Origin of the sequence: Nocardia pseudobrasiliensis NBRC 108224 (assembly GCF_001613105.1) — a bacterium.
Taxonomy (GTDB): domain Bacteria; phylum Actinomycetota; class Actinomycetes; order Mycobacteriales; family Mycobacteriaceae; genus Nocardia; species Nocardia pseudobrasiliensis.
Genome location: NZ_BDBS01000010.1, coordinates 56,857 through 170,787, shown reverse-complemented (window position 1 = coordinate 170,787; position 113,931 = coordinate 56,857). Strand labels below are relative to the sequence as shown.

Genomic DNA, 113,931 nt, shown 5'->3' with positions numbered 1-113,931 from the left:
TGGTGCGCGCGACCAATTCCGGCGCATCCGACATCGGCACGTGGCCGCAGCCGGGCAGCGTGACCCACCGGGTGTGGGCCGGGAGCTGATCGCGATGCCGACTCACCCCCGACAGCAGCATCAGATCGTGCGAGCCGAAGGCGACGGTGACCGGAACCTCGATCCCGTGCCCGCCCTCGAAGCGCAGCGCGCGGGCATGGTGCACGGCCAAGCGCAGCGCCCGATGCGAGCGGTCCAGATCGCGGATCATGGCGATGCCCGCGCGCTTGGGAATCCGCTCGGGGTGACGGGTCACCAGCGCCAGCCCGGCCATCCGCACGGGCGCGAGATGCAGTGCGAGACCGCCGATTCCGCGCGTGCACAACCCGAAGGTCAGCGCCGATTGGAATTGCGCGTACAGCAGCGCGGGCATCCCCGCACCGCGCCACAACCCCGCGGGGGCGAGCGCCACGACCGACCGGGCCATACCGCGTTTGGCGGCCTCGAGCGCGAACCAGCCGCCCATCGAATTGCCCGCCATGTCCACCGGCCCGGCCAGGCCGAGCCGAGCCAACTCCGTAGCCAGCTCCCGCATCACCCAGTCCATGGTGAATTCGAGATCCGCGGGAAACGGCGTGCGCCCGAAACCCGGGAAGTCCAGGGCGAGTACGCGCCGCCGCTCGGCCAGCGGCTCGAGCACCGGCAGCCAGTTGCGCGCGGAACCGCCCGCGCCGTGCAACAGCACCAGCGGTTCCCCGCTACCGCGCTCGATGCGATTCCATCCGATCATCGGCCAACTCCCTTGTCACCCGGTTCCGATCTTCAGAATGACCGGGCGAACGCATCCGCGCCATGGGCAATCGGTCAATCGGCGACCTTGATCACGAGCTTGCCGCGATTCTTGCCGACCAGCAGTCCGCGAAACGCCTCGACGGTGTGGTCGAGTCCGTCGACGACATCCTCGAGATAGTGCAGGCGGCCCTCGCGGATCCAGCCGCTCACATCGGATTGGAAGTCGTCGAACTGGTCGACGAATTCGGTCTGGATGAAACCGCGCACGGTCAGGCTCTTACGCAATACCGCACCCATGAACTGCCCCAGCCGATCCGGGCCCGGCGGCAACTCGGTGGCGTTGTACCCGGCGATCAGGCCGCAGACCGGAATGCGGGCGAACGGGTTGAGGCGCGGGAGTACGGCGTCGAAGACCGCGCCGCCCACATTCTCGAAGTAGACGTCGATGCCGTCGGGGGTCGCGGCGGCGAGTCGGTCGGCGAAATCGGGGGCGCGATGATCGAGCCCCACATCGAAGCCGAACTGTTCGGTCAGCAGCGCGACCTTTTCCGGTCCACCGGCGATACCGACCGTGCGCGCGCCCTTGATCTTCGCGATCTGCCCGACGGTCGAGCCGACCGGACCGGTGGCCGCGGCGACCACGACCGTCTCACCCTGCCGCGGGCGGCCGATGGTGAGCAGGCCGGAATAGGCGGTGAATCCGGGCATGCCGAGCACGCCGAGCGCGGTGGTCACCGGGGCGGCCTCTGGATCGAGTTTGCGCAACTGCTTCACCGGCTCCACCGAATGGGTCCGCCAGCCGCCGTAGCCCAGGACGATATCGCCCGGTGCGAAGGCCGGATCGCCGGATTCCAGAACGCGCGAGACGGTCGCCCCGACCATGACCTGGCCGATCTGCACCGGCGGGGCGTAGGAGGGCGCATCGCTCATCCGGCCACGCATATAGGGGTCCAGCGACAGATACAGGGTTTGCAGAAGTACCTGTCCCGCATCGGGTTTCGACAATTCGACCGTTTCGGTCCGGAAGTTCTCCTCGGTCGGCATGCCGCTCGGCCGGGAGGCGAGCACGATCTGTGCGGACTTCACCATCGGGTTTCCTGCCCTTCGTCTCGACGCCCCCCACCGCTTCGAAATGGAATCAACGCCCGATCATCGCGGAATATGCCGCGTCTCGATCACGTTCTTCGATCATGCCCCGAACTTTCACCGAATCCGAGCGTCAGAAGTTCCTGGCCGACAAGCATGTGGCCGTCCTCTCCGTCGCCGCCGACGACGGACGACCCCCGGCCAGCGTACCGATCTGGTACGACTACACCCCCGGCGGCGACATCCTCGTCAATACCGGCGCGGCCCGTCGCAAGGCCCGGCTCATCCAGCAGGCGGGGGTGGTCACGCTGGTGGTCCAGCGTGAGGAACCGCCCTATCAGTACGTGATCGTCGAGGGCACCGTGGTCGACGCCGCCACCCCGGCGCCCTACGACACCCGCGTTGCCATCGCCAGCCGCTATCTCGGTCCGGAGGCAGGACGCGCCTTCGCCGACGGGATGGACGGCACCGCCAGCGTGTTGTTCACCATCCGGCCGGACCGCTGGCTGTCGGCCGACTACGCCGACGAAGTCTGAGAACCACTCCGCGCGGCGGGCCGGGACACGCCGTTCCGGTCCGCTGGCCGGACCTCTCCGTTAACGGGTGCGATGCCGCACCCCTATTCCTCTTCGCGACCCGCGCCGCCTCGGCCCGGGATCTTCGAGGAGGAACAGTGCGAAAGACCTTGGGGCAGCGAGGAATTCGTCGGGCCGTCATCTCGGTGGGCGCGTCGGCGCTGATCGGGACGGCCACGGTAATCCTGACGGGCTGCAATGACGACGTCGTCGGCAAGCCGGTGGCGACTCCCACCGCCGCCGCGCCGAGCGGCGTGCTGGGCGGGGTGACCGGAGCCGCGCAGCCCGCGGGAGCACCGGTGACCCGGACCATCGGCAAGACCGGCTGGTTCGAGGGCTTCGAGATCACCGTGGACAAAGCGACCGTGACCCCGGGTCAGTACGGCGGCGCGACCCTGGTGGTCGACATCACCTACAGGAACACCGCCGCCGAGAACAAGGCGCTGAGCGCCAACGCCTATCTGCAACTGGGCGGCCAGGTCGATACCGGCGCCAGTTTCGACAATCCGACCGTGCCCGGAAAGGGTTCGGCCACCGGCAAGATCACCACCGCGTTGCGCGCGGATCAGAACCCCGAGCAGGTCCTGGACTCGGCCATCGTCGTCTACGGTCAGGCCACCGACAATCAGGCCAAGATCCCGCTGGCCGCGGCGGGCAAGGTCGACAGTGTGCGGCCGCGCGCACTGACTGTCGCCGGGAAACTGGTCTCGGATCAGACGACGATCGAAATAACCGGCGGCACACTGACTCCCAGCTACGCCAAGAACGAGCGCGGCAAATACGAACTCGCCCTGCATGTGAGGATCGTCGGCGGCGCGGGCATCGCCGACGGCGGGACGAACATCTTCGACGACTACTTCTCGGTGAAGTCTCCCGACGGTCAGAGCCTGGTCGCCGACAGCCGCAGTCCGATCAACGAACTGCTCGAGAAGAATCAGACGATCGATAGTCCGAAGAACAACGCGGTCTTCCTGGTCGCCGCGCCCGGGACGGGCAACTACGTCCTGACCTACGACACCCAGAAGGGCGATGGGACCCCCGCGCCCACATTCGCCTTCACCGTCAGCTGACCGAATCGCGTTTGCCCAGCAGCCCAGGCGAATTCGCCCGGATGTGCTCGAGCGCGGAGTCGTCGAACAGCTCGCGAGGATACGCGGTCGTGGTCGTCCCGGTGACCACGACCGCGTTCCGGTAGGTCCGCACCCAGATCGCGAGCGCGACGCCGACAATCGCGCCGGCGCTCCCGTCGAACAGCAGCCACCCCGCGCGGTCGGCTCGGCCGAGGAACGCGCCGGAGGCGTCAATAAGGGTGGACGCGCCGGTCGGGGCGGCGTTGCCTGTTCGTTCACCCACCGTTCCCGGTCGAGCGGGACGCTGTGGTCATCCGGCCACGAGGAGTGAGCGTCATGATCAGAATTCCGAGGTTTGCCGCGGCGTTGTCGGTCGCGGTCGGGGCACTGCTCCCTTGCGCGCCCGGGGTGGCGGCATCGGCCGCGCCCGCCGGGGTGCCGAGATTCGATCACATTGTCGAGGTGATGTTCGAGAACAGGGGCTACAGCGCCGTCATCGGCAGCCGCAGCGCTCCTTACTTCAACGAACTCGCCTCCGGCGGTGCGCTTTTCACCGATTCGCATGCTGTCACCCACCCCAGCCAGCCGAACTACATCGCCTTGTTCTCCGGCGACACACAGGGCGTCACCGACGACAACTGCCCGCGAAACTTCACTGGCGTGGACAATCTGGGCCACCAACTCGCCTCCGCCGCAATGACATTCACCGGATACTCGGAGAGCATGCCCAGTGCGGGCTTCACCGGTTGCAGCGGTAGCGGCGGACAGTACCGACGCAAGCACAACGGCTGGGTCGACTTCGACACCGTGCCCGCCGCGTCGAATCAGCCCTTCTCGGCGTTCCCCTCGGATTTCACCCGCCTGCCGACGATCTCGTTCGTATCGCCGAATATGTGCAACGACATGCACGACTGCTCGGTCTCCACCGGTGACACCTGGTTGCGCAATCACCTGTCCGCCTATGCCCAATGGGCGAAGACCCACAACAGCCTGCTGGTCGTCACCTTCGACGAGGACGAGGGCACTGCGGGCAACCGCATACCGACGATCCTGTCCGGAGCCGGAGTGAAGCCCGGTCAGTACAGCGAGCGAATCGACCACTACTCGGTATTGCGTACGTTCGAGGATGCCTACGGTCTCCCGCCGCTGGCGCACGCCGCCGGGGCCACCCCGATCACCGATGTGTGGAATCGCTGAGCGCTTCGTCCCCAGCGATCTCCCAGAGACGGCAGGCCTCGGCCGTGGAAGGCCGGTTGCGACCCGTCATCGAGTACTGACGATCTCCGGGTCGGTCGGTTGTCGATCGATCGGTGTGTCGGTGCGGTTGCGCAGGAATTTGTCGAACATGGCCGCGACGTACTCGCGAACCAGAGTCGTGGCACGATCCGCGGCGATGGGACCGACGTACCGCCCGGCCGCCGGTCGGGCGATGGTGGGTACCAGCGAGGGGAAATCGGTGAAGTCGTAGTGCGCCGAATCGCGCATGGTCAGTTGGCGTTTCCAGCCGGTGCCGTGCTGCCGGAACGCGTTCAACGACGGGTTGGCGTCACCGACCTCCTCGATCTGCTGGCTGGTCATCACCAGGACCGGCAGAACACCGACACCATCAACTCGCGCTGCGGTCGCTGTAGAACGGGTCCAAAGCAACCAGAGCCCCGATCTACATGCCGGGCAAACGTTATCAAACGGAAACCGTGGCCGCAGCGGGCAGTTCGGCGTGGACCGCCGACGCCACGCCGACGAAAATCTGTAGTGGCAACTGTAGACATTCGGCGCATGATGGGGTAGTTTCTCTCTTGTTGAGAGAGAAAGAAGTGTCCAGAGGGCACGGAAGGTTATGAACTACCCGTGGTTGGCAGGACGACGGCCCGCGCGATGAACCGTTCGCTGGGTCCCCGGGCCGTCGAGTACGCACGATGAAGTTGCACGGAAAGATGAAGTAACCCATGAGAAAGGAGGAGTTGCCTGTCGGATCACCCGAGTACATGCGGGGTGATCGCCGACGTTTTGGTTACATGTCGGACGATGGTAGTAATTCCCCTTTGACGCCCCGGTGCCGTACGGCACCGGGGCGCTCGGCGTTCGGAGGTTGAACATTCCCGACCCTGCCAACACGAACGAGAAGTTCGATGACGACGATTACCCCGCATACACCATGGGACGGGCCGCGGACATGCTGGGCACCACCCAGGCGTTCCTGCGCAGCCTCGACGAGGCGAAGCTGATCACCCCGCAACGCTCGACCGGCGGGCACCGCCGCTACTCCCGTCGCCAGCTCCGTCTGGCCGCCCGCGCCCGCGAACTGGTCGACCAGGGCACACCTCTGGAAGCGGCTTGCCGCATCATCACCCTCGAGGACAGACTGTCCGAAGCCCTCGAGACCAATGCCGAACTCCGGCAACGAGACTGACACGAAACCCCACCGATCCGGGTAGCACGCGACCGCGCGGCCCGGTGTGTGCTGCGGCACCTCTTCGGTGCAGCGGCCCGAAACGTGGCATGCTGTCAGGTGAGCACGGGTTGTTGCAGTGATCGCCCGGCTCGCTACAGGAAGTAACAAACAAAAATATGTCGCAAGGTACCGTGAAGTGGTTCAACGGCGAAAAGGGCTTCGGATTCATCGCGCAAGACGGTGGCGGCCCTGACGTGTTCGTCCACTACTCCGAGATTTCCAGCTCCGGCTACAAGTCCCTCGATGAGGGCCAGCGCGTCGAATTCGAGATCGGCCAGGGCCAGAAGGGCCCGCAGGCCCAGAGCGTCCGCGCGATCTGAGAGCTGAAAACACCGAAACCCGCGCCCATGGCGCGGGTTTCGTGCTTTCCACTCACAAGTCTCGTCACCGCGGGTGCGGTGGCCATATGTCGGCAATCCGAAAGGCCACGGGTCCGCCTCTGATCAGGACAGTTTCAGCGAACGCCCGATGATCTCCGTCATGATCTCGGACGTGGTTTCGGACACCTGAGAGGAGGCGGTTTTCGCCGATCTACCTGCGCGAACAGCGCCTCGACATGTCCTGTCAATTCCCGCCCGAGCCTAACGAGTCCACATGCGCGACGGGAAAGAGACGGGATGCGGCGTATACCGCTACGGGGTATATCAGCTGATGGCGCCATGAAATCTCTCCTCCGCGAAACCACCCGCTCCATCCTGTGAACATGCCCGCGCACCGTGGCGTCGATCCCGCTGATCGAGATCCCGATCAGGACCAGGCTCGCCGAGCTGTGGCAACGTATCGACGCCAGGAAGTCACAGACCCGGATTGGGGCTGGTCCAAGGTCGAGTTTCGATCATTGCCCGCCCGCCCCACCAGATCTAGCCCTGCCACCACCGACGGCATCGGCGACCGCATGACTGGTTCCTCGGATCGACCGTCAACGAATGCGACCACTCCTCTGGACCGACTGATGCGCAACAGGATCGACATCGCCCACGCGTTCGCACCGTACTACGGCCCGGAGGTCGCCGCGAAACTCGCCGATCTGCTGACTCCCCACATCCTGCTGGGCGCCCCGTTTCTGATCGACACCAGGATCGGAGACAAATCGGCAGCCGACAAGGTGATCGCGGACTGGAAGGCCAACGCCTGCGATATCGCCGACCTCTGGGCTGCGATCAACCCCCACTGATCACAGCAGGACATGCGTAAGGGGATGATGCTTCACATCGATCAGACCGCCGATTTCGGAAACGCCCTTCTTGCCGGAGACAACAGCCGCGCGGCCGCAGCGTTCGATGAGAACATGGCCCATATGATGCATGTCGCTGACACCCTCAGCCAGGGCATCATCACCCAGTTCCCGGACGCGTTCTGAATTCACCGCCTCAGGGCCGCCGCCGACGGGCACCCCGAAGCACGCAACTAGGCAATATGGTGCGTTCGGCTGGCCGAGATGATCTCGGCCCGTTGATCTTCCGGAAGTGCCGCATGGTCGCGTCGAACCGCGCTCCATGCGGCATGAGAATGCGCTCGTGTCGATTGAAGTCAGTGGAGTTGGGGGTAGTACAACCGTTAGATGTAGAACGATTCTCGCCGATTTCAGGACAGTGAGCCGGACGGTTGGGAATGGCTTGGGTGACCCGGCAGAGTGCCACCCACCAGGATGGTCACCGTGGCTCGGACGCAAACTTCCTTCGTGTCAGCCTTTGCCTGGAATATCCTACTGGCTACAGTGTTGTCGGTCGATTTCGGCGAATGATTCGCGCACGGGGCGCACAAGTGGTGTCAGCGGGGATTTCTTTGTCAGGAGCGGTCGTGCAGAAGACACATACGGTTTCGTGGCGTGGCGTCGCGGGTTTCGGCGCCTGGCTGCTCGTGGCATCGGTACATGTGTTCCCGGGCTGCGGGCCAGCGGCCGCGCAGCCGGTGAGCGATGTCCCGATCGAGCCCCTGCCCGTGGCCGTGCTGCCACCGGAACTCGATCCGTTCTACAAGGCACCCGCCAGCGATATCGCCACTACACCACCCGGTGGCATTCTGAAGGCGCGGCAGATCACCTCCTCCTATTTCAATCTCATCCCCGAGAGGGTCGACGCCTGGCAGCTGCTGTATCGGACCAACGACAGCCGAGGTCGCGCGATAGCGACCGTCACCACGGTGATCACAGGACACGGCGCAACCCCACCAGAAGGGCGGAAGTTGCTGTCCTATCAGATACAGGAGGACTCGAACTCGGCTTACTGTGCGCCGTCCTACGGACTGCAGCAGGGCAGCATCCCGTATTTCTCGGATTTCCTGAACCAGATCGAAAGCAATATCGGTGTTGCCGAGGCATTGTCGAACGGGTATGTGGTCTCGATCCCGGACTACGAGGGACCGAACTCGGCGTTCGGCGCAGCGATCCTCGAGGGCCAGGCCACTCTCGACGGCATCCGCGCCGCGGAGAACTTCCGGCCGCTGCAACTGCCGGGTAAGGACACCCGGGTCGGACTGCTCGGCTATTCCGGAGGCAGCGTGCCGACCGGCTGGATCGCCGAGCATGCCCCCGCCTATGCTCCCGAACTCGATATCGCGGGTATAGGCATCGGTGGCGTGGTCATGGCCGACCTCCCCGCCCTCGCGCGTGCCGACAATTTCAACGTCTTCGCCGGGCTGGTCGGTCCGGCTGTCTTCGGATTGGGCACCGAATATCCGGACCTCGCGACCGTCCTGGCCACCAAGACAGACTGGTTCACGCGATTCGTGACGACAACCAAAGTCGCACTGTGTCACACCCCGTACGGGGCCATCGACTTCCCGTTCTGGAACTTTCTGGGTGGCTACACCGGAACGCAACCCGGCGGATTCCTGAACGAACCCGCCGTGACCGCCGCGTTCGAAGACGTCAGACTCGGCAAGAATCGGCCGACCGTGCCGCTCTACGTGTATCACGCACAAAACGACGAGATCATCCCGATCGCCGGCACCGACCGGCTGGTGAACTGGTACTGCCAGGACCCCGACCAGTCCATCACCTACACCCGCGAACTGCTCGCAGAACATCTCGTGGGCTTCACCTCATGGATGGCGAAAAGCTACGACTTCGTCGTCGACCGGCTAGAAGACAAACCACTGCAGAAAGGCTGCCGGATCGACAGCCCCGCTACCACCACCTCCGACGGAGAACTCGCCGGCATGCTCAACGAAACATTCCCCACCACAGGACAACTCATGACCGGACAAGAGGTCCAGCCACACCCCCACGCGCCACGATGATCTCCCCGGCCACAATCACGATCGGTAGACCGACACTCCCCGATACTGCCGATCGGCTCATCTACGGCCACGGCAAACTCGTCCCACGCTTTGCGCCCTCGACGACATCGTCGCCGAGATGAGCCCACGAGACCGGCCTGTATTCGGGTACTCAATACTGGCGGTAGGACTTGATCCCGGCCAGGATCGGGTCCAGGTGCCCCGTGAGAAGCTCCCAAATCGGCTGCCCACCCGCATTATTGGTGCGGCTCTCTCATGGCTTGCCTCCCGCCGGGTGCCGTGACCGTCATCATCGGCATGGATCCACCCAAACGCACGGCCACCATCGAAGCCATCGATCAGTCCGCAACGACCCTGACTGGCGCCGATTTACCGCGGACAAGCCCGGATACGACGAAACGCTCACCACCGCACGTCGATTCACCGACGAGGTATGGGCGGTCGAAGGATGCAACGGCGTCGGCCGCCACCTGGCGCAGCGCCTGGTCCACGACGGAGAAACCGTCATCGACGTGCCAGCGAAACTGTCCGCGCAGGTCCGGGTCTTCGCCACCGGCAACGGCCGCAAGACCGACCCCGGCGATGCCCACTCTCGGTCGCGCTGGCGGCATTACGGGTATCGAATCTGCGTCGCGTCGCCGCTGATCCGGAACTGATCGCATTGGGTGGCGGGCCCGGGTGAGAGGACTTGGTTGGGCGTTGCCGGCATTCATGTCAGATCCGTGATAATCGACGGCGCTCACCTTTGTTCTTCGCAGCACCGCATTGCGGGGAACGCTGATCCGCCCGTACCGCCACAATATTTTCGACCGCGGTGTAGGGAGCGGGGTCGAATGTGCCGTTGCGGTAACGGAATTCGTATGCGAAGTCGGGCCAGATCAGGGTCAGTCGGCCGCTGCGCGGATCGCGGTACCAGCTTTTGCAGCCGTTCCCGAGCCAGACTGTGCCTTTGCTGCGCTCCTGAAGTTCGTCCACGTAGCGTTTCTGTGCTTCGGCGGACACGTTCAGGACGCGGTCGCCGTTGGCTCGGCTCCAGTCGAGAGCGCCCAGAATGTAGTCGACCTGCGCCTCGATGATGTAGACGATCGAGTTGTGTCCGAGTCCGGTGTTGGGTCCGTTGATAATGAACAGATTGGGGAAGCCGGTGACCGTGGTCGACGCGAATGCCTCCATGCCGCGGGCCCAGCGGTCCGACAGGGACACACCGTCACCGTCGTGAACGATTTTCGCGTAAAGCGGTGTGGCGGCTTCGAAGCCGGTGCAGAAGATCAGCACATCGAGGGAGTAGGCGGCGCCGTCCGCGGAGATCGCCGTGTCGCCGTCGATGTGGTCGAGGGCCGAGGCCTCCAGGACGACGTTGTCGCGCGTCAGCGCCGGGTAGTAGGTGTTGGAGAGCAGGACGCGCTTACAGCCCATCTCGTAGTCGGGGGTCAGCTTGGCGCGCAGCTGCGGGTCCTCGATCTGCCTCTCGAGATGCTCACGCGCCGCGGCCTTGGCGTGATCGAGAAAATCCGGAATGGCGCGCCGCGCGGCGTAAGTGGACTCGAGGGACCAGAAGATTTCCGAGCGGCGCGCGGGGATGGCATCGGGGTCGCGGCGGAACAGGTTTTTCTCGATTTCCGTGTAATCCCGGTCTGCGCGTGGGGTGATGTAGGGCGCGCTGCGCTGGAAGACCACCAGCTCGGAGGCGATCTCGGCCAGCTGGGGTACTACCTGTATCGCGGTGGCCCCGGATCCGACGACGCCGATCCGCTTGCCTTCCAATGCGACCTCGTGATTCCAGCGGGCCGAGTGGAACGCCTCGCCGGTGAAACCCTCCAGCCCCGGGATCTGCGGCAGGCTCTCGTCGGCGAGATGTCCTGTGCCGGTGATCAAGTAGCGCCCGGTGAAGACCCCCTTGGCGGTGGTGATCATCCACCGCTGAGCGGTGTTGTCCCAGCGCGCGTCCTCGACGTTGGCGCCCAGCCGGATATGCGGCAGGAGTCCCTCGTCGCGGGCGGTGTCGCGCAGGTATTCCAGGATCTCCGGGCCGGGCAGGGATCGCCGAAGCGGGCCAAACCGTGCCCTTGGGAATGACCTTCGCGGGCATCGCGCTACTGTCCTGGCACGAACCGGATGCGGTCGAAGCCCAGCTGCTGGCGAACGAGCAACCGTGCAGCACCGCCGACACGGCGGCAGGTAGAGACTTCCACGACACCCTCGCCGCGGTGCGCCGAGAGATCGCCCAGGTGCAGGACCGCGGCTACTGTTTCGACAAGGACACCGTGATGCAGGGGGTCTCGGGAATGGCCGCACCCATCCCCTCGAAAACCGCGACACCCTATATGGCCATCACCCTCTCGGCGATCAATGACCGGCTTCCCGCCCAGCGCGTCGAGGAACTGGCCCCTCTGTTGCTGGAGGCGGCACGGGAAGCCGGGGCCTTCATCCGGTAGCCGGGCCACCACATGCGGCTGGCTGACCAAGATCTTCGGATAATTCGGATCTCGGTGGCCCGCCGCGAGATTCGCGGATGCCATCGGTGGGCCGATCATTCGTCCTGAGCACGGTGTGTCCACGACCGGGGACCGAGCGCCTGGCCGACCAGCACCTGTGCCACCGGCACCGCGGGATTCACCATCATGCAGGCAAATGTCCTACAGCCCGGCGACAATTCCGCACCGGTGCCCGTGTGCCGACACATCGGCCCGCGGCTGGCCCCGGACACGCAGGGCGGCCTGCCGCAACTGGCACCCCCGCCGGTGACCGGCCCGGTCGCGGCGGGGAATGGGAAGGAAACACGTCACCCTCCCGCACAAGGCGCCCCTCGGATCACACCGGTGTGCCCGGGCTGTCGGCAGGAACACCCCCCGCGCCCTCCGGCGGCGATTCCCTCCGCCGGCGAGGATAGCCGGTGACAATCGGTTTTCACTCCGACGCTTCCAGCACCCCGATGACCTGCGAACACGAGCCGCTATTACTGGTTCACGGCAGGGTCGAGGTAGGCGGCGGCTTGGGTGCGGAAGAGGTCGGCGTAGGCGCCTTCGTGGGCCAGGAGTTCGGAATGTGTTCCGTGCTCGGTGATCCGACCGTGGTCGAGGACGTGGATCTGATCGGCGTGGCGGACTGTGGCGAAGCGGTGGGTGATCAGGAGCACGGTGCGTCCGGCGTAGAGGCCGCGGATATGGGTGAAAAGGTCGGCTTCGGCTTTGGGGTCGAGCGCGGCGGTGGGCTCGTCGAGCACGACGAGCGGGGCGTCGCGAAGGTAGGCGCGGGCGAGTGCGACGCGTTGCCATTGGCCGGTGGACAGGTCGACGCCGTCGCTGAATTCGGTGGACAGGATGGTTTGGTAGGACTTGGGCAGTGCTGCCAGGAACTCGTGTGCGCCGGCGGTGGTGGCGGCTTCTCGGATGGCTTGTTGGTTGTCCAGGCGGTCCGGGCGTCCGAGGCCTATGTTCTCGGCTCCGGTGAGCTTGTAGCGGACGAAATCCTGGAACAGCACGGTCGACACGGCACGCAGCCGGGCCGTGTCGTCGATCGGCTCGCCGTCCCATAGCAGAGTTCCGGCGCTGGGTTGGTACAGCCCGGTGAGGATTTTGGCGAGGGTGGTTTTGCCCGATCCGTTCTCTCCCACCAGGGCGATTACTTGTCCGGCGGGGAGCTCGATGCAGACGTCGTGGAGTACAGGCGTATCGGCGGCCGGGTAGGTGAAGGTGATGTGGTCGGCTGTGAGGGTGGTGAACGAGCTCTCGGTGGGGACGGAGCGGCCGGGTGCGGATGGGATTCGGATGAAGCTTCGCAGGGCGCCGACGAACAGAACGGGGCTGCCCACGGCGCCGGACGCGCCGGTGAGCGCGTTCAGTTGCCCGTAGAGCAGATAAGCGCCGCCGAGCGTCGTGATGGCGGTCGCTGAGTTGAGGTGGCCGGTGTCGGCGAGCGCGAGGACGGCCGCGACGAGGCCGACCAGGACGAGGGCGCCGAAGAGGCGGGCGCGGATCTCGCGCCAGAGGAAGGTGCGCGTGAAGCGTCGCTCGGTGTCGATGGCGATGGCATAGCGCGCGGCCATCCGTTGCCGCAGCGGGTCGGCCAGGTCGAAGGCGCGGACCTCCTTGGCGGTGTCCCGGTCGGTGAGCAGGCGCAGTAGATATTCCAGCATCCGCCGGTTCTCCATGAGTTCGAGCCGCATGGAGAAGTCTCCTCGTTGGCGTTGCACCGCCACCTGGATTGCCGGAGCCGCGGCGATCAGCAGCATCGGCAGCAGCCACCACGCCATGAGTGCGACCGCGGCGATCACGCCCAGCAGCCGCAGCACCGTGGTCGCGACCATGATCGTCAGGGTTGTCAGGTGGGCTGCGTAGTCCCGGGCCGCCCATACCGCCTGATCTACCCTGTCGTGGAAGGCGCTGTCGTCGAACATCCGCAGGTCGGCTGCTGTCACGGCCTGGGCTACCCGGTCGCTGGCCAGCGCGCTGGTTTTCAGATCGAGTACTTGGCGCAAGGTCGAGGACATCAGTCCGATGGTGGTGGAACCCAGGCTGATCAACGCGATGGTGATCAATCCGCTGGCTACCGTCGACAGGTGCAGCGCTCCGTTCGTGGACACCACGCCGCCGAGAACGCTGCGCAGTGCCAGTAGTCCGGCGCCGAGGCCGAGTGACTGGACGAGCTGCAGCACGATGACCAGCACGAATCGCGCCCGGTCTGCCTGGAGTGCCAATCCCCAAGCAAATCCAACGACCCCAACGGTTTCGACGAGCGGCAACCGGTGTTCCGGCCCGGAGTACAGCGCCTTGACCAGCCGCACCTGATCATCAACCATGGCGCGTCAGCTCCCGATTCATCGTGAGACGGGCTGCAGGGTGCGGGCCTGCAAATATGTCTCCACCAATCGGGTGATATGGAGAATCCCCCACCGGGGTCGGCCCACGGGCCGACCTGCGGGATCGACGGCCACCGCACACGGGAACGCGTCTCGAGCCAGCTCCCGGTGAGCGGCCACGTAGTCGGCCCAGGAGTGCCGACCCGACACGATGTGCTCCGGCAGGTCGGCGTCGGCATCGTGATCGATGAATTGGATCAACCGATCGTCGATCATCCCGTCGAGTAGCACGTGCAGCGCAGCGCAGCGGGGGCATTCCGCTTGGGTCAGCACGACTATCCCGGTTGCGGAGACCAGTCGCGCGGGATCGACCGCCGCAGCCTCCGCGGCCCGCGCTCGCGCTGTCCGCCGTGAATTTCGGATGACCGGGCCGATCACCGCGGCTGCGGCGATCACCACCAGGGTGGCGGCCCGCACACCCACCGGCAGACCCCAGCCGGGAGCAGCCACGGCGATCACGCATGCGGCGAGGCATGCGGCGGCGGTTCCGGCGATATGACCCGGTCCCACCACCGACGAACTCACCCCGAAACACGCGCAGGTACGCCCGCGCAGCCGGATCGCCGCGAACGACAGCACCGCGTACGCCACGGCCAGCACAGCGGCAGCCGATCTCGGCGCGGGCACGGCAACCACGCTGCCCGCAGCGACCGCTTCCACGACGATGACCACGCCCGACGGGATCGGCACTCCGGCCAGTGTGGGGTCGGGCCAGGTCAAACGCCCCCGCCACGCGGCGAACGTCTTCGCCGCGGCAGCGCCCAGCAGGACCGCGGCCAACGCCACCAGCAGTAACGAAACGGCGAGGTTCACAGTTGCTGTCCTTCCACGCTCGATGACGGGGTCGATCCCGAGGGGAAATCCGCGCCCCCATGGGTGTCTGTGGCAGGGCGAATCCAGCCTGCGGCCCAGCAATGGGCTACGAACTCCAGGTCTTCCTCGCCCGCGGTCACGGGAAGCCGACCGGAGGTGAGCAGGGTGACTGCCTCGTCGCTGAGCTCGTGGCAGGTGAGGTCGGACAGGTCTACCAGCACATGCCCACCGAAAGGCAGAGTCGCCAGGTGACTGTGCTCGGCCATCAGCCACAGCTGCGTCTCGCTCATTGCAGCCCCTCCAGCCAGAAGTCGAGAGCGCACAACCGCCGCAGCGCGAGCGCGTGCTGGGTGCGAGTGAACGGGTCCTCGGTGACGCGGCGGATCTGCTCGCCGTCGAGCATCCGGGTATCGACCAAGGTGCCCTTGGCAAGTCGATCGAGAGACCGGGCTCCGGTGTCGCCGGACGCCCACGCGGCCGCCGCCGCGCGGGTTCGACGTCGGCCGTCTGTGGCGGGGTGAGGTGGGTCGTCGGGAGGGTTCAGCAGTGGGCCGTTGCTGATCAGCCCGTGCTGTACACGAGCGCGTGCCGACATCGGCACGGCTTGCAGAGCTGCGAGAATCTCCGGCAACCAGGCCGGGATGACCAGCCGCACATCCACCCTCCGCGCGGTCTCGCGCAACCACGCAAGGCCCGGATCCGCCCACGCTGTGAGCAGTTCGCCGATCCACGGGGCCGCGTCGCCGGTCCACCTCAGCCAGGTGGCTTGGCCGGCCGTGTCCACCGCGTGCACCCGCTCGGCGCCCTCGCTGGTCAGCCAGGTCCACATACCTGGATGCTGCTGTTCGCTCGGAGCAGTGCGGGCCTTGTGACGAGCACGCCGGTAAGGCGGGCGCCGGGTTTCGAACGCCAGGGGCAGCTCACCGGTCCACCGCCCGGGCTTCAAGGCGGCCAGTTCGTCCGGGTGCGCGGAGAGCAGTCGGCGCAGGTCGTGGCCGGTCACTACGGTGGCCACGCCCGCGCGGGCGGCCGCCACCACTGCCAGGGCTGCGGGGAGATGCCGGTCCCACAGCATCGGCCACACCGGCGGCAGGTCCGCCATGAGCGTCTCGACAGACCAAGCCCTTTGTCCGTCCACGGTGACTTCGCCGGTGTGGTCGTCGACGGTGATCCGCCCGATCTGCGGCCGCTGCGCGAGGATGAATCGCGAACCCGGGCCGCCATCGGCCAGCATCGCCGGGTGCGGGCCATCCCATTCGGGCAGATCTCGGATCAGCTCCCGCAACCGGTCCACGGCCGAGGATGCCTCGACCGGCCGTATCAGAGCGTTGAGGCTTGCGATGTCAGCGCGCAGGATCACCCCGTCGGCAGAGAACCAGCCCGTCCCCGGGGCGGGCACCCGCCCGACACCTCGCAGATGGGTGCGCCCCAGCGGACGTTGCGCACCCAACGCGGCAGCGAGCAGCCACGCCACGTCAACCTCGTCCAGCCGCGGAGCGAAACAGAACTGCTCCAGCGTCTCGGTAAATTCCAGCGTCGTCTCTGCGCCGCGCCGCCAGTACACGACACCGCCCGCCGGTGACAGGCTGGTGTGCTCACCTCGGCGTACAAACCACTCCGCGGGCCCGACCTGGACCGATATCGGACCGTCGGCTCGGACAACGTCGATGACAGATCGCCCCTGCTTCATTCCGCTCCGCTCTACCGCCCCAAATATCCGACGGGCCCATACGACGACTCGAAACCATTATCTCGAATCCGCCGGAAAGGGCTGAAATAGAAATAGGATGAAATATATTCAATGAACGTGCAGAAAGGCCCTTTTCGTGAAACGCGCATCGCGATATCGCGAATGATGGTTCGGGCGACCTTCGTCACCCGAGTTCCCGAATGCGGGCAGCCCCGGCGGGCCAAGCGTGACTCGACCCGCCGGGGCAGTGTCTCAAATCGGGCCCGGGCAGCAAACGCAGGTCAAACCGTTGCAGTTCGTCGCCGGGTTGCACAGCGGGTTACCGAGCAACGGTTGACATGTGCCTTCTTGCGTGTGGAGCCCGATACATTTCCCACTACATTCCTCTCGGGGTGGCGGTTGATATCCGATCACCGAGGCGGTGGCCGCGCGGGCATGGGCGCCGGTCAGGGCAACCGAGCGCCGCAGAAGTGATGACATGTTGCAATCCTCTTATCGCCTTTGACAAATAGTTCGCCAGATCGCGGAGAAACTATTCCGTCCGGTTTTCTTCAGCTGGCCCAGAAGGTAATTCTCTCAGTTCTCGGAATGCCGGTCAACGGCGCCGGAGCTTTCTTCCGATTGCGTTTTTTGCAATTGGGTGTGGTGTTAGATCATTTTCTGGCCGAGAGATTTGTTCGCCATCGCGTCATATCGTGCGGGAGGACTCGGGGCCGTGTCGCGGCGGCAGGGTCGCCAGCGGGACGCACAACTCGGCGACAGGCAGGCCAGTGGAGACGACCTCGCCATCGACGCTGACCCACAGCAGGTGGTGGGCCTCGCGTCCAGGCGGGGCGGACTCTCGGCCGATGGTCAGCACGGTGTCGCGGCCATGCGCGAGCAGCGCGGCGGTGAGGTAGATCGGCTCTTGGTCGGCTTTGCGGTTGAGCGTAGTTATCCGCCACAGGGCCCGCAGCGGCCGCACGTCGTCGTGGGCGGGACGGGTGCACACCTGGCCGCCCACGGGTGCGCTGCCCGCCACACGAGCGATCTCGCTGTGGTAGCCGGATTTGCGGGCTGCGCGCACTGCACGGCGGCCGCGCCGGGCGGCGGCGATGAGATCCAGTATGTGTGGCATTGGCCAGGCTCCTCGATTAGCAAGTGGTAGGGCTGGTCCAGCGAGTCATCCAAGTCAGTTCCTCGCGGGCCGCAGTGAGTACGCCTTCGCGGGTGGTGAAGGAGTGACCCTCGTTGTAGAGCAGGACGAGGCGGGCGTGTCCGCCCGCGGCCAGCAGCGTGTCGTAGAACGTCCAGGCCTGCAGGGCGTCGGTGACGCCGTTGGCGTCGGCGCTGCCCTGCAGGATGAGTACCGGGCAGTCGATGTTCCTGGCGTGATAGGCCAGGGTGAAGCCGTCGTAGACGTCGCGGGCATGCCACAGGTCTCGGAGTTCGTCGTGGAAACCGCGCGGTGTCAGAGTGCGGTTGTAGGCGCCCGCGCGCAGGATCGCGCATCGGAAGACCCCGGAGGAGTGCGCCAGGACTACGCCCGCGCACGCCGCGCCAAAACTGTGACCGACCAGCGCCATGCGCCCGACATCCACCCGCCCGCTCGTGGCCAGTGCCGCGCGCAGGTCGCTCACCGCAGTTGTGAGCCGAGTACGAATATCGGCAAAGCTCACCGACCCGCCGCCCGGCAACCGGACATACAGGCCGGCCACCGCGTTCCCGGAGCCCAGCTGCGCTCGAGTCAACGGTGGCGTCGAGTCCACCGGCCTCGTCGGTTCTGGCAGCGGGCTCTGCGGCGGGACCATGCACAGCTCCACCAGCACGGCGGGTCGGCTGCGACTATGGGCTTCCGCCGGGGGCGGGTCATACACCTGGTAAGCAGTCCACGGGTTCAACCGCCCACCCGTCTCACCTGCTCGCCGTCGCGCGTGAGACGGCTTCGGGGCCGCGAGGCGGTGCACGGCAGTCGTGGCCATGCCGTGCTCGCCGCGGGCCCGGCGTTCGAGAGACCAAGCCCCTGCCTCGCGTCGTTCGATGAGCGTGAACCGGTCGGTGAGGAAGGCCACTCGTCCGGGGGCCGCATCCGCGTCGGGTACGCAACGCGGCGGCTCCGATCGCCCGTCCTCGGCCAGCGCGATCAGCCGCTCGCCCGGAGTGCCGAGCCCGTCGACCCCGACCACCGAATCCCCGTCGGTCGGCACGATCCGTATTCGGCACGGTCCCCGCGCGGCCCGGACCTGGGCATCGTCGAGGAACCGAACCACCCGGGCGCTCCCGGCACGATCAGCGATGAGCAGTTGCCGACCGCCATCACGGTCCGCCCCGGCCGCACTCATCAGGGGTTCGGTGACCGCGAGAACACCTCCCGACCGAGTCGGAAGCCACGCAGCGACCGGAGCCGCAATGCGAATCCGTCCTCTCGCGGCATCATCTGCGAGCGAGCGGAACACCATCCCCTCATCGCCCCGCTCCGCCACCATCACGTCGCCACGTGGACCCGGTTGCCAGCGCACCGCGCCAACAGGCCATCTGCCCAGCGGCCGGATCGGCTCCGATCCTCCCGGACAGTGGATCTCATACCGGGTAGTGCCCTCGGACAGCAGATCCGCCACATCACCCGGCGGATCGCCCACAGCCACCAGCACACGATCCCCGCCGGGCTCGAGTTGGCAGTCGGCCACCACACATCCCTCGCGCAGAACTGAGACCACTCCCGCTGTCCCCGGATCGACGACTACCAGGTCGACCCGGGCGGCTGCGCCAATCGCTACCAGATCATGATGGTAGGCGGGCTCCTCTCCGCCCTCCGGCCGCGGAGAAGGCGGATCGTCCCATTCGGGCTCGGCGACGATATCGTCGCGCGGATCAATGGCGCTGCGGTCGACCGATTCCCGCGCGACCAGGAGGTGCCCATCACAGGTCCACCACAGCGGCGATCCTCCCATCTCCGCGTGATTGCCTGCAGCGCCCAGTAGCGACCAGCTGACCAGTAGCTCTGGCACAACCCAGTGCGCACCGGACGCCACGTCCAGTACCCACACGCCGTGCCCATTGCCTTCGTCGGAGGGCGTGAGCCCTGCCAGGAACCGACCGTCCTGGCTCCACACCGGCGCTCCCACAACCCATCCCGGCCAGCTGGCCAGCAGTCCGCCGCCAGCTGTGTCGTACACCGCCACCCGACCGGCACGCGGAGCCAGCCGGGCGATCACGCACCGCGTGGCGTCATAGACGAACGGACCGTAGCCCAAGAGCAGCACGGGGAACTTCGGCCGCGGGGGGTACGCCACCCACTCCACCACCGCGACCCGGCGCCCATCCGGACCGACCGCGTATCCTGCGCAGATGGGAGCGGCCACCTCCGCCGCGAGTTCCCCCAGCACAGCTTCGAAACTCACGTCGGCACCCCTCATCCGAGTGCATGCCCATGCATTCGGCTACCAGGACAAGCCGAGACCCGCCGCAACGGCTCGGCTGGGTCGAAAACGTGCCCAGCGAACGCGACCGGCCGATGAACGCAACAGTTCATAGACGGTCGGCGCAAGGTCACCCGAACAATTACTGCAGCAATGCGATTTGAGTGTTAGCGATAAGCTCACGATACGCCGCCGCGGCCGCTTCGTCAGGGCCTTCACCCATCAACAGCCAGGCCCGGTGCCCTCACCAACCCGGAACAACCTCCCTGGACATCACAGCTAGACCTGCCAAGAACCTCGGACGCTTGGGCGCCACACCAATTGGCGAGATCCGGCCCTCGGATGTCCGGAACTGGCTCGACCAGCTCCACCGCGGGCGTCCGTGGAAAGACGGTTGCCCACTAGGCGAGAACTCGGTGGCACTGCACTTCCAGTTCCTGCGCACCGTCCTCCACGTGGCCGTCGACGACGGCATCCTCACCACGAACCCTTGCAAGAAAGTCAAAGTTCGCGAACGGCCCGACAGCGCCAAATCCGTGGCACAACTACTCACCTGGGCCAGGTGTGGGCGCTGATCGCCAACACGAACCAACAAACGGGATGCATGATGCTGGCCTGCGCGTCTGCGACATCGATTTCCTGTGCCGGGAGATCCATGTCGTCCAGCAGGCCAACCACTTTCGCGGAAAACCGCCCACGACCCGATTGAAGACTCGCACCAATAAGCGGACGGTTCCGCTGCCCGCGGATGCGCACAACGCGCCCAGCGCCTTCCTCACCACGGTGCAGCGCAACCGAAACGACCTCGTGTTCCGCACCAAGGCCGGAAATCCCTGGTGCGCCGACGGAATGGGCGAACGGTTCCGCGCGGTCGCCGAGAAAGCGCAAGTGCCGCAGGGCTTCACCCCGCACGATCTGCGGCACTTCTACGCCTCGGCGCTCATTCGGAACGGCTCCTCGGTCAAGACAGTTCAAGTCCGACTGGGCCACGCCGACGCGGAGACGACGCTGAGGGTTTACACCCATCTGTGGCCCGATCAGGATGCCCACACTCGCACCGCGATCGAGACCGCCTTCGGCCGCATCCACAGTGATACCCCCGATGGGTGCACCCCTGGAAACGATCGAGTTTCCGACCTGAGACGGGACAGCGGCCGTCTTCTGAGCACCGAAACCGCCTCTGATCAGGACAGTTTCAGCGAACGCCCGATGATCTCCTTCATGATCTCGGGCGGGGTTTCGGACAGCTGGACAGGGGCGGTTTGTCCATCTACCTGCACAAACAGCATCCCGACACATCCCGTCGATTCCCGTCGAATCGCAATGATTCCACATCTGCGGCGAGACCCAGACGGGATCCGGCCTATACCCGTACGGGGTAACTTGCGCGAGTGGGCGCCAACCTACGACGCTCTGGATCGTAAGGTTGGATTTCCATACCCAGGACGCCCCGGCAATCGCCAGACAGCATCTGCCGTGGTAGCAGAATGTCAGGGACCGTCGTTGTGCGCGGCATCCGACTCCACAAGGATCCACAAGGGAAGGCGCACTCCGGCGAGGCATCCTAACGTTGGCGTGTCACATAGCGACACGCCAACGATTTTCGGCATGCGCAATCGCTTGGCTACCAGAAGTCGCAACCGATATCTCGACGGGTCTCACCTGCGTTTCCCGTCGCGCTGACAGGATTCGAACCTGCGGCCCCTTGACCCCCAGTACGGCCAGTGAAGAGAAATTGCGATGGCAACGGTCGACTTGCCCGAACCGGAATTGCCGCAGAGAACGACCAGCCGGTCGGCGCAGCTTCGAACCGAAAGCGCTGCGGGGAGTTCCACGCCGACGTCGGCGGCCGAGGCGAATCGCCTAGCGGCCTCGAGGTCGGGACTCGACTGGAGGAGGAGATCGAGATGACAGATGCAACTTCGACAAGGACAAGCCCAACTCGGGCACGAGTGCGTGCACCGGACCGTGCGAGGTCTTCTGGCCGCCCTATAAGGCGAGCACGAACGACGTGCCGAGTGGTCCCTACACGATCATCAAACGCGACGACGGCTCTCCGCAGTGGGCCTACAAGGGCAAGCCGTTGTACTTCTTCTCAAAAGACGCCCGGCAGGGCGACAGGAACGGCGATAACTGCCAAGGGGTGTGGCACGTGGTCGCGCCGTAGGCGTTCAATCGGCCGATGCGTGGGACTTGGACTCTCGAGTCTTTCGAGGGTGGCGACGCCATAACCACCGCAGGGTCCCGGCTCGGCGCGCCCGCCTATTGCGGCGGGCCGCCAACCGTGCCACGGAACCACGCGCCTGGGCGGGCGTGCCGACAACATCCTCAAGGTATGAGCGAACGTTCTGTCACGCAGTCGATCTCGCTCACCGATCCGCCCGCCCAGCGGCATTGTCAGTGCGTTTGTCCGTGTCAGCCTGACTGCCTTCGTCCGGACTGTCGTGGGAGCGATCCCGCTGAAATCGAAGGTTAGGCCATGGTCCGTCAGCCACTGATGGTTATCCGTCTTGCGACTGGATGGTGACTACACGACTGGATGGGTCGACCACGCGGGACCAACCCGCTGTCGGCGGCGTCCCCCACCATTCGCGACCGTCACCCTCGACCCAGTCGCAGTGGTCAGGCCCGCCGCCCCCAAGCTGTACATCGAGGAAGTTCGATGCCTGCCATCGCGCAGTAACCTCAGTCCGATCCGCGCCGGTCGGATCGAGCGGCATGCCAGTTAGCGGTGAGATGTAGGCGTGGCCGAACCGTACTCCGAACTTGCCGTTGACATTGCGATATCGCGCGCAGAGCGCCAATTCCTTGTCGACCCAGCAATCTTCGACCGTGTGTAGCGAATGTGCCTGCGCCGCAAGCCAGACGAAGTTCTCGGCAACAGCGATGGCCCATCGGGAAAGCGGCTCGATCACGAGGTCGGCATACGCCGGATCCTCCGGTCCTCGACGCACCAGCTCTCTCGGCCGTCGAGCCGAAACCGGTGTGGTCGAGCCACTCCTCATTGGCACTTTACGTTCGGCGCTCATCACTGGCCGCCATGAGGCAAGTCCTGAGGGACGCCCTGAGGGAGATTATTGATCCAGTCCGGACAACGCGTCGAGCCTTCACAGTGTGCGGTCACTACACCAACTTCTCCTGCTTCTGGATCATCCTTCAATTTTGCATAATCTACCACAACTCTGACCCACACCGATTCGACAGTCACCCATTGTCCAGTACGGCGGTCCTTGATTTGGCGTGCCCATTCTTTTCGGAAGGCCCAGCGGGTGGGGGTCTGTTGTTCGGATGTGCCCGGGTAAGCCAGTGTTACACCCACCACCGAATCGTCCAGGAGATTGTGCTTTCCGACAACCTTCGTGTGACCAAATCCAGCCCCCTCCAAATTATTCGCGGTCGGATCCCAAAATCCGACACGATACGGTACAGAGTCACCCCATTGATCGACTAACCTAGTGTGGATCTTGGACTCTGGCCTCTCGGGCCTGTCAGGTTGCTTGCCAGTGAAGTCGGTGTTGTTGATTGGGTCGGCGTTGGCGTAGTCGTAGTCGTTGGCTGATCCGCCTGCAACGGGGTCGACTTGCAAGAATCGGCCAAGAACCGGCAGGTAGGTGCGGGCTCCCATTTCGATAGCTTGCGCTCCGGCCAGATGCTCGATGGGGAGTTGGTGCTGGCCGAGCCAGCCGAAATCCATACCGCCTTCCGCGGTCGAGGGGATCGGTATGTCACCGATAGCGCCAGTGGCCGGATCGATGTTCTGCCCGTACGGGTCGTACAGATAAATCGCGGCGGAGCGGGCAGCCGTGCCGTCGGCAGTGAACAAGACGTCGCCATGGATGTTCGGGTACGACCAATTGGTTTGCCCAGGCGTCGGCGCTTGCATGTGTCGTGCTGGAGCGGAGCTCGACGCCGACGGGGTTTTCACGGACGGCGATGGAGCGCCACTGGTCCCGGTCGGTTCGGTCTTCGTCGGCGCAGGACTTGTCGGCGATGCGGTTGTCGTGGGCGTGGATATCGACGTGGCCGGTAGTTGGTCTCTTGCTATAACGGGTTTCGCCGCGGGCGTGACCGACGTGGAACTCGTGTGTGCGGTCGTCGTGGCCGAGCTGGTTGGGGAGGGTGCCACTAATGTCGTTCTGGACGGTGGGGCCGGAGCCTGTGGGTGTGTCGTCGCCGAGGCGGATGCGTGCGGGCCCGGCGTTTTGGTCGGAACAGCGCTGGACGGTGCCGCAGTCTGCGGCGGGTGGGGTGTGGACGTCGACGGCGCTGCGGTCGGGGTGGCTGGTATTGCGCTGGGCGCCGAGGTCGATGGCGTGGCCGCAGCGCGGGCAGCCGGGAAGCCTTGAGCCGGTTGGGTATAGGTCTTGGTCAACAGCACCCCGCCGGGAAGCCCGAGGATTCGTTGCAGCATTGCCCCGGAGCTGTCGAGTACGACGTCCGGGCTGGCGGCACCGCTGCTGTATCCGTAATGTGCGGTGCCGTTTTGTTCAGGTTTCGTCGCCCCGGTGACGGTGCGGGTGATAAGTCGGCCGGCTGGGTCGTAGCTGTAGGAGATCAGGGTTCCTGCAGCGTTTTTGGTGGAGATGTGGCGTTTGGTGGCGTCGTAGCCGAGTTCATCGCCGCCGACTTTGATGGCGTCGCCGTGGGTGTCGTAGGCGACCGCGAGGGTGGTGGCTCCGTTGGTGGACAGCAGTCTGTCGGCGTTGTCGTAGCAGTAGGTGGTGACCGCGGGCGCGCCGCCGTCGAGAACGTCGGTGAACGAGGTGCGGTTGGTGTTGTGGCCCGCTGATTGCGCTGGGCCACAACCGTTTCCGCCGTCGAACGCGTAGCTCAGCTGGTGGTGCGGCACCGTCGCGGCGACCAATCGACCGACACTGTCGTAGGTGTAGGCGTAGAACGCGACCGGTTTCCCGTCGGCGGTGACGACGTCATCAGTGATCCGATTGCTACGGGAGCGGGTGACCGCGTCGACCACTGTGGACTGCGACGCCTGCCAAGTCAACGCAGTCGGACTGCCCGAGGCGTTGCGGTCGAGGGCGTCGAGGCGAGACCCGTTGCCGTAGGCGACATTCGCGAGTTCTCCCGCATTGGTGTAACCGGGGGTGGCGATCGTGTTGCCATCGAGCGTCTGCGCGGTCAGGCGCGAGGCGTCGTCCCAGGCGTAGGTGCTGGTGCTGGTGGTTCCTTTGACGGTGACAACGTTTTTGGTAACGCGTCCGGCCTGGTCATAGGTAGCGTCGGAGACGACTCCGGAGGCATCGGTGGAATGGACGATGCGACCGTTGAGGTCGGTGACGGTGGTGAGGGTTCCGGAATCGTCGATGACCTTCGTGGTCAGTGGGTCCCCGCCGACGGCATAGTCGTAGGTAAGCGTGCGGGCAGGTTTGCCGCCGAACGCGGGGAAGATTTGCTTGGCTACCCGCCCGCGGGCGTCGTAGCTGATACAAACCCAGCCGCCGTCACCGATCCGGGAGGCGACGACACGACCCGTGTTGTCGTATACCGATTCCCCGACCAACGCGGGCCCATCGACCGGTTTGGCTCCGGTGACGGTTTTGGCCAGCCCGGCTTGATTCGCCGCCGGCGCTTTCGCGTCGCACGGGTTCGCACGTGTCTCGCGGTCGCCGTAATAGGTTGTGGTGCTTCGCTTGTCGACGGAACCGATATCTCCGGCCGGTAGCGCTCCGGCGAGACTACGCAGGTATCCGTCGCCGGGTTTTTCGTAACTGTGGCGTGCAGTGAGGTTCAGCCCACCGGGGTCTGCTGTAGTCGACACCGCCAGCCCGAACACTGGGTCGACTCCCGCACCTGGATCCGAGAAGCTCGTCGCTGTGTGGCCGGACGGGGCGCGTTCCACGCTACCGCCGGAGGTGTCCTCGGCGAGCGAACCGGTCGCCAACCCATAACTCGGCGCCAGATTCTGCCCCGGTACCGTGACCGGTGTCGACACACCCGGCGGCGTCCAGGTGAAGTTCAGGGCACCGGAGGTGCCGGAGCGGTTGTAGTAGTCGACCCGAAGCCGATGCCAGCTCCCCGCAACCGCATTCGTGTATTTGCCGGGAACGGCGAGGGAAGCCTTGTCGGTCCACGAGTCCACCAGCAGCACATCGTCGAGCCACAACCGGACCCCGTCGACCACGGTGAACCCAACCCCGTAGTCACCTGGGGCGGGGAATTGGATCTCACCGGTGAAACGGCCCGACCAGCCATCGGAATTCGGGACGGGCGGGGCGCTTCCCCATGCCCCTGAGAGGGCCCCATCGGCCGGACCGACACCGGTCGCCCACACCTTCGGCACCCCAGAGAGGAACCGGTTGTCGTAGAACTGTGCCTGTAATCCGGTCAGGCCCTGGTCGTAGTTGGTGTGGCTGTGCGGCATCGCCCCCGCGCACGCAGCGGTCGGAGTCTGCCCGGTGAAACACGACGCAGGCGCTGGCCCGTATTTGTCGGTCGGACGATCAGCGTGATCGTAGCCGATGGTGGACCGCCGCCCTGCCGCATCAACGACGGCCAGCGGCAGATCCTTTTTCGGGTTCCATTCCGCGCTCGTACTGATACCCGTGCCGTCGGTGGATACCAATGCACGTCCGGCGTCGTCCCAGGTGACCTTGCGGGCGAACCCGATCTTCGGGTTCAATCCCGCCACTTGCATCGCTGCTTGTTTGTGGGGGAAGTCGTAGCCGTAGGTGCGTTGTTCCCGGGTAGGTATCTGCCCGAAGCCGCCGATGGCCGGCAGTTGCACCTTCGCTACCCGATACCTCTGTTCCCGCTCGGAATTCTCATCGCCAGGGATATCGGGCATCAGGGCATAGCCGATATCGGTCACCGCCTCCGAGTGCAGGGAGAATGGGGGTTGAGCCGCGATCCAGTCGTTGCCGAGCGGGCTGCGGATCTTCGTTATCGGGCCGTGCGGGCCGTCTCGGTCTTCGATCGGGTCCACGGTGTTGCAGATATCTGGTTTGCCCTTCTGCGGATTCGGGCGGCATTCCTTCTTCTCCAGGATCCGCAGATACGCGAAGTCCGACTGCACCCCGCCGGGATTCTCGATCCGCTGCAAAGTCAACCGGTCATACCAGAGACGGGTCTCGGTGCCGTCCCAGTAGATGATCCGACACAACTTGCCCTGCGGCGCGCTCGTCGCGCCCTGGGGTTTGGTCGCGCCGCCGTAGCAGGAGTCGCTGTTGTCGATGTTGTACGACAGCGTGTGTGACCGGCCCGATACCGGGTCTTTGATCTGCGTCAGCCGTGGCGGAGTGCCAGCGTAAACGTATTGCAGCGCAGCAGGTTTCTTGCTGTCCAGCACCGTCGACACCGCGGCCAGGGTGCCGTCGGGGTTGAACAGCGACACCACACCGTTCTCGGTGACCGAGATCCGGCCGTTCGCGTCGAACGCGAGCACTCCATCCTCGTCCGGTGGTGGTGCGTATCCACCGGCGGTGCGTGCCCAGGAGTGCGCGCCGCCCGCGGTGTCGGTCAGCACCACCGCGCCGTCGAGCAGTTCGGCGTGGGTGTAGCCGCTGGCGGGTGCGGCGAGCTGCCAGCCCGGCGGCAGCGGCGAAACATCCTGCGGGAACAGCGATTCGGTCTCGGCGATCTTCGACCGCACCGGGTCGGGCCGCACCCACAACTGCATCACGCCCGGATCCAGACTGCGGTGATACAACTCCACTTTCACCGGGACACGCTGGTTCTGCTTCAGAGCGATCGCATCGGTCCAGCCGTCCAATCCGGTTTTGATCTGGTCGATGTTGAACCGGTCGGGGTGGTCATAGATCAGTTTGTCGTTCACCCAGATCTTCGCGCCATCAATGTGCGCACCGGTGAACTGATAGTTCCCGGGATCCTCGGCTTGGAAGTAGCCCTCCCATCGGATCACGTACCAGTCCGGCGCCAATGCCGGTGGCCGCGTGCGGGATTCCCATGCTCCTGGCACCAGCGACCCGTTCGGGTTCGTCAACGGGGTCGACCAATTCAGATTCACCTGCGACTCGCCACGCACCAGGACCGGTGCGTCGTCGGGGGTGCCGTTGTGTCGGGAATCGTTGAAATACGACGCCCGCATCCCATGCGCTTCACCGGCTTGGGAGTTGTAGGTGAACTTCACCCCCGCATTCCCGCCGACGGCTGTGAATCCTGGGCCGCTGACCTCGGTGTGAGCGTTGCCGTTGAACAGGTTCACCTGCACCGGCCCGATCGTGTCGGTGGGTACCGGCCCGGGTGCCCCGATGCGCTGATCGACCCGGAAATGCCCCACCCAATGCGCCGGGGTCGTCGTCACCCCACCCTTGATCGCGGTATCGACGGTCCACGTGTAGCGACCACCGTCGTGCAACACATACCGCGGCACCGTCCACGACGGCGCATCCAAGCAACCGGAATCCACGACACTGCCCGAGCGGCCGTCCACCCCGGTGGAGATCTTGAAGCAATATTGCGTCGCGTCCCCGGACGGATTGCTCACCGCGCTGGATTGCAGCGTCGGAGTAAGGGTCGACAACACTGCGTCGTCCACGGGCCCGACCATCGCCGATTCCGGTGCAGCGGTGCCGTAGTCGACGATCAACCGCACCCGCAACTGCTTGTAGGAGACCTCGTCGGTTTCGCTCCCGGCCAGCATGAACCAGGCGTTGGTGTCGTTGGCCGCGACCCGGCCGGCGACGAACTCGGTCAACGCCTTGGACTGCATCGTCCCGCCGTCCCCGATCGGCCCGGACGCCAACGCCTCCCCCACCGCGCCGAACCCGAGCGGACTGCCCGCCTTCGACACCGTCGAGGTGAACGACTTCGACGTCCCATCGGTACCCGTACGTTGGAAATCCAGCCGCGCCCCGACCACCATTTTTCCGGCGACCGGGGTGAAGTCGAACCGGAACCCCGAGCGCCACAACAGGTTCTGATTATTGGGGCGGGAGTTTCCGATCGCGATGCCGCAGGTGCTCTCACATCCCGCACTGCCGTCGGAGCGGAACGCGATCGTCGAGGGCTGCTTGTCGAAGCCGTAGGTGTAGGTCGGATCGATCGTGATCGGGAACCGCCGGGCCTTGTCAGTCAGCCACTTCTTGTCCACCGATACCGTCAGCGACCACGAGTCACCCTGGCGCGCAAGCGCGTACGCTCCACCGGCACGAGCCGGCGACTTGCCGGCTGCGGGCGAATCCCACACCGAGACCGGCGGCAAACCCGCCACGACTGCCCCGGATGCGTCGGTGAGCACGACAGTGTCGCCCTGCACCTTTGGGGTCAATGCGCCGGCGCTCATCCGGAACACCCACTGCCCCTCACCGACCCCGGTCGGCGACTTCACGATCAGCGACTCCTTGACCTCCCCCTGCGACAGTGTGTACGTCAAGTCCGTCCCCGCCAGCACGTCCGCATAGGTCACGGTCGAATCGGCCGCCGTCCGGTGAGATTTGGTGGCCCCCTGCAGCGCCATCGTGACCGCGGTGCCGTTGCGGTCGATCCGCACGAGCGACGAATCATCGCCCGACTCCGCGAATCCCACACTGCCACCCGCGATTACCGATGTCGCGGCCTTCGAATTCTTGCCCTCTGTCACCCGGGTATCAGGCGAAGCCCAACCGCCCCGCGAGTCGGGCACACTCACCGGAGATGGGGACAATGCCACCGAGCGGGTGCCGCTGGAGTTGGTGTACTCGACCGACCGTTCCGATCGGCCCGACTCCTTCGATGTCTTCGGATCGAAACTCGCCCTCGTCCCACCCGCCCCGGCCAGCGGCGCGAAGTCTGCCGCGGGCGCAGGCGAAGTATCGAGCGTGGGCCCAGACACAGGCGAAAGCAGCGGAACCACAGGCGATTTCGGGCTTGAAAGATGCGACACGATCACCTGCGTCATCGTCGCTACCAGCGCGACAGCCACCACGACCACACTTATCCGCAGCCACATCGACCATCGGGATCTACCCTTGAAAGTCCACGCAATCTTCCACATCGAGAACCCCCTCCATATTCACCCGACGCGCCACCGTGCGGCCCCCGGAAGTGACTTTGAGACTGACGAAACCCGTTGCGCTACTGCACGACACGGCTCGACTGTCGTTGCTATTGGAGCACATACCAACCGGCCGCGAAGTGGACTCGATGACGTGCCTACGATCCAGCCCTAGGGGTGCCGCGCACATTGCGACTCACCGCGCCGCCTGGTCGTGCCAGCCCACATAACGGTCCCGTTGCTATGAACTTCGCCCTCGATATAGGGACACGCAGCACGACCGACGGTCCATCACGCTGGGCTTTCAACACCTCGCCCACGAAGTAGCCCTCTAGATCGACGCCTCACCTTGAACGATTCGAACTGACTGGGCCACAACTGATCTCGGACAGAATTCTTCAAAAAACTCCCTCCCAGCACGCTAGGGGTTGTGTCAATCCCCTCGATGCATGGAGGGTGGCCCCTTTATGCGGGCCGGTCTCGCGACCAGGCCACTCCGACCGCTGAACGAACGGCCGTCATGTGAGTCTCGTCGTCGATCAGTGACAGCCGCCAGGCCGAGAGCGCCGCCGGGCCGGGTTGTAGAACCTTGCGATCCAGGTGACGATCTTCAAGCGTGCCTCAGCGCGGGTGCTGAACCGATGCCGGTGCACGAAACCCACTTTCAGCGGAGTTGAACACATCGGCAGGACTGTTATCGAGAGCCGATCTTCCGAGGCAGACGCTAGCGCATGCCACCGACGAACCCTCTGCAGTTCGGACCACTGTTGGAGCCCAGCTCGGTCTCGAACTCGAGCCTGGCGAAAAAGTGCTCATCCCCGCGCGTGCGGGGAGCACTTGGAAACGAACGAGTTTCAGACCTGAGACGGGACACAGACGGGACAGCGGCCGCCTCCTAGGCGCCGAAACCGCCTCTGATCAGGACAGTTTCAGCGAACGCCCGATGATCTCCTTCATGATCTCGGTCGTCCCGCCGTAGATGGTTTGTACGCGAGCGTCCATGTACGCCTTGGCGATCGGGTATTCGCGCATGTAGCCGTAGCCGCCGTGCAGTTGCAGGCATTTGGTGATCAGGTCGAGTTGTTCCTCGGTGCTCCACCACTTGGCCATGGCGGCTTCCTCGGCGGTGAGCTTTTCCTGGTTGAGTAATTCGATGCAGCGGTCGACGAAGACTCGGACCGCGGTGGTCTTGGTGGCCAGTTCGGCGAGTACGAAGCGCGTGTTCTGCTGGGCGCCAATGGGTTTGCCGAATGCCTTGCGGTCGCGGACGTATTGGATCGTGGTCTCCAGGCAGCCCTCCATGGCGGCGACGGCCATCACCGCGATCGACAGTCGCTCCTGCGGGAGGTTCTGCATCAGGTGGATGAAGCCCTGGCCCTCGGTACCGAGCAGATTCTTACCGGGCACCCGGACGTCGGTGAAGCTCAGCTCGGCGGTGTCCTGGGCCTTGAGCCCGATCTTGTCGAGATTGCGGCCGCGTTCGAAACCGGGCATGCCGCGTTCGACCACCAGCAGCGAGAAGCCCAGCGCGCCCTTCTCGGGGTCGGTCTGCGCGACCACGATCACGATATCGGAGTTGATGCCGTTGGTGATGAAGGTCTTGGCGCCGTTGAGGATCCAGTCGTCGCCGTCCTTGACCGCGCGGGTCTTGATGCCTTGCAGATCCGAACCGGTGCCGGGTTCGGTCATCGCGATGGCGGTGATCAGCTCGCCGGAACAGAACGGAGGCAGCCAGCGTCGCTTCTGCTCCTCATTGGCCAGCTCGAGCAGATAGGGCGCGATGACATCGTTGTGCAGTCCGAAACCCAGTCCGGAGTACTGCGCCTTGGTCACCTCCTCGGTGACGATCGCGTTGTAGCGGAAGTCCTTCACGCCCCCGCCGCCGAATTCCTCCGGCACCGCCATACCGAGGAAACCCTGCTTACCGGCCTCCAGCCAGACCTCGCGATCGACGATGCCCTGTTCTTCCCACTGCGCGTGCCGGGATGCGACGTGCTGATCGAGAAACTTGCGAAACGATTCCCGAAACAGCTCATGCTCGGGCTCGAAAAGAGTGCGCTCCACGCCAACCTCCCAGTGACAACATCGGCTTGGCCACTACGGTACCCGGAAGTCGAATCGTCGTTCACTTCGGACGGCATAAAAATGCCCTCACCTTTGAAGGTGAGGGTCAGATCGACATCGTTGGCGACCTGAACGGCGGTAAACCTCAAACGCCGACCGCGCCGCGCACCCGCCCCCACAGCGTGCGCCCGGAGTCGCGCTCGCGCTCGTCGAGCAGGAACTTCAACTCCTCCTCGAGCGCCTTGCGCACGACCGCCTGCAGTTCGGCCGCGGCCGCGTCCACATCGTCGGCCTCCGACCACGGCGTGGTCTCGATCGGCGAGCCGACCGAGTAGTAGAACCGTTCCGGACGCGGAATCCAGGTCGGCCCGAGCCCGCGCATCAGCGGCGGGGTGAGTTCACGGCGGATGCCCAGCGCCTCCACGGTCCGGCGCAGCGGCCACATGACCGGATGGTCGCCGTCGAAGACCACATCGAACACATCGTCCGCGCCGATCATGGCCACCGGCAGGATCGGCGCGCCCGATTCGATCGCCATGCGCGCGAAGCCGGTGCGTCCCTCCCACTTGAGGACGTACTTCTCCCCCTTGCGGCGCATGGCTTCCCGGCCGCCGCCCGGAAAGACGATCACCGCCTCACCGTTGGCCAGCAGCGTGCGGCAGTTGCCGCGATTGCCGCGCACGCTGCCCATCCGATGCACCAGATCGCGCACCGGAGGCAGCCGCATCAACACGTTCTCCGCCAGGCCGCGCACCAGACGTCCACGGCGGAGCAGGATTTCGTGCACCAGCAGCGGCGCGTCCACCCCGCCGAGCAGGGTGTGATTGCCGACCAGCAGCACCGGGCCGTCGTCGGGGATGTTGTCCAGTCCATAGAAGCGCGGACTGGTCCAAGCCCGCACGGGTGCGGTCAGCGCGTCGGCGATCAGCCGATCGACCTCACTCCACGACATGTGCAACGGCGCACCGTCGCTGAGTCGTGTTGCCGGGGAATCGTTTCCGGACAAAAGCACCCTCCCTGCATTCGTTTTCAATAACGCCATGGTAACGAAAACGGCAGGCAGGCACAGAATACGAAACCGTCAGCCCGGTTGGCTCGCAGCGCCGTTGGTACTCGCGAACGCGTACGGAGTCAACGCCCCGACCAATGCGTGCGGCACCTTCGCGCGCACCAGGGTGCCACCCTCCTCGTGGCTGGACTCGAGGATCCGGCCGTCGGAATGCACCCGGGCGAGCAGATCGCCGCGCGAATAGGGCAGCAGCACACTGACCTCGACATCCAGTTTGCCGAGGATATCGCCGAGTCGATCGCGCAGCTCCCCGAGACCGCGGCCCGTGCGCGCCGAGACGAAGACCGCATTGGGCAACTGGGCCCGCAGATGCGCCAGATCGGTCGCGTCCAGCGCGTCGATCTTGTTGACCACCAGCAGTTCCGGCGGCGCGGTCGCCTCGGATTCGCGCAGCACGTCGGCGATCACCTCGCGCACGGCCTTGATCTGCAGATCGGGCATCGGATCCGAGCCGTCCACCACATGCAGCAGCAGATCCGCGCCGGTGACCTCCTCGAGGGTGGACCGGAACGCCTCGACCAGCTGGGTGGGCAGATGTCGCACGAAGCCGACGGTATCGGTGAACACGACCTCGCGGCCGTCCTCGAGGGCGGCTCGGCGGGTGGTCGGATCCAGGGTCGCGAACAGCGCGTCCTGTACCAGAATGCCCGCGCCGGTGAGCGCGTTCATCAGGCTGGATTTCCCGGCGTTGGTGTAGCCGACGATCGCCACGGCCGGAATGCCACTGGCGTCGCGGCGGCCGCGCTTGGTGTCGCGCGCGGTCTTCATCTCACGGATCTCGCGGCGCAGCTTGGCCATCCGCTCGCGAATGCGGCGGCGATCGGTTTCGATCTTGGTCTCACCCGGACCGCGCAGACCCACGCCGCCGCCGCTGCCGCCGGCGCGACCACCGGCCTGCCGCGACATCGACTCACCCCAGCCGCGCAGGCGCGGCAGCATGTACTCCATCTGGGCCAGCGAGACCTGCGCCTTGCCCTCGCGGGAGGTGGCGTGCTGGGCGAAGATGTCCAGGATCAGCGCGGTGCGGTCGATGACCTTGACCTTGACGACCTTCTCCAGCGCGGTCAGCTGCGCGGGGGTCAGTTCACCATCGCAGATCACGGTATCGGCGCCGGTGTCGAGCACGACGGCACGCAACTCGTCGGCCTTACCGGAACCGATGTAGGTGGCCGGATCCGGCTTGTCGCGGCGCTGGATCAACGCGTCCAGCACCTGCGAGCCCGCGGTCTCGGCCAGTGCGGCGAGTTCGGCCATATCGGCCTCGGCGCGCGCCGCATTGCCCTCGGTCCATACCCCGACCAGTACGACGCGCTCGAGGCGCAGCTGGCGGTATTCGACCTCGGTGATATCGGTGAGTTCGGTCGACAGCCCGGCGACGCGGCGCAGTGCGCTGCGCTCGTCGAGCTGCAGCTCGCCGACGGTCGGTTCCGGCGCCCAGCCGTTACCGTCCTGCTCGTTGTCGAGCTCCTCGATGGGCGTGAACTCGTACGTCTCTGATTTCCTCATACGCCTCCATGGTCCCACGACTCAACGACAGGGCGCATCCGACTTATTTCCCCGGCGAAGAACGTGCCGGGAAACGGAGGGCTGACATGCCGGGAAACAGAGGGCGGGGCACGCCGGGAAACAGAGACCGGGGCACGCCGGGAAACAGAGACCGGGGCACGCCGGGAAACAGAGACCGGGGCACGCCGGGAAACAGAGACCGGGGCACGCCGGGAAACAGAGACCGGGGCACGCCGGGAAACAGAGACCGGGGCACGCCGGAAAGCAGAGACCGGGGCACGCCGGAAAGCAGAGACCGGGGCACGCCGGAAAGCAGAGACCGGGGCACGCCGGAAAGCAGAGGAACTGGGGAACTACAGACTCGCCCACCAGGCGCCCGCGAGACGACCTGTCGCCACGAGCACCGACGGCCCGCGCAGGGTCGCCCGGCCATGGTCGATCCCCACGGTCACCTCCCCGCCCGGCACCCGCACCCGGACCTCGCCGGAATCACCCGCGAGATCGAAGCCGTCGCGGGTGAGGGCGGCGGCGGCCGCGGCCACGGTTCCCGTTCCGCACGAACGGGTTTCGCCCACGCCGCGCTCGTAGACGCGCATATCCACCGAGCGGGCGTCGTCGAGGGCGGTGAGGATCTCGATATTGACGCCCTGCGGGAACAGCTTCGGATCGAAGCCGGGCGGAACGGTCAGATCGAGGGCGGCCAGCGCCGCGGCGGTCAACTCGGGATCCACGCAGGCCAGATGCGGATTGCCGACATCGATACCCAGACCCGGCAGGGCCCGTCCGCCGACGGTCGCGGTGGAATCGCCGAGCGTCCGCACCGGACCCATCGCGACGGTCACATCCCCGACGACCTCGTCGTGGCCGTGCACGGTGACCGGACGGGCCCCCGCCCGGCTGCCCACCACGAATTCGTCCCGCTTGTCCAGCCCGGTGGCCACCACATAGTGGGCGAACACCCGCGTCCCGTTACCGCACATCTCGGCGATGGAACCGTCGGCATTGCGGTAGTCCATGAACCAGTCATCCTCGGCCACGCCCTCCGGCAGCGACTCGAGCACCCCGGCCGCGCGCAGCGCACCGGCCCGCGCCACCCGCAGCACCCCGTCGGCCCCGATCCCGCGCTGCCGATCACACAGCGCCGCGACCCGATCCGCGCTCAACTCGAGCGCGACGTCGAGATCCGGCAGCACGACGAAATCGTTCTGCGTCCCGTGGCCCTTGGTGAATTCGATGTCTGAGTTCATATCTCCTACCGCTGTGCTGTCTTGCGCCGCCTCCGGCGTCGCGGGTTCCCGGCCCCTGCGGCTACCCTGTCCGGCGCTGCCGGAAGATTTCGTACAGGGCGATCGAGGCCGCACAGGGCGCGGCGATCGCGCCCTCGACCGGGATCGAGACCAGTTCGTCGCAGCTCTCCCGCCACGCCGGGCCCAGATCCTCGGCCTCGTCGCCGATCACCACGATCGTCGCATCCCGGAAGTCCTGTTCGTACACCGCCCGGATCCCGGGGTCCGCGCGGCCGGGGACGACGCCCACGATCCAGGTCGCGATATCGCGACCCGCCTGCCTGTCGCAGAAGTCGTGCACGGGACTCGCGCCGGATACCCGGAACACCGGAATGCCGAACAGCGCACCCTCCGAGGCCCGCACGCAGCGCGGGTCGAAGTGGTCGGCCCCGGTGCCGCTGATCACGACGGCCGCGGCCCCGAATCCGTGGGCGGAGCGGATCACGCTGCCCAGCCGCAGCGGGGAGGTGGGCTGTTCGATCACCACGACGACCGGTGGATGCCGGTCGCCCGGCGCGCCGGGGGTGAATTCGTCCAGGCTCGGCGTGCGCAGTTTGGCCACCGCCACCAGATCCGGTGTGCCCGTTACCGAATCGGCCAGTTCGGTCATAAGCTCCGGCACCAGGCCGGTATTCGGCGCGTCGCTGCGGTCGAGCAGTTCGCGCGCCCACGCGGGCAGTTCCGGTGTGCCCACCCGATACAGCAGGGTTTCCAGCGGCCACTGTCCCCGCACGGCCGCGGTCAGCGCCGCGCGGCCGTGTACGAGGAAGCGGCCGTCGCGATGGCGCTTGGCGCGATTGGTGAGGTAGGCCTGCCACTCACCGACCGCGGCGTTACGGGTCGTCACTGTGGGACTCGCTCCTGATCGTCACCGGTCGCATGGGCGCGCACCAGCTCGAGCGCCGAATCCACCAGTCGCGGATCGGCTCCGTCGAGCCATCGCACCCGCGGGTCGCGCCGAAACCACGATCGCTGGCGTCGCACATAGCGGCGGGTGCCGATGAGGGTGCGCTCCTGCGCATGTCTCAGGTCGTATTCGTTGTCCAGGTAGGCCAGGACTTGTGCGTAACCGATCGCGCGGCGCGCGGTCTGGCCCGCGCGCAGGCCGTGTGCGAGCAGGCCGCGCACCTCCTCGACCAGCCCCTGTTCGAACATCTTCGCGGTGCGCGCCTCGATCCGGGCGTCCAGTTCGGCGGTTTCGCGATCCACCCCCAGAACCAGTGCGCCCCAGCGCGGTTCGCCGATACTCGGCTGTGAGGCGGCGAACGGGCGACCGGTCAGTTCGACGACCTCGAGCGCGCGGACCATGCGACGGCCGTCGGTGGGCAGGATGGTGTCGGCGGCCACCGGATCGGCCGCCCGCAGCGCGGCGTGTACGGCCTCGACCCCACCCTGCTCGAGCAGCGCCTCCCATTTCGCGCGCACCAGCGGATCGGTCGCAGGAAAGTCCCAATCATCCAGCAGCGCTTGGACATACATCATCGAGCCGCCGACGATGACCGGCACCCGCCCGCGCGCCAAGATCCCCTCGACATCGGCGCGAGCCGAACTCTGATAGCTCGCGACCGTCGCGGTCTCGGTGACCTCGAGGACGTCGAGCTGATGATGCGGTATGCCGCGACGCTCGGCGAGCGGCAGCTTCGCGGTACCGATATCCATCCCGCGATACAGCTGCATGGCATCGATATTGACGATTTCGCCGTCCAGCCGCTGCGCCAATTCCAGGGCCAGATCGGACTTTCCGGTGGCGGTCGGCCCGATGACCGCGACGGGTGTCCTCATACCGCATCACCCGCCCGCCACACGCTCACCTGATAGCCGACGCCGAAAGGCGCGGCCGCATACCGCGTCTCGACCCGCGGGATATCGTCGAAAAGGCCCGCGAGCACCTGGAACGCCGCCCGGCCCGACACCTCGAGCTCGCCGCACAGCCCGATATCCAAATCCGTCAGCGCCCGCCGATCACCGGCCGCGAGGGCCCGATCGATGCCCTGCTGCACCGCTTCCGCGCGCGAATCCAGATATCCCGGGGCCTTGACCGACAGCGTGGCCGCGCCGTCGGCGACGACCAGGACCCCGCAGTCCTCCTCGCGCGCGTCCAATTCCGCGCGCAGCTTCGCCCCCAGTTCGATACAGCGCTGAGCGGGCGCGTCGACTTCCACGATGCGCGCCTCGGCCACGGCCGTCGGGGCGACCTGTCCGCGCAGCCAGCCGCCGATCAGGGCGGGCAGGGCCAGCATGGGGTCTTCCGCCGGACCACCCAGCCCGGCCCGCGACAATCCCACGCGCACATCGGCCCCGAAGCCGCGGAACGTGCCCACCGCCTCCGGTCCGAGCGCCTCCGCCCGCGCGCCCGTGCCCACGATGATCCAGCGCCCGGCGGCCTCGGCCAGGGTCCGACCGGCCGACAGCACGGCCTCGCGCAATGCGGGAACCCGCGCCGCGAGATGTTCCGAATCGGCCAGCGGCTGCCCACCACACAGTTCGGGAACCAGAATGGGCGGCGAGGGGATCAGCGCGGCGAGACGGAACACATGCTCAACCGTAGCTGGCAGGGTTGGTAACAGTTCGGCAAACGTCGCCCGGATAAGGGCCCGAGCTGGTCGACCGATCAGTTTCCGCAGGCCGCGGCCCGCTTCGGCCGGGGGCGGGACCAGCCCGTTCGCCGCCGATCCCGCAACCTCCAACACCGCACTTCCCACCCCTATTCGCACCTCACAGCAACCCGGGCCGCAGCGCCAACGCCAACAAGACACGGCAAATCTGCCTCTTGGCTGGTTGAATGGGATGAGCTAGGGCGTAACCAGGCAGCCGTGACGCGCGGCAGGGACGAGGAGCGATGACCGAGAACAGCGGAACCGAGAAAGCTACCCACCCGGAGACCGGCACGGCACAGCGGTCCAGCAACTCCGCCGCGACACCGCCCACGCCCGCCGACGCCCGTAAGCCCGGAACCCCGAAACCCGGGTCCCGCAAGCCGGAATCCCCCAAACCGCATGCGGTCAAACCTGTTCCGGGTCCGGCGCAGGAACATCCGCATCCGGTGGTCGTGCCGACGGTGAGCGATCCCAGCAAATGGGGTCGCGTCGACGAGGACGGCACGGCCTGGGTCAAGACCGCCGAGGGCGAGCGCGTCGTCGGGTCTTGGCAGGCCGGCGACGCCGCCGAGGGCCTGGCCCACTTCGGCCGTCGCTTCGACGATCTGGCCACCGAGGTCGCCCTGCTCGAGGCGCGCCTCGCGGCGGGCACCGACGCCCGCAAGACCAAGACCACCGCGACCGCCCTCGCCGAATCGCTGCCGACCGCCGCGGTCATCGGCGACGTCGAGGGTCTGGCGAAGCGGCTGCAGGCCATCATCGAACATTCCGACGAGGCCGCGGCGCACGCCAAGGAGGAGAAGGAGCGCACCCGCCACGAGCAGACCGAGCGCAAGGAACTGCTCTGCGCGGAGGCCGAGCAGATCGCCAGCGAATCCACCCAGTGGAAGTCCGCGGGCGATCGGCTGCGCGAAATCCTCGACGAGTGGAAGACCATTCGCGGGGTGGACCGCAAGGTCGACGACGCGCTGTGGCGACGCTTCTCCAAGGCCCGCGAATCGTTCAACCGCCGCCGCGGCGCGCATTTCGCGGAACTGGACCGCGAGCGCGCGGCCGCCAAGGGCCGCAAGGAGGAGTTGTGTGTGCGCGCGGAGGAGCTGTCCACCTCCACCGACTGGATCGGCACCGCCTCGATCTTCCGCGACATGCTGACCGAGTGGAAGGCCGCCGGTCGCGCCCCGCGCGAGGCCGATGAACAGCTGTGGCGTCGCTTCAAGAGCGCCCAGGACGTCTTCTTCGCGGCCCGCAATGCCGCGGCCTCGGAGCGGGACGCCGAATTCGAGCACAACGCCTCGGCCAAGGAAGATCTGTTGCGCGCCTACGAGGATCGCATCGACCCGGGTTCGGATCTGGACTCCGCGCGTAGCGCGCTGCGCGAACTGCAGGAAAAGTGGGACGCCCTCGGCAAGGTACCCCGCGAACGCCTGCAGGAACTCGAGGGCCGGTTGCGTTCGATCGAGAAGCGCGTTCGCGAGGCGGTCGACGCCCAGTGGCGGCGCACCGATCCGGAGGCCATGGCCCGCGCGGCCCAGTTCCGCGAGCGCGTGGCGCAATTCGAGGAGCAGGCCGCCAAGGCCCAGGCCGCGGGCCGCACCCGCGATGCCGAAAAGGCCCTCGAACAGGCCAAGCAGTGGCGCGAATGGGCCGAGGCCGCCGAGGGCGCGGTCAGCCAGCGCTGAGCGAAGGGCTCCCCATGGACGTCCAGGAGACCAATCGGCGGGTGATCGAGCAGTTCCGCGCGGGCGGCGCGATCGAGGGTATGCATCGCGACCGCCTGCTGCTGCTCACCACCACCGGTCGGCACTCCGGACATCCGTACACCACGCCGATGATGTTCCATCGCGACGGCGACCGGGTGCTGGTGATCGCATCGAATATCGGTGCGCCCCGGCACCCGGACTGGTATCTGAACCTGGCCGCCGATCCGGCCGTCACGGTCGAGATCGGCGACGAAACCTATTCGGCCACAGCCGAAACCGTCTCCGGCGCGGAACGGGAGCGGATCTGGGCCGAGCTGATCCGGCTGTATCCGTTCTTCGCCGAACATCAGACCAAGACCACGCGCGCCATTCCCGTGGTCGCGCTGCATCGGACCTGACGCCGCGTCCGAATGCCGCCAGCCATACCGGTTTCCGACCGCGATGCTGGGTCATATGCATCGCGTAGTTGATCTCCAAGTCCTCTACTTCGGCACCCCGGTGGTGCTGATCAGTACCCGAAATCCCGACGGGACGGCGAATCTCGCGCCCATGTCGTCGGCCTGGTGGCTGGGTGATCAGTGCATGCTCGGCATGAACACACCCTCGCGCACGACCCAGAACCTGCTGCGGGAGCGGGAGTGCGTACTGAATCTTCCTTCGGCGGAACTGGTTTCGGCCGTGGATCGGCTGGCTCTGCTCACCGGCTCCCCGACGCTGTCGGCGCATCATCGCGAGAAGGGCTATCGCTACGAACCGGACAAATTCGGCGCCGCCGGACTCACCCCGATCGCCTCGGATCTGGTCGGCGCGCCGCGGGTGGCGGAATGCCCGATCCAGCTCGAATGCGAGTTGCTGTCCTCCCAGCCGTTCGGCGTCGACACCCATGCCAACGCCCACACCGTGCGGGTGCGGCGCGCGCATGTGGACGAGGATCTGGTCATCCCCGGCACCGCGCACGTCGATCAGCTCCGCTGGGATCCGCTGATCATGAAGTTCTGCGAATTCTTCGGCGGCGCAACGCAATTGCAGCCCTCACGGCTGGCCGCCGCCTGGCAGATCCCCGATCCCGCCCTGCGCTGAACTACTTGTCCTCGCCCTGCAGCCAGCGCTTGTGCCGCTCCTCCTCCTCGGCCGCCGCGATCCGGCGGCGCTCCTCGGCCTCGAGCTGCATCGCCGTCCTGCTCCACACCACCTTGATCCAGTGGAAGGTCAGCACGATGATCGCCAGCGTCGCCAGGATCAGGCCGATGCCCGGTCCGGCGCCGCGGTAATCGCCCAGACCCGGGGTCTGCCGATGCCAGATCGACAGCACACCGAATACGCTGCCGACCGCCGAACCGGCCACCGCGATCCACGCCAGCGCCCAGCGGCGGGTAACCAGCGCGAGCGAGGAGAATCCGATGCCGAACACCACCACGAACCATTCGAACAGCCGCGACGGCAGCCCGATGTGCTCGGCCTGCGCGGTGTGGTCGTAGAGCACCACATCCAGCCCGCGCGCGGCGCCCGCGTGCGGCAGCACCAGCGACAGCAGCAGGACGAAGACCGCCGAGGCCACCACCATCGCCCGCGAACCCGGATCGATCTCGCCCGCGATCCGGCGTTCGACGGCCTCGAGTTCGTCGTGATACTGCTCGAACGCCTTGGTCTCGGCCGGGTTCATATTCTCCTCGTTCGGCTCGGCTGCCTGCTGACTGTCCCGCGGCTCCCGCTCATCCGGCGTCCGGTCCCGCTCAGCCATCCCTCGTCACCGCCTCGACCTCGTATCGACCGCGAACATCATGCGCCGCAACCGGTTCCGCACGCCGAGGCCGCGGGCTCGGGCTCCGGCGCGCCGATGCGCGGCAGGCCGAGTCCCACCCCGATGGGCGCGGTCTTGGGCGTGACGCCGCGCTCGTGCGCGTCGCCCGCGCGGGTACGGCGATGCTCGCGGATCGGGCTGTCGGCGATCAGATGATGCGGGGCCGCGTCGGTGATCCGGACCGTGACGATGTCACCGGGCCGGATCGCGCCCTCGTCCGCGGGCTTGAAGTGCACCAGCCGCCCGTCGCGCGCCCGCCCGCTCATCCGGGCCGTCGCGGCGTTCTTCTTACCCGCGCCCTCGGCGACCAGCAGTTCCACCTCGCTGCCGATGAGCGCCTGATTGGCCTCGAGCGAGATCTGCTCCTGCAGCGCGATGAGCCGGTCGTAACGTTCCTGCACGACCGCCTTGGGCACCTGATCGGCCATGGTCGCGGCCGGGGTGCCGGGCCGGATCGAGTACTGGAAGGTGAAGGCGCTGGTGAATCGCGCCTGCCGCACGACATCCAGGGTCTCCTGGAAGTCCTCCTCGGTCTCGCCCGGGAAGCCGACGATGATATCGGTGGTGATGGCCGCGTGCGGCATCGCCGCGCGCACCTTCTCGATGATGCCCAGGAACCGCGCCTTGCGATAGGACCGGCGCATCGCCTTGAGCACGCGATCCGAGCCCGACTGCAGCGGCATGTGCAGCTGCGGGCAGACATTCGGCGTCTCGGCCATCGCCTCGATCACGTCATCGGTGAATTCGGCCGGATGCGGCGAGGTGAAGCGCACCCGCTCCAAACCCTCGATACCGCCGCAGGCGCGCAGCAACCGGGCGAAGGCGCTGCGGTCGCGCGGCTCGTCGGGGTCGGCGAAGTTCACGCCGTAGGAGTTGACGTTCTGCCCGAGCAGCGTCACCTCGAGGACGCCCTGTTCGACCAGCGCCCGCATCTCGGCGAGCACATCGCCCGGGCGGCGGTCGATCTCCTTACCGCGCAGCGACGGCACGATACAGAAGGTGCAGGTGTTGTTGCAGCCCACCGAGATCGAAACCCAGCTGGCATAGGAGGATTCGCGCCGCGCGGGCAGCGTGGAGGGGAACGCCTCGAGCGATTCGAGAATCTCCACCTGAGCCTGTTCGTTGTGCCGGGCACGCTCGAGCAGCACCGGCAACGAACCAATATTGTGCGTCCCGAACACCACATCCACCCACGGCGCCTTGCGCACGACGGTGTCGCGGTCCTTCTGCGCCAGACAGCCGCCGACCGCGATCTGCATCCCGGGCCGCTCGGCCTTGATCGGGGCCAGATGCCCCAGCGTCCCGTAGAGCTTGTTGTCGGCGTTCTCGCGCACCGCGCAGGTGTTGAACACGACCAGATCCGGGGTCGCCCCAGGGGTCGCCTTGGTGTAGCCGGCGTCCTCGAGCAGGCCCGACAGGCGTTCGGAGTCGTGGACGTTCATCTGACAGCCGTAGGTGCGGACCTCATAGGTGCGCGCCGACTCCGATGCCGCCACCGAACCTGCCCCGAGCTGCATCGACGAATTCACTCGTCCAGGGTATCGGTTCACCGAAACCGGATTCCCACCCCGCCCGGCCGCACCGCGACCCGCAGTGATACCGATCACCAATGTCAAGGTTCGGTTAATCGTTATCCGAGCTGGATCGACGCGTTTCGCAAAATTGCGCATTTCCAGCATTTTCAACTTAAGGTCGACCCATGACCGACGCTGCTGCCGACGCTACACCCGGCACTGCCACCGACCCGAGCGCCACCACAACCGCCGACGCACCGCCGATGATCGCGATGCGCAAGGTGGACAAGCACTTCGGCGCTCTGCACGTACTGCAGGACATCAACCTCGAGGTGCCCAAGGGGCAGGTGGTGATCGTTCTGGGCCCGTCCGGATCCGGCAAATCCACGCTGTGCCGCACCATCAATCGTCTCGAACCGATCGATTCCGGCGTGATCGCCGTCGACGGCGTGGAACTGCCGGCGGAGGGCCGCGCGCTGGCCAAGCTGCGCTCCGAGGTGGGCATGGTGTTCCAGCAGTTCAATCTGTTCGCGCACAAGACGATCCTGGAAAATGTCATGCTCGCGCCGATCAAGGTGCGCGGCCTGGACAAGAAGCAGGCGCGTGAGACCGCAATGAAGCTGCTCGAGCGCGTCGGGATCGCCAATCAGGCCGACAAGTATCCGGCCCAGCTGTCCGGCGGGCAGCAGCAGCGTGTGGCCATCGCCCGCGCGCTGGCGATGAATCCCAAGGTCATGCTGTTCGACGAGCCCACCTCCGCGCTGGACCCGGAGATGGTCAACGAGGTGCTCGAGGTGATGGTCCAGCTGGCCAAGGACGGTATGACCATGCTCGTGGTCACCCACGAGATGGGCTTCGCCCGCCGCGCCGGCGATCGGGTGCTGTTCATGGCCGACGGCCAGGTCGTCGAGGACACCGACCCCGAAACCTTCTTCACCGCACCGAGATCCGACCGTGCCAAGGATTTCTTGGGCAAGATCTTGAGCCACTGAACGGTGACAATCACCTCCCACACCTCATAAGAGAGAAGGAATTCGATGAGGATCACTCGTGCACTGCGCTTCGGTATAGGGGCCCTGGCAATCGCCGCGGTAGCCACCGCTTGCGGTGGCGGCAGCTCCAAATCCGCCGCACAGCACGCCGCCGACGGCAAGCTGACCGTCGGTATCAAGTTCGACCAGCCGGGTATCGGTCTGCGCGACAAGGACGGCTCGTTCGCCGGATTCGATGTCGATGTCGCCAAGTACGTCGCGGGCAAGCTCGGTGTGAAGCCGGAGAACATCACGTTCAAGGAGGCTCCGTCGGCGCAGCGCGAGACCCTGATCCAGAACGGCCAGGTCGACTTCATCGTCGCCAGCTACTCGATCACCGACCAGCGCAAGGAGAAGGTCGACTTCGCCGGTCCGTACTACATCGCGGGCCAGGATCTGCTGGTGCGCGCCGACAACACCGATATCACCGGCCCGGACGCCCTCAAGGGCAAGAAGGTCTGCTCGGTGAAGGGTTCGACTCCGGCGCAGAACCTGGAGAAGAACTACAAGGACGCGCAGCTGCAGACCTATGACACCTACTCGCTGTGCATCGAGGCGCTGAAGTCCGGAGCCATGGACGCGGTCAGCACCGACAATGTCATCCTCGCCGGTTACGCCGCGCAGTCGCCCGGTCAGCTCAAGCTGGTCAACAAGCCCTTCACCACCGAGAAGTACGGCATCGGCGTGAAGAAGGGCGACAAGGAATCGCGCGACAAGATCAACGACGCGGTCGAGGCCATGATCAGTGACGGCAGCTGGAAGTCCACCTTGGAGAAGGACTTCGCGGGCACCGGCTTCCAGATCCCGACGCCGCCGACCGTCGACCGCTACTGATGATCCACCCCCTTCCCTGATACCGCGAGGAGCACGTCCGCCGTGTTCGACCTGATCTCCAGATACGACTCCCAACTGCTCGACGCGTTCTGGATGACCATCAAACTGACGGTGCTGTCCGGGATCTGCGCGCTGATCCTGGGCACCATCGTCGCCGCCATGCGGGTGTCGCCGGTGCCGGTGGCACGCTGGGTCGGCACGGCGTACGTGACCGTCTTCCGCAACACCCCGCTCACCCTCATCCTGGTGTTCTGCTCGATCGGCCTGCTGAGCACCATGCGCATCGAACTCGTGCACGGTTCGAATTCGATTCAGGACAACGCCTTCTGGTGGGCGGTGATCGGATTGAGCATCTACACCGCCTCGTTCGTCTGCGAATCGCTGCGCTCGGGCATCAACACCGTCTCGCTGGGCCAGTCCGAGGCCGGCCGGTCGCTGGGGCTGACCTTCGGCCAGAATCTGCGAATGATCGTGCTGCCGCAGGCCTTTCGCTCGGTGATCGCGCCGCTGGGCAGCGTGCTGATCGCGCTGACCAAGAACTCCACGATCGCCTCGGCCATCGGCGTACACGAGGCCGCGTTCCTGATGGCCGGGATGAACGAATCCGAGGCCCAGATCCTCGTGATCGGCGCGATCTTCGCCTTCGGCTTCGTCATTCTCACCCTGCCCACCGGTCTGCTGTTCGGTTGGCTGGCCAAGCGATTCGAGGTGGCTCGATGAGCTCCGATGCTTCGGTTCTCTACGACGCGCCGGGCCCGAAGGCCCGGGTGCGGCACAACATCTACTCGGTGGTGGTCGCGATCGCGATCGCCGCCGTGCTCTGGTTCGTCTATCGCGGATTCGCCGACAAGGGCCAGTTCACCGCCGAGAAGTGGAAGCCGTTCCTGGACGGCGAGGTCTGGCAGACCTATCTGCTGCCGGGTCTGCGCGGCACGATCGTGGCCGCGGTGCTGTCGATCGTCTTCGCGCTGGTGATCGGCATGGTCTTCGGTGTCGCGCGATTGTCGGACCATCGCAGCGTGCGCGTCGTGGCGGGTGTGCTCGTCGAATTCGCCCGGGCCATCCCGGTGCTGGTCATGATGATCTTCCTGTTCGCGTTCTTCGCGCAGAAGCAGGTGTTCCCGTCCGATCAGCTGGCGCTCGCGGCCGTGGTCATCGCGCTGACCGTCTACAACGGCTCGGTCATCGCCGAGATCGTGCGCTCGGGCATCCGCTCGTTGCCCAAGGGGCAGTCCGAGGCCGCGACCGCGCTGGGCCTGCGCAAGGGGCAGCTGATGCGGATCATCCTGCTGCCGCAGGCGATCACGGCCATGCTGCCCGCGATCGTGTCGCAGATGGTTGTGGCGCTGAAGGATTCGGCGCTGGGCTATCAGATCACCTATCAGGAGATCGTGCGCCAGGGTCAGCAGCTCGGTGCGGCCCAGCAGAACACGGTGCCCTCGCTGATCGTCATCGCCATCATCATGATCGCGCTGAACTGGGCGCTGTCGGTGTTCGCGACCTGGCTCGAGCGTCGCCTGCGCAGCTCGCGTCGACGCGGGCGCACCGTGGTGGCCGCCGATTCGGTGCTCACCGACGCGGCCCCCGGACTGGATCTCGCCGCGGCGAAGTAATTCACGCTGAGTTCAATCATTCTCGGCACTGCTCCCGGTCGCCGGTTCGCCACTATCGGCCGACCGGGGAGCGGTTGTCCAACGATTCAGCCGCCACGCCGTCGCGGTTGTTGCAATCGCACCACTCGGTCTCCAAGGTTGGCTGCTATGTCTGCCACCTGTCCCGCCTGCTCCTGGTCGTCGCCGATGGTCGTCTCGGCCCACGGTTCGGTCCGCTACCTGCGGTGCGTGTGCGGACGATGGCTGGTGGCCCACGGTGGCGGCGTGAGCATCGTGTCCGACCACGGTTCCTGTCCCAAGCCCGTACCGGCGGAGCATCTCGAACTGATTCCCTTGCCCGAGTGAACGATTCCGGACGAATTACGCGGGTGCTCGAAACTCCTTTTCGGAAACTCCGTTTTCCGGTGTGCCGAACGTATCGGGCCGGGATACTGAAATCATCAGCCGAAAAGTCATGACCGGGTGAGTGACCGGCTCACCCCTCCCTGGAGCCGGTCACTCCGCTCGTCCGGGTCGCCGACGACAATCGCACGGCCGCAACCGCTTTCGGACGAGACCCTGGTGCGGCGCGGTCAAGCGCGTACCGGATCGTGGCTGGCAGCGAAGTCGAGGAAGCGGGGAATGACCTGGTCCGGATTCGCCCACAGCAGATCGTGGCCGATATTCGGATAGGTTTCGATCTCCGCCGACGGGATGTGCGCGCGGACTCGCGCGGCGGCGAATTCGGGGTCGCCCACGACCGTTTCGGCGCCGAAGAGGACCAGCAGCGGGGCGGTGACAGCCGACAGTTGTTCGTCGGTGAGCGGCCGTTCCCAGGGCATGCCGGGGCGGAATTTCAAAGTGACCATGGCGGCGGCGAATTCCTCGTCGTCGAGTTCGAAGCGGGGCATCAGCCACCTGTTCATCTTGCGCATGCGCTCGGGGGTCGGTCGCATACCCGCCAGGATGAATCTGAGCATCAGGCTCCAGCGCGGTTTGGCGAAGGTGGCCCCGCCCGGTTCGAACATGGTCAGGCTCGCGAGGCGTTCGGAATGATGGACTCCCATCACGAGGGCCAGCCACGCGCCGACGGAGTTTCCGGCCAGATGTACGCGCTCCTCGCCGAGGCCGTCGAGCGTCTCCGCGAGCCAATTCGCGACATCCGCGTCGTCGCGTACCGGTGCGGTCTGCACACAGCGTCCCGCCCAACCGATGACATCGGGGGTGTATACGACACGGTCCCGGGACAGCTCCTCGATGAACCGCCACCAGATCTGGCCGTTGCCGCCCATACCCGGCAGCAGCACGATCGGCGCGCCCGCCCCCGAGCCGGATTTGCGCACTCGCGTTGTCCCGAAGGATGTTTCGACGTCGAGACAGGTCGACGGCACCGGCCACTTCGACGCCATGGCGTCATAGCGGCGCAGAAAATCGGCCTTCGCTTCGTCACTGGTGAATCGCCCGATCTTCGGCACGATCCCTCCCTCCCATTTTTACGGTATGTCCGTATCACGTTTGCGGTATGAACGTATCACGGATGCGGTACGCACGTACCATCTAGGCTTGGAGGCTTCGACTCGAACGGAAGGCGGCAGGTCCGGTGCCACGATTGGTCGACCACGAGCAGCGGCGACGGCAGATCACCGGCGCGGTGCGGCGGGTCATCGTCGGCGGTGGCCTGGCGGCGGTGACATTCCAGACGGTGGCCGCCGAGGCCGGGGTCTCGGTCCGCCTGGTGCAGTACTACTTCGGCACGAAGCGCGATTTCCTGCTCGCGACCCATCGATCGGTGATGGACGACGCCGGTAACCGCTTCCTGCAACGCTGGACCGCGCTCGGGCCGGACGCCACGCCCCGCGAGACCATTCGCGCGATCCTGACCGAGGTCCTGCCCCTCGATCCGCGGCGCCGGGAGGAGGCCGTGGTACTCGGCGCGTTCAATACCGCGGCGATCAGCGGCCAGGGCATCACCTCGGAGGAGACGCTGGCCGCCCCGCGGGCGCTGCGCGACGTCGTCGCCGATCAACTCCGCCGGGCCCAGCGCCTCGGCGAGGCCGGCGACCGGATCAACCCCGAACTCGACGCCGACCTCATCCTCTCCGCCACCGGCGGATTCGCCCAGGGCATGCTCGCCGGTCACGGCGACGCCCGGGCCGCGATCGAACTGCTGGATCATCTACTCGATCGGGTGCTGGGCATCGACGCGAAGTGAGCCGGATCTCTCTGTCGGACAGGGCATCTTGCGCGCGCTTCGACAGGCTTGGTACCGTCCGGACGTACACGTTCTCAGGGCGGGGTGAAATTCCCCACCGGCGGTAATGGATATCCGGGCCATCCCGGTGTCCCAGCCCGCGAGCGCCACGACACCGCGGTGTCGTGGGTCAGCAGATTCCGGTGTGATTCCGGAGCCGACGGTCACAGTCCGGATGAAAGAGAACGCGGAACCGGGTCGCCCGCTGGCGGGTGCTCCCTGTTCGCGTCGTGCTGCCCTGGGTGACATCGCGAACAGGAGAAATCATGTCACCCACCTCGAACCGCATCGCCATCGTCGCCGCCCGCTGGCACGCCGATATCGTCGACCGCGCCGTCACGTCCTGCCGCACCGGACTGGCCGAACGCGGCTTCACCGACGTCGAGGTGATCGAGGTCCCCGGAGCCTTCGAAATCCCCTTGCGCACAAAACGTCTGGCCGCGACCGGCCGCTACGCCGCCATCGCGGGCTGCGCCCTGGTGGTCGACGGCGGTATCTATCGCCACGACTTCGTGGCATCGACCGTCGTGGACGCGCTCATGCGCGTACAACTCGACACCGATGTCCCGGTGTTCTCCGCGGTCCTCACCCCGCACCATTTCCACGAACACGATGAGCATCGGGCCTACTTCCTGCGCCACTTCGAAATCAAGGGCGCGGAACTGGCCAATGCCATCGCGGCCACGGTGAGCCTGGACGCCGTCCCGGCATGACGCGATTCCCGCCCCGGCGATTCTGTGCGCCGGGGCGGGATAGCGAAACCGACGTAGGTCGGATCAGCGCACGCGCCGGGAAGATCGCCGGAAGATTTCGGGCACGTCGAACGGCGTGCGCCAGTCCGGCTTTCACCGATCCGTGCGCAACGGCACACCCGGAATCATCGGGCGCGAATCGGTTGTGTGCACGATCCGAATCGGATCACCCGGGTGGCGGGCGCTGTACTCGCATTGCGGCATCGCGGCGGTGCATTGTCGGCACAGAGCGGCGAACGCGCCCGGCGGGCCGCCCGCTAGTCGGCCTGCGCCAGTGCGTCTTTCACCAGTGCGTAGGCGGCGGATTGGTTGTAGCCACGCCGGGCCAGCATGCCGACCAGGCGGCGGATCGTCTTCTCCCGCTCCAGATCACCCGGCATCGTCCGGAGTTTGCGGCGCACCAGTTCCCGGGCCGCGGACTCGTCCATGGTGGTGTCGGGTCGGGTGGCGGGTTGCGGACGGATCGGCTCGGATTCGAGTCCGGCTTCGGCTACCGCCGCCATGACCACCGCGTAAGCGGTGGACGGTTCGTATCCCCGGCGGCCCAGCATGCCGACCAGGCGGCGAATCGCCTTGTCGCGGTCCAGGTCCGCGGGCAGGCTCTGCAGTTTGCGATGGACCAGTTCGGTGGCGCGGACATGCTCGTCGGCGCTGGTGATGCCCGCGAGCGCCGGTTCCGAATCGGCCGGGGCGACCCCCTTGCGGCGCAGTTCCTGGGCCAGGACCTTCTTGCCCCTACCCGAGTAGGTGTGCCGGGAGTGCACCCACTGTTCGGCGAAGGCGGCGTCATCGATCAGCCCGACCTCGGCGAGCCGATTCAGCACCCGCTCGACCACCGCGGCCCGAAAACCCTTGTCCGCCAGCTTGTTCGCGAGCTCGGCCCGGCTGCGCGCCCGATCGGTCAGCAATCGAAGGCAGATATCCTTGGCCTGCGCCTCGGTCCCGCCCCCGGCCGACTCACCGGCACCGTCACCGCCGCGCCGCGCCCGGCGTCGACCCCGGCGGCCCGATTCCTCCGGCCGCTCATGATCTTCCGCGCCCGATCGCTCGGCAAGGCCCGCACCGCGACGTCGCCCACGGTCCGAACCGTCTCCACTCGATTCGGACACGAACGGCCGCCCCGGGGACGAGTCGTGGTCGTAATCCGCCACAGCCGAATCGGTTCGGCCGCGGTCATCCTCCCGATAACCATCGACCGACCGTCGGCGCACATCGGACGACCACTGCCCGTCGTCGGCCTCCTCCGCACCAGAGAACCCCGCATCTCCCTGGTACGAAGGGTCGGAGGCCTCGTGGTCGATCGGGCCGCCGTCGGAACGCCAGACGCCGCGCGAATCACCCTCCGATTTCGCGCGTTTCGCCGCCGGGCGTATCCGGCGAGGTGAATCGGGGCGAGAGCGAGCGTCGCCGGACTCCAGATCGGCCAGCTGTCGGCGCAGCCGCTCCACCGCCTCGAGCCGAGTCGCGCCGGGGCCCTGGAGGGGTGTGGGCCCCGACGCTTCCCGGTTCGGCATCGGCTAGAAGTCGACGGGCGCCTCGGCACCCGCGTCTGCGGTGACGTCTGCTCCGATGCCAAGCTTTTCCTTGATCTTCTTCTCGATCTCGTCGCGCACGTCGGTGTTCTCCTTGAGGAACTTGCGCGCGTTCTCCTTGCCCTGGCCGAGCTGATCGCCCTCGTAGGTGAACCAGGAGCCGGACTTGCGGATGAAGCCGTGCTCGACACCCATATCGATGATCGAGCCCTCCTTGGAAATGCCCACGCCGTAGAGGATGTCGAATTCGGCCTGCTTGAACGGCGGCGCGACCTTGTTCTTGACGACCTTGACGCGAGTGCGGTTACCGACCGCGTCGGTGCCGTCCTTGAGGGTTTCGATCCGGCGCACGTCGAGACGAACCGAGGCATAGAACTTCAGCGCCTTACCACCGGTGGTGGTCTCGGGCGAGCCGAACATCACGCCGATCTTCTCGCGCAGCTGGTTGACGAAGATGGCGGTGGTGCCGGAGTTGTTGAGCGCGCTGGTCATCTTGCGCAGCGCCTGGCTCATCAGGCGGGCCTGCAGACCGACGTGGCTGTCGCCCATCTCGCCCTCGATCTCGGCGCGCGGCACCAGCGCGGCCACCGAGTCGATGACGATGAGGTCCAGCGCACCGGAACGCACCAGCATATCGGCGATTTCGAGCGCCTGCTCACCGGTATCGGGCTGGGAGACCAGCAGCGCGTCGGTATCGACACCCAGCTTGCGGGCATACTCCGGATCCAGCGCGTGCTCGGCGTCGATGAAGGCCGCGACGCCGCCGTTGGCCTGCGCGTTGGCGATGGCGTGCAGGGTGAGCGTGGTCTTACCGGAGGATTCCGGACCGTAGATCTCCACGATGCGCCCGCGCGGCAGACCGCCGAGGCCCAGGGCGATGTCCAGCGCGATCGAACCCGTCGGAATCACCGAGATGGGTTGGCGCGCCTCCTCCCCGAGACGCATCACGGCGCCCTTGCCGAAACTCTTCTCGACCTGCGCGAGGGCGAGCTCCAGCGCCTTGTCGCGGTCGTACGCCTGTGGTGCCATCGTCTGGTTCCCCTTCTCGACGGGTGGGTCTGTAGTTGTGGTTGACGCCTACGTTAGAGGGCGGCACCGACAAGTTCCGACGGCCAGCTTAGACGAACACGTGTTCGAGGCAAGCGACGCGCCCTGCGACACGCGAAAGCCGTCGGCATCGACCCGGCTACCTGCGGCTCGGCTCCGGAACCAGGGTCACGCGATCGGCATTGATCAGCGCCTGAGCCTGTTTGAACACCCGCAGCGCGGGGGTGACCTCGATATCGGTGATGCCGCCGAGCGGGCCCAACTTCTCGGTGACGTAGCGGTACAGATGTGCGGTATCGCGGCATACGAACGAGGCGACGAGATTGGTGGGTCCGGTCGTCGCGGCGACGAACGCGATCTCCGGATGCGCCGCGATATCGCTGCCCACCGCCTGCAGATCGGCCGGACGCGTGCGCATCCACAGCATCCCCCGCACGGCGAACCCCATCCGCTCGATGGCGAAGTCCAGGTCGAAGTACAGCACCCCGGCATCGACCAGCTCATCCATTCGCCGCGCGACTCGCGTTGGGCTCCAGCCGGTTTCGGCGGCGAGCCGGGCGTAGGAGGCGCGGCCGTCGCGAGCCAGCATCGCCAGCATGGCCTCATCGGCCGCCGACAGATCCATCGGCGGCCGCGAGCCGTCGTCGCGGGCGGCCCGCCGCTCGCCCAGCGCCGCGCGCTGCTCGGCGGTGAGCAGGCTGTCGAAATGCGGCCACTCCGATACCAGCGGGAACCGGTGCATCACCTCGTGCGCGCGAATCTCGGTGACCTGCGCGGCCTTCGGCAGGGTGTGCAGCAGCAGCGCGTCGCGCCGTTCGATCGACTGCGGGCGGCTCACGCAGGTGACCTCGGATCCGGTCGACAGCAGCGACACCCAGCTCACATCCGGAAACCGGGCCAGCGATTCGGCCAGACGCAAGGCCCTGTCCGGTGTGCAGCGCAGCCGCAGCATCCAGCGGGTGTGCCCCAGCGGAACCGCGTTGACCAGTCCCGAGACGTGAATGATGCCGCGCTGACGCAGTGACCGATAGCGCCTCGCCACCGTCTGCTCGGAGACGCCGAGGATCGTGCCGAGTTTGGCGAACGGGATGCGCGCATCGGTGACCAGCGCGTGCACGATCTGCTTGTCGAGCAGATCCATCGTGGAGGAATCGAAGATCTCGTCAGGTCGCATAGGTGGAATCCATCGCTCATCCGCTACCGGCTAGGTGGATATTCAAACACCCAGCACGCTTGGCGTCGATATCGTTCGTTCGCTTCTGGAGGTCGCCGTGCGGAAATGGCTCCCCTTGTTCGCGGCGTGTCTCGGCACGCTGATGCTGCTCATCGACGTGACCATCGTCAATGTCGCGCTGCCCGACATCGCCGCCGATCTCGGCACCGGACTGTCCGGACTGCAGTGGGTCGTCGACGGATACGCCCTGGCGCTCGCGGCGCTGCTGCTGGTGCTGGGTTCGCTGGCCGATCGGGTGGGAGCCAAGCCGACCTATCTGGCCGGGCTGGTGGTGTTCGCCGCGGCCTCGCTGCTGTGCGGTGTGGCGCAATCGGTTTCGGTGCTCGTGGCGGCGCGGGCGCTACAGGGCGTGGGCGGTGCGGCCATGTTCGCGACCACCCTGTCGCTGCTGCACGCCACCTACACCGGACGCGATCGCGGCATCGCCTTCGGCGCCTGGGGCGCGGTGGCGGGCGCCGCGGCCGGCATCGGCGTGGTGCTGGGCGGCGTGCTGACCGATCTGCTGTCGTGGCGGTGGATCTTCCTGGTGAACCTGCCGATCGCGGTGCTCGCGGTCGCGCTGTCCGCCTTGGTTTTCCGGCCCTCGCCGCGGCACACCGGACGCGGGATCGATACAGCGGGGATGGTCGCGTTCGCGGTGGCCGCGACGGCGCTGACCTACGGCATCATCCGCGGTGGCGAACATGGCTGGGACGACGGGCGGGCGCTGGTGACGATGATCGCGGGCGTGGTCGCGGTGCTGGCGTTCGGAGTGATCGAATCGCGCAGCGCCGCACCGATGTTCCCGCTCGCACTGCTGCGCAATCGGGAATTCGGCGCCACGCTGATCGCGGCGGCGGGCATGAATTTCGCGGCCTTCGCGAGCAGTCCGTTCGTCTCGCTGTGGTTGCAGCAACCGCTGCACCTGTCCCCGCTGCGGGCCGGATTGTCGATGCTGCCGATGGCGGCGACGGCGTTCCTGGTCTCGGGTCTGTTCGGGCGGTTCGTCCACGATCTCGCGCCGAAGTGGACGATCGGCGGCGGACTGGTGGTGATCGGGGTGGGGACCAGCCTGCTCGGCCTCATCGATACCGAGTCGTCCTGGAGCGCACTGGTTCTCGGCTTCGTGGTGATCGGCATCGGAGTCGGCCTGATGGCGGCCTCGCTGGTGGCGGTCGGAATGGCGGCGGTGCCGCCGCAGCAGAGCGGCACGGCCGCCGGCGCGGTCAACACCGCCCGCCAGCTCGGCCTGGCGCTGGGCGTCGCGGTGCTGGGCACGGTATTCCGCGGCGCGGCCGGTGACGGCGCGCGAATCGCGCCGGCGGAGTTCGTGAACGGGCTCGACGCCGCGGTCACGGTGGCCGGGGGCGTGGGCATCGTATTCGGTGTGCTGGCCTTCGCGCTGTTCCATCGGCGCGCCCGGACGATAACGACCGAGAGCCGACAGCCCGGTGCTGGTGAACTAGTTCAGAACAGTTCGTCCAGCAGGCGGTAGTACTCCAGCCGGATCGGATCGAGCTCGGCCAGGCCGTAGGCGGCGCGGAAGGCGTCGAATTCGGCCTGGCCGAAATCGTCGAGCAGATCGCGCCGGGCCAGGGCCAGATCGCGATAGCGGTCGGCGATTCCGAGGCGGCCGGTATCGATCACGATGCCGCCCTCCAGCACATTGGATGGGGTGTAATCACCGTGCGCCACAACGAGATCCTCGATCGCGGGACGTTGGGCCAGCAGCTGTTCGAGGACCTGTTCCGGGGTGCGGCCGATATTGTCGTCGTCGAAGTCCTCGGCATCGACCAGGCCGTCGACGACCTGGCGGCGGGCCTGTTCCAGCACCACGTCCAAGCGGCCGTCGAACGGGCAGGCCGAGACCGGGATCTCGTGCAGCCGACGCAGGACTCGCCCCAGCAGCGCGCCGGGCGCGGGGTGATCGGCCAGGCTGGGCACGCCCGCGTCCTCGAGCACCAGCACGTCGTCCTCGAAGATCGCGATCGCCGGGACCGCGATGCCCCGCTCCCCCAGCCAGGTCAGCCGTTCGAAATCGGCGACCGCGTCGGGGCCGCGTTTCATCCAGTAGGCGTCGTTGACGAATTCGACGCAGCCGCTGCGTCCCTCGTGATCGAGCGAACGGGTCGGCGCGGGTCCGAGCAGGGCGGAAACTTTCGGGGGCAGCGCGAGGGTCGGATCGGGCACCCGCGTCACCAGCGGTTGCGCGGGACGTCGAATTCGGCGCACAGCGCGCGCCAGACATCGCGCGGCTCCACCCCCGCCTCGATGGCCTGGGCGCCGGTCCGACCGTTCAGTGCGAGCAGGGTGTGATCGTTCAACAGGGAGTCGCCGCGGGCCACGCCGAATTCGCCGTGCACCAGCTCGCGAAAGTCAGTCAATCGCACGCCGTCGAGGCTACCGGGTGGCATCGATGCCGAACTCAGTGCGCCCGAGCCGTCTCGCGGACCCGATGACACAGCTCGACGGGATCGGCGACCTCGGCCGCGGTCGCGGCGGCGCGCTCGGCGGCCGCGCGATAGGACGGATCGTCGAGGACGCGGCCCACGGCCTCTCGGATCGTCTCGGCGGTGAACGGTCGCACGACGATCGAACTGCCCTGGCGGGCGGCTCGATTGGCCAGTTCCCATTGATCGCCGCCGCCCGGCACGGTGACGATCGGAACACCGGCCAGCAGGGTTTTGGCCAGCAGGCCGTGCCCGCCGCCGCCGATCACCGCGGCCGCCTCGCGCAGCAGGACATCCTGGCGGCCCAGGCCCGCGGTGACCCAGGAGGGCAGATTCGCCGGGGGTTGGTCGAGCATCGAGATCGCGACCCGCACGCCGAATCCGTCCAGCGCGGCGATCACCGCTTCGGCCATATCGGACACCCCGGTGTGCGCGGTCGACGGGGCGACCATGATCAGCGGTGCGTCGCCGGGCGGTAGCGGGAGGGTATCGGCGGTGGGTTCCCACAGCAGCGGGCCGATCAGATGGGCGTCCTCGGGCCAGTCCGGGCGCGGCAGTTCCAGGGCGGGCAGGGTCGCGATCAGGCGGGCGTCGGGGCCCGGATCCTGTTCGGGCAGACCGATACTCGCGCGCGCGGCCGTGCGCTGACGTTCGCCGCGGTGGATGGCGCGGGCGGTCATACCGCGCAGCACGGCGTCGCGCGCGCGACCGCGCAGGCCCTCCCCCGGGGCCAGTCCACTTCCGATGGGCGGCAATGCCTTCGACGGGAGATACAGCGGATGGGGCGACAGTTCCACCCAGGGCACGCCCAATCGTTCGGCGGCCATACCGCCACCGGCGGTCAGCACATCCGAGACCACCAGTTCCGGCAGCATGGCGCTCAGTTCCGGCAGGATCTCGGTGGCGATATGGGCGGCGCGCTCGTGGATGCGCTGTCCGGCATCGCGATCGTCGTCCTGCGGCCGCGGCGCCAGCCCCTTGAGCCGCCGCACCCCGATCCCCGCCGACCGCGCCGCCTCGAACCAGCGCGGACCGGTGAACAGCACGGGGTCATCCCCCGCGTCCAGTAGGCGCAGGCACAACCCGATGGCCGGAAACGCATGACCCGGATCCGGCCCCGCGACAACTGCCACTCGCATGCGAACAGCCTGCCACAGGCGAATCGAGGGTCCGTTCACCTGCCCTGGCTAATGTCCCGCCCATGACGACACGGCAGCCGGTTACCTCGGTGGATGAATTGATGATCCTGTTGGCAGACTGCGCCGATGCGTGGGATATGCCCGATCGCAGCGGGGATCCGGTGGATATTCTCGATCACGATCGGCAGTGCGCGGAGTTGTTGCGGCGCGATCATCCCGCCGATGAGGAGTTGCAGGTGGCGGGGCTGGTGCACGATATCGGGCATACGATCGCGCCGGGCGACGACGCGGGGCACGGGCGGCACGGGGCGCGGGCCGTGCGGGAGTTGCTCGGGGCGCGGGTGGCCCGGCTGGTCGAACTGCATGTCGTCGCGAAACGGTATCTGGCGGCGACGGATTCGGTGCACGCGGCCGGGTTGTCGCCGTCCAGTCGGCGCACCCTCGTCGCACAGGGCGGGCCGATGACCGCCGTGGAGATCGCGGAATTCGAGGCCGATCCGGATTTCGCGGCGGCCGTGGCGCTGCGGCGGGCCGACGACGCGGGCAAGGTGGTCGGCCTCGCGGTCGCGCCGCTGGAGAGCTGGCGGCCCGTCGTCGAACGGGTCGCGACCGCTCAGCCCGCGAAGTAGTAGAGCTCGAAACCCACGGCCCGTTCGGCCGGGAAGCCGTCGCGGGGCGCGGTGGCCCGGTCGACGATGGCGCGAGCCTGCGCCTCGACCGGTTCGTCACTGAGCGCGGCGAGGTAACGGGCATGGGCGACAAGCGATTCCACGGCGGCGTCGATGGTTTCGGTGACGTCGACGGCGTGGGTGGCGCTCGGGCCCATCACCGCGGCCCAGCGCGGGGACCAGATCGGCAGATCGGCGAGGTCCTCGAAGATCCACTCGTTACCGGCATCGGAGATCGCGTCCAGACCGGCGCGGCCGACGGCGCGATGGTCGGCGCTGTTGGCGTAGCCGGGCGCCCAGGTATCGGCGAAATTGAACAGTACGACCAGATCCGGCCGATGGCGGCGGATCACGCGGGCCAGATCGCGCCGCAGCGCCAGTCCCTCCTGAACCCGGCCGTCGGGATGTCCGAGGAATTCGACCTCGCGCACGCCGACCGCCTCGGCGGCCGCGATCTCCTCGGCCTCGCGCAGCGGACCGGCCTGCGCGGGCGGCAATCCAGCGATTCCGGCCTCGCCGCTGGTCACCAGCGCGTAGCGAATATCCTTGCCCTGTTTGGTCCAGCGCGCGACGGCGGCGGCCGCGCCGTATTCGATGTCGTCGGGGTGAGCCACGATCACCAGGCCGCGCTGCCAGTCCTCGGGAAGCTGTTCCATGGACCCATTCAACTCGATAGTCGCGGATCCAGGGGAATCCGGAACTCCACCTCGGTTCCATCGGCGTCGCTGGTAACCACCGCATCGGACACCAGGGCGGCCATGAGCTGCAACCCGCGACCGCGCCGCGGGTCCGACGGCTCGTCGCGTGACTTCCATTCGCCGTGGTCGGTGACCTTGATGAGCAATTGGGTCGCGGTCACGACGCCGGACAGCCGCACCAGACCACCGCCGTGCCGGTAACCGTGCTCGACGGAATTACTGCACGCCTCGCTGACCGCCAGCACCACGTCGTAGGCGCGATCCGCCCCTATGCCGCAGCGCGACAACCACTCCCGCAGTTGGCGACGCACCTCGCCGAGGCGGTCCGGCATGGCTGGGAAACTCAGGTCCAAGGGTTCGGGCGTGCTGCCGATCTCGGGCCGACGGAGCGTGGTCACCGTACTGCCTTCCTGTCGAGCTCGGTCGGCAGTGCGCCGTGACTGCCGCTGGTCTTCCGGGCGATCGTGCGCCCACTGACAGCCATACCCAGCGATCCGAGGGCTATTCGACACTATGGCGAAAACCGCATTCGGCCGGCGATGATTACCAACTCGATCCCGGGGTAAGTAGAGTCAGGGAGACAGTCCCCTGGCGTCGCGCTGTGCGTGGCGGAAGTTCGATGCTCCAGAGGTGGAACGTGGTGTATACGGAGGGCCAGTCTGTGAGCGGTGAAGGCACGTCCCGGATGCTCGACGTCAAGGTGCACAGCGAAGGCACCTCGACCGTGATCGCCGTCCGCGGGGAGATCGACATCGCGTCGGTGCCGCATCTGCAATCCGCCCTGGAAGAAGGTCAGCGGGGCGGCGGACCGCTGGTGGTCGATATGACCAATGTCGGATTCATGGGTTCGGCCGGACTCAGCGCGCTGATGGTCGCCTCCGAGGCCGCCAAGCCGCAACGACTGCGGGTGGTGGCGTCGGATGCGGTGCGCCGGCCGATCGAGGTGACGGGGTTGGACAAGTTGCTGGAGATGTTCCCGACCCTGGATGCCGCGCTCGCCGCGGGCAATTCGAGCGCGAACAACTGAGTGCGAACGATGTCGGCCTCGGGGCATTCGCCCCGAGGCCGACATATTCGTTCGGTCACCGCTGTCCGGGCAGCCGGACCACCTGTACGAAGAATTCGTCGATCTGCTTGATGGCCGCGATGAACTGATCCAGGTCCACCGGCTTGGTCACATAGGCGTTGGCGTGCAGCTGATAGCTGCGCAGAATGTCCTCCTCGGCCGCGGAGGTGGTGAGCACCACCACCGGAATATGGGCCAGATCCGGATCGGCCTTGACCTTCCCGAGCACCTCGCGCCCATCGTATTTGGGCAGATTCAGATCCAGCAGGATCAGATCGGGCCGGGGCGCGTCGGCGTATCCGCCCTGGCGGTACAGAAAGTCCAGCGCCTCCTGGCCGTCGCGCGCGACATGCAGGCTGTTGCGAAGTTTGTTGTCCTCGAACGCTTCCCGCGTCATGAGCTCGTCGGCGGGATCGTCCTCGACGAGCAGGATATCGATCGGGCGGCCGGATGTGGTCATGAGGAGGCTCCTTCGGTGGCGGGTAGGAGATCCGCACTGCGAACGGTGTGGTCGGTGCCGATCAGGGTAAAGCAGAAGCGAGTGCCCTCGGCGTACTCGGTATCGATCCAGATTCTGCCGTCGTGGAATTCCACGATCTTCTTGCAGATGGCCAGTCCGATTCCGGTGCCGGTGTACTCGTCGCGACTGTGCAGCCGCTGGAAGATGACGAACACCTTCTCGACGAATTCGGGTTCGATGCCGATTCCGTTGTCGGACAGCGTGAACAGCCAGCCGCCGTCGGGGTCGGGATCACAGGTGATCCGGATCTCGGGGCGCTGATCGGGCTTGCGGAACTTCACGGCGTTGCCGATCAGGTTCTGCCACAGCATGGTCAGCAGCACCGGCTCGCCCATGATCTCGGGCAGTTCGTCGGGGCGTTCGATGCGGGCCTCGGTGTCCTCGATCACCGTGGACAGGTTGTCGATCGCCTTGGCCAGCGGCTCGTGCAGCGGTACGGAGGCGTTGTCACCGGTGATGCGGCCGACCCGGGAGAAAGTGAGCAGATCGTTGATCAGCACCTGCATGCGTTTGGCGCCGTCGACGGCGTAGTCGATGTACTGCTTGCCGCGATCGTCAAGTTTGTCGCCGTAGCGCTTCTCCAGCAGCTGACAGAACGAGGCGACCTTGCGCAGCGGCTCCTGCAGATCGTGCGAGGCCACATAGGCGAACTGCTCCAATTCGGCGTTGGAGCGGCGCAATTCGACGGTCTGGGCATCGAGGGTGTCGCGCTGATCCTGCAGGGCCGCCTCCTGCGCGCGCGAGGAGCCCAGCTTGGACACGATCTCCTGACGCATATCCTCCACCGCCTCGGCCACCGCGGCCAGATCCGCGGGTCCGTGCGCGACGATCCGATGTTCGAAATCGCCGCCCGCGACCCGCAGCGACGAATCGGTCAGATAGCGCAGCGGGCGCGCGACCAATCGGCGCACCAGAACGGTGAACAGGATGCTGGTCAACAGGAAGATCACGAGCAGCCCGATCAGCACGACATTGCGCACCGTGCGGGCGCGGTCCAGATCGGCGTGATCGGCCGCCAGCGCGGCGGCGAGATCGGTGTTCTGGCGTCCGAATTGGTCCCGGACGGCGTCGAAGATGCTCTTGCCCCGGTCGGCGGTCGCGCTACCGGCCGAACGAGCCTGTGCCGGAGACTGAATCGAGGTCAGCGGATCGGCGTAGCCGCGCCGCCACTGCTCGGCGCTGCGCTCGATGCCGTCCAGATCCGACAGCAGGTCCGGACGGTCCGACAGCAGGTCGCGCAGGCGCGCGCTCGCCTGCTGTTCGAGCTGCTTACCGTCCGAATACGGTTCCAGGAAGGCCGGATCGGCGGTGATGGCGTATCCGCGCACGCCGGTTTCCTGATCGACCAGGCCGCTCTGCAACCGGTAGGCCTCCGCGGTGGCGGGCAGGGTTCGATCGAGCAGGCGATCGCTGATCGTGGTGGTGGACGCGATGACCTGTGTGCCCAGGGCCGCACCGATGACCACCAGCAGGATCATCGAGGCCAGCACGATCTGGAACCACGCCTGCACCGTCAGGCGGCCGACCACGCGCGACTCGTGCGGTGTCATCGGATCGATCCCCCGTCGCTCCAGCGCAGATACAGAATCGCCAAATCGTCGTCCAATCCACCGGTCTCCCCGGCCAATCCCTCGACTCGCCCGATCAATTCGTCGACGAAGGTCTCCGGCTGTTCGACCGCCACCGCGCGGGCGATCTCGAGCATGCCGCGTTCGCCGAGGCGTTCCCGATCCGCGCCGGTGCAACCCTCGAACAGGCCGTCGGTGAACAGCATCAGCGCGCTGTCGATCGGCAGCGGCAGTTCCTGGATGGGCCATTCGGCCTGTTCGGGCAGGAAGCCGAGCGCCGGGCCGCCGGGGACCTCGACCCAGTTCAGTTCGTTCCCGGACCGCAGCACCATGCCCGGATGACCCGCACGCTGGACCCGGACGAGCCGGGTCGCGGGGTCGAGGACCAGGAAGGTCGCGGTGGCGAAGGTCTGGCGGTCGGTGCGTTCGGCCAACAGCACCTGTTCCATCACGTGCAGCTGGCGCGCGCCGGTCACGCCGCTCAAAACCAGTGTGCGCCAAGCCAATCGCAGGGCGACACCGGTGGCGGCCGCGTCCGGGCCGTGTCCGGACACATCGCCGATCACGGCGTGCACGATGCCGTCGGGGCCCTGGACCACGTCGTAGAAGTCACCACCGAGCAGCGCGTGCGAGCGGCCGGGGCGATAGCGCGACAGCACCGAGACCGCGGTGTCGGCGGGCAGCAGCGGGGTGGGCAGCAGCCCGCGCTCGAGTCGGGCGTTCTCCTGGGCGCGCAGTTGACTGGCTTGCAGTGCGGCGCTGGTGCGTTCGGCCTGTTTGCGTTGAATCGCGTAGCGGACCGCGCGGCCGAACAGTTCCGATTCCACGCGGCCCTTGACCAGATAGTCCTGTGCGCCCGAGGCGACCGCGGCCAGGCCGGTCTGCTCCTGATCGAGTCCGGTCATCACCACCACGGCCGCGTCGGTGAAGCCGCGGATGCGGGCCAGCGCCTCGAGCCCGTGGGCATCGGGTAGGTGCAGGTCCAGTAGGACGCAGTCCGGGGTCTCATCCACGAGCCGCTCCCCCGCCTCGGCCAACGACCGCACCCATTCCAACCGAAGGCCGGGCGCGCCGTCGGTCACCAGCTCCCGCACCAGCAGGGCGTCTCCGGCATCGTCCTCGACCAGCAGTATCCAGGGTTCCTGCCAGGTCCAGCCCGGGTCGACCCCGAGACCCGGCTCGCCGAAACTTTCACGTCGCACGGCCACCGCCGGTACTGACGCCATTTTCCGGACAGCCCAAAACCCTGGCCTCCGATCACATCGAGGGCGGCATCAGCGCACGCCGACTGACTCAACGGCCGGTTTCTGGACCGAGAGGCAGCAGTGATCGTAGCCGATCTTTCGAACGGCTCGCATCACCGGCGTGCCGGGGCGGTGAAATGCGTACGGGCCGTTCGGCATCGCCACCGAACGGCCCGTACGAGCGAAAGTCGTTACAGCTACCCGACAGTCGTCTTGTTCGACCCCGACACCGCCTTGTACAGCAGGTACAGCCCGAACACCACCAGGCTGATCATCAGGATCGGGAACAGCGCCTTGACCAGCGCCCCGACCACGATCAGCGCCAGCCACGCGAGCGCGACGACGCCCAGGATCTTCCAGAACATGTCCATTCCTCCCGAAGTTTCCGAACCGCATCGCGATCCGATAGTTCGATACTGTCAGGGCGGAACGGGAAAAGCACCTGGTCAACGGGGAAATGGGTGGAAGATCAGGGTTGTCCCGGAGGGACGGTAGACCGGCAGGCGGGCGGCGTCATTGCCGTTGAACGGCGGCATGTGTATTCACGACCGAGACCGTCTGGGTCGGTTCGTCTTCCGAAAGACTGGGCAGCACTCGCGCCAGCCAACCGGGCAACCACCAGTTCGCGTTCCCGAGAACCTGCATGACGGCGGGGACCAGGACCATTCGGATGATCGTGGCGTCGATCAGGATCGCCACCGCGAGACCGAGACCGAGGATGTCGAGGACGCGCAACGGGTCGCCGATGACGAACGAACCGAATACGCACACCATGATCGCGGCGGCCGCGGTGATCACCCGGCCGGAAACGGCTATGCCGTCGGCCACGGCCGTGCTGTTGTCGCCGTGGCGACGCCACTGCTCGCGGATGCGCGAGAGCAGGAAGACCTCGTAGTCCATCGACAGGCCGAAGGCGATGGTGAACATCATCAGCGGTATCCACGGGTCGACGGGGCCGGGCCGACTGACGTTGAACACCGTGGCCAGCCAACCCCATTGATAGACCGCGACCATTGCGCCGTAACCCACCCCGATCGACAGCAGGTTCATCACCGCGGCCTTCACCGGAATCACGATCGAACGGAACACCACCATCAGCAGGGCCGACGACAAGGCAATGACCAACCCGATCACCCACGGCAGACGGCGAGCGAGATATGTCGACCCGTCGATGCCCGCGGCGGTCTTCCCACCGATCAGGAGCTTCACCTCGGTACCGGCGGTGGCCTGTGGGAAGACGGTGTCGCGCAATCTTTTCACCAGTGTGGCGGTGGCCGCGGCCTGCGGTTCCGTGGTCGGGTAGACCAGCATGACCGCGGCATTGCCGGCGGGCTGGTTGTATTCGGGCGGAGTCACCCGTGCCACCCCCGGCTCGCGGGACAGCACGGCCTCGACGGCATCGATCGTCGCGCGGTCGCGGACTCCGCCGGGAAGTTCGGCGGCCACAACCAGCGGGCCGTTGAATCCAGGACCGAAAGCCTCGCTCAGCAGATCGTAGGCCCGGCGTGTGGTGAGGTCGACGGGATCATTGCCGGCGTCGCCGAATGCCAGTCGCATCGTGAACAGGGGTGATGTCAGCGTCACCAATATCGCGAGCGCGATGGCGCCGCACAGCAACGGTCGTTTCTGCACCGTTCGGCTCCAGCGCCACCACATTCCGCCCGTCGCGCGGACGGCCGTGCCGGAGCGGCGGGGCATAGGCAGATGCCAGCGGTCCACATTGCGACCGACGAAGCCGAGCACCGCGGGCAGCAGCGTCAAAGCCGCGGCCATGACGGCCAATACGCCCACGATGGTTCCGAGAGCCAGACCGGCGAGATATTCCTGGCCGACCAGGAACAGCCCGCACAGCGAGATCAACACCGTAGTTCCCGCGAACAGTACCGATTGACCAGCGGTTGCCAGCGCGAGCACCACCGCATCGCGCGGTTCGAGCCCTTCGCCCAGGCCCTGGCGATAGCGCGTGACGACGAACAGGGCGTAGTCGATGCCCACACCGAGGCCGATCATCGCCATCATCTCCGGGCCGAAGGTCGGCTCGATCAGCAGGTGACTGAGCAACGCCACCACCCCGAAGCCCGCGCCGATGCCCATCAGCGCTGTGAGTATCGGCAGACCCATGGCGATCACCGAGCCGAATGCCACCAGCATGATGACGATCGCGGCCGTGATGCCGATTCCCTCGCTCGCGCCCGGCCCGGGTTTCACGACCGCGCTGATCGGCGGACCGCCCAGTTCCACCTGCAGGTTCGGATCGCCGAACGATTCGGCGGTATCGATCACACGTTGTACATCGGCCTTCGACAGGTCGACGGCCAACGCGTCGAACTGGATGGTCGCGAAGACTGTGCGCCCGTTCCGCGCGGGGACCGGCTCCGATACCGATGTCACGGCGGGCAGCGGTCGTATCGTGTTCAGCGCCTGGGTGATTCGATCCGAGTGCCCGGTCACCGGGTCGGACGAGTGGAAGACCAGCTGTGCGCTGTCGCCCGCCTGCGCCGAGAAGGCATGTCGCAGTACGGCTTGCGCCTGTGCCGATTCGCCGTCGCCACCGTAGTCGTTGCGAAAGCTGGAGCCGAAGCCGATCGAGACGGCGATCACCGCGAGCACCGCGAGGATCCAGCCCACCAGCACGGCTCGGCGATGGTCGTAGCACCAGCCGCCGACTCGACCCACGGGGTGGGGGCTCGTGGGGGCGAACTCCGGCATAGAATTCATAGAGTCTGATTTAAGCAGATAATTCTTGGTGTGTGAATACTGGAGGGAGCCCCCGTGAGCAGCATGGCCGGACGTGGCCGCAGGCCCGGCGATACCGACACCCGGGAGGTGATCCTGGCCGCGGCGAGGACGATGTTCACCGAGGACGGCTTCAACAAGACCGCGGTCACCGGCGTCGCCCGACGAGCCGAGGTCGACCCCGCGCTCATCTATCACTACTTCGGCACCAAGGTCGATCTGTTCGTCGAGAGCATGACCGATGCCGCGGAGTTCAGAGACGACTCGATCACCGACAGCTCCCACGCGGACCGTTCCGGCACGGAAGTGGTCGCGGCCTTCCTCCGAAACTGGGAACTGGACCCCGAAGCGCCCGGCCGCACCTTCATCGCCGTGACCCAAGCGGTAGCAAGCTCCCCGGAGGCCACCGAGCGCCTGAAACAGTTCATCGTCGAACGAACCTGGCACAACACCGACCATCACACGAACCGGCGGCAGTCGATGGTCAGCTCCCAACTCATCGGCATCGCGATAACGCGCTACATCCTGCGCCTGGAACCACTCGCGAGCGCGGCGATCGACGAGGTCGCCGCCTGGTACGGACCCACCATCGATCAGTGGATGCGAGACGCGAAACCCTCAGCCCCGGAAGGCTGACAGCCGCGTATTCACATACCAAGAATTATTTGTTTAAATCATGGTGTGTGAATTACGCGGGCAGACCGCGTCGACCGGAGCAAAGGGACGGAAATCGACGCGTCACGCTCGATGATCATTTCGAGGTCGAGCTCGACGGTATATGGCCACGAAACTCGCTGCAGGAAAGGGACACTCGGCCTGCTCCGTCACGCGCGAGCCACGAAGCGGAAGCGGTCGCCGCGGTAGGCCGAGCGGGTCCATTCGAGGGGGCGGCCGGTGGGGTCGCAGGCGCGGCGGTGGACCAGCAGGATCGGGGAGCCCACGGCCACTTCCAGGAGGGTGGCCTCGTCGGGGGTGGTGAGGGCGGTTTCGATGGTGTCCTCGACCGCGGCGACCTCGAGGTCGTAGCAGTCGCGCAGAGTGGCGTAGAGCGAACCCTTTTCGGCGAGGCGGCGGGCGAGGTGGGGCAGGGGCGGGGCGAGGTGGGCGACCTCGAAGGCCAGGGGTTCGCCGCCGACCGAGCGCAGGCGCTGCAGGCGGTGGATCGCCACGCCGGGTTCGAGGTCGAGGCGTTCGGCCACCGCCGGGTCGGCGGGGACCTTGGTCAGCGCCAATACGCGAGAGGTGACCTGTAGGCCCTGATCGTGGAGATCGTCGGTCAGCGAGGTCTTCTGCTGCAGATGCACGACCTTCGGGGTCGCCGGTGCGACGAAGGTGCCGCTGCCCTGGACGCGGCGCAGCATGCCCTCGGCGGCGAGTTCGGCCAGCGCCTTGCGCAGCGTGGTCCGCGAGGTGCCGAGCTGTTCGGCGAGCACGCGCTCCGGCGGCAGCGAGGTGGACGGTTCCAGCGTGGTGATCAGATCGCGCAGGGCCAGTTTGGTGCCGTAATAGCGCGGTTGCTGCTGCGTGGATCCCGGAGCCGTCCCGGCGGCGTTGTGCATACTGCAAAACCTACCGCCAGGCTCCCGGTTTGACGCAGAAATTGGTGTATGCCAATCTCACACCCGACAGATTGGTATACACCAATTCCTTCCTTGCTCAATGGTGAGAGGCGAAGAGTATGGGGTTCGTGGGCGAGCTGCGAGCGTCGTCGCGGCTGGGCGTGCTGGTCGGAGGGGCTGCCGCCAGCATCGGGGTGATCTACGGGTACGACCTGTCCAACATCGCCGGCGCGCTGCTGTTCATAACCGACGAGTTCGGGCTGACCACGCGGCAGCAGGAACTGCTGACCACCGCGGTGGTGATCGGCGAGATCCTGGGCGCGATCGGCGGCGGCATGCTCGCGAACCGGATCGGCCGGCAGAAGTCGATGGTTCTGGTCGCGGCGACCTACGGGATGTTCGCACTGCTCGGCGCGCTCTCGACCGCGCTGCCGATGCTGGTGGCCGCGCGCTTCGCGCTGGGCATCACGATCGGCATCTCGGTGGTGGTGGTGCCGGTGTTCGTCGCCGAGTCCGCGCCGACCCGCATCCGCGGCGCGCTGCTGGTGGCCTATCAGGTGACGACCGTGATCGGCATCATCGTCGGCTATCTCGCGGCGTATCTGCTGGCCGGGACGCACAGCTGGCGCTGGATGCTCGGATTGGCGGCCGTGCCCGCGGTGCTGACCACGATCCTGGTGATGCGACTGCCCGACACCGCGCGCTGGTATGTGATGAGGGGCCGCACCGAACAGGCCCGACACGTGCTGCGGCGGGTCGAACCGGAGGCCGACGCCGATGCCGCCCTGGCCGAGATCGAGGACAGTCTGCGCGCGGAAACCGGTGGGGCGCTGCGGGAAATGCTGCGGCGGCCGTATCTGCGGGCGACCGTATTCGTCGTCGGACTGGGCTTCTTCATTCAGATCACCGGTATCAACGCGATCGTCTACTACAGCCCGCGGCTGTTCGAGGCAATGGGCTTCCGAGGCCATTTCGCCCTGCTCGTACTGCCCGCGCTGGTGCAGGTGGCGGCGCTGATCGCGGTGCTGGCCGCATTGGTGCTGGTCGATCGGCTGGGTCGACGACCGATTCTGCTGTCCGGCATCGGCATGATGATCGCGGCGAACGTCCTGCTGATCGCGGTCTTCCTGACGAGTTCGGATTTCGGCGGCGTGCTCACGGTGCTCGGCTTCCTCGGCGTCCTGCTGTTCACCGTCGGATTCACCTTCGGCTTCGGTGCGCTGGTATGGGTCTACGCGGGTGAGAGCTTCCCGGCGCGGTTGCGGTCGATGGGCTCGAGCGCGATGCTGACCTCGGATCTGGTGGCCAACGCGATCGTGGCGGCGGTATTCCTGACGCTGCTCGAATCCCTCGGCGGCGCGGGCACATTCGCGGTCTTCGGCGCGCTGGCGGTGGCCGGATTCGCCTTCGTCTACCGGCTCGCGCCCGAAACCAAGGGCCGTCAGCTCGAGGAGATCCGGCACTACTGGGACAACGGCGCGCGCTGGCCCGCCCCCGCTGACGAGGACGCGCGTCGATGACCGGCGTACTCGGGCTCGATATCGGCGGTTCCAAGACGATGGCGCTGCGCGCGGAGGACGGCGTCGTCGTCGCGCAGGCCCGGGCGGGCAGCGCCAATCTGGCCTCGGCCGGTGTGCAGGAGGCCGGACGCCAGCTCGATCTGGTGCTGCAGCGGGTCGACGGCTACGGCGTGCGCGCGGTCTGCGCGGGCGCGGCGGGAGCCGACACACCGGAGGGCCGGGCGCGGCTGCGCGATCTGCTCGCCGAGCGGCTGCCCGATGCGATGATCCACGTCGTCCACGACAGCGAACTATTGCTCGCCGCAGCGGGTTTGGATGACGGCGTCGCGCTGATCTCCGGCACCGGATCGGTCGCGTGGGGCCGCCATGGCGATCGCTCGGTGCGGGCGGGCGGCTGGGGTTATCTGCTCGGCGATCAGGGCAGCGGCTACTGGGTCGCGCGCGAGGCCGTGTGCCGCGCGCTGGCCCGGGTGGATCGCGGCCTGCCCGAGGATGCGCTCGGACGCGCGCTGGCCGCCGAATGCGGACTGCGCTCGACCGAACAACTGCTCGACCATTTCTACAACCACACCGACCGCAGGTACTGGGCTCGGCGCGCCCGCATCGTCTTCGAACTGGCCGAGGCGGGCGATCCGAGCTGTCGCGGGATAGTCGACGAGGCGGTCGCCGCACTGGCCGAACTCGTCGAAACCGTGACGGGCAGGCTGTCGTTCGCCGGCCCGGTGATCGCCGCGGGCGGGCTGGTGGTACATCAACCTCTGCTGCAGCGGGAGTTGCGCCGCACCCTGGCCGAATGCGGGGTGCACGACCTGCGGATGCTCGATACCGACCCGGTCAGCGGCGCGCTGCGGCTGGCACAGCGACTCGCGGACCGAACAAGCCATCGACTCGAGGAGTGATATGACCGAGCAGCACAAACCCGGCGCACTGATGGCGGCCGAGATCGCCGAACAGCCCGCGGCGTGGCAGCGCCTGCTCAGCGAGGGCACCGACGCCATCCGCGCCGCCGCGGCCCGAATCGCCGAGTACCAGCCACGATTCGTGCTGTTCGTGGCGCGCGGCACCAGCGATCACGCCGCGCTGTACGGCAAGTACCTGGTGGAGATCCACCACGGCTTGCCCGCCGGACTGGCCTCGCCGTCGACCATGACGGTCTACGGCAGCACTCCGGATCTGCGCGATGTGCTGGTGGTCGCGGTCAGCCAGTCCGGCGGCTCACCCGATCTGGTGCAGTCGGTAGAGGTCGCCCGCCGCCAGGGCGCGCTGACCCTGGCCCTGACCAACAATCCGAACTCCGCGCTGGCGGCCGCCGCCGAGGTGCACATCGATATCCTCGCCGGACCCGAACTCGCGGTCGCGGCGACCAAGTCCTACACCGCCGAACTGCTGGCGCTGTATCTGATGCTCGAATTCGCCCGCGGCGGAGACGGTTCGGACACCGCCGAGTTGCCGCGTCTGGGCGCGCAGGTGCTCGAATCGGGCGCGGCCCTGGCCGGGGCGGCGGCGCGCTACCGCTTCGCCCAGCGTCTGATCACCTCCGCGCGCGGCTACTCCTATCCGACCGCCCGCGAGGCGGCGTTGAAGCTCATGGAGACCTCCTACCTGTCCGCGCAGGCTTTCTCCGGCGCGGATCTGCTGCACGGTCCGCTGGCCACCATCGATCCGTCGGTGCCCGTGCTGGCGATCGTGCCGGAGGGTCGCGGCGGCAAGGCGATGCTGCCGGTGCTGGCGCGACTGGCCGAGCTGCGCGCCGATGTCTTCGGTGTCGGTGCGGCCGAGGCGATTTCGGGGCTGACCGGCGGAGTGACGCTGCCGACGGGGGTGCCCGAATCGCTGTCGCCGCTGCTCGAGATCCTGCCGCTGCAGCAACTCGCGTTCCATCTGGCGATCGCCCGCGGCGGGGATCCGGATCGGCCGCGCGGGCTGAACAAGGTGACCGAAACGCTGTGATGCTGATCAGCGCGGGCACGATCGTGCTCGACGACCGGATCTGCCGGCCGGGTTGGATCGAATTCGAGGGTGAGCGAATCGCCGCCTGCGGCAGCGGAACTCCGCCCCGCGCGCCGGATCTCGACCTGCCCGAGAGCACCGTCGTGCCCGGCTTCGTCGATATGCATGTGCACGGCGGCGGCGGTGCGTCGTATTCCGACGGCACCGCCGCGGCCGTCGCGGAGGCCGCGCGATTCCATCTGCGCCACGGCACCACCACGACGCTGGCGAGCCTGGTGACGGCGTCGCCGGATGAACTGCTGAGCACGGTCGCGCTCATCGCCGACCAGGTGGGCTCCGGAACCCTCGCCGGAATCCATTTGGAGGGACCGTGGCTCAGCCCGGCCCGGCGCGGCGCGCACGCCGAGAACCAACTGCGCGATCCCGATCCGGCCGAGATCACCGCACTGCTCGAGGCCGGTCGCGGCGCGATCCGCATGGTGACGATCGCACCGGAGCTGCCCGGCGCGGCGGCCGCGATCGATCGGTTCGTCCAGGCGAATGTCGTTGTCGCCGTGGGCCATACCGACGCCACCTACGACCAGACCCGCGCGGCGATCGAGGCGGGCGCGACCGTCGGCACCCACGTGTTCAATGCCATGCGGCCGCTGCACCACCGCGAACCCGGACCCGTCCTGGCACTGCTCGAGGATCCCCGGGTGACCGTCGAACTCATCGCCGACGGCGTCCACATCCATCCGGCACTGCTGCGAGATCTGGTGCGCGGCAAGGGTTCCGACCGCATCGCTCTGGTCACCGACGCGATGGCCGCCGCGGGCACCCCCGACGGTGAGTACCGGCTCGGACCGGTCGACGTGACCGTCTGCTGCGGCGTCGCTCATGTGACCGGCACCTCGACCATCGCGGGCAGTACCGCCACCATGGCGCAGCTGTTCCGCGCGGCCGTGACCGCCGCGGGACCGGATCCGGATGCGGCGCTGCTCGCGGCCGTGCGGATGACCTCGACGAATCCGGCCCGCGCCGTGGGACTCACCGAGGTGGGTCGCCTGTGTCCGGGTTCGCGCGCCGATCTCGTCGTCCTGGATCGCGACCTGGCACTCACCGCGGTCGTGCGGCGCGGCGCGCTGCTGTCCTGAAATCTAGTGACCGCCGCGATGTTCCGCGCACAGGCAGCCCACGCCGGGGGCGATCCACTCGCGCCCGGTCCAGTCGGGACGGCGTCCGATCATCAGGGCGGTGATCTCGGCGGCGATGGTCTCCTCGCTCATGGCCGAATGCCGTCGACGCCAGGTCTCGTCGCGCAGCAGGCGTAGATAGTCGCGGACATCGGCGAGCAGATCGGGGCCGCCGATATCGCCGTGGCCCGGAACCACGGTGGCGGGCGAGGTCTCGGCGAGGCGTTCCATGATCGCCAGCCACCGTGTTCCGGAGACGTCGGTGTCGTGCGGCGGGAACCACGGGAAGATCGCGAACTGGCCGGATTCCACCAGATCACCGGTGAACAGCGCGTCGGCATCGGGCACCCGGACGATCTGATCGCCCGCGGTGTGCCCGCGCCCGGTCGCTGCCAGACGCACGATCCGCCCGCCGAGATCCAGATCGTAGCTGGTGTCGTAGACCAGATCCGGTCGCGCCGAGCGCACCCCGTCGAGCCGGTTGGCCACCGCCTCGCCCAGGCCGCGGAACATATCGAGATATCCCGGACCGCGCTCGGCCAGATCGGTCGCCTGCGCGCTGTTGATCAGATAGGTCGCCGCACCGGCGAAAGACTGTGCGCCGAAAGCATGTTCGGGGTGGAAGTGGGTGGTGGTCAGATACAGCGCGCGGCCGCGGGCGCAGTCGAGCGCGAACTCGAGCACCCGGTCGGCATTGTCCGGCCCCAGTCCGGTGTCGACGACCAGGACCGCCTCGCGACCCCCGATGAGTCCGATATTGGGGACCATCGGCACTCGCGCTGACCCCGCCGGGGGGTTTCGCTGCTCGAGGACGCCCGGGCGCTGCTGAACCACGCCGAGCGGGCTCGTTCGCGCGCGACGGCGGCGGCCGGTCCGCCCATCCTGACCGTCGGCACCCTCGCCGACAGCGTCGAAAGGGTGGGGCCGCACTGGCCGCGGCGTTTCGTGAACGGCACCCCGGCGTCGAAGTCCGCATCCACGAAACCGATTTCACCGATCCGACCGCCGGGGTGCGATCCGGCCGCGCGGATATCGCCCTCACCCGCGCGCCGTTCGACCGCAGCGCGATGACGGTGCGGGTGCTGCGATCCGATCCGATCGGCGTGGTCCTGCGCGCGGACGATCCGCTCGCGCGACGGTCGAGCCTCGAGCTCGCGGATCTGGTCGAGCGGCGCTGGTTCCGGCTGCCCGAGGACACCGACGCGCAGTGGCGCGCGTGCTGGATTCCATCGCGGGTCCGTTCCGACGGACCGGTGTTGCGCACGATTCACGAATGCGTCCAGGCGGTGCTGTGGAACGACACCGTCGGCCTGACCGCCATGGGACACGACCTCCAGCCCGGTCTGACCGTGGTGCCGCTGCGCGACCACCCGCCCAGCGAGCTGGTGCTGGCCTGGAACAGCGCCGATCACAATCCGCTGGTCCACTCGTTCGCGCGGATCACCGCGGCCGTCACTCGGCGAGACCGTCTCCGTCGCGGACCGGACCGTCCACGATGATCACGACGGCGTCGTCGGGCGGTTCGAGCGAACAGGCCGCGACGATCGCCGTCGCGGCCGCGAGCGCCGTCGCCTTGATCCGAAACCGGTGGTGCACCACCCCGGTATCGACCGGCGACCAACAGCGCACCGCCAGCCGCAATCCGAAACCGCATGCGGCCCAGGCCGGTACGCCCCAACCGATCAATACCCCCACCGCACCGCCGAGCATTCCGAGCTCGACGGCGATCGAACCCGCCAGTTGAGCGAGCAGACCAAGCAGCGCACCACATTCGAGCGTCCGAGACCGATAGACGCGCTCGGTAGACACCACGAACTCCTTCCGATTCGCGCGTTTCCCCCCGAAACCGCGGCGTTCTCCGACGAATTCTCGAAGATCACGGCGCGGTCGCGCATCGTCCGTGAGCACCCGCCGCGGCTGCGCGAACGACGACTTCGGTAGCGGCTCCGACGAGCCCGCCACAGCCCGATATTGGCATCGCGCCGATGATCCGCGCGATGGTTTCAGCCCAGCCTGAAAAGCTGTCCAGCGTGTTTGCTACCGGAGAACAAGGTCGACGCCGGGGCCGGATCGTCGTAGCGTCGAAATGGTGACACTCCCCCAAGATCTGCCCCGGACCGCGGGAGAGCTGCGGGCGGCCGGTTACCGACCGCGCGGCGTGAAGACCGAGATCCGGGAGAATCTGCTGGCCCTGCTCGGATCCGGTGCGGATCCATGGCCCGGCATCGTCGGCTTCGACCGCACCGTACTGCCGCAATTGGAGCGGGCGCTGCTGGCCGGACACGACGTCGTCCTGCTTGGTGAGCGCGGACAGGGTAAGACCCGACTGCTGCGGACACTGATCGGACTGCTCGACGAATGGTCGCCCGTGATCACGGGCGCCGAACTCGGTGAACATCCGCTGGATCCGATCAGCCCGACCGGTAAGCGCCTGGCCGCCGAATACGGTGACGATCTGCCGGTGGCGTGGCGGCATCGTTCGGAACGCTATGCGGAAAAGCTCGCCACCCCCGATACCTCCGTCGGCGATCTGATCGGCGATGTGGACCCGGTCCGGGTCGCCGAGGGTCGCAGTCTGGGCGATCCCGAAACCATCCACTTCGGCCTGGTGCCGCGCGCGCATCGGGGCATCGTGGCCATCAACGAGCTGCCGGATCTGGCCGAACGCATCCAGGTCGCGCTGCTGAATGTCATGGAGGAGCGCGATATTCAGGTCCGCGGCTATACGCTGCGGCTGCCGTTGGACGTGCTGCTCGTCGCGACCGCCAACCCCGAGGACTACACCAACCGCGGCCGGATCATCACGCCGCTCAAGGACCGCTTCGGCGCGGAGATCCGCACGCACTATCCGCTCAGCGTCGACGCCGAGGTCGGTCTGGTGCGCCAAGAGGCCGAACTGGTGGCCGAGGTCAGCGATCCGCTGATCGAGGTGCTCGCCCGATTCGTGCGGCAGTTGCGCGAATCGCCCGCGATCGACCAGCGTTCGGGTGTGTCGGCCCGATTCGCGGTCGCCGCTGCCGAGACCGTGGCGGCCGCAGCGTTACGCCGCTCGGCAATCACCGGCGAGCGCCCGGCCGTCGCCCGACCCATCGATCTGGAGTCGGTGCCCGCGGTGCTGCGCGGCAAACTGGAATTCGAATCCGGTGAGGAGGGCCGCGAACAGGAGCATCTCACCCATCTGCTGCGGCGCTCGTTCGCCGAGACCGCGCGCGGACGGCTGGGCGGACTGAATCTGCGACCGCTGGTCGAGGCACTCGGCGAGGGCGCCATGGTCACCACCGGCGAGCAGGTCACCGGGGCGCAGCTGCTGGCCGCGCTGCCAGAACTGCCCATATTGCACGAGGTGGCCGGACGGCTCGGCGTGGCGGCCACCGATCCGCCCGCGCGGATCGCCTCGGCGGTCGAATTCGCCTTGGAGTCACTGTATCTGGCGCGCAAGGTGGCCAAGGACTCCGACGACGGCACGGCGGTGTACGGGCCGTGACCGCGGATCGTTACGCCTACGGCCCGTATCACGACGGGCCGGATCCCCTTGCGCCCCCGCTGGATCTGCGCGAGGCGCTCGATCACATCGGGCGCGATGTCATGGAGGGCAGCTCACCGCGCAGCGCGCTCGAGGAGCTGCTGCGCCGCGGATTGCGTGACACCCGCGGCCTCGACGAGCTGACCCGGCAGCTGTGGCAGCGCCGCGCGGAGATCACCCGTCGCCACCGTCTCGACGGCACGCTGCAGCAGGTACGCGAACTGCTGGACGAGGCGCTGCGGGCCGAACGCACCGCGCTGTTCCCGGATCCCTCCGACGACGCCCGCTTCGCCGAGGCGCGGTTGGACGCGCTGCCGCCGAGTACGGCCGCGGCGATCGGCGAACTGGCCGAATACGATTGGCGTTCGGAGGCCGGACGCGAGAACTACGGGAAGATCCGCGAGTTACTGGGTCGTGAGCTGCTGGACTCCCGTTTCCAGGGAGTGAAGCAGGCCCTGCAGGGCACCACACCCGAGGATGTCGAGCGGATCCGGCGGATGATGTCGGATCTCAACGATCTGCTCGCCGCCCACGCCCGCGGTGACGACACCGAGCGGCAGTTCGGCGAATTCATGGCGAAGCACGGCGAATTCTTCCCCGAGAATCCACGCGATACCGATGAGCTGATCGATGCCCTGGCCGCCCGCTCGGCGGCCGCGCAGCGCATGCTGAATTCGATGTCGGCGCAGCAGCGCGCCGAATTGGAGGAGCTGATAGGTCAGGCCTTCGGCGATCCCCGGCTGGCACAGCAGGTTTCGGCATTGGACGCGCAGCTGCGGGCCCTGCGGCCCGGTGAGGACTGGGATTCGGCGCAACGGTTCCGCGGCGAGGATCCGCTCGGACTCGGCGAGGGCGCGCAGGCGCTGCAGGATCTCGCCGAATTGGACGCGCTGGCAGAGCAATTGGGTCAGTCGTATCCGGGCGCGCGGCTCGAGGACATCGACCTGGACGCGCTGGCGCGCCAACTCGGCGATCAGGCGCGCGTGGACGCGGCGCGGCTGGCCGAACTCGAACGCGAACTGCGGCGGCAGGGCCTGTTCGAACGTGCGCCCGACGGTTCGTTGCGGTTGACGCCCAAGGCGTTACGGCGGCTCGGCGAGGTGGCGCTACGGAATATCGTGGGGCAGTTGCGTTCTCGGCGCGGCCAGCGCGATACCGCCCTGGCCGGCGCGGCGGGCGAACCCACCGGCGGCACGCGGGCCTGGCGATTCGGCGATACCGAGCCGTGGGATGTGCCCCGAACCGTCCGCAATGCCGTACTGCGCACGGCCTCCACGGGCGGACGCGCGGTGACCCTGGACGTCTCCGATGTCGAGATCATGGAGACCGAACAGCGCTCCCGCGCGGCGGTGGCCCTGTGCGTCGACACCTCCTGGTCGATGGTGCAGGACGGTCGCTGGGTGCCGATGAAACGCACCGCGCTGGCGCTACAGCATCTGATCGCGACCCGATTCCGTTCCGACGCACTGGATCTGATCACCTTCGGCCGCCACGCCCAGACCGTCGACATCGGCGAGCTGACCGCGTTGGAGCCGGTGTGGGAGCAGGGCACCAATCTGCATCACGCGCTGCTGTTGGCCGCCCGGCATCTGCGCAGGCATCCCGATGCCGTACCGGTCGTGCTCGTGGTCACCGACGGTGAGCCGACCGCGCATCTGGAGGCCAGCGGCGAGGCGTATTTCAACTGGCCGCCCGAACCGCGTACCCTCGCCGTCACCATGACCCAGGTCGACGCCCTGGCCAAACTGGGCGCCTCGATCACGGTGTTCATGCTCGGCGAGGAACCCCGCCTGGCCGCCTTCGTCGATCTCGTGGCCCGCCGCAGCGGCGGCCGGGTCGTGGCGCCGGATCTCGACGGGCTGGGCGCGGCGGTGGTCAGCGATTACCTGCGCGCTCGCCGATAGTTCGCGACATGCCGCCGCCGGAGCGCGGCCGCGGCGGCGGGGCGAGCTTGAATGGGTTCATGTCCGCGTTCCGGAAGTTGTGCCTGGTCGTCGCGGTGACACTCGGGGTGAGCCTGCCCATCGCGACCGCGACGGCCCAGCCCAGCAATATCCAGCCCGCCCCGCCGGAGGCCACCAAACAGCTCACCCTGTACATCAGGGCATCCGGTGTGCCGCGCTCGTCGCAGTGGGGCGCGAAGCTGCCGCAGGACCGCGAATTCACCATCGTGGCCGCGCCCAGCGACACCATCAGGGCGGTGAAGAAGAAGATCGAGGCCGAATACTCGATCCCGCCCCAGCGCCAGCGGCTACTGCTGGACGGCGCCGAACTGGACGATGATCGCAGCCTGTCCTCCTACAACATCAGCACCGACCCCCATCTGGTCCTACAGGTGATCTGACGCCGCGATGTAGTCGCGTAAGCGAGCCACCGCCGGAGTCGGCCGCGTGCCGCCCACGAGGCCGATACTGCGGCGACGGCGACCGGTCAGCGCCACCGCGACCAGTTCGGGATGCGCAAGCTCGGGCGCGGGCAGCAGCGCGATTCCCAGGCCGTGGCCCACCAGCGCGCGCAAGGTATCGAATTCGGTGATCTCGAATACCACCCGTGGCTCGAATCCGGCTGTCGCGCACCAGGAATCGAGTTGCTGCCGCAGGTGATAGCTCGGCGGATTGGCCACGAACGGCTCATCGGCCAGTTCGGCGAGATCGACGCGTTTACGCGCGGCCAGCCGGTGGTCGCGCGCGACGTACAGGTGGATGTCCTGATGTCCCAGCACGAGCGCGGGCAGCTCCGCGGGCGCCGGAATCACCACCGCCAGATCCAACCGCCCGTCCCGAATCTGCTCGAGCAACGCCTCACCGTGCGCCTGCACCAGTTGCAGCCGGATCCGCGGCGCGGCGGCGTGGAATCCGGCCAGCAGACCGGGCATGCTCACCGGCCCGAGGCTGAGCGGGAATCCGAAGCGCACCAGCCCGCCCTCCGGATCGGCGTGTCCGCGCACCACATCCACCGCATCCCCCAAGGCGCGCAACGGTTCTCGCATGCGCTCGTGCAGCTCCCGGCCCGCCGGGGTCAGTGCGACCCGCCGCCCGACCGGCTGGAACAGCGGCACACCGAGCGTCTGCTCCAACGCCTTGAGCCGTCGGCTCAGTGACGACTGCGGTACGCCCAGCAGATCGGCGGCCCGGGTGATGTGCTGCTCCCCCGCCGCCGCCTCGAATGCCGCGAGCAGCGGTGCGAAGGCCTCGATGCCGGTCGTCTCGTATTCATCCACATTCGGATGATAAAGCCATCATTCACGTATTGGACGGATGAGTTCGAGCGGGGACACAATGGGCCGATACGGGAGGACAGAGAGGCCGAATATGCCCGATACCAGCGAGATTCACGATGTCGTACTGATCGGCGGCGGCATCATGTCGACCACACTGGGTGCGCTGCTCACCACCGTGCGGCCGGACTGGTCCACGGTGCTCTACGAGCGGCTCGACGAGTTGGCCGGGGAGAGTTCGCACGCCTGGAACAATGCCGGTACCGGACATTCCGGTTTCTGCGAACTCAATTACATGCCGGATCCGACGGATTCGACCAGGGCCGAGGAGATCGCGCGGCTGTTCCATCTGTCGCGGCAGTTCTGGGCTTCGCTGGTGGATCAGGGACGGCTGCCGGAACCGGGAGGATTCGTGCGGTCGACGCCGCATCTGGATGTGGTATTCGGTGCGCGCGATATCGCTTATCTGCGTGCGCGTTTCGAGGCCTTGCGACGGCTGCCGCTGTTCTCGGCGATGCGTTACAGCGAGGATCGAGACACGATCGCGCGATGGGCGCCGCTGATCATGCGGGGCCGTGATGCCGGAGAACCCGTGGCCGCCACCAGGTATGAGGCCGGAACCGATGTCGACTTCGGGGCGCTCACGCGCGCGCTGGCGGATGCGATGACCGAGGCCGGGGCGCGAATCCGGACCGGGCATGAGGTGATCGGTCTGCGCCGTACCGCGGACGGCCTGTGGACGGTGCGGGTGCGCAATCGTAATACCAAGCAGCGCACGGTTGTTCGCACGCGCTTCGTCTTCGTCGGCGCGGGCGGTTACGCGTTGAAGCTGTTGCAGCGGGCGCGCGTTCCGGAGGTCCGCGGCTATGCCGTCTTCCCGTTCGGCGCTCGGTTCCTGCGCACCGACAATCCGGAGGTGGTGCGGCGGCACGACGCGAAGGTCTACGGCCGCGCCGCGCTCGGTGCGCCGCCGATGTCGGTGCCGCATCTGGATCGCCGATTCGTCGACGGGCGGGAATCGCTGCTGTTCGGGCCGTATCCGACATTCAGCACCAAACTGCTCACCCGCGGTCGGCCGATCGATCTGTTCACCACGCTGCGGCCGCACAATCTCGTGGTGCTGCTCAGCGCCGGAGTCCGCAATCTCGGACTGGTGCGGTATCTGGTCGTGCAGTTGCTGTCGTCTCGGCGCGCGAGATTCGCACAGCTGCAACGATTCTGCCCCGATGCCGAGCCCGCGGACTGGTATGCGATCCAGTCCGGGCAGCGCGCGCAATTGGTCAAGCCGGATGCGCGGGGGTTCGGGGAGCTTACCTTCGGCACCGAACTGATCACCGGCGCGGACGGCGCCATCGCGGGACTGCTCGGCGCGTCGCCCGGCGCGTCGACCGCCCCCGCGATCATGGTCGAACTGCTGCGACGCTGCTTTCCCGATGAAGCCGCGGCATGGGAGCCGACGCTGCGCGCGCTCATGCCCGGCCTCGCCGAACCTGTCGACGCCGATGAGCGGACCGTCGCCGAGGCCTTGACCCGGACCGGGACGCGACTGAAGCTGGCGTAGTGGCGGATACTGGTTCGATGATCGACGGTGAGAAACTCGAGCCGCAGTTGGTGACTGTGCTCGGGAGTGTGATCGGCAACGACGCCTGCTCGAATGCGGGGGAGTTCCGATTCAACTTCGCCGACCACCGATGGGTGTGGTCGGATGAGGTGGCGCGTTTGCACGGGTACGAGCCGGGCACGGTCGAGCCCACCACCGAGTTGTTGCTGTCGCATCAGCACCCGGAGGATCGGGCGACGGTGGAGACGCTGATCCACAAGATCGTCGAAACCTCCGAGCCGTTCTGCAGCCGACATCGGATCATCGATACAGCGGGCGAGACCCATGACGTGATCGTGATCGCCGATTACGACACCGACGACGACGGGACGGTGATCGGGACCGTCGGCTACTACATCGAGCTCACCGGCATTCTGGACGCGCAGCGCAACGATGTCATCGACGAGGTCATTCCGGAGCTGATCGAGACGCGCGCGCCGATCGAACAGGCCAAGGGGATACTCTCGCTGGTCTACGAGCTCGACGAGGACCAGGCCTTCACGATTCTGCGCTGGCGCTCCCAGCACACCAATGTCAAGATCCGGAATCTGGCCGCGCGATTGGTGCACGAGTCGCGACATCTGGAACCCAACCGGGCCGGACTGCGCGTGCGCTTCGACCACCTTCTCCTGACGGTGCACGAGCGCGTGTCTGAGCTCTGAGGCGTTTGGACAGCACATACACGGCTACCCGCGAGCTATAGCTGTCCACTATTGCATGGGAGGAGATCATGTCCGACGTAATGCAGAGCCTCATGGGTAGCACGGTGTACGACGCAGACGGCGAGAAAATCGGTGACGTGACCCAGGTCTACCTGGACGATCGCACCGGCGCGCCCAGCTGGGTCGCCACCTCTACGGGTATGTTCCACGGCGATGCGCTGGTGCCCCTCGCCGGCGCGGCGCACGATCCGGGTAAGCACACTCTCGGCGTGCCGGTCAGCAAAGAAACGGTGAAGGCGGCGCCGCATGTGGAGCATGACGGCCACATCACGCCGGAGGGTGAGCAGCGGCTGCTCGCCCATTACGGAATCGACCCGAATCGTTCGTCGCAGACGGGGTTCGGCCGCTACCGTACCGAGGGTGACCAGCGCATACCGGCCGACGACAGCATGGTTCGCTCGGAGGAGCGGCTGAACGTCCGCACCCAATCGGAAGAAGCAGGCACGGCACGGCTGCGCAAATACGTTGTGACCGAGGACCAATCGGTTACCGTTCCGGTACAGCACGAAGAGGTCCATATCGAGCGGGAACCCATCACCGATCCATCGGCCGTGCGTAACGCCGAAATCGGCGAGGCCGAACAGGAGGTCACGCTGCACGAGGACCGGGTGGTGGTCAACAAGCAGGCGGTGCCGGTGGAGCGGGTTCGGTTGGCGGTCGACGAGGTGGAAGACGAACGCACCGTATCCGACACCGTGCGCAAGGAGAAGTTCGAGGCCGAGGGCGTCGAGCCCCGGCACCGCGACGACGAGCGGCGGCGCTGACCAGCGCCTCGCCGAATACGTCACCCCAAATTTGGGCAGTGCCTCCGGGCACTCGGATCCGGGGTGACAGGCCGACGGAGTCTTCGTCCGTACCCTGCGCGGCTCGACCGCACCGGGCGAAGCTCCGTCGGCCGTATTCGTCAGCGACGGTCGGCGAGATCGGTGAGAGCCTGGGCCCAGCCGTCGAGGCGGTCGGCGGCATCGCGCAGTTTCTCCAGCTCCCAGCCGAGATCATCGGGTAGCGCCGGACTTTCGGGAACGGCCAGGATGCGACCGGCGGCGGCCACCAATTCCTCGTATTCGTCGACGCCGGAGTGCAGGCGGTCGACCGACAGCCGCACATGGTCGGCCAGGGCGGTGCCCGGCAGCGATTTCACCTGCGCGACAACACCGGCCGCCTGCTCCATCGCGACCACATCCGCGGCCAGGGCGTGCAGGGCGGCCGCGCCGGAACCTGCGGTCTCGAGGGTGTCGACCAGATCGTCGTCGGGCAGCCGGCCGCCGCGGGCGATCTGGCGGCCCAGGGCGTGCAGGGCGCGTTCGGCCTGCACCAGCCGGGCGATCGGCGCTCGCGCCGCCGAGCGCACCGGCGGCAGCTTACGCGGCACGAACGCCGCGTCGGGCAAGGGATTACGCCGCAATTCCAGATATCGCCGCGTGGTCACGGCCGCCCCGGTCACCAGCGCCGCCGCCCCACTACCGACGATCAGCACCGCCCACGCGGGCGCGGAAACCAATACCAGCCCCGCGGTCCCCAATGCCGTGATCCCCGAGGCCGCTCCCAATCGCACACTCCGCCGCCGCACCCGCCGACGCCGCCGCATCTCCCGCTCCCGCGGATCGGCCCATTTGCGCACAGCATGAAACACATGCTCCCCCGCCTCCCGCAACCCATCCGACAACCGCCGCGCCTGATCGAGCTGCTCCTCCTGAATCCCCCTCTCCCCCAACACATCCCGCACAAACCGCCCCGCACCGGCCTTCGATTCACCCCGCCGAGCCGCCGGCCCCGAATCAATCGCCCCCGCCCGCCACCCGAATCCGGATTCATCCCGCCCGACCGGATTCGCCCCACTTCCGAAATTCGAGCCGTCCCCGACCGTTCCACCCGCCCGGGAACGCCCCACCCGCCGGTCCGACACAGCCTGATCGTTGTCCCCGCTGCCCTTCGCCGCTTCACGCTTCCCGACGGCCCAGGATCGCCCCGCACGCCGATCCGCCGCGACTTGATCGTTCCCGCTGTCCCCCACCGTTTCACGCCCCCCAGCGGCCCGAGAACGTCCCGCACGCCGGTCCCGCGCGGCTTGATCGTTTTCGCTATATCCCACCGTTTCACGCGCCGCGACGGCCCGGGATCGCCCCGCGCGTCGGTCCGGCACGGTCTGATCGTTCCCGCTGTCTCGCGATGCCTCGTGCGGGCCGGTCGGGCGGGGGCGCTCCGCGAGTCGGTCCTGCGCGGCTCGGTGGTTCGCGCTCTCGTGGGCGGGGTTCGGGGCGTCGGGTGGGGCGGTGGGGGGTGGGGTGCGGAAAGCGCTGGGGAACAGGGCTTTCCAGGGTGGGCGGGCGTGGGTGGTCGCGGACTCCGGGCGGGTCCGCGATTTCCCCATCACACCAACGCCTTTCGAAAGCGGTACCGCGTTACTGCTGGGCGGCCTGGCCCTTGTTGACCTGGGTCGGGGCGGTGGCCGGGTTCGGGATGGCCTGCTGGGCATCGCCGGAGGGCAGGGCGTCGCCGCGCATGGAGGCGCGAATCTGCTCCAGGCGGTTGTGGCCCGCCATCTGGATGCTGGCCTGCTGGACCTCCATCATGCGGCCCTGCACCGTGTTCTGCGCCAGCTCCGCGGCGCCGAGCGCGTTGGCGTAGCGACGCTCGATCTTCTCGCGCACCGCGTCCAGGCTCGGGGTGGTGCCGGGGGCCGAGAGGGTGGAATCCATCTGCTGCAGCGAGGCGGAGACCTGCTCCTGCATCTTGGCCTGCTCGAGTTGGGACAGCAGCTTGGTGCGCTCGGCGACCTTCTGCTGCAGCAGCATCGCGTTCTGCTCGACCGCCTTCTTGGCCTGCGCGGCGGCCTGCAGCGACTGGTCGTGCAGCACCTTCAGATCCTCGACGGCCTGCTCGGCGGTGACCAGCTGCGCGGCGAACGCCTCGGCGGCATTGGTGTACTGGATCGCCTTCTCGGTATCGCCGGCCTGGGTGGCCTGATCGGCCAGCATGACGGCCTGGCGCGCATTGGCATTGAGCTTCTCGACCTCGTCGAGCTGACGGTTCAGCTTCATCTCCAGCTGACGCTGGTTACCGATGACCGACGCCGCCTGCTGCGACAGGGCCTGATGCTGACGCTGGGCTTCCTCGATAGCCTGCTGAATCTGAACCTTCGGATCCGCGTGCTCCTCGATCTTGGAATCGAAGAGGGCCATGAGGTACTTCCAGGCCTTGACGAACGGATTAGCCATCGATTGATCCCGCCTCCATCTGACGCGCCACGCTCCCGCGCGGCTGTGGTGCGCGACCGTCACGCACCTGTAGTGGTCCCTCTATCGTGCTGCGTGGCAGCCTATAGAGAATCTATCCGTTTCCGCTCCGTCGTACAGCGTTGCCGGCGTCGAACTCTCGACGCCGGCAACTCGTAGGTCACTTCGCCTGAACCAGCACCAGCCTCTCGGCGCGCGGCGCCGGGATGACGATCCGGGTTTCCTCGGCGATCTTGCCGAAGGCGGACATGGCGGTCGTGGCGGCGTCCACGGGAACGGGTTCGGCGGCCGGCTCGGCCGGCGCCGGAACCGGCACGCGACGCTCGACAGGTTCGCGGCGCACATCGCCGTCGGCATCGGCCATGGCCGCGCCCACATCGATCAGCACCTGCGACAGCGGCAGGTCCAGAGCCTGGCAGATGGCGGCCAGCAGCTCCGAGGACGCTTCCTTGCGGCCGCGCTCGACCTCCGACAGATAACCCAGGCTCACCCGGGCCGAGGTCGACACCTCGCGCAGCGTGCGGCTCTGGGCGATTCGAGCACGCCGCAGACTTTCCCCTATGGCCTCTCTCAGCAGCGTCATCTCGTTCTCCTTACGTACTCTCCTCGCCGGACCGAGCGTATGCAGTGACAACGTCACACGCCGCCTGGTTGGTTCCCGACCGCGACGTTCGGCGCCAGGCTGCCACCGAGGCCACGGACGAGTTCGGTGACGGCCGCGCGTACCGCCGACATCCTGATCGTCCACCGGTCTCCCGCCAGTTTCAACCGCATCACCTCGGTGCCCTCGGGACCGGACAGGCCGAGGTAGACCGTGCCGACCGGGTGTCCGTCCTGCGGATCCGGGCCCGCGACGCCGGTCAGACCCACCCCGCGGTCGGCGCCACAGACCGTGCGCGCACCGACGGCCAGCTGTTCGGCGGTACTCGCCGCGACCGGACCGTCCAGGGCCAATGTGTGTTCGCTCACCCTCGCCAGGGATTGTTTGAGATCGGTCGCGTAGACGATCAGACCGCCGCGCAGCACAGTGCTCGCGCCGGGCACCCCGGCGATGGTCGCGGCCAGCAAACCCGCGGTCAGCGATTCCGCGGTGGCCACCGTCTCCCCCTTCGCGCGCAGCAGCGCCACCAGTTCCGCAGCGGGAACGGAGGCGGCCAGCGGATCGGTCATGAGCGTTTGACCGGTCCCGACCACAACCTGGCCGCCTGCACGACGTAATCGAGCCCGGTGACCACGGTCAATACCACCGCCACATACATCAGCCAGGTGCCCGCGACCGCCCACACCCCCGACAGCGGCAGCAGCAGTACGCCGATCGCCAGCGACTGCACCAGCGTCTTCAACTTCCCGCCGCGCCCGGCCGGGATGACACCGCGCCGGACCACGGCCAGCCGCAGCAGCGTCACCCCGATCTCGCGCGCGCAGATGACCAGCGTGATCCACCAGCCCAGATCGCCCAGCACCGACAGCCCGATCAGCGCCGAGCCGATCAGCGCCTTGTCCGCGATCGGATCCGCCAACTTGCCGAAGTCGGTGACCAGACCGTATTTGCGGGCCAGCTGACCATCGATGCGATCGGTGATGGCGGCCGCGCCGAACAGTACCGTCGCGCCGAGCCGCCACTCGGTGTCGTGACCGCCCGCGGCGAACAGCGCCAGCAGAAACAGCGGCACGATCAGAATGCGCAGCACCGTCAGGATGTTCGCGATATTCATCAGCGGCACCGCCGAGGGCTCCACCGTCCGCGCGGGTTGTGCCGGTACCAGATTCGCGCGCGCCCGCGTGGCCTCCACCCAGGCGCGGTCCATATCGTCGCTCTGCACGCTCACCGGCACCCCCCAACGATTTCGGCCACGCGGCGCTCGATCACGACGTCCGCGGGCCCTCCGTGGTTACGCGGGCTGCCTCCGCCGGGCCTGACGCGAACGCCGGGAACCCGGGCACGGGCGGGCGTTGGGACGGGCTGGGTGTGCGGCACTCCACCAGACTATCGGTAGCGAGGCCGACTACTGTGCACCCCATGACAACACGGGCACCACACAGTGATTCGATCGGCGGCTCCGAGGCGAGCACCCCGATCGTGCGACGTGCCCGGACCTCGGATGTGCCCGCCATCAAAGACCTCGTCGACCGCTACGCCGGCAAGATTCTGCTGGAGAAGAACCTGGTCACCCTCTACGAATCGGTGCAGGAGTTCTGGGTCGCCGAAACGAACGGCCATCTCGTGGGCTGCGGCGCGCTGCACGTGCTGTGGGCGGATCTGGGCGAGGTGCGCACGGTGGCCGTCCACCCGGAGGCGAAGGGCCGGGGCATCGGCCGCCTGATCGTGGACCAGCTCGTCACCATCGCGCGCGAACTGCAGCTGCGTCGGTTGTTCGTCCTGACCTTCGAGGTCGACTTCTTCAGCCGCCACGGCTTCGTGGAGATCGACGGCACCCCGGTCACCGCCGAGGTCTTCGCCGAGATGTGCCGGTCCTACGACACCGGTGTCGCGGAGTTCCTGGACCTGAGCTACGTCAAGCCGAACACCCTCGGCAATACTCGAATGCTGTTGACCCTCTGACCGTTCCGGGAGCCGTTCATGGCGCTGTTCGCCGTTCACTACACCTACGCCGAGGCCGAAGCCGCGGGCCGCGACGAACACCGCCCCGCGCACCGCGGCTGGCTGTCGGATCTGGTCGATCGGGGCGTCGTACTGACCAGCGGGCCGTATCCGGACGGATCGGGCGCGCTGATCATCTTCCGCGCCGACGACGCCGAGGCGATCGAGAAGTTGCTGGCCACCGATCCGTTCGCGCAGCGAGGACTCGTCGCCGAGGTCCGGTTCGTCGAGTGGAAGCCGGTGCTGGGCGCGTTCGCCGAGTGAATCCCTTTCGGCCGGAACAAAATGGGATGCACACCCGCGCCGGCCCGTGTCAGAGTCGACCCTCGTGTCCGACTATCGCGAGCTGAATCTGGCCAACTGGGACGAGCGCGCCCCACTGCACGCCGCCTCCCCGGATTACGCCTTCCAGCGCTTCCGCGAGGATCCGGCGTTCCTGAGCGACGTGGTGCGCTTCGACGTGCCCCGACTCGGCGATATCCGCGGTCTGCGCGGGGTGCATCTGCAGTGTCATCTGGGCACCGACACCATCTCCCTGGCCCGGCTCGGCGCGACGATGACCGGACTGGACTTCTCCCCCGCCGCCCTGCGCAGCGCTCGTGAATTGGCCGAACAGCTCGGCGCCCCGGTCGATTTCGTGCAGGCCGACGTCTACGACGCGGTCGAGGCGCTCGGTGCGGAGCGCTTCGATCTGGTCTTCACCGGAATCGGCGCGCTGTGCTGGCTGCCCAGTATCGAGCGCTGGGCACGTACGGTCGCGGGGCTGCTGCGCCCGGGCGGTCGGCTGTTCCTGCGCGAGGTCCATCCGATGGCGGCCACCCTGGACGAGAACCACACCGATCGCCTCGTGGTCGGCTATCCGTATTTCGAGACGGCCGAACCGATGGTGTTCAACGAGCCCGGGACCTATGTCGAGACCGAGCGCGAGTTGCCCGCGATGACCACCCACGAGTGGAATCACGGTCTGGGCGAAACCATTTCGGCGCTGCTGGCGGAGGGGCTGGAATTGACCGCCCTGGCCGAGCACGACAGCGCGCCGTGGAATGCCCTGCCCGGGTTGATGGTCCGCGACGAGGCCGGTGAATGGCGATTGCGCGAGCATCGCGAACGCGTCCCGTTCACCTACACCCTGCAGGCCCGCAAGATCTGACGACGCCGGTAGGAGAGACTGCGGATATGAGTCTTTCGGCGCATCTGGAACAACTCGGCCGCCCGCTGGTCGATCGCCAGCTGGAACATCCGACCGTCATCGGCATCGCCAAGGGCGAACTACCCGATCCGGTCTTCCGCTCCTGGCTGGAACAGGACTATCTGTTCCTGCTCGACTACGTGCGGGTGTTCTCCCGGCTGGCCTGGCAGGCCCCCGCGGCGCATCTGGGCGATCTGGTCGATCTCGCGCACGCGACCTATCACGACGAACTCGCGCTGCATCGCGGCCTCGCGGCGGAATTCGACGCCGATCTCGACGGCGCCGCCAAAGGCGGCCCGTGCCAGGCGTATACGGCCTTCCTGCTGGATTCGGCCGCCGACTACGCCGAGGGGCTCGCCGCCCTCTATCCGTGCATGTGGGGCTATTCGACGCTCGGACAGATCCTCGCCGAGACCCCGCCCGCGGATCCGCGCTACCGGCGCTGGGTCGACACCTATGCCGATCCCGGCTTCGCCGCGCTGACCCGTCGCTGCGCCCAGATGATCGATGAGGTCGAGATCGAATCCGCCCGCGCCGAGCGCTACTTCCTCGAGGGTATGCGCCATGAGCTCGCCTTCTGGGATGTCCCCGGATAGGATCCGACCATATTCAACTGGTTGCATATCCGAGGTGAAAGCATGCACGAGTTCCGCAAGGCGGTCGAGGCTCGCGACGAAGCCGCAATCGAACAGCTACTGGCCGATGATGTCGTATTCACCAGTCCGGTGGCCTTCAAGTCCTATCCGGGTAAGCCCGTGACCGCGGCATTCCTGCGCGCGGTGCTGCGGGTGTTCGAGAACTTCCGCTATATCCGCGAACTCACCGACGAGAACGGCCGCGACACCGCCCTGGTCTTCGAGGCCGAGGTCGCAGGCAAGCGCCTGACCGGCTGCGACTTCATCCATGTGAACGACGACGGTAAGATCGACAGCCTGATGGTGATGGTTCGCCCGCTCTCGGCGCTCACCGTATTGGCCGAGGCCATGGGCGCGCAGATCGAGCGCATCCAGCGCGAGGCGACCGAGCGGCTTCAGGCGTAGCGGCCGATTTCACATTGCTCGTAACCGCGGGTACCGACTAGATTGCCCATCGGAACGCCAAGCTGATCCACGCGGGCGATTGCCGAGCGAACGTCCGGACCGAATCCGATGCGAGGCGGTAACGCGTTGACCGACAGTCCATCGATGTATCGAACCTGGTGGCGAGACCGGGTCGATTATCGCTGGCTGGTGGAGACCATCGAATCCTTCGGCGCCCTGGGCAAAATCAAGTTCATGCTCGGCGCGGGCGGCATCGTCATGCTGCTGATCGCCATCCTGGCCTCGATCGCCCAGGGCGATACCGGCGGACCCGTGGATATGGCGCAGGGTATCGCCGAGGCGCTGGTGGCCGGGGCCTGGACGGTGCGCTGGTGGTTCCTGCCGTGGCCGCGCGAAACCGAATCGCTGATCTGGATCGCGATCTTCGACATCGATACCGCGGCCAATGATCTGCTGGTCCAGGACCGGGTCATCGGCGTGCTCGGGGTGGTGCTGCTGATGGCGATGGGCGGATACGTCGCGGTCTTCCACAGCCCGCGAATCCTGGCCCTGCACATCGGCTGGTCGGTTCTGGCCAGCGCCGCCCTGGCCACGCTCATCGCGACCGGCCACCTGCCAGTGCGCCCGCCCACCGACGACTGGAAGCAGGATCTGGCCCTCGGCCTGGACATCGTGCTGGTGATGCTGGTCGTGGTCGGGGTGATCCTGCCGTTCGTGCAGTTCTGCCACTGGCTGTTCCGGATCAACGCGCTGTCCGATCCGCTGACCGGTCTGTTGAATCGCCGCGGCCTGGACTCCTTCATGCTCTCGCGCAGGGGTCAGTGCCAGCAACGGCCGAGCTATGTGGCGATGCTGGATCTGGACCGCTTCAAATCCGTGAACGACACCTTCGGCCACCCGTTCGGCGACGAGGTCCTGATGCTCGCCGCGCGTCGGCTGCGGGCCGCGGTCGCGCCCGGCGCCCGCCTCGCCCGCACGGGCGGCGAGGAATTCGTGGTGATCGGCTACTTGACCGAGGATCCCGAGATCGTGGCCCAGCGACTGCGCCGGGCGATCGAGTCCATGCGGTTGCCCGTCACCATCACCGCCAGCGTCGGCCTGGTCGTCTACGATCCCGCCAACTCCGAGACCGAGTACTCCGAGACCACCTACCGAGATCTGTTGAGCGACGCCGATTCCGCGATGTATCGCGCGAAACATCTGGGCGGCAATACGGTGGTGATCGCGGACCGGCATACGGCAGCCAAGCCGACACTCGACGATCTGCCCACCAAGCTCGCCACGCCCTCCCAGCACTGAGTCACGCCGCGTGCGGACGCGCCGGCCGAGTATCGAACGCATGACCGAACCACGCTCATCGGAACGCTTCTCGGCGACGTCATCCTCTCGGCCCAGCGCAGACTCGCCCAAGAGCATGTGTCACGTCACCGACTGCCGTAGTTTTGACTGCATGAACGAGGGCCTACGGTTCGTGTCGTCGGTCGAGGAGCTCGACGCACTACCCCTGATGTCGGTGATCATGGCCACCAAGCCATCTCGGTCGGTCTTCCAGAAGTGGCGCGCCCGCGACGGCCGGACGCCGAAGTGGGTTCGGATGAAAGGCGATCTGCCCTACACCTCCGAGGAGCTGTGCATCGGGATGTTCCCGCTGACCGCACCGCAGCAGTCCCGATTCGTCGTACTCTACGACCCCGCGGTGCACGGCGACCCCAGCGAATGGGAATCCGCCTCGGCGCAGGCGTGATGGACCGCCCGGCGGCCTGGGAACGCTTTCGGGCGCAACGCATCGCGCGGCTGGCCACCGTGAGCGCGGACGGGCGGCCGCACCTGGTTCCGGTCACCTTCGCCGCCGAGCCGCGGGAGCCGGACGATGCGGTCGTGGTGATCGCCGTCGACCACAAGCCCAAGACCACCACCGCCCTGCGGCGGCTGCGCAATATCGCGGAGAACGAACGGGTTTCGCTGCTCGCCGACGAATACGACGAGGACTGGACCCGACTGTGGTGGGTTCGATCCGACGGCGTCGCACGGGTCCTCACGGCCGGACCACAGCATCGGATCGCAATCGACTGGCTGACAACGAAATACGAGCAATATCGGCGAATTCCACCGGCGGGCCCCGTGATTCGGATCGAGATCGACGCGATACGCGGCTGGGCCTACTCCGGTTGAAGATATTTGGAAATGGCCCTTTTCATATTTCCAGATGGAAGTATCAATCGATGCGCCCCGACTGTCAATAGGAAGATCGAATGCAAACACGTTATTGACCACTACGGTATGTAACTGTTAGTTTCAGTCATCCGGTCCCTTTCAGCCGGTAGTCCAATACCGAATGCAGGCGCGACAGCGCCGTCGCGAACCTGGATTCATCAAATCTCCACAGGTGAGTCGCATGAGTTATGGAAACTCTCTTCGCCAAGACATTCACTCCGACACGATCACACCCCTGATCGGCATCTACGACATGTACTCCGCCTCGCTGGCGTCCCAGCACTTCGGCGGAATGTTCGTATCGGGCTTCGGTTTCGCGGCCTCGTACTACGGACTGCCCGATATCGGGTTCATCGCCTGGCCCGATATCGTCGATTTCGTCCAGCGCCTGCGCCTGGCGTTTCCGCATCAGCACCTGCTGGTCGACATCGACGACGGCTACGTCGACCCCGAGGTCGCGTGCCATGTCATCACCCACCTCGAACGCATCGGCGCGTCCGGGGTGATTCTCGAAGACCAGAAGCGACCGCGACGCTGCGGCCATGTTTCCGGTAAGCAGATCCTGCCCCTGGACGAGTACCTCGAAAAGCTCGAACTCGTTCTCGAGACTCGATCCGACCTGGTCGTCGTGGCACGCACCGACGCAACCGAGGAGGCCGACATCCTCTATCGGGCGGCGGCGATGGCCGAGACCGACGCCGATGTCCTACTGGTCGACGGAGTACGCAGCGTCGACTGGATTCGCAAGGTACGCAAGGTCGTCGGCGACAAGCCCCTGCTGTTCAACCAGATCGCCGGAGGGTTGTCCCCCCGGCTGTCGCTACCCGAACTGCAGGAGCTCGGCATCGATATCGCGATCTATTCCACGCCGTGCCTGTTCGCGGCGCATTCGGCCATCACAGACGCGCTCACCCAATTGCGCGCCGACGAGGGCCGGCTGCCCGAATTCGATGATGCGAGTATCGGCGTGGCCGCCTCGCTGTCGATGTTGGAAGGCAATATGGCTCGGCACCGCAAGGTCCGACTCGCCGCCTGAGATTCGCACCGGCATCGCGGGTTCCGGCCGATCGACATTGCCCTGGATGTCGACCGGTACTCGATGATCGGTGCTCCCCGCGGGTGCCCCGGAAGTCCGCTCCGGGGCACCCGCCCACAATCGCATGAACGTTGTCGTCGGCCGACGAAATCCTGATGAAGAGAAAGACCGTAGACCGATGACCGATAATTCGACGCCCTCGGAAGACGAGGGCGACAAGGGTATTGATCGCCGCCTGCTGTTCGGCGGTGGATTGATCGGCGCGGCCGCCGCGGCGGCGGTCAGCGGCGGACTGATCGGCGCCACGGCCAGTTCGGCCGCCTCCGCGCCGCTACCGTCGGAGAGCGATCTGGCGACCCATCTCAACCAGGCCGACCACCTGTTCAAACTGACCGCCTCCCCGAGAAAGAACTTCGCGGGCGGTTATCTGCAGGGGGCCGATGAGCAGAGCTTCCCGATTCTGCGTGGACAGCACGGCTCGGTGTATTTCGTGCGCCTGGAGGTAGGCGGCTATCGCGAACCGCATTGGCATCCGACCGCCTGGGAGTTGAACTTCGTCATCTCCGGCCGGGCGAAGTGGACCTCGTTGGGAACACATCCGGATGGCACCTACAACAATATGACCTTCGTGGCGGAGCCGGGCGATCTGGTCTTCGCACCGCAGGGACATCTGCACTACTTCGAAAACGACCGCACCGACGCCCCTTTGGAGGTGCTGGTGTTCTTCAATTCCAGCGCGATCGAACCCTATGACGACATCGGCCTCGTGGCGGCGGTGAACGCCATGCCGCGCGATGTGCTGGCCGCCGCGCTCGGCGTGCCGGAGTCGGTGCTCGCCGCAATCCCGAAGGAGGTCAAACCGATAGTGATCGGGCACCGCCGGTAGGCCCTCGCCTACCGCGTGCGGCGGTGTCGCGGCGGTACGCTCTCGCTGTTGTCGGCCGATGAAAATCCCGGCGCAGAGAAAGGGCCGCCCGATGCCGGAGGATTCGACGCAGCACCCGGACCAGAACGCCAAAGGAATCGATCGCCGACTCGTACTGGGCGGGGCGGCGGTGGCCGCCGCGGCCGTCGGCGGCGGATTGATCGGCGCCAAAGCGAATTCGGCCGAACCCGCGCCGATGCCGGGTGAGGGCGATGCGGAGCTGCGCCTGGATCAGGCCCTGCATCATTTCAAGCTCACCGGCGCCGACCGGACGACCTACCCCGGCGGATATCTGCAGGGGGCCAACGAGAATACGTTCCCGATTCTGCGCGGACAGCGCGGATCGGTCTACTTCGTGCACCTCGAGGTGGGCGGATTCCGGGAACCGCACTGGCATCCGACGGCGTGGGAGTTGAATTTCGTCATCTCCGGCAGGGCGAAATGGTCGATCCTGGGCACCCACCCCGACGGCGCCTATCACAACACCGTCTTCGAGGCCGAACAGGGCGATCTGGTCTTCGCACCGCAGGGGCATCTGCACTACTTCGAAAACGCCCGCACCGACGCCGGTCTGGACGTACTGGTCATCTTCAACTCCAGCGCGGGCGAACCCTATGACGACATCGGCATCGTCGCCTCGCTCAACGCCATGCCGCGCGATGTGCTCGCCGCGGCCTTCGGGGTGCCGGAGTCGGCGTTCTCGAGCATCCCGACCGAGATCAAGCCGATCGTGATCGGGCGCAAGGGATAGGCGCTAGATCGCTTCCTCGTCCCCGGCGGGCGAATCCTCTCCCCCGCCGCCGCGAATCGAATACAGCACCCCCGACAGCTCATCCGGTTTCACCAGAACGTCGCGGGCCTTGGAACCCTCACTCGGACCGACGATTCCGCGCGTCTCCATCAGGTCCATGAGCCGTCCGGCCTTGGCGAAGCCGACGCGCAGTTTGCGCTGCAGCATCGAGGTCGAACCGAATTGCGAGGTGACCACCAGTTCGACAGCCTGCAGCAGCAGATCCAGATCGTCGCCGATATCGGGATCGATGTCCTTGGTCTCGCCCGCCTTGGCGGCGGTGACGCCGTCCTGGTAGTCCGGTTCGGCCTGGGTCTTGGTGAAGTCGACCACACGCGCGATCTCCTCGTCGGAGATGAACGCGCCCTGCAGGCGGGTCGGTTTGGAGGCTCCCATCGGCAGGAACAGGCCGTCACCCATGCCGATCAGCTTCTCCGCGCCCGGCTGATCCAGGATGACGCGCGAGTCGGTCAGCGAGGAGGTCGCGAAGGCCAGCCGGGACGGGACATTGGTCTTGATCAGACCGGTGACCACGTCGACCGACGGGCGCTGGGTGGCCAGCACCAGGTGAATGCCCGCGGCGCGGGCCTTCTGGGTGATGCGCACGATCGCGTCCTCGACATCGCGCGGGGCGGTCATCATCAGATCGGCGAGCTCGTCGACGATGGCGAGGATGTACGGGTAGGGGCGATAGACCCGCTCACTGCCCAGGGGGGTGGTGATCTGGCCCGACTTCACCTTCTTGTTGAAGTCGTCGATGTGGCGGACCTTGCTGGCCTGCATGTCCTGATAGCGCTGCTCCATCTCCTCGACCAGCCAGGCCAGCGCGGCGGCGGCCTTCTTGGGCTGGGTGATGATGGGCGTGATCAGGTGCGGAATGCCCTCGTAGGGGGTGAGTTCCACCATCTTGGGGTCGATGAGGATCATCCGGACCTCTTCGGGCGTGGCGCGCTGCAGCAGCGAGACCAACATCGAGTTGACGAAACTCGATTTACCCGAACCGGTGGAACCGGCCACCAGCAGATGCGGCATCTTCGCCAGATTGGCGCAGACGAAATCGCCCTCGATGTTCTTGCCGAGGCCGATCACCAAGGGGTGGTGATCGTTTCGGGTGGAGGGGGCCTTGAGCACATCGGCGAGGCGGACCATTTCGCGATCGGCATTGGGCACCTCGATGCCGACGGCGGATTTGCCCGGGATCGGGGCCAGCAGCCGGACGTTCTCGGTCGCGACGGCATAGGCGATATTGCGGGCCAGGGCGGTGATCTTCTCGACCTTCACGCCGGGGCCCAGTTCGACCTCGTAGCGGGTGACCGTCGGGCCGCGCACGAAGCCGGTGACCGCGGCGTCGATCTTGAACTGCACCAGCACCTCGGTGATCGCCTCGATCATCGATTCGTTGGCGGCGCTGCGCTTCTTGGGGGCCTCGCCGTCGATGAGCAGTGACAGCGGGGGCAGGTGGTATTCGCCCTCGACCTCGCGTTCGGCGACGAATTCGAGCTGCTGCGGGGCCGGCGGGTCGGGGGTGTGGTCGACGACCTTGGGCGGGGCCTTCTTGGGTTTGGGCTTGGGGGCGGGCTTTTCGGGTTCCGACTCGGGGGTGATGATCTCCTTGGCGTCGCGCAGAGGAGGTTCGCCGATCACCTCGGTCACCGAATCGGAGCCGCCGAATTCGTCGGTCGGGTAGTTGTCCTGCGGGCTGCGGGCGCGTTTGCGGACGCTGGAGCGGTGCTTCGGGAAGCCGTCCTCGTCGTAGTTCTCGGGGTCGTAGAGGCCGTATTGCCCGTCGTAGGAGTCGTATTCGTCGCCGCCGGTCCCCGTGCCGAACAGGTGGCGTAATCGCTCGGGGACCTCGCGGACGGTGGTGCCGGTGACCAGCAGCAGGCCGAACATCATCGTGAGCAACAGCAGTGGCACCGCGAGCCAGGAGGTCAGGCCGTCGCGCAGCGGGCCGCCGACGACGTAGCCGACGAAACCCGCGGCGTGGGCGCGGTCGTGCTGGCCGGTCGGTGCGCCCGCGGCGATATGCCACAGGCCCAGCGCGGGCAGGCCCAGCAGCAGTCCGCCCAGGACCAGCCGGGGCCGGATCTCCGGATGCGGTTCGGTGCGCATGAGGACCACGGCGATGGCGGCCGCGACGAAGGGCAGTGCGGCCGAGGCGGATCCGGAGATCCACCGCACCGCGGTATCGACCGCGTGCCCGATCGGCCCACCCGCCGACAACCAGACCGCCGCCGCGATGACCACGCTGAATGCGATGAGTACCAGCGCGATCCCGTCGCGGCGATGGCCGTGCTCGATCTCACCCGCGCGGCTCAGCGTCCGGGTGGTCGCGCCGACGCCGCGCGCGAGCATATTCCAGCTGTTACCGATCCCCCGACCGAATACGGCCAGCGGCGCGGTATTCGACCGCCGCCGCGGGGCGGGCCGACGCGCCGGAGTGGTCCGCCCGCGCGCGGTCGTCGACCGCGCCCGAGTCCCACCGGCCCGGCCCTTCGCCGCCTTCGCCGGCGTCCGCCCCCGGGCCGATCCCGCCCGCGAACTCGACGTCGTGGTGCCCCGGGACTTACCTGCCATGCCCTCAGGCTAGCCGCAACCGCCCCATCCAGACCATCCGCAACACCCACACCAGGGTCCTCACGGTTGTGATCCCCGTCGGCTTCGCCGCCGGGGAACTGGAGAAAGGACGGCGGGAACTGGGGAGTCGGTCGTCCAGACGAGTGGGAGGGTTGGGGGCCTGGCAGGCGGGAACCGACCGCGACACGCCCCATTTCCCCTTTACTTCAGCGAAATTCGCGCGACGGCATCGCAACGGGGGTTCGGCTCCTACGATGTACTTGCATGTCCCATCCCCACGTTGGTGCGGTTCCGATGAATGACGAGGACGTCAGGGCTGGTCAGGCGAAACCGAGCATCGCCAGGACCTACAGCTATCTGCTCGGGGATCATGATTACTATGCGGTCGATCAGGAGATCGGGCAGTACTTCATGGACGCCCTGCCCGGGTCCGTGCGGATCGCGACGAGCGCCCGGCGGGCCGTGGAGCGGGCCGTGCGCGAGATCGCCCGCGACGGAGTGCGGCAGATCATCGACTTCGGTTGCGGCCTACCGACCGTCGACAATGTGCATCAGATCGCGCAGCGGGAGGATCCCGAATCGAGGGTGGTCTATGTCGACAATGACCCGATCGTGGTCATGCACGGGCAGGCGACGCTGGCCACCGACGACCGGACCGTCGTGATCCAGGCCGATGTGCGCGAGCCGGAGTCGATCTACGACAATGCCGACGCGCAGGGGCTGCTGGACTTCGACCGGCCGGTCGGGCTGCTGTTCAGCGCCGTACTCGGGTTCATCAACGATGACGAGGATCCGTACGGGGTGATGCGGTTCTGGGTGGACCGCCTCGCGCCCGGCAGCCGGGTCTACATCTCGCACTTCCGTTCCGGCTACAACAAGGAGACCCGGGCCACCGAGCAGAAGTTACAGGGCACCTGGGGTCGCGGCCGCTGGCGTAGCGATTCGGAGATCACCAAACTGTTCACCGGCCTGGAACTGCTGGCGCCCGGGTTGGTGCCGTGCTCGCAGTGGCGGCCCGAATCGGGTGGACCGCGCGAGATCAGCTCGTGGGAGCAGCTGATCGTCTCGGGCCTGGCCGCCAAACCCTAGACGCTGCGATCGGCGGCGAACACCGCCCGCACATCCTCGTCCGAACCCGAGGTCTCGACGCGAACCTCGTTGCGCCCGAACGCGTGTAACAGCAGCTCCGAGGGCTGACCGGTCAGCACCACCGCGTCACCGCCGACGTTATGGGCGGTGACGCGCCTGCCGTCCGGCGTCGCCAGCACCACGCTCACCGGCGATTTGCGATAGGCCATCTTGGCCATGCGCCGCACCAGACTCCACAGCCGCCCCTCGTCATCGGCGCTCAATTCCCGCGGCTCCCAACCGGGCTGACCACGACGCACATCCTCGTGATGGACGTACATCTCGGCCAGATTGGCGACCGCGTCGACCGGGCGCAGCGGCGACCACCACGGCGGACCGGTGCGAATCTGCTCGAGCAGATCGGCGAACGGCTTGCGCGCGGTGGAGGCCTGCACCGATTCGGTATATCCCGCAAACGGTTTCAGCAGGATGCCGGGTGAGGCGTCGGGACGACGCTCACGCACCACCAGATGGGCGGCCAGATCGCGCACGGTCCAGGTCCCACACAGGGTGTGGGCGTCCGGACCGGCCGCGGTCATGGTCACCACGAGGGCGCTGCGTTCCCGCTGGGCCATACTCATTACCCGAGCGTAACCGACCCTGGCCCGGCTTCGCCGGGCCAGGGAAATGGGAAGGCAACGCCGGGCCAGGAAACGGGCGGCAACGCCGGGCCAGGAAACGGGCGGCAACGCCGGGCCAGGAAATCAGGAAGGCGTCGCCGGGCCAGGAAATGAAAGGCGTCGCCCGCCAGGAAATCGGAAGGCTGCGCCCGGCCGAGGAATGAGGCGCGTCGCCAGGCCGGCGAAACCGAGAGGCTTCGCCGGGCCAGCGAGACGGTCAGTCCTACACCCCGAGGACGGTTGGGACGATCATTGGGCGGCGGCGATAGACGTCGGCTACCCAGCGGCCGACTACTCGGCGGACGCCCTGGGCGATGCGGTGGGTGTCGGTGACGCCCTCGCTGGCCAGGCGCATGAGTTCGGCCTCTACCAGTTCTTGGGCTTGGACCAGGGCGTCCGGGTCGTCGGAGAAGCCGCGGCCGGAGACCTCCGGTGCGCTGACGGCCTTACCGGTGGAGGCGTCGACGGCGACGGTGATGGCGATGAAACCGCCCTCGCCGAGGATCAAGCGGTCCGACAGGGTGGACTCGCCGACATCGCCGACCGACAGGCCGTCGACGTAGACCTGGCCGACCGGGAAGCGTCCGACGATCGAGGCGATGCCGTCGACCAGGTCGACCACCACGCCGTCCTCGGCCAACACCACGCGATCCTCGGGCACACCCGTGGCGACCGCGAGCGCCGCGTTGGCGCGCAGATGCCGCCATTCGCCGTGCACCGGCATGGCATTGGTGGGCCGCACCGCGTTGTACAGGTACAGCAGCTCACCGGCCGAGGCATGGCCGGAGACATGGACTTTCGCGCTCTGCTGGGTCACCACGGTGGCGCCGAGCCGGGCTAGGCCGTTCACGACCGCGAAGACCGCGTTCTCGTTACCGGGAATCAGCGAGGAGGCCAGCACCACGAGATCGTCGGCCCGAATATTGATCTGACGATGGTCGCCGCGCGCCATCCGCGACAGCGCCGACAGCGGCTCACCCTGCGAACCGGTCGAGATCAGCACCAGCTTGTGCACCGGCAGATTGGCGGCCTGATCGAGATCGACCACCAGCCCGTCGGGCAGGTTCAGATAGCCCAGATCCTGCGCGATCTGCATATTGCGAACCATCGAGCGGCCCACGAAGCAGACCCGGCGGCCGTAGCGCTCGGCCACGTCCACCACCTGCTGGATGCGATGCACGTGACTGGCGAACGAGGCCACGATGACCCGGCCCTTGGCCTTGCCGATGACATTGTCGAGCACCGGCCCGATCTCGCGCTCGGGCGTGACGAAACCCGGCACCTCGGCATTGGTCGAGTCGACCAGGAACAGATCGACGCCCTCATCGCCCAGCCGGGAGAATCCGGCCAGGTCGGTGAGGCGGCCGTCGAGCGGCAGCTGATCGAGTTTGATGTCACCGGTGTGCAGCACCAGACCGGCCGGGGTGCGCACGGCCACCGCGATGGCGTCCGGAATCGAGTGGTTGACCGCGAAGTACTCGCATTCGAACGGGCCGTGGGTAGTCTTCTCCCCCTCCGACACCTCGATCAGCTTGGGCTGCAGGCGATGTTCACGGCATTTGGCGGCCACCAGCGCGAGGGTGAACCTCGAACCCACCACCGGAATGTCGGGGCGATGGCGCAGCAGGAACGGCACCGCGCCGATATGGTCCTCGTGGCCGTGGGTCAGCACGACCGCCGCGACCTCGTCCATCCGATCCTCGATGGCCCGGAAGTCGGGCAGGATCAGATCGACGCCGGGCTGCTGATCCTCCGGGAACAGCACACCGCAGTCGATGATCAGCAACTTGCCGTCGAATTCGAAAACCGTCATGTTGCGGCCGATCTCGCCGATACCGCCGAGGGCGAATACCCGCAGGCCGTTGCGCGGCAGCGCGGGCGGCAGGCCCATGGCGTGCGGATCGGCGGCCACCGGCTGGTCGACCTGCGAGTCGGAGCGGCCGCGGCCGTTCTGACGGCCGCCGCGTCCGCGCCGGTTGCGGTCGTTACGGTCGTTGCGGTCATTGCGACCCGAATCCGACTGCGCGACAGGACGTTCGGGTTCGCGACGGGATCGGCTGCGCTGCTCCTGCTCGCGCTCGACCTCGCGCACAGGCCGTTCGGCCTCCTGCGCGGCCTGTTCGGCCTGCCGCGCGGCCTCCTTGGCCTGCTGCGCGACCACCCTGGCCTGTTCGGTCACCTCGATCGGCGGGACGGCCTCGGGTGCGCCGGCGGCGCGGCTCGCGGCTCGTCTACGGACACGTCGATTGTTCACTGGATCATTACTCATAGGTTCGGTCATGCGATCACTCCGGCCGCTTCCAGGTCGTCCACGATCGCAAGCAATTGTTCGGCATCGGGCAGCAGCTGCGGCAGTCGCGGCGCGCCCACCTCGAAGCCGAGCGCGCGCAGCGCGCCCTTGGTCAGCGAGACGCCGCCGACCCGGGCCATCGCGCGCATCAGCGGCAGCATCGAGGCGTTGATGTCGCGGGCGCGGGTGACATCGCCCGCCAGATAGGCCTCGCGCAGCGCGACCATGCGCTCGGGCACGAGGTGACCGATGACGCTGATGAATCCGACCGCGCCGACCGACAGCCAGGGCAGGTTCAGCACATCGTCACCGGAGTAGTACTGCAAACCGGTCTCGGCGATGATCTCCGCGCCCGCGCCCAGATCGCCCTTGGCGTCCTTGACCGCGACGATGCGCGGATGTTCGGCCAGCCGGCGCAGCGTCTCCGGCGCGATCGGCACGACCGAGCGCGGCGGAATGTCGTAGAGGGTGACCGGCAGATCGGTGGCGTCGGCCACCGCGGTGAAGTGCGCGACCAGACCCTCCTGCGACGGACGCGAATAGTACGGAGTGACCACGAGCAGGCCGTGCGCGCCCGCGCGCTGCGCGTTGCGGGCCAGCTCGATGCTGTGGGCGGTGTCGTAGGTTCCGGCGCCCGCGATGACGGTCGCGCGCGAACCCACGGCCTCGACCACCGCGTGCAGCAGGTCGAACTTCTCCGATTCGGTGGTCGTGGGCGATTCGCCGGTCGTCCCGGAGATCGCCAGCAGATCGACGCCCCGGTCGACCAGATTCGTGGCCAAGGCGACGCCGGTGTCGACATCGAGCTTGCCCTCGGCGGTAAAGGGAGTCACCATCGCGACACCGACCGTGCCGGACGCGCGCAGCCCTGTTCGCGTCGATTCACCGTACGTCATGGTCAGAAAGGCTACCCGGTCGGCGATCGGCCGTTGAACCGTTGTCGGCCTTATGCCGATGGTGTCATATTGCCGCTTGCGTGATGTCGTCGATGACGTCACGCTGATGTCATGGATTTGAACGCCTATACGACTCGCCTCCGCGACGACCTGGTCGCCGCCGCCGCGCTCGGCGATGAGAAGACCCAGGCCACCGCGGCCGCCCTCGCCGCGGCGACCGAGAACGCCGCCCGGCTCACCCTGCTGGCCGCGCTGTCGGAGCTGGCCGCCGAGATCAGCGCCACGCTCGGCGATCGGACCGTCCATGTCTCGGTGGACGGCACCGACGCCCGAGTCGATGTGCGCCCCAACGCATCCGAGGAACATCACAATCCGACCTTCGAGGAGATGACCGGCGATATCAGCCGCGTCACGCTGCGCCTGGTGGAGAACATCAAATCGCGCGCCGAGGAGGCGGCCGCCCAGAGCGGGCAGTCGCTCAACTCCTGGCTGTCCACCGCGGTCCAGGGCGCGCTGCGCGATCAGATGCGCCGCGGCGGGGCGGGCCGCTGCGATACGCCCTAATCCGACACCGTGACGTCGCCGTTGGTGTCGATCTCGGTGCGACGGTCGTGATCGGGCGCGTGGGCCAGTACGGTCGCCAGGACGCGCCGCCCGAGGGGCAGCACCCGCACGGTCACCGAACCGGTGTTGGCGGCGTCCAATTCCCGTGTGGCGGCATCGATCACGCGCTGGCGCACCCACGGCGGCACCCCCGCGAAACCGCCGTCGTCGAGCAGGACCACCTCGACCCCGCGCGCACGCGCGCCGCGCGCCGCGCCGCTGAGTTCATCGGTGACCAACTGCGGCGCGCGCAGACCGTCACGCAGTTCGGCCTCGAGCAGTCGACATTCCTCGCGTTCGGAGACCGTCAGCGCGGCCCCGTCGGCGATGCGTTCGAGAATCGGCCGCGCGACCCGGTCCAGCCGGGCCAGCTGACGAATGCGTTCCCCGTCGGCGGCGGCCATGGTGGCCTCGGCGGCCGCGCGAATCGTCGCCTCCTCGCGCAGTCGCCGCAGCGACTGCTGGGTCGGACGCATGATCAGGGCGAACACCGAAATGGCCACGACCGCACCGACCGGAACGATGGGCGCCACGATCGTGCCAACCGATTGGCCCGTACGCGCTCCCCAGATCGCGATCACCCCGGCCACCCCGGCCACACCCAGCCAGGCCCAGCCCATCCGACCGCGCAGCACGAGTACCGCGAGCACATACGACGATGCGAAGTTGGTCCACAGCATGTGATGCGTGTGGTCACCCTCGAGAGTCGTCATGGTCAGCGCGGAAGCGACCGGTGCGGAGGCGGTGACGAATGCGGTCACCGTCACCGGCAGCGGATCGATCGGTACGACCAGCACCAGCGCCCCGGCGGTCGCGAGCACGGCGAGTCCGGTCAGCGCCGCGGCGGGCGGCGCGGTGGCCAGATTGCCGAGCATGTAGAGCACGATCGTCAGTTCCAGGATGACCAGGAACAGCCACGCCATCCCGCCGCGCAGGCCGAGTAGATCGCGAAAGCCGAAGCGGGAGTCGACATCCGAGATCGGATCAGTGTGAGCCATCGCCACCCCAGACCAGGGTCACCGTGGTGCCGTCGCCCGGCTGCGATTCGACGAATCCGGCCCCGCCGGACAGCTGCCGCATCCGGCCCAGAATGCTGACCGAGATGCCGAGCCGATCGGCCGAGACCTGCCGCACGTCGAATCCCACGCCGTCGTCGGTGAATACGAGCCGGATACTGCCCGCGCTGATGGTGCAGGTGACCGTGCGATGCACCGGCCGGCCGGGCACCGCGGCGTGCCGCAGGCTGTTGCGGACCGCCTCGCCCAGCGCGGCCGCGAGGGTGGCCGCGACGTGTACGGGCATGCGCAGATCGTCGAAGCCGGGCCAGGTGCGGGTGGCGAAGCGAACGCCCGGATTGATCTCGTGCACGGCCGATCTCAGGAAGATGACCGAGGCGCGGGCGTCGAGGACATCGGGTTCGTGGGCCTCCACGCGGATCTCGTCGAGCTGTTCGAGAGTGCGCTCGGCCTGGCGGCGCAGCACCTCGGAACTCTCACCGCCGCGCGAGGCGTCCAGCAGCGTGGACAGCACCGCGTCGTGGATGAGCGCCGCGAACCGGGCGCGTTCGTGATCGCGCGCCGCCGCGGCCGCCGCCGCGGCGGCCCGGCGACTGGCGATCGCGGATTCGCGGTCCACATGCGCGGCCGCGGTCAGCGTGCAGGTCGCACACCACAGGAACAGGGCGGACAGACCGAAGCTGCGCGCGAACGCGGCCAGCGCCGAGGCCGCGGTGAAATCCTCGAGCAGAAAGATATTGGTGAACGCCGCCGCGGCCGAACTGACCACGAGATAGCCGATCGACGCGCGCCGTGACCACGCCATGGCCGCGGCCACCACACCCAGCGGCACCATCCGGTACAGCCAGACCGCGGTCGCGTCGATGGTGTGCATATGCAATGCGAACGGCGTAGTCGCAAGGGCCGCAAGGTAACTCAGCGCGGTGAATCCGGCGACCACACGGATCCAGCGGGTCGCGGCCGCGATCGAGACCGCGGCGAGGACCGGGAACATGCCGAACATCAGCGCGACCGCGGCGGGCGTCCACCAGGCCGCCGCCTGCTCGCCCTGGGCGGTGATCTCGGGCAGATCCACCAACCCCATGATCACGCCGCCGATACCCACCGACAGCCCGAGCCGTCGGATGATGCGGTCGAACGCCACCGCGCTCATATCCTGCTCCACCGTAGACCGACCTCGCCACCATGCCGTCACACGAGGTAGCAGTCCCGACCGGGACAGCGGAGTCTCCAAGGCGCCGGCGGTGATCATGGCAGCGCCTCACGTGGCACTGCCAAGTCGGCCGTACCCATCGCGCACTCACTCATACGCGTGGGGTGCGCTCGGGCACCGGTAGCCACCCATCCTCGACCGCCCGTTTGTACAGGTCGGTCTTGGTGGGGGCGGGCCGTCCGGCGTCGGCGTACTTCTGCCGGATCCGGCCCAGGTAATCATTGACGGTCTGCTCGGACAGGCCGGTCAACCGCGCCACCCGCGACGCCTTCTCACCAGAGGCGTAGAGCGTGAGCACTTCCTGCTGACGCGGGCTCAGGCCCACGTCGGACAGCTGCGGGTCGCTATCGATCGCGGCGGCCCAGTCGGTGGTCACCACCTGTTCACCCGAGGCGGCCGCACGCACGGCCGAGACCACGGTCTGCACGTCCTCGGATTTGCGCACCACGCCCAGCACACCGGCCCGCGCGGCCTGACGCACCAGGAACGGATTGTCGGCGCCGGTGAACACCAGCACCTCCAGGCCGCGCTCGCGCAGCGCGCGGACATTGTCTTCGGGGTTGGATCCGTCGGCCAATCGAAGATCGAGCACCACCAGATCCAACTCCGGTGCGGCCGAAAGCAATTCGCCCACGGTTCCGGCGGTGATGATCAGCTCGAGGTCGGACTCGGCGGCCAGCATGGTGGCCAGGCCGAGCGCGACGGACTCATGGTCCTCGACGAGCCCGATCCGGGCCGGTCTCGACGTCCCCTGCTGTGTCGCCTCCACGGCGCAGTCACCTCTTCCCAAAGTCCCGCGAACCCTCGCGCTCCGATTCCGGCCGCGCGCAGGCAGATCCCGGAGCATACCTGTCTGTCGAGTATGCCGGGGACGGGTGCGGATTTGTCAGCCACCAGAAATCGGGGGACAGTGTTCGGCGGGATTTTTGCTATCCCATCAATTGCGCCGCAATCGTTCCGCCGAGTTCCCAGCATCGCTCACGCACCCGTTTGTCCGGTGTTCCGTTCACGATCACCGGTGCGGCCGCACGCTGCCAGCCCAGCCCGGTGGTAATGGTTTCGATCGCGCGTTCCGCGCCCTCGGTGCCCTGGTTGCCGTGGAGGTAGAAACCGTACGGCCGCCCCCGCGTCGAATCCAGACATGGGTAATAGAAAGTATCGAATGCGTGTTTGAGCGCCCCCGACATATATCCCAGATTCGCGGGGGTGCCCAGCAGATATCCATCGGCCTCCAGCACATCGCTCGCGGTGACCGCCAACGCCGCGCGCCGTACCACCTCGACGCCCTCGATCTCCGGATCCGTCGCTCCCGACAGCACCGCCTCGAACATTTCCTGTAGATACGGAGACGGAGTGTGGTGAACGATCAGCAACCGTGCCATGGGTTCGAGCCTAGCCTTGCGCGCGGCGTCGGAAAACTGTCCGGTCCGGACGGCCGCGATCAGCCGTGCAGGGCCCGGCTCAGTACCGAAACCGCCTGTGCCACCGCGGCCTTGGCGGCCTCGGTGTCGTGCAGGGCGTTCAGCATCACGAAATCATGCACGATACCGCCGTAGCGCACCGCGGTGACCGGCACCCCGGCCGCGCGGAGTTTGGCGGCGTAGGCCTCGCCCTCGTCGCGCAGCACATCGGCCTCGCCGGTGATCACCAGGGCGGGCGGCAGACCCGCGAGCTGTTCGACGCTCGCGCGCAGCGGGGACGCGGTGATCTCGGCGCGGTCGGACGCACTGGTCGTGTACTGATCCCAGAACCAGCGCATCCCCTCGCGCGTCAAGAAATAGCCCTCGGCGAATTCCGTGTAGGAGCCGGTGTCGAAATTGGCGTCGGTGACCGGATAGAACAGCACCTGCTGGCGGAAGGTCACATCGCCGCGCTCCTTGGCCATGAGGGTCAGGGCGATGGCCATATTCCCGCCGACCGAATCGCCCGCGATCGCGATCCGCGAAGTGTCCAAACCCTTTTCGCCGCCCTCGGCGCTCACCCACTGCGCCACCCGGTAGGACTGCTCGTTGGCCACGGGATAGTGCACATCGGGCGAGCGGTCGTATTCGGGGAACACCACCGCGGCGTCGACCCCGACCGCCAGATCGCGCACCAGCCGGTCGTGGGTGTGCGCATCGCCGAACACCCAGCCCGCGCCGTGGGTATAGATCACGACCGGCAGCGGCCCCTCGACGCCCTGCGGCTTCACGATGCGCGCCCGCACCGAACCCGTCGGGCCGCCCTCGACGGTGATCCACTCCTCATCGATCTCCGGTTTGAAGATGGGGCTGTCCTGCACCCCGTCGACCGCCTTGCGGCCCTCCTCCGGCGAAAGCTGGTACAGGAACGGCGGTTCCGACGTCGCGTCCACGAACGCCTGAGCGGCCGGTTCCAACGAAATACCCCGCGGGTTGCCTGCCATGGTCCTACCTTCCCTCGAATCGAAATGCGCGGACGGCGCATCGATTCGAGTGTGGGCGCGCGGGCGGGGATTCGACACCGCTGTGACGGCCAGGATTCGCTGAATACGGGACACTCAGCGGTCGGCCCAGGCCCGCGGCAGATTCGCGCTGGACACCTCGGCGATCCGCTCCAGGCGTTCGGCGGGAATTCCCATGCGGCTCAACTGGATCAGCCCCTGCGCGACCACCACGATCTGCGCGCTCAGCGCCGACAGTTCGACCTCCCCGATCGCCCCGTCGGCGGCCGCGCGCAGCCGCTGGGCCACCCCGTCCTCCATCGCCGCGGTGGTGCGGGCTCCGATCGTGGTGACCTCGGGTATGCGGGAGCCCAGATGCGCGATGCTGTTGAGCATCAGACAACCCCGTCGATCCGGATGCGCGGCGCAGTCCGCGGCGACCGCGAGCAGCAGGGCGCGCACCGCGGCCCGCGCCGAACCAGGCGCGCCGAGCACCGCCTCACGCACGAATCGGGCCCGGCGCTCGCAGTACCGCTCGAAGGCCGCCAGGAACAGGCCGCGCTTACTGCCGTAGGCGGCGTAGATGCTGCCGTTGCCGACGCCGGTCGCGCGCGATACGTCCTCGACCGAGGTGCTGTCGAAGCCCTTGGACCAGAACAAATCCGTGGCGGCATCGAGCAGGCTCGATTCGTCGAACTGTCGCGGCCGTCCCATGTGGTCACCGTACCAATCGAGTTTGCGATCTCCGGCACATCGCTTGTTCTGGAGTCATGCCTCCATAATACTGGTGGACATGTCCCCCACCTTCGCCGACCCGCCTCGCCGACGGATCGGGATCCTGGTCTTCGACGGCGTGAAGATGCTCGATTTCACCGGTCCGGCCGAGGTGTTCATCGAGGCGAATCAGTCGGTTCCGTGTTACGACGTGGTGCTGATCTCCGCCGACGGCAAGGATGTGCAGACCTCGATCGGCGCGCGGATCGAGGTGAGCTGCGCGGTCTCGGAGGCGGGCCGGTTCGATACGGTCGTGATCCCCGGCAGCGAACTGCCGCCCGCGCGCTTCGTCACTCCCGACGTACTCGCCGCCGCGCGCCGATTGTCCTGGAGCACACGGCGATTGGCGACCATCTGCAGCGGCACGTTCGTCCTCGCCGAACTCGGACTGTTCGACGGTAGGCGCGCGACGACGCACTGGAAGTTCACCCGCGATCTGGCGCACCGGTTTCCGGCCGTCGCGGTGGATCCGGACGCGATCTTCGTGCGGGACGGGAATCTGTACAGCTCGGCCGGTGTGGTCGCGGGCGTGGATCTCGCCCTGGCGCTGGTCGAGGAGGATCACGGCGCGGATGTCGCGCGCCGGGTGGCGCAATCGCTGGTGGTCTACATGCAGCGCGCGGGCGGGCAGTCGCAGTTCTCGGCCTCGCTGAGCGGTCCCGCGCCGCGCAGTTCGGTGGTGCGCGCGGCGGTCGACGCGATCTGCGCCGATCCGGCCCATCCGCACACCGTGCAGACATTGGCCGCGCACGCCCGGGTCAGCGTGCGGCATCTGACCCGGCTGTTCCGCTCCGAACTGGAGAAATCCCCGGCCGAATACGTGGCCTACATCCGATTCGGGGTGGCCCGCGATCTCCTGCACGCCGGGCATACCGTCACCGCGGCCGCGATGACCGCCGGATACGGCAGCAGTGAGGCGCTGCGCCGCGCATTCATTGCCCGCCTGGGCATCTCGCCGCGCAAATATCAGCAGCGATTCCGCTCCGCGCTCACCGTCGACTCGATGTACGAGGCCGAGGCCGCGTCCTGATCGGGGGGATTCACGGCCCGCCGAGCGGGGCGCGAACCGGCCGCGTCCGCCGAGACTGGGTTCATGCCGAATCCCACCATCGTCCTCGTCCACGGCGCGTTCGCCGACTCCTCCAGCTGGAACGGCGTGGCCGAACGCCTGCGCGCCCAGGGCCACTCCGTACTCGCCGCCGCGAATCCGCTGCGCGGCTTGGACAGTGACGCCGCCTACATCGCCTCGGTCCTCGACAGCGTCGACGGGCCGGTCGTCCTGGCCGGGCACTCCTACGGCGGCAGCGTGATCACCGTTGCGGCCCAGGGCAAGTCGAATGTCACGGCGCTGGTCTACATCGCGGCCTTCATTCCGGCCGAGGGTGAGAGCGCCCTCGAGCTGACCGACAAGTTCCCCGGCTCGACCCTCGGGCCGACCACCCGTCCGGCGAACTACCCGCTGCCCGAGGGCGGTTCGGGCACCGAACTCTATATCCGTCAGGACGAATTCCCCGCGCAGTTCGCCGCCGACGTCGACGCCGCGGCCGCCGAGCTCATGGCTGTCACCCAGCGCCCGGTGGCCCTGTCCGCCCTGCAGCAGCCCGCCGCAGCCGCGGCTTGGCGGACCGTCCCGTCCTACGCGCTGCTGACCTCCGACGACAGGAACATTCCCGTCGAGGCCCAGCGCTTCATGGCCGAGCGCGCGAATGCCGAGACGGTGGAAATCGCCGCCTCGCACGCGGTCTCGGTCTCCCGGCCCGCCGAGGTGGCCGAACTCGTCGCACGCGCCGCGCAGCGTTAGCACCCTGCCGGGGCGGGCGCGAAAGGCCATACTGGTCAACATGATCAACGCGTCGACGCAGCGATTCCACGGCCGGGACGGCGTGGAACTGGCGTATCGAGAGCTGGGCATCGGTAGGCCACTGGTGCTGTTGCACGGCATCGTCGGCAATGGCGCCCAGTGGGTGCGATTCGGCCCCGCGACCGCCCTGGCCGAGAAGGGCTACCGGGTGATCATGCCGGACCTGCGCGGACACGGCGACAGCGCGCACCCGGACGACGCCCGGGCCTATCCGCCCGACGTCCTGGCCGAGGACGGACTGGCGCTGATCGAACATCTGGGCCTCGACGACTACGACCTGGGCGGCTACTCCCTGGGCGGGCGCATGGTCCTGCGCATGGTGGTCCACGGCGCCCGCCCCGCGCGGGTGATCGTGGGCGGTCAGGGGCTGGACTCGATCACGCGCGGGAGCGACCGCAACGATATCTACCGTCGGACCTTCACCGCGATGGCCGAGGGCCGCGCCCTCGAATCCGGTTCGCAGGAGGCGGATCTGGCGTATTGGACCACCCGGACCGGAGCCGATCCGCGGGCGCTGCGCCACATTCCCGATTCGGTCGTCGCGACCACCGAGGCCGAACTACGCCGGATCGATATTCCCGCACTGATTCTCGTCGGCGACCACGATCCGTACGCCGCCTCCGCCGACGCCCTCGCGGCCGCCCTGCCGCGCGGCCGCCGCGTACCGATACCGGGCGATCACTTCTCCGCGCTCGCGGCCCCGGAGCTCACCAGCGCGGTGGCCGACTTCCTCGCCGAGGTCAGCCGATAGCGAGTTCGCCCGCGAGGGGCGCGTCGATACCGCCGACGGGCGGCGGGAAGCAGTCCGCGCCCATCGGCGGCTCACCCGACAGGGTCGCCAGGCGCGCGATGAGGCAGCCCAGGTTGATCCGACCGCTCAGTGACGAGGGGCCGCTGAGCGAGGAGCTGCCGGAATCCGCCTGCGCCATCGGGGCGACAACGAGAAGGGATGTGGCACACAGCAATCCGGCTGCGGCGAATTTGCGAATGATCATGCCTCGATGATCGTCGCCCGAACCCGGGTCATAAGCATCCCGCCCCGCCCCCAATTCCTGCGACGTTGCTTTCGGCGGCCCGCGCCGGGCAGGTATTACGGTACGAGCGTGCCTCCCCGACCACGCCTGCCCAGGCTGCCCGATCTCACCCCGCCGCAGGACGCGCGGCGCGGCTATTCGCAGCAGGAGATCCTCGCCGAACTGCGGCGGCTGATCCTGGCGGGCAATCTGCCACCCGGCACCGGGCTGCCGCTGCGGGAATTCGCCCAGCGGTTCGATGTGAGCGCGATTCCGGTGCGTGAATCGCTGCAGACCCTGATCGGTGAGGGCCTGGTCGAACACCGCCCCAATTTCGGATACACCGTCACCCGGCTCACCGCGAGCGAGCTGCGCGAGCTGTATGTGGTGCGCGAGCGGCTGGAGTCGGCGGCGCTGGCCGCGGCCGTGGACCGCGCGGGGCCCGAGGATCACCGCATCGCGACCGAATCGCACGCCCGGCTCGAGCGCGCGGTCCTCGACGACGATCCGGCCGCCTACCACCGCGAGACCCGCACCTTCCACCTGGCGCTGACCCGCCCGTCGGGCATGGCCCGGCTGGTGCACATGCTCGAATACGCCTGGAACATCACCGAACCCGTACAGCCCATGGTCCATGTGAGCGCCGCCGAGCGGGCGGTACTGCACGCCGACCACAGCCGTCAGCTCGCGGCCTTCCTCACCGGCGATGCCACCGAGTTGCTGAAGGCCACAGAGCAGCATCACGCTCGGTTGAATACAGTGGTCGAAGGGCTACCGACCGATACGGGACTATTTGCCGAGTCCGGCGACGGCAAAGATATATAGTTTGCGCAACAAAGCGGCAATACCGGCTCGATAGCGTCGCCGAATCCAGTTCCCGCGGTGCGGGACAGACGATCGGACGTGCGACTTGAGTGAGACCGTTGCGCCGCCGGCGGAGGCCGTCACACCCGCCTACGACCCGCGGCTCACCAACGCCGACCTGGCTCCGCTGGAGAAACAGACCTGGGGCGTCTACAACATCTTCGCCTTCTGGATGTCGGATGTGCACAGCGTGGGCGGCTATGTCACCGCGGGCAGCCTGTTCGCCCTCGGCCTGGCCAGCTGGCAGGTACTGCTCGCGCTGGTGCTCGGGATCGCCGTGGTGCATCTGTTCTGCAATCTGGTCGCCAAGCCGAGTCAGCGCACCGGTGTGCCGTATCCGGTCATCTCCCGCGTGGCCTTCGGGGTGCTGGGCGCCAATATTCCGGCGGTCATCCGCGGCCTGATCGCGGTGGCCTGGTACGGAATTCAGACCTATCTCGCCTCCGCGGCGCTGGATGTGGTGCTGATCAAGCTGTTTCCGGGGCTCGCACGGTACGCGGTGGCCGCGGACTACGGATTTCTCGGACTGTCGGCGCTGGGGTGGGGCAGCTATCTGGTGCTGTGGGTGCTGCAGGCCGCGGTGTTCTGGCGCGGGATGGAATCGATCCGCAAATTCATCGATTTCTGCGGCCCCGCGGTCTACGTCGTGATGTTCGTGCTGTGCGGATATCTGCTCGCGAGGGCGGGCTGGGGTGCCATCGATCTGAATCTGACCACGGTGACCCACACCGGCTGGTCGGCGGTGCCGGTGATGCTGGGCGCGGTGGCGCTGGTGGTGTCGTATTTCTCCGCGCCGATGCTGAACTTCGGCGACTTCGCCCGCTACGGCCGCTCGTTCACCGCGATCAAGCGCGGCAATCTGCTCGGGCTGCCGCTCAATTTCCTGGTGTTCTCGCTGCTGGTCGTGGTCACCGCCGCGCTGACGGTACCGGTCTACGGTGAACTCATCACCGATCCGGTGCAGACGGTCGCGCGCATCGACAACACCACCGCGATCGTGCTGGGCGCGTTGACCTTCACCGTCGCGACCATCGGCATCAATATCGTCGCGAACTTCGTCTCCCCCGCCTTCGACTTCTCGAATGTGAATCCGCGGAAGATCAGCTGGCGCGGCGGCGGCATGATCGCCGCGGTCGGCTCGCTGGTGATCACGCCGTGGAACCTCTACAACAATCCGCAGGTCATCCACTACACGCTGGAAACCCTCGGCGCGTGCGTGGGCCCGCTGTTCGGCGTGCTCATCGCCGACTACTACCGGGTGCGCCGCCAGCGGGTGGTGGTCGACGACCTGTTCACCCTGTCCCCGCGCGGCAGCTATTGGTACCGACGGGGTTACAACCCCGCCGCGATCGTCACCACCCTCGTCGGTGCGACCGCCGCGGTCTTCCCGGTACTGACCGCGGGCGACATCACCGGCATGTACACCGCGGCGCAGTACAGCTGGTTCATCGGCTGCGCCATCGGCCTGATCGCGTATCCGATCCTGGCCACCCGCGGCCCGCTGCGCCTACCCGTCCCCGAAACCCCGTGAGGAATATGCGAATCCGCGTCATCAATCCGAATACGACCGCCGCGATGACCGCCGTCATCGACGAATGCGCCCGGGCCGTGGCCGGTCCGGGCACGGTCGTGCAGGCGGTCACCTCGACCATGGGCCCGGCCTCCATCGAGAGCCACTACGACGAGGCGCTCGCGGTGCCGGGGCTGCTCGCCGAGATCGCGCGCGGCGAGGCCGAGGGCGTCGACGGCTATGTCATCGCCTGCTTCGGCGATCCGGGCCTGTACGCCGCGCGGGAGCTGGCGCGCGGTCCGGTACTCGGAATCGCCGAGGCGGCCATGTCCGCGGCCAGCCGTCTGGGCCGCGGCTTCAGCGTCGTGACCACGCTGTCACGGACCGTCGGGCAGGCGCTGGATCTGGCCGAGCGCTACGGGATGCGGCGATTCTGCCTGGGCGTGCACGCCACCGATATCCCGGTGCTCGAGCTCGACGATCCCAAGGTCCGCACGGTCATCGCCGATGCCTGCCGGGCCGCGGTCGCCGCCGACGGCTCCGATGCGGTCGTACTGGGCTGCGCGGGCATGGCCGATCTGTGCGCACACCTCACCGAGGAGGTCGGCGTCCCGGTCGTCGACGGCGTCGCCGCGGCCACCCTGGGTGTGCAATCGCTGGTTACGCTGGGTCTACGCAAGTCCGGCCGCGGTGAGTTCGCCGCACCGCCGCCCAAGCACTACACCGGCCTACTGTCCGCCTTCGGCACCGATGGAGCTGTCCAGTGAAGCTGCCCCCCGAATTCCTGGGCGGTCTGGCCGCCCGCCTGCGTGAGATCGACGCGGATCTGGCCCGGCACTGTCCCGGTGACCGGCCCGGCCAGCCGATCCACACCGCCTACGTCTGCGCCGCCGACGCCACCAAGGATCTGCCCGACGAGTGGGGCGCGGCCGCGCTCGGGCTCGCCGAACGTCACCGCGATCCGCTCACCGAGCTGGCGGGCGTCGAGGTGCTCACCCGTGTCCGTACCACCCTGGCGCACAATCCGATTCAGGATCTGCGCCTGGATTTCGAGGACGGCTACGGCAACCGCGGCGACGAGATCGAG

114 protein-coding genes, 1 pseudogene and 1 riboswitch (2 of these 116 cut by a window edge) are annotated in these 113,931 nt (G+C 67.2%); of the genes and pseudogenes, 56 read left to right on the top strand and 59 right to left on the bottom strand.

From position 1 onward, the window contains the following. Together NP4_RS11825 and curA are read right to left on the bottom strand one after the other, a co-directional pair. Nucleotides 1-769, bottom strand: partial view of an alpha/beta fold hydrolase gene (locus NP4_RS11825; RefSeq protein WP_067996429.1) — the 5' portion only. It extends 47 nt beyond the left edge of the window; only the first 769 of its 816 coding nucleotides appear in the window; the start codon lies at nt 767-769; its stop codon lies beyond the left edge, outside the window. A gap of 74 nt (nt 770-843) precedes the next feature. Continuing rightward, nucleotides 844-1,860: an NADPH-dependent curcumin/dihydrocurcumin reductase gene (curA, locus tag NP4_RS11820; protein ID WP_067996426.1), complete on the bottom strand. Its 1,017-nt coding sequence runs from the start codon at nt 1,858-1,860 to the stop codon at nt 844-846. Nucleotides 1,861-1,961: 101 nt separating this feature from the next. On the opposite strand from curA, the gene NP4_RS11815 reads away from it, so the two are divergent. Next, on the top strand, nt 1,962-2,393 hold the full coding sequence (locus NP4_RS11815; protein WP_067996422.1) for a pyridoxamine 5'-phosphate oxidase family protein: 432 nt from the start codon (nt 1,962-1,964) through the stop codon (nt 2,391-2,393). A gap of 137 nt (nt 2,394-2,530) precedes the next feature. Continuing rightward, entirely contained in the window at nt 2,531-3,502 is a 972-nt protein-coding gene (locus tag NP4_RS11810; protein WP_147287984.1) for a hypothetical protein, read from the top strand. Here the strand turns inward: NP4_RS11810 and NP4_RS11805 are convergent. Then, the gene (locus NP4_RS11805) at nt 3,495-3,785 is read right to left on the bottom strand and encodes a hypothetical protein (RefSeq protein ID WP_067996415.1); all 291 of its coding nucleotides are present in this window, start codon (nt 3,783-3,785) and stop codon (nt 3,495-3,497) included. The genes NP4_RS11810 and NP4_RS11805 overlap by 8 nt on opposite strands. Nucleotides 3,786-3,838: 53 nt before the next feature. Here NP4_RS11805 and NP4_RS11800 point away from each other — a divergent pair, with 53 nt between their 5' ends. Then, nucleotides 3,839-4,699: an alkaline phosphatase family protein gene (locus NP4_RS11800; RefSeq protein WP_067996840.1), complete on the top strand. Its 861-nt coding sequence runs from the start codon at nt 3,839-3,841 to the stop codon at nt 4,697-4,699. Nucleotides 4,700-4,765: 66 nt separating this feature from the next. Here the strand turns inward: NP4_RS11800 and NP4_RS11795 are convergent, their stop codons facing one another. Continuing rightward, a complete protein-coding gene (locus NP4_RS11795) occupies nt 4,766-5,080 on the bottom strand; it encodes a hypothetical protein (RefSeq protein WP_067996412.1) in 315 nt (104 codons plus the stop codon). A gap of 475 nt (nt 5,081-5,555) precedes the next feature. On the opposite strand from NP4_RS11795, the gene NP4_RS11790 reads away from it, so the two are divergent. The 3 genes from NP4_RS11790 (at nt 5,556) to NP4_RS40870 (ending at nt 7,128) form a co-directional block, all read left to right on the top strand. Beyond that, nucleotides 5,556-5,912 (top strand): MerR family transcriptional regulator, encoded by a 357-nt coding sequence (locus tag NP4_RS11790; protein ID WP_373863828.1) that lies wholly within the window; start codon nt 5,556-5,558, stop codon nt 5,910-5,912. A 158-nt stretch (nt 5,913-6,070) separates the two neighbouring features. Beyond that, a complete protein-coding gene (locus NP4_RS11785) occupies nt 6,071-6,274 on the top strand; it encodes a cold-shock protein (protein ID WP_067996406.1) in 204 nt (67 codons plus the stop codon). Nucleotides 6,275-6,657: 383 nt separating this feature from the next. After that, complete coding sequence (locus NP4_RS40870; RefSeq protein WP_147287985.1) at nt 6,658-7,128, top strand: hypothetical protein; 471 nt, start codon at nt 6,658-6,660, stop codon at nt 7,126-7,128. Here NP4_RS40870 and NP4_RS40865 read toward each other — a convergent pair whose 3' ends face one another. After that, nucleotides 7,129-7,347, bottom strand: a complete 219-nt coding sequence (locus NP4_RS40865; RefSeq protein ID WP_147287986.1) for a hypothetical protein — start codon at nt 7,345-7,347, stop codon at nt 7,129-7,131. It abuts the gene before it with no gap. 407 nt (nt 7,348-7,754) lie between these two features. Between NP4_RS40865 and NP4_RS11775 the strand changes: the two genes are divergently transcribed. Beyond that, nucleotides 7,755-9,194 carry a lipase family protein gene (locus NP4_RS11775; protein ID WP_255285496.1) on the top strand — a complete coding sequence of 480 codons (1,440 nt, stop codon included), beginning with the start codon at nt 7,755-7,757 and terminating at the stop codon, nt 9,192-9,194. Between the two features lie 338 nt (nt 9,195-9,532). Here NP4_RS11775 and NP4_RS42100 read toward each other — a convergent pair whose 3' ends face one another. Both NP4_RS42100 and NP4_RS11765 read right to left on the bottom strand, forming a co-directional pair. Continuing rightward, the gene (locus NP4_RS42100) at nt 9,533-9,784 is read right to left on the bottom strand and encodes a hypothetical protein (RefSeq protein ID WP_067996400.1); all 252 of its coding nucleotides are present in this window, start codon (nt 9,782-9,784) and stop codon (nt 9,533-9,535) included. 124 nt (nt 9,785-9,908) lie between these two features. Further along, entirely contained in the window at nt 9,909-11,213 is a 1,305-nt protein-coding gene (locus tag NP4_RS11765; RefSeq protein ID WP_255285507.1) for a flavin-containing monooxygenase, read from the bottom strand. Here NP4_RS11765 and NP4_RS11760 point away from each other — a divergent pair. Beyond that, nucleotides 11,207-11,629 (top strand): IclR family transcriptional regulator domain-containing protein, encoded by a 423-nt coding sequence (locus NP4_RS11760; protein ID WP_307597089.1) that lies wholly within the window; start codon nt 11,207-11,209, stop codon nt 11,627-11,629. The genes NP4_RS11765 and NP4_RS11760 overlap by 7 nt on opposite strands. 521 nt (nt 11,630-12,150) lie before the next feature. Here the strand turns inward: NP4_RS11760 and NP4_RS11755 are convergent. From NP4_RS11755 to NP4_RS11730, 6 genes are all read right to left on the bottom strand, one after another. Beyond that, complete coding sequence (locus NP4_RS11755; RefSeq protein WP_169813719.1) at nt 12,151-13,977, bottom strand: ABC transporter ATP-binding protein; 1,827 nt, start codon at nt 13,975-13,977, stop codon at nt 12,151-12,153. 33 nt (nt 13,978-14,010) lie between these two features. After that, nucleotides 14,011-14,865, bottom strand: coding sequence for a hypothetical protein (locus NP4_RS11750; protein WP_067996389.1), 855 nt, complete (start codon nt 14,863-14,865; stop codon nt 14,011-14,013). Further along, nucleotides 14,862-15,155 carry an actinodefensin-associated protein B gene (gene adfB, locus NP4_RS11745; protein WP_067996386.1) on the bottom strand — a complete coding sequence of 98 codons (294 nt, stop codon included), beginning with the start codon at nt 15,153-15,155 and terminating at the stop codon, nt 14,862-14,864. Before adfB ends, NP4_RS11750 begins: the two co-directional genes overlap by 4 nt. Then, on the bottom strand, nt 15,152-16,555 hold the full coding sequence (locus tag NP4_RS11740; protein ID WP_067996383.1) for a hypothetical protein: 1,404 nt from the start codon (nt 16,553-16,555) through the stop codon (nt 15,152-15,154). Before NP4_RS11740 ends, adfB begins: the two co-directional genes overlap by 4 nt. Before the next feature lie 688 nt (nt 16,556-17,243). Beyond that, nucleotides 17,244-17,672: a hypothetical protein gene (locus NP4_RS11735; RefSeq protein WP_067996380.1), complete on the bottom strand. Its 429-nt coding sequence runs from the start codon at nt 17,670-17,672 to the stop codon at nt 17,244-17,246. Between the two features lie 16 nt (nt 17,673-17,688). Then, nucleotides 17,689-19,935: a S9 family peptidase gene (locus NP4_RS11730; protein WP_169813718.1), complete on the bottom strand. Its 2,247-nt coding sequence runs from the start codon at nt 19,933-19,935 to the stop codon at nt 17,689-17,691. A 182-nt stretch (nt 19,936-20,117) separates the two neighbouring features. Between NP4_RS11730 and NP4_RS43335 the strand changes: the two genes are divergently transcribed. The 3 genes from NP4_RS43335 (at nt 20,118) to NP4_RS43330 (ending at nt 22,120) form a co-directional block, all read left to right on the top strand. Continuing rightward, entirely contained in the window at nt 20,118-20,528 is a 411-nt protein-coding gene (locus NP4_RS43335; RefSeq protein ID WP_373863827.1) for a phage integrase SAM-like domain-containing protein, read from the top strand. 25 nt (nt 20,529-20,553) lie between these two features. Beyond that, nucleotides 20,554-21,636, top strand: coding sequence for a tyrosine-type recombinase/integrase (locus tag NP4_RS39845; RefSeq protein ID WP_082875775.1), 1,083 nt, complete (start codon nt 20,554-20,556; stop codon nt 21,634-21,636). 328 nt (nt 21,637-21,964) lie between these two features. Beyond that, entirely contained in the window at nt 21,965-22,120 is a 156-nt protein-coding gene (locus NP4_RS43330; RefSeq protein WP_211335892.1) for a COG4315 family predicted lipoprotein, read from the top strand. A 334-nt stretch (nt 22,121-22,454) separates the two neighbouring features. Here NP4_RS43330 and NP4_RS40850 read toward each other — a convergent pair whose 3' ends face one another. From NP4_RS40850 to NP4_RS11680, 9 genes are all read right to left on the bottom strand, one after another. After that, nucleotides 22,455-22,982 carry a hypothetical protein gene (locus tag NP4_RS40850; RefSeq protein WP_147287988.1) on the bottom strand — a complete coding sequence of 176 codons (528 nt, stop codon included), beginning with the start codon at nt 22,980-22,982 and terminating at the stop codon, nt 22,455-22,457. Next, entirely contained in the window at nt 22,982-29,830 is a 6,849-nt protein-coding gene (locus NP4_RS11715; protein WP_169813716.1) for a PA14 domain-containing protein, read from the bottom strand. Before NP4_RS11715 ends, NP4_RS40850 begins: the two co-directional genes overlap by 1 nt. 990 nt (nt 29,831-30,820) lie before the next feature. Continuing rightward, the gene (locus tag NP4_RS11710) at nt 30,821-31,966 is read right to left on the bottom strand and encodes an acyl-CoA dehydrogenase family protein (RefSeq protein ID WP_067996368.1); all 1,146 of its coding nucleotides are present in this window, start codon (nt 31,964-31,966) and stop codon (nt 30,821-30,823) included. 145 nt (nt 31,967-32,111) lie between these two features. Further along, nucleotides 32,112-32,918, bottom strand: coding sequence for a lysophospholipid acyltransferase family protein (locus tag NP4_RS11705; protein WP_067996367.1), 807 nt, complete (start codon nt 32,916-32,918; stop codon nt 32,112-32,114). Between the two features lie 129 nt (nt 32,919-33,047). After that, nucleotides 33,048-34,541, bottom strand: coding sequence for a GTPase HflX (gene hflX, locus NP4_RS11700; RefSeq protein ID WP_067996361.1), 1,494 nt, complete (start codon nt 34,539-34,541; stop codon nt 33,048-33,050). A 353-nt stretch (nt 34,542-34,894) separates the two neighbouring features. Beyond that, nucleotides 34,895-35,776 carry a diaminopimelate epimerase gene (gene dapF / locus NP4_RS11695; protein WP_067996832.1) on the bottom strand — a complete coding sequence of 294 codons (882 nt, stop codon included), beginning with the start codon at nt 35,774-35,776 and terminating at the stop codon, nt 34,895-34,897. A 73-nt stretch (nt 35,777-35,849) separates the two neighbouring features. After that, nucleotides 35,850-36,674 (bottom strand): TrmH family RNA methyltransferase, encoded by an 825-nt coding sequence (locus NP4_RS11690; protein WP_067996357.1) that lies wholly within the window; start codon nt 36,672-36,674, stop codon nt 35,850-35,852. Further along, the gene (gene miaA / locus NP4_RS11685; RefSeq protein ID WP_067996355.1) at nt 36,671-37,609 is read right to left on the bottom strand and encodes a tRNA (adenosine(37)-N6)-dimethylallyltransferase MiaA; all 939 of its coding nucleotides are present in this window, start codon (nt 37,607-37,609) and stop codon (nt 36,671-36,673) included. The genes NP4_RS11690 and miaA overlap by 4 nt, the downstream gene beginning before the upstream one ends. Further along, a complete protein-coding gene (locus tag NP4_RS11680; RefSeq protein WP_067996352.1) occupies nt 37,606-38,361 on the bottom strand; it encodes a class III extradiol ring-cleavage dioxygenase family protein in 756 nt (251 codons plus the stop codon). The genes miaA and NP4_RS11680 overlap by 4 nt, the downstream gene beginning before the upstream one ends. A 305-nt stretch (nt 38,362-38,666) precedes the next feature. Here NP4_RS11680 and NP4_RS11675 point away from each other — a divergent pair, with 305 nt between their 5' ends. From NP4_RS11675 to NP4_RS11665, 3 genes are read left to right on the top strand one after another with little or no spacing between them, the layout of a single operon-like run. After that, nucleotides 38,667-40,103, top strand: coding sequence for a DUF349 domain-containing protein (locus tag NP4_RS11675; protein WP_067996350.1), 1,437 nt, complete (start codon nt 38,667-38,669; stop codon nt 40,101-40,103). A gap of 14 nt (nt 40,104-40,117) precedes the next feature. After that, nucleotides 40,118-40,522 (top strand): nitroreductase family deazaflavin-dependent oxidoreductase, encoded by a 405-nt coding sequence (locus NP4_RS11670; RefSeq protein WP_067996348.1) that lies wholly within the window; start codon nt 40,118-40,120, stop codon nt 40,520-40,522. A 55-nt stretch (nt 40,523-40,577) separates the two neighbouring features. Beyond that, nucleotides 40,578-41,204, top strand: a complete 627-nt coding sequence (locus NP4_RS11665; RefSeq protein ID WP_067996828.1) for a flavin reductase family protein — start codon at nt 40,578-40,580, stop codon at nt 41,202-41,204. 1 nt (nt 41,205) lies between these two features. Here NP4_RS11665 and NP4_RS11660 read toward each other — a convergent pair whose 3' ends face one another. Further along, nucleotides 41,206-41,865: an Rv2732c family membrane protein gene (locus tag NP4_RS11660; RefSeq protein WP_373863826.1), complete on the bottom strand. Its 660-nt coding sequence runs from the start codon at nt 41,863-41,865 to the stop codon at nt 41,206-41,208. A gap of 38 nt (nt 41,866-41,903) precedes the next feature. Continuing rightward, nucleotides 41,904-43,442 (bottom strand): tRNA (N6-isopentenyl adenosine(37)-C2)-methylthiotransferase MiaB, encoded by a 1,539-nt coding sequence (gene miaB / locus NP4_RS11655; protein WP_067996820.1) that lies wholly within the window; start codon nt 43,440-43,442, stop codon nt 41,904-41,906. A 260-nt stretch (nt 43,443-43,702) separates the two neighbouring features. Between miaB and NP4_RS11650 the strand changes: the two genes are divergently transcribed. The 5 genes from NP4_RS11650 (at nt 43,703) to NP4_RS11630 (ending at nt 47,262) form a co-directional block, all read left to right on the top strand. Continuing rightward, nucleotides 43,703-44,431 (top strand): amino acid ABC transporter ATP-binding protein, encoded by a 729-nt coding sequence (locus NP4_RS11650; RefSeq protein WP_062504275.1) that lies wholly within the window; start codon nt 43,703-43,705, stop codon nt 44,429-44,431. Nucleotides 44,432-44,476: 45 nt separating this feature from the next. After that, a complete protein-coding gene (locus tag NP4_RS11645; protein WP_067996341.1) occupies nt 44,477-45,304 on the top strand; it encodes a glutamate ABC transporter substrate-binding protein in 828 nt (275 codons plus the stop codon). Between the two features lie 42 nt (nt 45,305-45,346). Next, the gene (locus NP4_RS11640) at nt 45,347-46,024 is read left to right on the top strand and encodes an amino acid ABC transporter permease (protein ID WP_082875772.1); all 678 of its coding nucleotides are present in this window, start codon (nt 45,347-45,349) and stop codon (nt 46,022-46,024) included. Next, the gene (locus NP4_RS11635; RefSeq protein ID WP_067996339.1) at nt 46,021-46,917 is read left to right on the top strand and encodes an amino acid ABC transporter permease; all 897 of its coding nucleotides are present in this window, start codon (nt 46,021-46,023) and stop codon (nt 46,915-46,917) included. The genes NP4_RS11640 and NP4_RS11635 overlap by 4 nt, the downstream gene beginning before the upstream one ends. Nucleotides 46,918-47,064: 147 nt before the next feature. Then, a complete protein-coding gene (locus tag NP4_RS11630; protein WP_067996334.1) occupies nt 47,065-47,262 on the top strand; it encodes a hypothetical protein in 198 nt (65 codons plus the stop codon). A 227-nt stretch (nt 47,263-47,489) separates the two neighbouring features. On the opposite strand, the gene NP4_RS11625 is transcribed toward NP4_RS11630, so the two are convergent. Continuing rightward, on the bottom strand, nt 47,490-48,371 hold the full coding sequence (locus NP4_RS11625) for an alpha/beta fold hydrolase (RefSeq protein WP_067996331.1): 882 nt from the start codon (nt 48,369-48,371) through the stop codon (nt 47,490-47,492). 125 nt (nt 48,372-48,496) lie between these two features. Here NP4_RS11625 and NP4_RS11620 point away from each other — a divergent pair, with 125 nt between their 5' ends. Both NP4_RS11620 and NP4_RS11615 read left to right on the top strand, forming a co-directional pair. After that, nucleotides 48,497-49,108 carry a TetR/AcrR family transcriptional regulator gene (locus tag NP4_RS11620; RefSeq protein ID WP_067996326.1) on the top strand — a complete coding sequence of 204 codons (612 nt, stop codon included), beginning with the start codon at nt 48,497-48,499 and terminating at the stop codon, nt 49,106-49,108. Between the two features lie 66 nt (nt 49,109-49,174). Beyond that, nucleotides 49,175-49,338, top strand: a riboswitch (FMN riboswitch). A gap of 75 nt (nt 49,339-49,413) precedes the next feature. Beyond that, entirely contained in the window at nt 49,414-49,860 is a 447-nt protein-coding gene (locus NP4_RS11615) for a 6,7-dimethyl-8-ribityllumazine synthase (RefSeq protein WP_067996324.1), read from the top strand. Between the two features lie 296 nt (nt 49,861-50,156). Here NP4_RS11615 and NP4_RS43170 read toward each other — a convergent pair whose 3' ends face one another. The 4 genes and pseudogenes from NP4_RS43170 to NP4_RS11600 form a co-directional block, all read right to left on the bottom strand. Next, entirely contained in the window at nt 50,157-50,327 is a 171-nt protein-coding gene (locus tag NP4_RS43170) for a regulatory protein RecX (protein WP_373863831.1), read from the bottom strand. Nucleotides 50,328-50,366: 39 nt separating this feature from the next. Beyond that, nucleotides 50,367-51,008: pseudogene (gene recX / locus NP4_RS43165) on the bottom strand (recombination regulator RecX); the annotation flags it as partial. 408 nt (nt 51,009-51,416) lie between these two features. Continuing rightward, nucleotides 51,417-52,460, bottom strand: coding sequence for a recombinase RecA (gene recA, locus NP4_RS11605; protein ID WP_062506624.1), 1,044 nt, complete (start codon nt 52,458-52,460; stop codon nt 51,417-51,419). A 157-nt stretch (nt 52,461-52,617) separates the two neighbouring features. After that, nucleotides 52,618-53,652: an Lrp/AsnC family transcriptional regulator gene (locus NP4_RS11600; RefSeq protein WP_067996317.1), complete on the bottom strand. Its 1,035-nt coding sequence runs from the start codon at nt 53,650-53,652 to the stop codon at nt 52,618-52,620. A 97-nt stretch (nt 53,653-53,749) separates the two neighbouring features. Between NP4_RS11600 and NP4_RS11595 the strand changes: the two genes are divergently transcribed. After that, the gene (locus NP4_RS11595) at nt 53,750-55,186 is read left to right on the top strand and encodes an MFS transporter (RefSeq protein WP_067996813.1); all 1,437 of its coding nucleotides are present in this window, start codon (nt 53,750-53,752) and stop codon (nt 55,184-55,186) included. Here the strand turns inward: NP4_RS11595 and NP4_RS11590 are convergent. The 3 genes from NP4_RS11590 to NP4_RS11580 are packed head-to-tail and all read right to left on the bottom strand — an operon-like array spanning nt 55,159 to nt 57,280. Next, nucleotides 55,159-55,881: an aminoglycoside 3'-phosphotransferase gene (locus tag NP4_RS11590; RefSeq protein ID WP_245998017.1), complete on the bottom strand. Its 723-nt coding sequence runs from the start codon at nt 55,879-55,881 to the stop codon at nt 55,159-55,161. The genes NP4_RS11595 and NP4_RS11590 overlap by 28 nt on opposite strands. 5 nt (nt 55,882-55,886) lie before the next feature. Further along, nucleotides 55,887-56,081, bottom strand: a complete 195-nt coding sequence (locus NP4_RS11585; protein WP_067996314.1) for a DUF3046 domain-containing protein — start codon at nt 56,079-56,081, stop codon at nt 55,887-55,889. 35 nt (nt 56,082-56,116) lie between these two features. After that, nucleotides 56,117-57,280 (bottom strand): glycosyltransferase, encoded by a 1,164-nt coding sequence (locus NP4_RS11580; protein WP_067996311.1) that lies wholly within the window; start codon nt 57,278-57,280, stop codon nt 56,117-56,119. 62 nt (nt 57,281-57,342) lie between these two features. Between NP4_RS11580 and NP4_RS11575 the strand changes: the two genes are divergently transcribed. After that, entirely contained in the window at nt 57,343-57,909 is a 567-nt protein-coding gene (locus NP4_RS11575) for an HD domain-containing protein (RefSeq protein WP_067996307.1), read from the top strand. On the opposite strand, the gene NP4_RS11570 is transcribed toward NP4_RS11575, so the two are convergent. Both NP4_RS11570 and NP4_RS11565 read right to left on the bottom strand, forming a co-directional pair. Next, nucleotides 57,894-58,604: a PIG-L deacetylase family protein gene (locus NP4_RS11570; protein ID WP_067996303.1), complete on the bottom strand. Its 711-nt coding sequence runs from the start codon at nt 58,602-58,604 to the stop codon at nt 57,894-57,896. The two genes, NP4_RS11575 and NP4_RS11570, sit on opposite strands and share 16 nt — an antisense overlap. A gap of 8 nt (nt 58,605-58,612) precedes the next feature. Beyond that, nucleotides 58,613-59,044 (bottom strand): ATP-binding protein, encoded by a 432-nt coding sequence (locus NP4_RS11565; RefSeq protein WP_067996301.1) that lies wholly within the window; start codon nt 59,042-59,044, stop codon nt 58,613-58,615. A 263-nt stretch (nt 59,045-59,307) separates the two neighbouring features. Between NP4_RS11565 and NP4_RS11560 the strand changes: the two genes are divergently transcribed. Further along, nucleotides 59,308-59,673, top strand: a complete 366-nt coding sequence (locus tag NP4_RS11560) for an STAS domain-containing protein (protein ID WP_082875803.1) — start codon at nt 59,308-59,310, stop codon at nt 59,671-59,673. 55 nt (nt 59,674-59,728) lie between these two features. On the opposite strand, the gene NP4_RS11555 is transcribed toward NP4_RS11560, so the two are convergent. From NP4_RS11555 to NP4_RS11540, 5 genes are all read right to left on the bottom strand, one after another. Next, nucleotides 59,729-60,172, bottom strand: a complete 444-nt coding sequence (locus NP4_RS11555) for a response regulator (RefSeq protein WP_067996297.1) — start codon at nt 60,170-60,172, stop codon at nt 59,729-59,731. Further along, nucleotides 60,169-61,782: a sensor histidine kinase gene (locus tag NP4_RS11550; RefSeq protein WP_067996294.1), complete on the bottom strand. Its 1,614-nt coding sequence runs from the start codon at nt 61,780-61,782 to the stop codon at nt 60,169-60,171. Before NP4_RS11550 ends, NP4_RS11555 begins: the two co-directional genes overlap by 4 nt. Beyond that, entirely contained in the window at nt 61,779-63,008 is a 1,230-nt protein-coding gene (locus NP4_RS11545; RefSeq protein ID WP_255285494.1) for a PP2C family protein-serine/threonine phosphatase, read from the bottom strand. The genes NP4_RS11550 and NP4_RS11545 overlap by 4 nt, the downstream gene beginning before the upstream one ends. A 233-nt stretch (nt 63,009-63,241) precedes the next feature. Further along, complete coding sequence (locus NP4_RS41615) at nt 63,242-63,409, bottom strand: hypothetical protein (RefSeq protein WP_169813715.1); 168 nt, start codon at nt 63,407-63,409, stop codon at nt 63,242-63,244. A 148-nt stretch (nt 63,410-63,557) separates the two neighbouring features. Beyond that, nucleotides 63,558-65,720, bottom strand: coding sequence for an MMPL family transporter (locus NP4_RS11540; RefSeq protein ID WP_169813714.1), 2,163 nt, complete (start codon nt 65,718-65,720; stop codon nt 63,558-63,560). Nucleotides 65,721-65,825: 105 nt separating this feature from the next. Here NP4_RS11540 and NP4_RS11535 point away from each other — a divergent pair, with 105 nt between their 5' ends. Further along, on the top strand, nt 65,826-66,416 hold the full coding sequence (locus NP4_RS11535; RefSeq protein WP_082875769.1) for a TetR/AcrR family transcriptional regulator: 591 nt from the start codon (nt 65,826-65,828) through the stop codon (nt 66,414-66,416). Between the two features lie 188 nt (nt 66,417-66,604). Here the strand turns inward: NP4_RS11535 and NP4_RS11530 are convergent, their stop codons facing one another. Next, a complete protein-coding gene (locus tag NP4_RS11530) occupies nt 66,605-67,339 on the bottom strand; it encodes a GntR family transcriptional regulator (RefSeq protein WP_067996283.1) in 735 nt (244 codons plus the stop codon). Between the two features lie 119 nt (nt 67,340-67,458). On the opposite strand from NP4_RS11530, the gene NP4_RS11525 reads away from it, so the two are divergent. Genes NP4_RS11525 through nagA form a run of 4 tightly spaced genes read left to right on the top strand, consistent with a single transcriptional unit; the run spans nt 67,459 to nt 71,945 of the window. Then, nucleotides 67,459-68,859: a sugar porter family MFS transporter gene (locus NP4_RS11525; protein ID WP_067996280.1), complete on the top strand. Its 1,401-nt coding sequence runs from the start codon at nt 67,459-67,461 to the stop codon at nt 68,857-68,859. Next, nucleotides 68,856-69,758, top strand: coding sequence for an N-acetylglucosamine kinase (locus tag NP4_RS11520; protein ID WP_067996278.1), 903 nt, complete (start codon nt 68,856-68,858; stop codon nt 69,756-69,758). Before NP4_RS11525 ends, NP4_RS11520 begins: the two co-directional genes overlap by 4 nt. A gap of 31 nt (nt 69,759-69,789) precedes the next feature. Then, complete coding sequence (locus tag NP4_RS11515) at nt 69,790-70,809, top strand: SIS domain-containing protein (RefSeq protein ID WP_067996794.1); 1,020 nt, start codon at nt 69,790-69,792, stop codon at nt 70,807-70,809. Then, on the top strand, nt 70,806-71,945 hold the full coding sequence (nagA, locus tag NP4_RS11510) for an N-acetylglucosamine-6-phosphate deacetylase (protein WP_067996274.1): 1,140 nt from the start codon (nt 70,806-70,808) through the stop codon (nt 71,943-71,945). Before NP4_RS11515 ends, nagA begins: the two co-directional genes overlap by 4 nt. A 3-nt stretch (nt 71,946-71,948) precedes the next feature. Here the strand turns inward: nagA and NP4_RS11505 are convergent, their stop codons facing one another. Next, a complete protein-coding gene (locus NP4_RS11505; RefSeq protein ID WP_082875802.1) occupies nt 71,949-72,752 on the bottom strand; it encodes an MBL fold metallo-hydrolase in 804 nt (267 codons plus the stop codon). 11 nt (nt 72,753-72,763) lie between these two features. Between NP4_RS11505 and NP4_RS11500 the strand changes: the two genes are divergently transcribed. Next, on the top strand, nt 72,764-73,483 hold the full coding sequence (locus NP4_RS11500) for a LysR family substrate-binding domain-containing protein (RefSeq protein WP_211335896.1): 720 nt from the start codon (nt 72,764-72,766) through the stop codon (nt 73,481-73,483). Here the strand turns inward: NP4_RS11500 and NP4_RS11495 are convergent. Then, nucleotides 73,437-73,793, bottom strand: coding sequence for a hypothetical protein (locus NP4_RS11495; protein ID WP_147287990.1), 357 nt, complete (start codon nt 73,791-73,793; stop codon nt 73,437-73,439). The two genes, NP4_RS11500 and NP4_RS11495, sit on opposite strands and share 47 nt — an antisense overlap. Before the next feature lie 277 nt (nt 73,794-74,070). On the opposite strand from NP4_RS11495, the gene NP4_RS11490 reads away from it, so the two are divergent. Genes NP4_RS11490 through NP4_RS11480 form a run of 3 tightly spaced genes read left to right on the top strand, consistent with a single transcriptional unit; the run spans nt 74,071 to nt 77,851 of the window. After that, complete coding sequence (locus NP4_RS11490) at nt 74,071-75,468, top strand: ATP-binding protein (protein ID WP_067996265.1); 1,398 nt, start codon at nt 74,071-74,073, stop codon at nt 75,466-75,468. Continuing rightward, on the top strand, nt 75,465-77,411 hold the full coding sequence (locus NP4_RS11485) for a vWA domain-containing protein (protein WP_067996261.1): 1,947 nt from the start codon (nt 75,465-75,467) through the stop codon (nt 77,409-77,411). Before NP4_RS11490 ends, NP4_RS11485 begins: the two co-directional genes overlap by 4 nt. Before the next feature lie 59 nt (nt 77,412-77,470). Further along, on the top strand, nt 77,471-77,851 hold the full coding sequence (locus NP4_RS11480) for a ubiquitin-like domain-containing protein (protein ID WP_169813713.1): 381 nt from the start codon (nt 77,471-77,473) through the stop codon (nt 77,849-77,851). Here the strand turns inward: NP4_RS11480 and NP4_RS11475 are convergent. Next, entirely contained in the window at nt 77,837-78,727 is an 891-nt protein-coding gene (locus NP4_RS11475; RefSeq protein ID WP_067996254.1) for a LysR family transcriptional regulator, read from the bottom strand. The two genes, NP4_RS11480 and NP4_RS11475, sit on opposite strands and share 15 nt — an antisense overlap. Nucleotides 78,728-78,818: 91 nt before the next feature. Between NP4_RS11475 and mqo the strand changes: the two genes are divergently transcribed. From mqo to NP4_RS11460, 3 genes are all read left to right on the top strand, one after another. After that, complete coding sequence (gene mqo / locus NP4_RS11470; RefSeq protein WP_067996251.1) at nt 78,819-80,285, top strand: malate dehydrogenase (quinone); 1,467 nt, start codon at nt 78,819-78,821, stop codon at nt 80,283-80,285. A 17-nt stretch (nt 80,286-80,302) separates the two neighbouring features. Next, the gene (locus tag NP4_RS11465; RefSeq protein ID WP_082875801.1) at nt 80,303-80,986 is read left to right on the top strand and encodes a PAS and ANTAR domain-containing protein; all 684 of its coding nucleotides are present in this window, start codon (nt 80,303-80,305) and stop codon (nt 80,984-80,986) included. A 68-nt stretch (nt 80,987-81,054) separates the two neighbouring features. After that, nucleotides 81,055-81,810 carry a DUF2382 domain-containing protein gene (locus tag NP4_RS11460; RefSeq protein WP_067996247.1) on the top strand — a complete coding sequence of 252 codons (756 nt, stop codon included), beginning with the start codon at nt 81,055-81,057 and terminating at the stop codon, nt 81,808-81,810. A 140-nt stretch (nt 81,811-81,950) separates the two neighbouring features. Here NP4_RS11460 and pspM read toward each other — a convergent pair whose 3' ends face one another. The 5 genes from pspM to pgsA form a co-directional block, all read right to left on the bottom strand. Then, complete coding sequence (pspM, locus tag NP4_RS11455; protein WP_114755727.1) at nt 81,951-82,772, bottom strand: phage shock envelope stress response protein PspM; 822 nt, start codon at nt 82,770-82,772, stop codon at nt 81,951-81,953. 676 nt (nt 82,773-83,448) lie between these two features. Next, nucleotides 83,449-84,264: a PspA/IM30 family protein gene (locus tag NP4_RS11450; RefSeq protein WP_067996245.1), complete on the bottom strand. Its 816-nt coding sequence runs from the start codon at nt 84,262-84,264 to the stop codon at nt 83,449-83,451. 178 nt (nt 84,265-84,442) lie between these two features. Then, nucleotides 84,443-84,865, bottom strand: a complete 423-nt coding sequence (locus NP4_RS11445; RefSeq protein ID WP_067996242.1) for a helix-turn-helix domain-containing protein — start codon at nt 84,863-84,865, stop codon at nt 84,443-84,445. Between the two features lie 53 nt (nt 84,866-84,918). Further along, nucleotides 84,919-85,452: a CinA family protein gene (locus NP4_RS11440; protein ID WP_067996239.1), complete on the bottom strand. Its 534-nt coding sequence runs from the start codon at nt 85,450-85,452 to the stop codon at nt 84,919-84,921. Beyond that, on the bottom strand, nt 85,449-86,111 hold the full coding sequence (gene pgsA, locus NP4_RS11435; protein ID WP_373863825.1) for a CDP-diacylglycerol--glycerol-3-phosphate 3-phosphatidyltransferase: 663 nt from the start codon (nt 86,109-86,111) through the stop codon (nt 85,449-85,451). The genes NP4_RS11440 and pgsA overlap by 4 nt, the downstream gene beginning before the upstream one ends. Before the next feature lie 191 nt (nt 86,112-86,302). Between pgsA and NP4_RS11430 the strand changes: the two genes are divergently transcribed. The 11 genes from NP4_RS11430 to NP4_RS11380 all read left to right on the top strand — a co-directional run bounded on the left by NP4_RS11430 (nt 86,303) and on the right by NP4_RS11380 (nt 94,039). Beyond that, nucleotides 86,303-86,845 carry an amino-acid N-acetyltransferase gene (locus NP4_RS11430; RefSeq protein WP_067996238.1) on the top strand — a complete coding sequence of 181 codons (543 nt, stop codon included), beginning with the start codon at nt 86,303-86,305 and terminating at the stop codon, nt 86,843-86,845. Between the two features lie 18 nt (nt 86,846-86,863). Continuing rightward, the gene (locus NP4_RS11425; protein ID WP_067996235.1) at nt 86,864-87,148 is read left to right on the top strand and encodes a YciI family protein; all 285 of its coding nucleotides are present in this window, start codon (nt 86,864-86,866) and stop codon (nt 87,146-87,148) included. 64 nt (nt 87,149-87,212) lie between these two features. Beyond that, nucleotides 87,213-88,034 carry a class I SAM-dependent methyltransferase gene (locus NP4_RS11420; RefSeq protein ID WP_067996232.1) on the top strand — a complete coding sequence of 274 codons (822 nt, stop codon included), beginning with the start codon at nt 87,213-87,215 and terminating at the stop codon, nt 88,032-88,034. A 26-nt stretch (nt 88,035-88,060) separates the two neighbouring features. Then, the gene (locus NP4_RS11415) at nt 88,061-88,669 is read left to right on the top strand and encodes a TenA family protein (protein ID WP_067996229.1); all 609 of its coding nucleotides are present in this window, start codon (nt 88,061-88,063) and stop codon (nt 88,667-88,669) included. Between the two features lie 42 nt (nt 88,670-88,711). Continuing rightward, on the top strand, nt 88,712-89,113 hold the full coding sequence (locus tag NP4_RS11410; protein WP_067996226.1) for a nuclear transport factor 2 family protein: 402 nt from the start codon (nt 88,712-88,714) through the stop codon (nt 89,111-89,113). A 144-nt stretch (nt 89,114-89,257) separates the two neighbouring features. Further along, nucleotides 89,258-90,412, top strand: a complete 1,155-nt coding sequence (locus NP4_RS11405) for a GGDEF domain-containing protein (RefSeq protein ID WP_067996222.1) — start codon at nt 89,258-89,260, stop codon at nt 90,410-90,412. Between the two features lie 151 nt (nt 90,413-90,563). Further along, a complete protein-coding gene (locus NP4_RS11400) occupies nt 90,564-90,857 on the top strand; it encodes a hypothetical protein (RefSeq protein ID WP_067996217.1) in 294 nt (97 codons plus the stop codon). Further along, nucleotides 90,830-91,285 carry a TIGR03668 family PPOX class F420-dependent oxidoreductase gene (locus tag NP4_RS11395; protein ID WP_373863824.1) on the top strand — a complete coding sequence of 152 codons (456 nt, stop codon included), beginning with the start codon at nt 90,830-90,832 and terminating at the stop codon, nt 91,283-91,285. The genes NP4_RS11400 and NP4_RS11395 overlap by 28 nt, the downstream gene beginning before the upstream one ends. Nucleotides 91,286-91,508: 223 nt before the next feature. Next, the gene (locus tag NP4_RS11390; RefSeq protein WP_067996211.1) at nt 91,509-92,363 is read left to right on the top strand and encodes an isocitrate lyase/PEP mutase family protein; all 855 of its coding nucleotides are present in this window, start codon (nt 91,509-91,511) and stop codon (nt 92,361-92,363) included. Nucleotides 92,364-92,541: 178 nt separating this feature from the next. Further along, complete coding sequence (locus tag NP4_RS11385; protein WP_067996208.1) at nt 92,542-93,249, top strand: cupin domain-containing protein; 708 nt, start codon at nt 92,542-92,544, stop codon at nt 93,247-93,249. Nucleotides 93,250-93,340: 91 nt separating this feature from the next. Beyond that, complete coding sequence (locus NP4_RS11380) at nt 93,341-94,039, top strand: cupin domain-containing protein (RefSeq protein WP_067996206.1); 699 nt, start codon at nt 93,341-93,343, stop codon at nt 94,037-94,039. Between the two features lie 3 nt (nt 94,040-94,042). Here NP4_RS11380 and NP4_RS11375 read toward each other — a convergent pair whose 3' ends face one another. Then, complete coding sequence (locus tag NP4_RS11375) at nt 94,043-96,655, bottom strand: FtsK/SpoIIIE family DNA translocase (RefSeq protein WP_067996203.1); 2,613 nt, start codon at nt 96,653-96,655, stop codon at nt 94,043-94,045. Between the two features lie 294 nt (nt 96,656-96,949). Here NP4_RS11375 and NP4_RS11370 point away from each other — a divergent pair, with 294 nt between their 5' ends. After that, nucleotides 96,950-97,744: an SAM-dependent methyltransferase gene (locus tag NP4_RS11370; RefSeq protein WP_067996786.1), complete on the top strand. Its 795-nt coding sequence runs from the start codon at nt 96,950-96,952 to the stop codon at nt 97,742-97,744. On the opposite strand, the gene NP4_RS11365 is transcribed toward NP4_RS11370, so the two are convergent. From NP4_RS11365 to dapA, 3 genes are all read right to left on the bottom strand, one after another. Continuing rightward, nucleotides 97,741-98,364: a TIGR03085 family metal-binding protein gene (locus NP4_RS11365; protein ID WP_067996201.1), complete on the bottom strand. Its 624-nt coding sequence runs from the start codon at nt 98,362-98,364 to the stop codon at nt 97,741-97,743. The two genes, NP4_RS11370 and NP4_RS11365, sit on opposite strands and share 4 nt — an antisense overlap. A gap of 262 nt (nt 98,365-98,626) precedes the next feature. Beyond that, nucleotides 98,627-100,684, bottom strand: coding sequence for a ribonuclease J (locus NP4_RS11360; protein WP_114755728.1), 2,058 nt, complete (start codon nt 100,682-100,684; stop codon nt 98,627-98,629). Beyond that, nucleotides 100,681-101,589 (bottom strand): 4-hydroxy-tetrahydrodipicolinate synthase, encoded by a 909-nt coding sequence (gene dapA, locus NP4_RS11355; protein WP_067996197.1) that lies wholly within the window; start codon nt 101,587-101,589, stop codon nt 100,681-100,683. Before dapA ends, NP4_RS11360 begins: the two co-directional genes overlap by 4 nt. 111 nt (nt 101,590-101,700) lie before the next feature. On the opposite strand from dapA, the gene NP4_RS11350 reads away from it, so the two are divergent. Beyond that, entirely contained in the window at nt 101,701-102,153 is a 453-nt protein-coding gene (locus tag NP4_RS11350; protein ID WP_062505453.1) for a hypothetical protein, read from the top strand. On the opposite strand, the gene NP4_RS11345 is transcribed toward NP4_RS11350, so the two are convergent. From NP4_RS11345 to NP4_RS11320, 6 genes are all read right to left on the bottom strand, one after another. Continuing rightward, the gene (locus NP4_RS11345) at nt 102,150-103,190 is read right to left on the bottom strand and encodes a DUF8320 family protein (protein WP_067996780.1); all 1,041 of its coding nucleotides are present in this window, start codon (nt 103,188-103,190) and stop codon (nt 102,150-102,152) included. The two genes, NP4_RS11350 and NP4_RS11345, sit on opposite strands and share 4 nt — an antisense overlap. Beyond that, a complete protein-coding gene (locus NP4_RS11340) occupies nt 103,177-104,361 on the bottom strand; it encodes a sensor histidine kinase (RefSeq protein WP_245998019.1) in 1,185 nt (394 codons plus the stop codon). Before NP4_RS11340 ends, NP4_RS11345 begins: the two co-directional genes overlap by 14 nt. A 151-nt stretch (nt 104,362-104,512) precedes the next feature. After that, complete coding sequence (locus NP4_RS11335) at nt 104,513-105,190, bottom strand: response regulator transcription factor (RefSeq protein WP_067996190.1); 678 nt, start codon at nt 105,188-105,190, stop codon at nt 104,513-104,515. A 160-nt stretch (nt 105,191-105,350) separates the two neighbouring features. Continuing rightward, nucleotides 105,351-105,803 carry a flavodoxin family protein gene (locus NP4_RS11330; RefSeq protein ID WP_067996188.1) on the bottom strand — a complete coding sequence of 151 codons (453 nt, stop codon included), beginning with the start codon at nt 105,801-105,803 and terminating at the stop codon, nt 105,351-105,353. Nucleotides 105,804-105,862: 59 nt separating this feature from the next. Continuing rightward, nucleotides 105,863-106,825, bottom strand: coding sequence for an alpha/beta hydrolase (locus NP4_RS11325; RefSeq protein WP_067996185.1), 963 nt, complete (start codon nt 106,823-106,825; stop codon nt 105,863-105,865). Nucleotides 106,826-106,939: 114 nt separating this feature from the next. Continuing rightward, entirely contained in the window at nt 106,940-107,536 is a 597-nt protein-coding gene (locus NP4_RS11320) for a TetR/AcrR family transcriptional regulator (RefSeq protein ID WP_082875767.1), read from the bottom strand. Nucleotides 107,537-107,615: 79 nt separating this feature from the next. Between NP4_RS11320 and NP4_RS11315 the strand changes: the two genes are divergently transcribed. The 3 genes from NP4_RS11315 (at nt 107,616) to NP4_RS11305 (ending at nt 110,208) form a co-directional block, all read left to right on the top strand. After that, complete coding sequence (locus NP4_RS11315) at nt 107,616-108,626, top strand: GlxA family transcriptional regulator (RefSeq protein WP_067996774.1); 1,011 nt, start codon at nt 107,616-107,618, stop codon at nt 108,624-108,626. Nucleotides 108,627-108,689: 63 nt separating this feature from the next. Beyond that, on the top strand, nt 108,690-109,397 hold the full coding sequence (locus NP4_RS11310) for an alpha/beta fold hydrolase (protein WP_067996181.1): 708 nt from the start codon (nt 108,690-108,692) through the stop codon (nt 109,395-109,397). A gap of 40 nt (nt 109,398-109,437) precedes the next feature. Further along, nucleotides 109,438-110,208 (top strand): alpha/beta fold hydrolase, encoded by a 771-nt coding sequence (locus NP4_RS11305; RefSeq protein ID WP_067996178.1) that lies wholly within the window; start codon nt 109,438-109,440, stop codon nt 110,206-110,208. On the opposite strand, the gene NP4_RS11300 is transcribed toward NP4_RS11305, so the two are convergent. Next, entirely contained in the window at nt 110,198-110,452 is a 255-nt protein-coding gene (locus NP4_RS11300; protein WP_067996174.1) for a hypothetical protein, read from the bottom strand. The two genes, NP4_RS11305 and NP4_RS11300, sit on opposite strands and share 11 nt — an antisense overlap. Nucleotides 110,453-110,560: 108 nt before the next feature. Here NP4_RS11300 and NP4_RS11295 point away from each other — a divergent pair, with 108 nt between their 5' ends. From NP4_RS11295 to NP4_RS11280, 4 genes are all read left to right on the top strand, one after another. Next, nucleotides 110,561-111,295: a GntR family transcriptional regulator gene (locus NP4_RS11295; protein ID WP_067996170.1), complete on the top strand. Its 735-nt coding sequence runs from the start codon at nt 110,561-110,563 to the stop codon at nt 111,293-111,295. 85 nt (nt 111,296-111,380) lie between these two features. Further along, nucleotides 111,381-112,865, top strand: coding sequence for an NCS1 family nucleobase:cation symporter-1 (locus NP4_RS11290; RefSeq protein ID WP_067996166.1), 1,485 nt, complete (start codon nt 111,381-111,383; stop codon nt 112,863-112,865). A gap of 5 nt (nt 112,866-112,870) precedes the next feature. Beyond that, nucleotides 112,871-113,611 (top strand): aspartate/glutamate racemase family protein, encoded by a 741-nt coding sequence (locus NP4_RS11285; protein ID WP_067996163.1) that lies wholly within the window; start codon nt 112,871-112,873, stop codon nt 113,609-113,611. Then, nucleotides 113,608-113,931, top strand: the beginning of a protein-coding gene (locus NP4_RS11280) for a DUF6986 family protein (RefSeq protein WP_067996161.1). The gene runs 891 nt beyond the window's last position; 324 of the gene's 1,215 nt are visible here — the first part of the coding sequence; it begins with the start codon at nt 113,608-113,610; its stop codon lies beyond the right edge, outside the window. The genes NP4_RS11285 and NP4_RS11280 overlap by 4 nt, the downstream gene beginning before the upstream one ends.

Coding starts and splice junctions, on each gene's coding strand:
- curA (WP_067996426.1), bottom strand. CDS start 1,860: ATGGTGAAGTCCGCACAGATCGTGCTCGCCTCCCGGCCGAGCGGCATG.
- NP4_RS11815 (WP_067996422.1), top strand. CDS start 1,962: ATGCCCCGAACTTTCACCGAATCCGAGCGTCAGAAGTTCCTGGCCGAC.
- NP4_RS11800 (WP_067996840.1), top strand. CDS start 3,839: ATGATCAGAATTCCGAGGTTTGCCGCGGCGTTGTCGGTCGCGGTCGGG.
- NP4_RS11795 (WP_067996412.1), bottom strand. CDS start 5,080: ATGACCAGCCAGCAGATCGAGGAGGTCGGTGACGCCAACCCGTCGTTG.
- NP4_RS11785 (WP_067996406.1), top strand. CDS start 6,071: ATGTCGCAAGGTACCGTGAAGTGGTTCAACGGCGAAAAGGGCTTCGGA.
- NP4_RS40870 (WP_147287985.1), top strand. CDS start 6,658: ATGCCCGCGCACCGTGGCGTCGATCCCGCTGATCGAGATCCCGATCAG.
- adfB (WP_067996386.1), bottom strand. CDS start 15,155: ATGAGCGAGACGCAGCTGTGGCTGATGGCCGAGCACAGTCACCTGGCG.
- NP4_RS11740 (WP_067996383.1), bottom strand. CDS start 16,555: ATGAAGCAGGGGCGATCTGTCATCGACGTTGTCCGAGCCGACGGTCCG.
- NP4_RS11735 (WP_067996380.1), bottom strand. CDS start 17,672: ATGCCACACATACTGGATCTCATCGCCGCCGCCCGGCGCGGCCGCCGT.
- NP4_RS39845 (WP_082875775.1), top strand. CDS start 20,554: ATGCATGATGCTGGCCTGCGCGTCTGCGACATCGATTTCCTGTGCCGG.
- NP4_RS40850 (WP_147287988.1), bottom strand. CDS start 22,982: ATGAGCGCCGAACGTAAAGTGCCAATGAGGAGTGGCTCGACCACACCG.
- NP4_RS11705 (WP_067996367.1), bottom strand. CDS start 32,918: ATGTCGTGGAGTGAGGTCGATCGGCTGATCGCCGACGCGCTGACCGCA.
- hflX (WP_067996361.1), bottom strand. CDS start 34,541: ATGAGGAAATCAGAGACGTACGAGTTCACGCCCATCGAGGAGCTCGAC.
- miaA (WP_067996355.1), bottom strand. CDS start 37,609: ATGAGGACACCCGTCGCGGTCATCGGGCCGACCGCCACCGGAAAGTCC.
- NP4_RS11675 (WP_067996350.1), top strand. CDS start 38,667: ATGACCGAGAACAGCGGAACCGAGAAAGCTACCCACCCGGAGACCGGC.
- NP4_RS11670 (WP_067996348.1), top strand. CDS start 40,118: ATGGACGTCCAGGAGACCAATCGGCGGGTGATCGAGCAGTTCCGCGCG.
- NP4_RS11665 (WP_067996828.1), top strand. CDS start 40,578: ATGCATCGCGTAGTTGATCTCCAAGTCCTCTACTTCGGCACCCCGGTG.
- NP4_RS11660 (WP_373863826.1), bottom strand. CDS start 41,865: ATGGCTGAGCGGGACCGGACGCCGGATGAGCGGGAGCCGCGGGACAGT.
- miaB (WP_067996820.1), bottom strand. CDS start 43,442: ATGCAGCTCGGGGCAGGTTCGGTGGCGGCATCGGAGTCGGCGCGCACC.
- NP4_RS11650 (WP_062504275.1), top strand. CDS start 43,703: ATGATCGCGATGCGCAAGGTGGACAAGCACTTCGGCGCTCTGCACGTA.
- NP4_RS11645 (WP_067996341.1), top strand. CDS start 44,477: ATGAGGATCACTCGTGCACTGCGCTTCGGTATAGGGGCCCTGGCAATC.
- NP4_RS11635 (WP_067996339.1), top strand. CDS start 46,021: ATGAGCTCCGATGCTTCGGTTCTCTACGACGCGCCGGGCCCGAAGGCC.
- NP4_RS11630 (WP_067996334.1), top strand. CDS start 47,065: ATGTCTGCCACCTGTCCCGCCTGCTCCTGGTCGTCGCCGATGGTCGTC.
- NP4_RS11615 (WP_067996324.1), top strand. CDS start 49,414: ATGTCACCCACCTCGAACCGCATCGCCATCGTCGCCGCCCGCTGGCAC.
- NP4_RS43170 (WP_373863831.1), bottom strand. CDS start 50,327: ATGGACGAGTCCGCGGCCCGGGAACTGGTGCGCCGCAAACTCCGGACG.
- recA (WP_062506624.1), bottom strand. CDS start 52,460: ATGGCACCACAGGCGTACGACCGCGACAAGGCGCTGGAGCTCGCCCTC.
- NP4_RS11600 (WP_067996317.1), bottom strand. CDS start 53,652: ATGCGACCTGACGAGATCTTCGATTCCTCCACGATGGATCTGCTCGAC.
- NP4_RS11580 (WP_067996311.1), bottom strand. CDS start 57,280: ATGCGAGTGGCAGTTGTCGCGGGGCCGGATCCGGGTCATGCGTTTCCG.
- NP4_RS11575 (WP_067996307.1), top strand. CDS start 57,343: ATGACGACACGGCAGCCGGTTACCTCGGTGGATGAATTGATGATCCTG.
- NP4_RS11570 (WP_067996303.1), bottom strand. CDS start 58,604: ATGGAACAGCTTCCCGAGGACTGGCAGCGCGGCCTGGTGATCGTGGCT.
- NP4_RS11555 (WP_067996297.1), bottom strand. CDS start 60,172: ATGACCACATCCGGCCGCCCGATCGATATCCTGCTCGTCGAGGACGAT.
- NP4_RS11550 (WP_067996294.1), bottom strand. CDS start 61,782: ATGACACCGCACGAGTCGCGCGTGGTCGGCCGCCTGACGGTGCAGGCG.
- NP4_RS41615 (WP_169813715.1), bottom strand. CDS start 63,409: ATGTTCTGGAAGATCCTGGGCGTCGTCGCGCTCGCGTGGCTGGCGCTG.
- NP4_RS11535 (WP_082875769.1), top strand. CDS start 65,826: ATGGCCGGACGTGGCCGCAGGCCCGGCGATACCGACACCCGGGAGGTG.
- NP4_RS11530 (WP_067996283.1), bottom strand. CDS start 67,339: ATGCACAACGCCGCCGGGACGGCTCCGGGATCCACGCAGCAGCAACCG.
- NP4_RS11525 (WP_067996280.1), top strand. CDS start 67,459: ATGGGGTTCGTGGGCGAGCTGCGAGCGTCGTCGCGGCTGGGCGTGCTG.
- NP4_RS11520 (WP_067996278.1), top strand. CDS start 68,856: ATGACCGGCGTACTCGGGCTCGATATCGGCGGTTCCAAGACGATGGCG.
- NP4_RS11515 (WP_067996794.1), top strand. CDS start 69,790: ATGGCGGCCGAGATCGCCGAACAGCCCGCGGCGTGGCAGCGCCTGCTC.
- NP4_RS11505 (WP_082875802.1), bottom strand. CDS start 72,752: ATGGTCCCCAATATCGGACTCATCGGGGGTCGCGAGGCGGTCCTGGTC.
- NP4_RS11490 (WP_067996265.1), top strand. CDS start 74,071: ATGGTGACACTCCCCCAAGATCTGCCCCGGACCGCGGGAGAGCTGCGG.
- NP4_RS11480 (WP_169813713.1), top strand. CDS start 77,471: ATGTCCGCGTTCCGGAAGTTGTGCCTGGTCGTCGCGGTGACACTCGGG.
- mqo (WP_067996251.1), top strand. CDS start 78,819: ATGCCCGATACCAGCGAGATTCACGATGTCGTACTGATCGGCGGCGGC.
- NP4_RS11465 (WP_082875801.1), top strand. CDS start 80,303: ATGATCGACGGTGAGAAACTCGAGCCGCAGTTGGTGACTGTGCTCGGG.
- NP4_RS11460 (WP_067996247.1), top strand. CDS start 81,055: ATGTCCGACGTAATGCAGAGCCTCATGGGTAGCACGGTGTACGACGCA.
- NP4_RS11450 (WP_067996245.1), bottom strand. CDS start 84,264: ATGGCTAATCCGTTCGTCAAGGCCTGGAAGTACCTCATGGCCCTCTTC.
- NP4_RS11445 (WP_067996242.1), bottom strand. CDS start 84,865: ATGACGCTGCTGAGAGAGGCCATAGGGGAAAGTCTGCGGCGTGCTCGA.
- NP4_RS11440 (WP_067996239.1), bottom strand. CDS start 85,452: ATGACCGATCCGCTGGCCGCCTCCGTTCCCGCTGCGGAACTGGTGGCG.
- NP4_RS11430 (WP_067996238.1), top strand. CDS start 86,303: ATGACAACACGGGCACCACACAGTGATTCGATCGGCGGCTCCGAGGCG.
- NP4_RS11425 (WP_067996235.1), top strand. CDS start 86,864: ATGGCGCTGTTCGCCGTTCACTACACCTACGCCGAGGCCGAAGCCGCG.
- NP4_RS11415 (WP_067996229.1), top strand. CDS start 88,061: ATGAGTCTTTCGGCGCATCTGGAACAACTCGGCCGCCCGCTGGTCGAT.
- NP4_RS11410 (WP_067996226.1), top strand. CDS start 88,712: ATGCACGAGTTCCGCAAGGCGGTCGAGGCTCGCGACGAAGCCGCAATC.
- NP4_RS11405 (WP_067996222.1), top strand. CDS start 89,258: ATGTATCGAACCTGGTGGCGAGACCGGGTCGATTATCGCTGGCTGGTG.
- NP4_RS11400 (WP_067996217.1), top strand. CDS start 90,564: ATGAACGAGGGCCTACGGTTCGTGTCGTCGGTCGAGGAGCTCGACGCA.
- NP4_RS11395 (WP_373863824.1), top strand. CDS start 90,830: ATGGGAATCCGCCTCGGCGCAGGCGTGATGGACCGCCCGGCGGCCTGG.
- NP4_RS11390 (WP_067996211.1), top strand. CDS start 91,509: ATGAGTTATGGAAACTCTCTTCGCCAAGACATTCACTCCGACACGATC.
- NP4_RS11385 (WP_067996208.1), top strand. CDS start 92,542: ATGACCGATAATTCGACGCCCTCGGAAGACGAGGGCGACAAGGGTATT.
- NP4_RS11380 (WP_067996206.1), top strand. CDS start 93,341: ATGCCGGAGGATTCGACGCAGCACCCGGACCAGAACGCCAAAGGAATC.
- NP4_RS11375 (WP_067996203.1), bottom strand. CDS start 96,655: ATGGCAGGTAAGTCCCGGGGCACCACGACGTCGAGTTCGCGGGCGGGA.
- NP4_RS11370 (WP_067996786.1), top strand. CDS start 96,950: ATGAATGACGAGGACGTCAGGGCTGGTCAGGCGAAACCGAGCATCGCC.
- NP4_RS11365 (WP_067996201.1), bottom strand. CDS start 98,364: ATGAGTATGGCCCAGCGGGAACGCAGCGCCCTCGTGGTGACCATGACC.
- NP4_RS11360 (WP_114755728.1), bottom strand. CDS start 100,684: ATGACCGAACCTATGAGTAATGATCCAGTGAACAATCGACGTGTCCGT.
- dapA (WP_067996197.1), bottom strand. CDS start 101,589: ATGACGTACGGTGAATCGACGCGAACAGGGCTGCGCGCGTCCGGCACG.
- NP4_RS11350 (WP_062505453.1), top strand. CDS start 101,701: ATGGATTTGAACGCCTATACGACTCGCCTCCGCGACGACCTGGTCGCC.
- NP4_RS11345 (WP_067996780.1), bottom strand. CDS start 103,190: ATGGCTCACACTGATCCGATCTCGGATGTCGACTCCCGCTTCGGCTTT.
- NP4_RS11340 (WP_245998019.1), bottom strand. CDS start 104,361: ATGAGCGCGGTGGCGTTCGACCGCATCATCCGACGGCTCGGGCTGTCG.
- NP4_RS11330 (WP_067996188.1), bottom strand. CDS start 105,803: ATGGCACGGTTGCTGATCGTTCACCACACTCCGTCTCCGTATCTACAG.
- NP4_RS11325 (WP_067996185.1), bottom strand. CDS start 106,825: ATGGCAGGCAACCCGCGGGGTATTTCGTTGGAACCGGCCGCTCAGGCG.
- NP4_RS11320 (WP_082875767.1), bottom strand. CDS start 107,536: ATGGGACGGCCGCGACAGTTCGACGAATCGAGCCTGCTCGATGCCGCC.
- NP4_RS11315 (WP_067996774.1), top strand. CDS start 107,616: ATGTCCCCCACCTTCGCCGACCCGCCTCGCCGACGGATCGGGATCCTG.
- NP4_RS11310 (WP_067996181.1), top strand. CDS start 108,690: ATGCCGAATCCCACCATCGTCCTCGTCCACGGCGCGTTCGCCGACTCC.
- NP4_RS11305 (WP_067996178.1), top strand. CDS start 109,438: ATGATCAACGCGTCGACGCAGCGATTCCACGGCCGGGACGGCGTGGAA.
- NP4_RS11300 (WP_067996174.1), bottom strand. CDS start 110,452: ATGATCATTCGCAAATTCGCCGCAGCCGGATTGCTGTGTGCCACATCC.
- NP4_RS11285 (WP_067996163.1), top strand. CDS start 112,871: ATGCGAATCCGCGTCATCAATCCGAATACGACCGCCGCGATGACCGCC.